The organism is Mesorhizobium sp. ZC-5, from assembly GCF_025753855.1.
Classification (GTDB): domain Bacteria; phylum Pseudomonadota; class Alphaproteobacteria; order Rhizobiales; family Rhizobiaceae; genus Neomesorhizobium.
The window spans coordinates 1-113,595 of record NZ_JAOWPT010000015.1; the positions used below are offsets into that span (position 1 = coordinate 1).

The following is a 113,595-nucleotide window of genomic DNA, read 5'->3' on the forward strand; positions in this document are numbered from 1 at the left end:
CCGCCATTGCGGATGGCCATCTGGCGAAGCGCCTCCAGCGCCAGCCAGTTCCCCATCGAATGGGCGAGGATGGAAACTTCCTCTATCTCTGGATCGCGCCCCAGATATTGAAACAGCGTTTCCAGCGCATTGCGCGTGTAGTTAGTGCTTTCCCTGTCATATCCATAGGCAAACGTGCTGCCACGCGAAGGCCACGTGACCAGGATGGGAACGCTGTCGGTTCCAGCATCATTGGCAATTTGCGCAAATCGGAAGACCGAGTCCTCGAACCGGTTGTTGAAGCCGTGGATAAAGACAAGAACGCTGCGATCGGGACTCTTTTTGACAGAGGCGCTGAGCCATCCCTTCGCAGCCTCCGAGGTGAGGTCCGCGCTTCTGAGGACCGCGAAATCGGTAGCCGGATTGGGGGGAAGTTTCTTTGGCCAAGCTACCTCACCAACCTTGCGGACATTGTTTGGTGGAATTGACACCGTCATGTCGGCAAATGCCGGAGCAAGTCCGCGTTCGCCTGTAAACATCTCACCTGGATTGGCCGAGCGGCCACGGGTCGTTGCAACCAGCATCTCCACCCTGCTGGAGGATGGAGAAGTGTCGGCTACCGGCAGGAGAACATCCTTCGGACGACCGGCGCAACCAGACAGGACAATGGAAAGGATCGAGGCTAGCAGAACGCCGTGAATACGCCCGGCGAAGGAAAACGATGTCGCTCGCGCTAAGCGGCCGCTACTGGTGCTCACTGCTTTTCCTTCTGCCCAATATGAACGCGCGGACTCGAACGCGAGCAAGGCATCAAATCGATGTGGTCCATCCTTCCTCCCTGGCCTTGTTTTTGAATTGCCATGGACGTGCGCCTCCCGAATCGACACTTCAGCGCGCTCCGTCCTAGCCGCATAGATTTGTCACTTCACCACCTCGACGTCCGGTAGCTTCCAGGATCCGTCGTACAACCCTTCCTTGGGTGTGTAGAACCGCATCATTGGGTAGAAGCCTTTTCCGGGGACAGTCTCGATCCAGTTGGCCTCAAGACCTGCGGGGGCGCTTCCGGCGGGCCCGAAATAAAGGTCGATCGAGCCGTCCGCCTTGGTCTTGAGCTTGTCGAGACCCGAGCGGGCCGAGTCGTTGCCCGGGTTCTTGATCATGGAGCGGGTCGCAGTATCGTAGAGCGTCAGCGACCAGAACTGCTCGGCCGGTGCGTTGGCGGGCACATGCAGACGATACGACTTTCCGCCGTCGAAACGGTTCCCGTCCTTGTCCTTGAACGCCTGAATGTAGTTTCCGCCGGGACCGGCCTTCATCACGCCCAGCGCGGGCGTCGTATAGATCGCGCCGTAGGTGTAGTGCAGCCGTTCATCGATCTGGCCGTACGTATCGGTCTGCTGAACGGGATTCACCTGGAAAATCCAGTGCCACTTCGTTCCGGGGAACGGCTCGACTCCGAGACCTTCACCGACCTGGTGAAATCGGTCGGGTCCTTCGAACAGCATCACGCGGCCGATGGCATCGCCCATCCGCGCAGCCTCTTCAAGGATGGCCTTTTGCCGGGCGTCCGGCTTGAACTCCTTGCCCTTCTCGATGCCCAATGGCTTGAGCATGGCCAGGTAAAACAGGTCACGTTCCTGGACAGGGTTGTTGTTGATATATCTCGCAAGGCGCTCCCAGAACGCCATCCCCTCGGGCGGGAGCGTGTCCGAGCCTTTCTCCGACATGGAGAAGAATGTGTTCGGCTTGGGATTGCTGCTTTCGCTCAGCGGATAGACCTTGACCTGCTTGACGTTGGCGACGGCGGCGTCCTTGTTGTCATTCTGAACGATGCCGCGAATCATGATGTTGTGGTTGTTGGACGTTGCCCGAACTACGAAATACCCAGCTTGCGGGACGTCGCCTTCGAAGTTGGGCGGGACGAGGAGAAATTTCCCGCCCTTGCCTCCGTCAGGTCCGGGCAAGCCGACATCGGTGAGCGATCTCTGCCAGAAGTCGTCGATGATTCCGACGATAGCACCCGGCGGGATCTCGACGACGAGAGGTCCTGTCTTTCCAAGGTCCACGTTGGTCAGCCCGTATATAGTGGTGTCATTGGCGGTGAGCCAGACGGCCTTCGAGTTGGCATAATTGTCTGCGATGACGAAGTCGTTGAGATCAGCGCCGAGATCTCGCAGGCTTCCGATGCGGATGGACTCGAACGAAACCGCCGGATAGCCCCACAAATAAGCCTGCACGGCTCGCTGGTAGTCAATTTCATCGAAGACCTTGCGTGCGGTCTCCTCGGTAGGAAAGCCCTGCTCGAACTCGAGAGTGCCGATGCGGGTGTCTACGCTGTCAGGCGTCTGTGCATACGCGCCTGTGAGGCCCAGCGCACCGACAACCGCGGCTGCGACGAGGCCTTTCCTGTAGTTTGTCATCATGGCGTCGTGCCTCCCATGGATCGTGGCTCGTCGTTCATCCCATCCAAATCGAAATCGCCTCGCTTCCAGGTTATCGAACCAAAACTGCAGCGGTGAATAGACCGCGACACTCTGGTTTGCGGGACCGAGCCGGGCGCGCGGCTTTGCGCTTCCCGTCATGCCCAGAACCCGCCGACCCGCTCGATCAGCCAGAAGGATGCGACACCACCGATGCAATAAGCGGCCGCCGCCCGCGCCCAATCGTTCGGCGCGTTCGCTTGCGATCGAAGGACCCCGTTTGAGAGCCTACCCAGAATCCGGAACGCCGCCAGGACAGCCACCGCAAAGGCGAGTTGTCCCAACTCCACACCAATGTTGAAAAACAGCAGCGCGACTGGGATCGCGTGGTGCGGCAGTCCGATTTCGCTCAGCGCCCCGGCGAAGCCGAGGCCATGCAGAAGGCCGAACGCGAAGGCCACAAGCCAGGGCCACCGGGCAGTGAGGCTCATCTGTCCTCGTCGCGATTTCACGATCTCGACGGCAACGAGGACAATGCTCAGTGCGATCGCCGCCTCTACCGGGGGGGCCGGCACATTCAGGTAGCCGAGCGTCGCAGCGCCGAGCGTGATGCTGTGCGCGGCTGTGAACGCAGTGATCGTGACCGCAATTCGTTGCCAGCTTCCAGCGAGCAGGATGAGGGCCAGCACGAAAAGCAGATGGTCGACCCCAAAAAGTATATGCTCGACACCCAGCCAGACATAGGTGGCGGCCACCTGTTGCCAGCCGCTGGCCGCCGGAACCGTCCAGGAAGGACTGGCCGGCGTCAGGCGCGCGGTGCTGACTTCGCCGTTCAGTCTCTGCACACGCACGAGCACATCCGTGCGGCTCTCGGGCAGCCCATCGAACGTAATGGTCTCGCCGGCGAACCCCTTTACCGCATGCACGGACCACCGCTCGATGTAAGCGTCGTTGAGAATGACACCTTCGCGCGGCGTCGGCTCGGTCACGCTCTGGGGCAGCTGCGGATAGACCGCGAGCCTGCGTTCTCCCATTGCTGGCGCTTTCCAGAGCACCGCGTAGACCGAGGGCGCGCTCTCGGTGATGGACAGGTATGCAGGTCTAAGGTCGTGCGCATCAGCGCGCCCGGCGACCAGCGTCAACGCAACCCAAAGAAGGATGAGGAACCGGATCACGGCGCGACCTCGGCTCGCCTCTCCTCAAGTGCTCCAGGAGGGATGGCGTCGATCTTGACGACGTAAGTCGATCGAAGCCGCTGGTACAGCGCCTCGTTGGCGACGACCTTTCGAGCATGCAGCCACTCTCGCCGCGCGGCGTCGCGGACCTCCTCAACGGGAGGTTCGCGTGCGTCGACGCGACCTGTCACGCGGACCAGGTGCGTGCCATAAGCCGAGGTGACCGGACCGCTCCACCCGCCCGGGGCCGACCTGTCGATGCCCATGGCGAAGTCGTCGCCGAATGTCTTGGCAACGGCTGACCTCGACACGTCGCGGAAATCAGTTCCCACCATCAACGGGCTGCCGACGCTCGACGCGTCCACGGTTCCCGCGTTCAAATCCCGCAGCACGTGGTTCAACCGTTCCGCATTCGGGACGCCCGCCGGGAAATAAACCTGCTCGAAGGAGAAGCGAGCCTCGCTGCGGAACCATTCGGGATGCTCCGCGACGAATGCCTTTAATTCCGCCTCGGTTGGCTCGACGTCCGCCGTCATATCCGCGACGAACTCCATCTTCTGCCGTATCCGCCGTCGTATCACCGTATCATCCTTGTCGAGCCCCATCGCCACGCCCTGGCGATAGAGAACCTCGTCGCGGATGTGCTCGTCCACCAGCGCGTCCAGTTCCTTTGCGTTCGGCGGCCGCTGCCAGGTTTGGCTAAAGATTGCAGCAATGCTGCGGATTTGACCGGCGCTGACGATGATTTCATCGGATGCGGGCTCGTCGCCCGCATCCGAGAATTGGTACACGCCGAAAAGGACTGCACCGATGGTGAGAAAGTGCAGAAGAGGTTCCCGCAGGAGCTTCATCTTCGCCTCCCGTTCAACCCGGCGTGTACCAGATAGGCGACGTGTACGCGCGTTCCTGGCCGAACATCGGCACGCCGTCGGGCATCCTGACCCCGAAGCGCACCGCGTCATAGGCGGTCCAGCGCGGCGTCGGTATCTCGAGTACACGGGCGTAATAAACGGCCCGCAGATCTGGATCGAAATCCGGGTCTGTCCAGGTCTTGATCAGTTCAGACGCACCGATGGTATTTGTCCAGGTAGCTGTCGCTACGTCGACGGTGTTGCCGACCGCCGGCAACTTGCCGTCGGCACCGGGTACGCGATCGTCCGACCACACCACGTCGTAAACCTTCTCCTGGCGAGCGCCAGCCGCGTCGACCCAGCCCTTGACGACCTGGATGCGATCCAGGTTGCCTCCAAGCGGGTCCTTCAGCGCTGCTACCAGGAAGGTCGGCGATTTCCCCGCGGGCGCGGCACTGAGGTCGCCACCCATCGGCACTCCCTTGCTGTAGCCTGCGAAGGCTGGACTGCGCGATTGCGCGTCCGCATCGGTGAAATCCCATCCGCCGAAGAAGCGCACGAGCATACGCGGGCCGGTCGTTCCATAGACTTCCTTGCGGCGCAGAGCGTCCCAGAGCGCCTCACGTGTATTATCGGTCGCCCACACGCCGGCGTAACCGGAAGCGACCTGTTGCCAGCCCGTGAGAAATAGGTCGCCATTGCGCATGAATTCGTGTTCAGCGCGATGTGGGCTGGGCTCGGAACCTGAATGCTTGCCGAAGAAGTTATCTTCCTCGGCGGTGGTGAGCGAGGTATGGCTGTCGGTCGAGCCGATCATGCCGAACTTGTACGGATTTACGCCGAGTTTGCCTTCGAGCTGAAGTCCGGTCTGCAAAGCCGTGCGAGCATACTCGGCCTGCAGCATCTCGGGCTTCTTCGCCTCGCTGAGGTTCAGGTTGCCTACGTCCCACAGCTCATACCCGGCGAATTCGTCAGTGGGCGAGAGGTAGGGATGCGCCTCGCCGTCTCCCTTGATCTGCGTCACCTCGTAGAGCGGCTCCCAACGGGCGCGCGTCTCCGCATACTCCGCCGTCAGGGGCTGTCCGGTAGCGGGATTGGTTTCGGTCGGGAACATCCAGCCGTTCGAGAGATTGCCGTTGTGCGAGATGGCCAGCACCCGACCCCCGGTCTTGTCCTCGTAGGCCGCGAGATGCTTCCACAGGTCCTCGGGAGTGGTGCTGCCAGCAGGTGGATAGGTCGTGAACGGAAGGGTCTGCTTCGCCTGCTCCGCGCCGTCGCGATAGATTACGACACGATGGAGATTGTTGCCGGGCGGCACCTGCGAGGTCCATTCGTAGCCGATGAAGGCCGTGAAATGTCCCGGCTCATTGTATTTTTCCGCCGCTGCAATCATCTGATCCCAGGTCGAGCGATAACCGTCGGATCCCGGCAGGAACTCCAGCGCCTTGGGAAAGGTGCCGCGCGAAAAATTGTCGATGATCTCGAGCGCCGCCTTGACGCCGTCCTCGCCGCCTTTTTGCACAAGATCGTACCAGCGCCGGCCGGTGGGGTCTGCGAGCATTTCCGGCTTCCCGGCAAAGAGAGCGGGGAAGAAGCCCATATTGTCAGAATGGTCGGTGATGGCGAGGAAATCCAGCGGCCGCGAGAGCTTCACGCGCTGGCCGCCGGACGCAGTCAGTTCTTCCCCGCGGGCGAAACGGTAGGCTTCCTCGAAGCCGAGACGGGTGCCAAAGGCCCCGGCGTCCATCGACGCGCTGGTGTGAAGATGGGTGTCGCCCCAGAAAACGCGGCTTGGGAAGTTGCGGCCCGCATAAGGCGAATAGCCAGGCGGTTTGCTGGGAAGCACAGTCGCTGGATCGAGGGTACCGATGTCAGTGATCGTCGATTGTGCCGTTGCCGGCGATGCGAGTAGCAGGCACGCGATCGCCACCGTACCGCGCAGCGGCCTCACTTTTCGCCAGCCATGTCCGTTGGCAACAGTCGACTGGTCCGGTGCTCTGCGCATGGATTCCTCCCTCTGTGTGATGTGCATCGCCGTGCCTCCGTCTGATTTGATCAATGCCTTTGCGGCTGAACTGAAGGACCGGGATCGGATCTGACGATACGCCTCACCACGGCGGGCCGCTATCGGAATCCCGCAGCAGCGCGCACCGGCAGACGCTGCGACGATAGCCAGTCCAGATGAGGTCTGGTATTACAGACTGGGATGATCCCGCAGGGGGAATGCCAATGACGGGGCCGGTCGGTCGGGATAGTCGACGTCTGGAGATCCTTGCCTCCGTCCAAGCCCGTTATGCGGACTTCGACATGATGGCTGCGAGTGCGGTCGGCTGGGATCAGAAATACGACCACATCGGCCGGGGGCGCTTCGAAGGCAGCTTGAGCATGGTTGTGCTCAACACGCTGCAGGTTGGGCGGGAACGCTGGAAGCCCGGCATCATGCAGCGCGGCAGCGCGCCGGCGCGCTGCTGGTTCGTCGGCCTTCCGATCGTCGCGGAAGGAACGATTCACGTGCGGGGACGGCAAATTGCGAGCGGTCAACCAGTCCTGGCCGGACCGTGTGACGACATCGCGTTCACAGCAAATGGCCATACCGACTTGGCTCAGGCGGTTATCCCTGTCGACCAGATCGAGCATTGGATGCAGGTACGCAGAGGCACGCCCTGCCTGGACAAGAAATATCTGGATCGGCCTTGGAAGATGCCCGAGCAGGAAATCGTCCGCCGCGGCACCGCCTTGGCGAGACTTCTGCGGTCCCTGCTTAAAGGCACTGACGGCACAATCCTACCGGACACGTTGACAGCCATCGAAGGCCAGATCGTCGATGTTGTCCTCGGCATGGTGCCGTCAACCGATGTCGCGGAACCTCTGCACCGACGCGCTCGTGTCGCGATGAACTTAAGGGACATGCTGCTTGGCCATCTCGAGGTACCCGTCAACGTCAGCGCAATGTGTGAAGCGCTGGGAGTGAGGGAACGCACACTCGCTGTTGCCTGCGTGGAGGCCTTTGGTCGTCCACCCAAAGCCATGCTACTCGAACTGCGCCTCAACGCCGTGCGCCGGGCGCTCACCCATCCTTCCTCCGAGCGAACGGTTACAACCGTGGCCTCACGGTTTGGCTTCTGGCACTTCGGTGAGTTCTCCAGCGAGTACAAGCGGCAGTTTGGCGAACTGCCTTCGGTTACCCTCGCCAAAACTTTTGGGACAAGCCACACCCACGTCGCAAGACTACATTGAATCGAAACCCGCGTTTTTGCTATTCCGCAACATCCGAAACAAGTGAGGAAAGCAGTCGCCTGCCAAGGAGCTGAGATGTCCGCCTCCCGTCGCGTCTAGGCAACTAGACTGCCTCGCCAATGTCGGCTTCGGGACTTCGATGGCCGAAAGCTGCCAGTCTGAAATCGGCCTTGGGGACTTCTCAGAGCGCATGCATCAAATCCACGCCAAGTGAGTGGCCAATCCGGAGACCGTTCCAATGGCTGCTAGCAGGACGACAACTGTCCAAGGAGGTAATTTCCAAACGGTCAGCAGCAGGAAACCAGTAAGTGCCAAAGCGAAATCCACCGGAGCGAGGACGGCGCTCGTCCACACGGGATTGTAGAATGCAGCACCAAGAATGCCGACCACAGCGGCGTTGGCTCCCCGCATGGCTGCTTGCGCCGTCGGGCGAGCACGCACCATGTCCCAGAACGGCAAGACGCCATAAGCGAGAAGCCCGCCGGGCAGAAAAACCGCAATGAGCGCAATCGATGCACCCATAATACCACTCGGGCTCGGCTCCATCACCGCGCCAAGATAGGCGGCGAAGGTGAAGAGTGGACCCGGCACGGCCTGGGTCAGGCCATAGCCTGCCAAAAATGTCTCGTTGGACACCCAACCTGGAGCGACGACCTGGGCTTGCAATAGAGGTAGCAGCACATGGCCGCCTCCAAAGACGAGAGCCCCTGAACGGTAGAAGGCGTCGAACAGCGCGATGGCTTGGTTCCCCGTCACACTCACGAGGACGGGCGGAATTATCAGCAGCGATGCGAACACGATGAGTGCGGTTGCTCCAGCCCGCTTTGTGATGGGGAACTCTAAATGACCTGTGACAGGCCCGCCATTGGACGCGCAAAGCCACAAGCCTGCAATCGCCCCGACCAATATCGCTCCGATCTGGCCGAGCATCCCGCTGGGTGCCACGACTATCGCCACGGCGGCTAGTGCGATTCCGATGCGTTGGCGGTCAGGCGTGAGGTTCTTGGCCATCCCCCATATCGCTTGAGCGACAACGGCAACGGCAACCAACTTGAGGCCATGGATGAAGCCATCGGCAACCGGTCCGGTGAATGCCGAAGCCCCGAGCGCGAAGGCAAACAAGACCAAGGCTGAAGGCATCGTGAAAGCAAGCCAAGCGGCAAAGCCACCCAGGAGGCCATTGCCACGCATTACCCCCAAGGTGAACCCGACCTTGCTGGAGGCGGGTCCCGGAAGAAACTGGGAGAGAGCCACGAGATCAGCGTAAGCGCTTTCGGTGAGCCAACGGCGGCGTACAACGAGTTCATCGCGAAAATAGCCTAGATGCGCGATCGGACCGCCGAAGGAGGTGAGGCCCAACTTGAGAAATGCTGCGAATACCTCTGAGACTGATCCTTTGGTGGTCTCCGAACTTTCCACGTCCACGCTCATTCCATTCTCCCGCACGTGATCGAAATTGAATTCATCGGAGTAAGGCCGAGTTCTGTCACACGAGTGGACTGAGAGATTCCACCCGTGCAACACCGACCCCGCATTTAACTTGAGAGGCCTCTTCGGCCCATCGGGGTAGCTTCGCCCTGGTCGATCTTAATTGCTGGATCCTGAAGAGAGTGACCCGTCAACATTGTTGCGCCCAGCTGGCAGAAACGGCGCGGCGGGAAACTTTTCGGACTTAAAGCCTGCTATCTGGGCCTGGGTTTCCGGCTCCAGCAGGAACTGCACAAATGCCTTGGCACCTTCCACGTTTGCGTCCGGAAAGCGCTCCGGGTTCACGACGTCAGCCACCATCAGTCGCGACATGATCGGGCCGTCAGGCAAAACCATGCTCAACTGAGTATCGCCCGTCTTGCTCTGCCAATCCCTGAACGCGGTAGCCCCCCAAACCGAATAAGCGTTCTTGCTGGCAGCCAGCTCGGCCACCTTGGAGTTTTTCGCATCAAGATCGAGATACCACCCTTTGCGGTCAGGGGAGCCCGCTGCGTGCCAAAGCGTTTCAACAGCATAGTTGTGGGATTCATCGTTATTCGCAATGAACGGCGAGCCGCTTTCGGCGATGCGCCTAAATATCTCGACGGGATCCGTGAGACCTGCCACCTTGGCCGGGTCTCCCTCAGGAATAATAAAACCGTCCCGGCTGAACAGAACGGCCTGGGGCCAAAGCCCGTAGCCCTCTTGTACGAAGGGTTCTACCCCGAGGTGACTATGACCGAAGTGAGACAGAACAACGTCGGCCTTTCCGGCTTTGGCGTCCTCGTAGACGAGTTTTCCGACATTGACTTCAACGCGATAGTTCGTGCGGCTTTCAAAGCTCGCAATCAGTTCATCCAGCAATCCACCATCACGAGGCGTGCGAACAGTCGCGAGACGAACGGTCGTCTTCTCTGGCTGTGCGGTAGCCGTTTGTGCCAGCGCACTTTCGGACGGTAAGCCAGCCGCAAGGATGGCGACTACAAACGCCGAAATGGTGAGTTTTTTCATGACCAGCATTCCTTTATGGTTACTTCATGGGATCTGTCTTCCACCCACGGACAACAGATGCGGTGGGTCAGCTGAACTGTCCGCGCATTGTCGAAATAGCTCTGAATTGTGGTGCCGCCACCGCGTGCGAGTGGCTGAGGCTGCCTAAAGTGTCGCAACTTGTCGCAACGGGAAAATCCGAGACATCTGGTTACAAATTTTCCGCGCGAGCCACAGGCACAAGGATAACTGAGGAACCGATCGGGTTCTAAAACCGGGGCTCCGTCAAGTCAGAGATGTGGAAGAGGACCAGGCATGCGCGAGCCACTGAAACCGATGTTCAGGACGACTTGATGGACCCTGTCCCGCATATCCTCGTCGTCGACGATCACCGCGACATTCGCGAGCCGCTGGCGGCGTTTCTGAAGAAGCAGGAAATGCGCGTCACCACCGCAAGCAATGCCGCAGTCGCTCGCGAGGTCCTCGCCAAGGGTGCGATCGATCTGATCGTGCTCGACATCATGATGCCTGGCGAAGATGGCCTCTCGCTGTGCGCTTACGTCCGCGAGGCGATGGACACGCCGATGATACTCTTGACGGCCAGGGCAGAGACCATTGATCGTATCGTCGGTTTGAAAGTCGGGGCCGACGATTACGTCGTCAAGCCGTTCGAGCCCCTGGAACTGGTGGCGCGGATCAAAAGCGTTCTGCGGCGTTCCAACGCTCTTCCAAGGACACGCGATGCCTCGCCAAATGGGCGCGTCGCCTTCGGAAGCTGGATTTTCGATTTGGGGCGACGTGAGCTCGTCAACGGCCACGGGCTTTCGATACCTCTTAGTGCCGCCGACTTCCGACTGCTGGTCGTTTTGACCCAGCGGGCCGGTATCGTGCTCTCTCGCGATCAGCTCCTTGATCTGACGAGTGGACGGGAACCACAGATGTTCGATCGCAGCATCGACAACCAGATCAGTCGACTTCGCCGGAAGATCGAGCCGGACCCAAAGAAGCCGAGCGTGATACAAACCGTATGGGGGAGAGGATATGTCTTCGCCTCGGAGGTGAAGGACGTCAAATGAGGCGTCTTCTGCCTTCTACCCTGGCCGGACAACTGGGCACGCTTCTCATAATCGGAATCATAGCTGCGCATCTTTTCAGCCTGGCAATTCTTTCGAGTGAGAGCACGGATTTGCTGCGTGCGGCGGACCGCAGCCAGGCCGTCGATCGCATTGGCTCGCTCGTAAAAATCCTTGAACTTACACCCAAGGACCTCCGTGGTGAACTCGTTCAGTCCACGAGCTCGCGCGATCATCAATTTAAAGTCACCTTGCACGTGCAGCCCGACAGCGAAATGAGCGAACCTGAAACACAGCTTGCCCAGGAGATGCGCATGCTGTTGGCTCCCCGAGAGGGTGGCGTAAGCATCAATCTGCTGGAGAACGAGGAACGGCGCTCTTTCGGCTGGGCCTATCTCTATGGAGAGGCCCCGACCGAACTGCATATTTCGGTTCAGTTGAGTGATGGAAGTTGGCTAAGCAGCATATCGGCATTGCAGCCTTCAAATCGAAGGCTGTGGCGGTGGCTTATCCCGATGGCGGCGAGCGGCATTCTGGTTCTCATTGTGGTTGCCATTGTCGTTCATCGGATCACAAGACCACTCAGCGAGCTGGCACATGCGGCGGAACGCATCGGTCGTGGAGAAGACGTCCATCGCCTGAGGGCCAAGGGGCCGGTCGAGGTCCGGGATACGATGACAGCATTCAACATCATGCAGCAGCGTCTCACTCAATTTGTGCGCGATCGGACGCAAATGCTCGCGGCAGTCAGCCACGATATCCGTACGCCGCTTACCTCGTTGAGACTGCGCGTTGAAATGGTAGACGATGGCGAACTGCGGACGGCTATGGTCCGGACAATCGACGAGATGCGCCAAATGATCGAGGCCACGCTCAACTTTGCACGGGACGACGCTAACGATGAAGAAGCTCGATCAGTCGATCTTGTCGCCCTTTTGGAGGCAGCTGCCGATGATCTCGCCGCGAATGGTCACCAGATATCTGTCCCGGTTTCCGACCGGGTGCCGATCCGATGTCATCCGTTGCAGCTGAAGCGGGCTGTCACCAACCTTCTGGACAATGCGCTTCGCTACGGGGGCGGAGCGGAGATCGGCGTAAACGTGGTTGAAGACATCATCATTATCACAATTGATGACAACGGCCCTGGAATTGCCGAGAGCGAGCTGACAGCAGTTTTCGACCCATTTGTGAGACTGGACAACTCCAGAAGTACGGAAACGGGCGGCGTCGGACTGGGACTGGCCACCGCTCGTTCCATAGTGAAGTCCCACGGTGGCGATCTTACCTTGCTCAACAGACCGATCGGTGGCCTGCGAGCTCAAATACGCCTGCCTGTCTAGGTTTTGTTTAAATTCGGCCTCGGGCTGCTGACGAGCATCCAGCGTCGTGACAGTTTGGCGAAGAGTAGCGATCAAGGGGAACGCGGGGTATTCTGCTTCGTCTAGCTCGGTGGTTGTGAGGCCGAAATGTCAGAATCTACTGTCAATATGCGCTACATGGTTGACGACGTCGAAGCCGCCATCGCCTGGTATACGAGCCACCTTGGCTTTTCGCTTTTGTCGAACCATGCACCCGCCTTCGCGGACGTACAGCGCGGAGCGTTGCGGCTATTGCTTAGCGGGCCAACGAGTTCGGCTGGACGGCCGATGGCAGATGGCGAAACGCCCCACCCTGGCGGATGGAACCGCATCCATCTGGTTGTCGACGATCTGTCTGCTGAAGTGGCCCGACTACAGGCCGCTGGGGTCCAGTTTCGCAATGACATTGTCAAAGGTCCCGGCGGCTCTCAGGTCCTGCTGGTCGACCCGTCCGGCAACTTCGTTGAACTGTTTGAGCAAGCGCGTAAATAATTGCCATCTGGTGGCAACCGAACTCCATCGACATGGCGACACAACTCCGCTACGAACCCTTCTCCGGTTGCTGAAACCGAAGGTCATGGCCGACGTTACGCTTCGGCGCGCCATGCTGCCATGTTCGGCCCATCCTGCCTGACATTTATGTGCAACAGAACTGTCATCCAACTGTAACAAACGAGGGCTAAGGACACCTCGGGTGCCTAGTGGGGCGTCCGGAAAAATTCCGAGCAGGAGTAGGCGAAATGAATAAAACTCTTTTGGCGACCACCGTCGCCGCATTTGCGATCGCCGCGTCAACTGGACTTGCGGCTGCGCGCGATCAGATCCAGATCGTCGGTTCTTCGACGGTCTTCCCCTTCACCACCGCTGTCGCCGAGAAGCTCGGCCAGGGCGGCAAGTTCAAGACCCCCGTCGTTGAGTCGACCGGTACGGGCGGCGGCATCAAGCTGTTTTGCTCCGGCGTCGGCGAAAACACCCCCGACTTCACCAATGCCTCGCGCGCCATCAAGGACAGCGAACTTGAAACCTGCAAGGCCAATGGCGCTACGCCGGTCGAGATCAAGGTCGGTTTCGACGGTATCGTGCTTGCGAATTCGAAAGCCGGCACCGTTGTGGATCTGACCAAGGAGCAGATTTTCAAGGCGCTGGCCAAGAACGTTGCCGTCGACGGCAAGGTCGTGCCGAATCCCTACACCAATTGGTCGGATGTCGATGCTTCGTTGCCTGCCACCAAGATCGAAGTGCTCGGCCCGCCCCCGACCTCAGGCACGCGCGACGCTTTCGTTGAACTGGTCATGCTCGAAGCCTGCCAGGACGAAGTTAAGGCTGCCAATGAAAAGGCTTGCCCGGAAATCCGCGAAGACGGCGCTTTCATCGAAGCGGGTGAAAACGACAACCTGATCGTTCAGAAGCTTGAAGCCAACGCCAATGCTTTCGGCGTTTTCGGCTTCTCGTTCCTCGACCAGAATGCCGACAAGCTGCAGGGCCACAAGGTAGATGGCGTCGAGCCGACCTTCGAAAACATCGCGTCCGGCGACTACAAGATTTCGCGCTCGCTGTTCATCTACGCCAAGAAGGAACATGTTGGTGTGATCCCTGGCATCGAAGAGTTCATCGCCGAGTATACGTCGGACGCCGCCTGGGGTCCCGAAGGCTATCTCGCCGACAAGGGCCTGATCCCGCTGCCGGACGCCGAACGAGCCAAGTCGGCCGAGGAAGCCAAGGCTCTCAAGGGCATGGGTTCCTGATCAGAATTTCAATCGGCCCGGGATGTCTCTGTTCCGGGCCGGTTTCCATGCTTTGGTTTGGCCGGTTGGCAGATTTTTTAAGTAGCGATTGCAGGTTTCGGCAATGGTCACCTATCTGGTTTTCGCGCTGATTGCTCTTTTCCTGGCCGCATATTTTGCCGGGCGATCTAAAGCGTTGTCGAGTGTGGGCGGGGAAACCTCCAAACTTCACTCGCTTCCCAGTCAGCACGGCATGTTCCTGGCGCTGGTCAGCGTCGTGCCCGCGCTGCTGGCGCTCGTAGTCTGGTCGCTGATCACGCCCGGCATCGAATCCAATATCGTAAAAAGCAACTTCGCCACCGAACTCGGTGGCCTGGGTATTCCTCAGGTAGAAGCCTTCATACGTGACGCCCGAGCCATCGCCTTCGGTGGCGTGGTGGGCTTCACCGACGCGACCAAGGAGGCGGCTGCCACCTTGTACAAAACGGTCCATGCGAGAAGCGTGTGGGCCATCGTGGCTGTTTGTGCGGTTCTGGCGTTCGCCGGTTTCGTCTGGGGATACGGGAAAATCGCACCGGCGTATCGGGCGCGACACATAGTCGAGCGTATCGTACGGATCTTTCTCATTGCGTGTTCCGCGGTCGCGATCCTGACCACGATTGGCATCGTGCTCTCGCTGATCTTCGAATCGCTTCGGTTCTTCCAGCAGGTGCCAATCCACAAGTTCCTTTTCGGCACGCATTGGAGCCCGCAGAGCGCATTCACCGGCGCTGGAACGCAACAGGGTGCTGTCGACCCGAACATTTTCGGCATGGTTCCGCTTTTTGTCGGAACGCTGTTGATCACTTTCATCGCGATGCTGGTTGCAGCGCCGACCGGTCTCATGGCTGCGATCTATCTTTCGGATTACGCTTCCAAACCGGTTCGCGCCGTCGCTAAGCCAATCCTTGAAATCCTGGCCGGCATTCCGACGGTGGTCTATGGTTTCTTCGCCGCGCTTACCGTAGCGCCCTTCTTTCGTGGCCTCGGCGAAAGCGTCGGACTGGGTGTAGCGTCTGAATCGGCGCTGGCCGCCGGCGTCGTCATGGGCATCATGATCATCCCCTTCGTTTCGTCGCTTTCCGACGATGTCATCAATGCAGTACCTCAGTCTTTGCGTGATGGCTCAGCAGGACTTGGTGCGACGAAGTCGGAGACCATTCGCAAGGTGGTGTTGCCGGCAGCACTTCCTGGCATTGTTTCCGCCATGCTGCTTGCTGTCAGCCGGGCTATCGGCGAGACCATGATCGTCGTGATGGCCGCCGGTCTCGCCGCCAACCTGACAGCAAATCCGCTCGAGGCCGTCACCACTGTCACGGTTCAAATCGTAACCCTGCTGGTCGGCGACCAGGAATTCGACAGCGCCAAGACGCTCGCCGCGTTCGCGCTCGGTCTTGTGCTCTTCTGCATCACACTCGCGCTGAACATCGTCGCGTTGCGCGTCGTCCAGAAATATCGGGAACAATATGACTGATACGACCTCGACGACAATGGGTGCCGCCATCCGGCCCCGAAGCATACATGCCGACGATGCGGCCAAAGCGCGCCTGAAAAAGCGTTACGCGGCGGAGCAGCGGTTCAAGTGGATTGGTGCTGCAGCCATCGCTGTGTCGGCGTTGTTCCTGGTGCTGTTGCTTTCGACGATCGTCACGCAGGCCTGGCCAGCGTTGCGGATGAATTACATGACCTTGCCCGTCGACCTTTCCACTGCAAAGGTCGATCCGGGGGCATTGGGCAGCGTCAACTACGATGCAATCATTCAGGAGGCGCTGGCGGCCAAGATTCCGGATGCGACAAGCCGCCAAGACAGGCGACTGGTGCGTGGAATGATCTCGACCGGCGCTGGGCTTCAGTTGCGCCAGGACATTGCCAGGGACCCTTCGATGCTCGGCAAGACGGTGGATTACGCCGTTCCGGTCGATGACTTCGCCGATCTCTATTTGAAGGGCCTCTTGGCGGCCAAAGGCAGCGTTGTTCCACTCCAGTCGGCGGTTACAGTTTCAGCCGATAGCGGCGATGTGGACCTCGGTTTCGACAAGGGCGACATCCTCACGTTTGCCCACGCCGCCGGTGCCACCGAAGGTGAAAACGGAGTTCTCAACCTCACCAGCGGCGCGGCTTCGCTACTGCTGGAAGTAAACGGCGGCATCATCAAGCTAACCGAGGTCTCTCCTGCCGCGAACGACGGCTCGACTGCCAAAGGTACGGTGATCGTGAGGCCGCAGGGCACAGCCCAGGCGGCGGGCGGCGCAGCCAAGCTGCGGGTCATCGACGCACCGGAGAGTTCGCGGAAGATATCGGACAAGGAAATTGTCTGGCTGGAAGGACTGAAGGGCCAGAATCTCGTCGAAAGCCGTTTCAACACGATCTTCTTCACCGGTGGCGCAAGCCGCGAACCGGAGCTTGCAGGCGTGTGGGGCGCGGTGGTCGGATCCTTTCTGACGATGGTGGTGACGCTTGCCATCGCTTTCCCCATCGGTGTTGCGGCGGCTATTTATCTTGAGGAATTCGCTCCGAAGAACCGCTGGACCAACCTTATCGAAGTAAACATCAACAATCTCGCGGCGGTGCCGTCCATCGTCTTCGGTCTGCTCGGATTGGCCGTTTTCCTGAACTTCTTCGGACTACCCCGTTCCGCACCGGTGGTCGGTGGCATGGTGTTGGCGCTGATGACGATGCCGATCATTATCATCGCCTCGCGCGCCTCCATACGCGCGGTGCCCCCTTCGATTCGTGAAGCAGCACTCGGCATCGGCGCTTCCAAGGTACAGACGGTGTTCCATCACGTTCTGCCGCTGGCGATGCCCGGCATCATGACCGGCACCATCCTCGGCATGGCGCATGCGCTGGGCGAAACCGCGCCGCTGCTGATGATTGGCATGGTGGCATTCATCGTCGACATTCCAGGCGGCTTCACCGACCCTGCAACGATCCTGCCCGTGCAGATTTTCATGTGGGCGGATTTTCCTGAACCTGGCTTCCAGCAGAAAACGTCGGCGGCCATTCTCATCCTGCTCGTGTTCTTGATCATCATGAACGCCATAGCGGTAATCCTGCGCAAACGCTTCGAGCGGCGCTGGTAGCGGAGTAAAGGACATGAACATCATGACTGAAGCCGATATCGAACGGAACCTGTCGGCCAATACCAACGAGCCTTCCATCAAGATGAAAGGCGACAAGGTTTCGGTGTACTACGGAGAGAAGCGCGCTCTGTTCGACGTCAATCTCGATGTCCGGCAGAACCAGGTGACGGCGCTGATCGGCCCTTCAGGCTGCGGCAAGTCGACCTTTCTGCGCTGCCTCAACCGCATGAATGATACCATCTCAATCGCCCGCGTCACCGGCAAGATCACGCTGGACAATGAGGACGTCTACGACAAGAACATCGACGTCGTGGAGTTGCGCGCCCGCGTCGGCATGGTCTTCCAGAAACCCAATCCGTTTCCGAAATCGATCTATGAGAATGTCTCATACGGCCCGCGTATCCATGGTTTGGCTAAAGGCAAGTCCGACCTCGACGAGATCGTCGAATCCAGCCTGCACAAAGCGGCGCTGTGGAATGAGGTCAAGGATCGCCTGCACGAGCCGGGGACCGGGCTTTCCGGCGGCCAGCAGCAGAGGCTGTGCATCGCACGCGCCATTGCCGTCAGCCCCGAAGTGATCCTGATGGACGAACCCTGCTCGGCTCTCGATCCGATCGCCACCGCCAAGGTGGAGGAACTGATCGACGAGTTGCGCGAAAACTATACGATCGTGATCGTCACGCACTCGATGCAGCAGGCGGCGCGCGTCTCACAGCGGACCGCCATGTTCCATCTCGGCTATCTCGTGGAGGAGGGTGCGACCGACAAGATGTTCACCAACCCCGACGACAAGCGCACCCAGGACTACATCACGGGCCGGTTCGGCTGAGCCGCTCCGCCTCGCAACCGAATGACGAGGAGAGAATGATGCGCGAACATACCGTCGCGTCTTTCGACGAAGAGCTCGAACATATCGACCAGCTCATCCGCGACATGGGTGACCTTGCCGGGGCGATGTTGCAGTCGGCGACCAAGTCGCTGCTGCTGTCGGACAACCCGCTTGCCCAGCGGGTGATATCCGACGACACCATCATGGATGCCAAGCAGCGCGAACTCGACGACCGAGCGATCACGCTTATCGCCAAACGGCAGCCGATGGCACAGGATCTGCGCGCCGTAGTGGGCGCGATCCGCATGGCCGCCGACCTCGAGCGGATCGGTGACCTTGCCAAGAACATCGCCAAGCGGGTCGGCGCGGTCGGCCAGAGCACCACGCCGCGCAACCTGTCGCACTCGATCGAAACGATGGCAGCACTTGTGCTGACCCAGGTGCAGGGCGTCGTCGACAAATACGTGGCGCGTGAGGCTGAAAGCCTGAAGCCTCTGAGAGCCGACGATGAGAAAATCGACATCCAGTACACGGCGGTGTTTCGCGAACTCCTTACCTATATGATGGAAGATCCGCGCAACATCACCGCCTGCACCCATCTTCTGTTTTGCGCGAAGAACCTGGAGCGGATCGGCGACCATGTCACCAATATCGCCGAGAATGCCTATTACGTGATGACCGGCACGCAGTTGCCGCCGCATCGGCCGAAGCTCGACGAGACCGGAATGACAGCGGCACTCGCCGAATAGACGACCGAAAGGACGACAGCCACATGATTGCTCCGAAGATCATGGTTGTGGAGGATGAGGAGCCGCTGTGCGTCCTTCTCCGCTACAATCTCGAGGCCGAAGGCTATCAGGTCGAAGTCGTGACGCGCGGCGACGAGGCCGAGATCAGGCTTCAGGAAAACGTGCCCGACCTCTTGGTGCTCGACTGGATGGTTCCCGCCGTTTCCGGTATCGAACTGTGCCGCCGCCTCAGGATGCGGCCGGAAACCGAGCGCCTGCCGGTCATCATGCTGACGGCGCGCGGCGAGGAGAGCGACCGTGTGCGAGGCCTTTCGACCGGTGCCGACGACTATCTGGTGAAGCCGTTCTCCACCCCGGAATTCATCGCTCGCGTGCGGGCGCTGTTGCGCCGCGCCAAGCCGGAAGTGCTCTCCAGCGTGCTCAAGGTCGGCGACATCGTGCTCGACCGGGAGGCGCACCGCGTCTACCGCAAGAAGAGTGAGATCCGGCTCGGGCCTACCGAGTTCCGGCTGCTCGAATTCATGATGCAGCATCCCGGCCGCGTTTTCTCGCGCAGCCAATTGCTCGACAATGTGTGGGGCGAGACGATCTACATCGACGAGCGCACTGTCGACGTGCATGTCGGACGGCTGCGCAAAGCGGTAAACAACGGGCGCATGCCCGACGTCATCCGCACCATTCGCGGCGCTGGCTACGCTATCCGCGAGGTATGACTGTCGACGGGGAGGAGGGTGCTGGTCGGTGACGCAGCAGCGAGGTAACGAATGATCCCACCGAAAATCATGGTGGTCGAGGACGACGGGCCGCTCTGCATGCTGATCCAGTACGCCCTCGAGACCGAAGGCTATGACGTCGAAATGGTCACCCGCGGCGGCGACGCTGAAATCCGCCTACAAGACTACTTGCCCGATCTCCTGGTGCTCGACCGCATGCTGCCGGCCGTTTCAGGCACCGAGCTTGGCAAGCGCTTGCGCATGCGACCCGAGACAATGCAACTTCCGATCATCATGCTGACGGCACGAGGTGAGGAGCGTGTGCGCGAACTCTCGACCGGATTTGACGACTATCTGGTCAAGCCTTTCACGACTCCCGAACTCACCGTGCGAGTCAGGACATTGCTCAGGCGCGTTAAACCTGAAGTGCTGTCAGACGTGCTTGTCGTCCATGACATTACGCTCGATCGTCGGCAGCACCAGGTATTCCGGAAAAGCCGCCCGGTCCAACTCAGTCCGACTGAGTTTCGGCTTCTCGAGTTCATGATGCAGCATCCCGGTCGCGTGATTTCAAGAGAACAGCTCAGGGATCGCGTGTGGGGCAATAGCGTCTACATGGATGGGCGAGCCGTTGACGTCTTCATCAACAGACTGCGAAAGTCTCTGAAGGCTACCCGGGACATCATCAGGACCGTTCGCGGCGCGGGATACTCCATAGGTCAAGCGACGGACGCACTGCACGGCAGTTAGATAGGGAAAGCAGACGCAGTGGCGTGCGCCATGCCATCCGGTCATGTTTCCGATGCGAGTCCATGTAGCTGGCGAACTCGGCCGATGCTGGCGAAGGCCGCGGCGGCCGCGATGCCGAGCACGATCGCGACAGAGAGTGCTGACCAGGTACCGATGCGAGCTATCAAAAACGAGAAGAGAAATGGAGCCAGCGCCGAGGCAATGAGACGGATTGCTGAAATCCGGCCCAGCATGGCTCCGTAACCGTCCGAGCCGAACAAGTGCAGCGGCAGGGATCCCTGCACAATGCTTGTGAGACCCGAGCCAAGGCCGAATAGAATGGCGAAGGCGATGCCGCCGGATATCCACGGGGCTGTGGTCAGCAGCACGGACAGGCCGACTACTAGGAAAGCCGCAGAGATAACGGCCAAAATGAGCGGCGACAGGCCCTTTCCAAACATCATGTTGATGAAGCGGCTGAAGACTTGGGATGGACCGAACACCGTCCCGACCAGGACCGCACTCGCGCCCATTCCGACAGCCGTCAAAAGCGGGACCATGTGGATCAGCAGGGCGGAAAGCACAAATCCCTCCAGGGCAAAACCGACGGCCATCAAAAAGAACGCCTTCTTGCGATCCTCGATCGAAATGCTCCCGACCACCGCGGGGATGCGGGACGCCGGGGCCGATGCATCGCGCAGGCTGCCGGCCTTCATCATGAACGCCAGCCAGAGGTGGATGGGAAGGCAGACGAACAGGTTGATGCCCGCAAAGACGAGGTAAACCTCCCGCCACGTGAGATGCTGGTGGAGTTGGGATGTGATCGGCCAAAACAGGGTTGAGGCAAAGCCGCCTATCAGTGTGAGGTGGGTTATGCTCCGTTGTGCCGTATGTGGCGTGACCTGCACCAGAAGGGCGAACGCGGCATTGTAAAGCACGAAGGCCGAAGCCATTTCGATGGCGACCATCCCGACTGTGAATGTCACCCGCTCGGGTGCGAAGCCACAAAGCACAAGAGCAAGCGCGGCAATGACGGACCCGAGCGACATCATGCGCCCGGCTCCGTAACTGTCTATCCACCGACCAATGGAAGGGGCAGCGAACCCGCCCAAAAGGAGGGACCCGGAAAACACCCCGAACACCCATTCCTGTGACCAGTTAAAATCCTTGGCCATCTCCGGGGCGAGGATGGAAAAGCTGTAGTAGAGCGTCCCGTAACCTATGACCTGGGTCAGACCCAATCCCCAGATGATGGCGCTGCGCCGGTGCCCAACTGAAACTGCCGATATCATATTCCATTCTTCCGGGATTATTGAAATTGATGTCAAAAAAGAGAGGATTCAGGCCGCGTTGTCCCGTTTGATTGAAACGGCGTCCACACAGCACTCGTCTGCGAGGAAACCCAGCAGCCCATGCATGACCGGATAATTCGCGCGGCATATCAGCGTCGTTGCTTGTCGCTCTTGGGTGACGAGAGCTGTCGCGATCAATCGGTGCAGATGATGGGAAAGTGTCGACGCGGCGATGCCGATCTTGTCCTGCAGATGGCCAACCGGAAGGCCTTCCTCACCAGCCCGCACAAGTGCCCGGTAGACCCGCAATCGTGTCGGGTTGCCGAGGGCTTCCAGTTGCTTTGCTGCTGTTTCGACATTCATGGAAATAAATTAGGCGCTGCTTCCAATGACAGTCAAGGAATATTTCGAGATGTGTCGAAATAAGACGTTTCCATGCCAGGTTGGAGTTGCAAGGCTCGCCGTATCTGATTGGCTCGCTTGTGCCAGGAACCGTTCACCCGGCGATCCTACATCTGACAACCTGCCATGTAACGACTCGGCAGGGCTCTAGGCTTACATTCGGCATTAGGTAGCAAACGCCACCAATATGCAGCTAGGTAAGTGTTCCGTTTTCCGCTGATCTCCTTTGTTGCAGAATGCCGGAAAGATCCCATCAAAAAGGCCTCCGGGCGGTTCATGGTTTCTGTCAACGAGTTGGATCCGAGGAGTCGGACATTCCGCTTCAAAGGTGGCAACCGGCACAATATCGAAGAAAGACCGAGATCCATCAGCCCTCCGCGACGGGCATGCATTCCCAACCCCCTGCTGCCAAGGACGATGGCAGTCAGCTGCGGCGCGCGCGCCAAGACAGTGGGTTTGAAACTCGCGGGGAGGTGAATTAGGTTAGCATTCAGGATGGTAACTTAAGCACCCAGATAGGCGACCACCATGGAAAAGCAGCGCAGCGTGTGCGTATTTAACGGAGACGAGTTCGCGTTGGCACTGCAGGCCGGAATGGAGCCGACCGAGAAGCACAGGCCAGCGAAGAAGACGGCGGAAAGAATGCGCATTGCCGGGAAAGGAAAGCCCGTCAAGCTCGGAGCCATAGGAAAGCGCATTCAAAAAGCAATCGCCAAGACAATGACGCCGACGAAAAAGGCGAGTCCGTCCGATATGGTGGTCGCAGTTTTCAAAAGCGAGAACCCGCTGGTTCGAAAGACCGTGCGTGACATCATGGAGCGCGTTCCGTCGATAGTCGAAGCACGGCAGAAGCAGCTGACGGACGACAAGATCGATGCCCTGGTATCTGTCTACATGCCTTCGCCGCCCGACACCGACGCCACGCAGATTCTATTGGACAGCAACGCCAGAGCCAGGGCTCGTTTCTTGGAAGCATGGCCATGCCTGACAAGCAAGCAGGTATCCGAAGCCGCCGGTCATGGTTCCAAGAACCAGAGCATGACCACCTCTCGCTGGAAGGGCGGTGGGAAAATCTTCTCCGTTAGGTACAATGGCGCGGAGTGGTTCCCGGCGTTCCAGTTCCAGGACGGGCAACCGCATGCGACAGTTGCGCGGGTGCTCCAGCACCTAAGGGAGCGGAAGTCGGGATGGCAGATGGCTTTCTGGTTCACCTCGCCGAACGGTTGGCTGAATGGCAGGAAACCAGCTGAATGCTTGGATGACGTGGAATCCGTAGCCAGGGCCGCCGCCGAGGAAGCGGAACCGATCATCGGATGATAGAGCCGCCGCCGTACCCTTTTCCGGCATCCAATACGTACAGGCTCGCTTCATCCGAACGGCGAGTTCGACGCAGATGAGCAATGGGAATTGAACAATCTACTCTGGCACTACGATGTCCGTTTCATCTACGACGATGAAGGCCGACTGATCGAGGAGTGGGGCGTCGCCTTCGAACCGGGTGCGAAGTAGCCTGCGATATAAGGCCCATAACCACCTGCACAGCCTGTGGCTGGAGGTCAGTCCACATTCGCCGTTCACTTTGCCCTTCGAAGGGCCGACCCCCGGCCTTCTAGTGGTTAAAATCTAACGCTTGGTATCGGAGTGGTAAGCCCGCTCAGGGTTGGAATGCGACTGTTTGTTTTGCCCACCCGAACGAGCAAGGAGCGCCATCGGCAGACGTTTGGCGAGGACTACATCAACGTCGGAAACGGGGCAAAGCAGTCCTTGCAAGCCGCATATTCGACCTGGACGGGCATCGAGGGTGGAGTGGTGCCTCAGGTTGAGCTTGCAAGCCTTGCCGTTTTTCGCTGTGAGCGATCGAAAGCAATGACCAGCGGGTGCCGAAACAGGGCGTAGAGGATCAGCGGCACGCCAATCGCGCTAGGCAGAAGCCAGAACACAATTTGCGGGAGTTCTTTCCAAAGGGGCAGGTTCTTGCCGTTGTCCACGTAGAAGGCGGTGAGCATGAAGATGTAGGACGCACCCATGCCGGTGAGATGCAGCCTGGGCCAGTGGTACCAGTGCCGCCGGGCAGCGGTGCGACCGAAGAATGCAGACGCAAATGAAAGCGTGCCCAGAATGAACAGGTGATAGTTCTCTGCCCACCGCATGAATGACAAAGCGCTCATGGTGACGAATACTCCGGAGAGGCACCAAAAGTAGATCGTCCCGAAATGCGAATGCCCGCCGCGCCCCTTGTCGCTCAACATCGCAACAGCCCCTGCGATCACCGCCGAAAGCCCGAACACGATATGAACGCCAACAATCCCGAGAAAGACCGGATCGGTGGACGGTATCGGGATGCCCAGAATGACCGTTGTGTTTTCGTCTGCCATGCTGCTGCCCTCCAGGGACGGCTGATGGAAACGCCGTTGTAAGCCTCCTTGCAGCCCCGTCGCTATCGATGTTGCCATACCTTGGCGGCCGATAGCAGGAGGATGACGGCCAGCGCCGGAATTAAGGGGCCGCTCGGTATCAATCCAAGCAACCGACCGCCGATGAAGGTCCCGACGATTGAACCGATCGCCATGACCAGGACAAATGTCCGGTTCCGGTTGAGAACTGAGAAACTCTGATCGCGGCTGTAGCGTGCGAAGCCAACGATCATGGTCGGAAGGCTGACTGCCAGCGACAGGCTTCCCGCAAGCTTTATGTCGGCTCCAAACAATAACACCAGGGTCGGGATCAGAAGCTCGCCGCCTGCGACACCTAAGAGCGACGCAACGATGCCAATTCCGAACCCTGCCACAACGCCCGCAACCAGGAGTGCCCAGCCATCAAAAAGCGGGCCGCCGGACGAATTTGAATCATGACCGGTGACGAGAACAATGGCGATCGCCACCAGCAGGGCCGCAATCACGCGGTAGAGCGTTTCCGACTTCAGCCGCGTCGCCCATCCCGCGCCAAACCAGGCACCAAGCAGGCTGCCCGCCAACAGGTTTATGATGATCGGCCATTGCGCCACGACTTCACCCAGAGGCACTGAGCCGGCACGGAAGGGCAACGCAGTTGCTATAACCATCAGGCTCATGGCCTTGTTGAGGATGACGGCTTCCAGTGCGGTGAACCGGAAAATACCGATCAGCAGCGGCAAACGAAATTCGGCCCCACCCAAACCGATAAGGCCTCCAAGGGTACCGATGACAGCACCCCCTCCAAACGCCACACCGTTGCTGTCTCGCATCTGGCACCCTCTGATTCCATGGAGTTTTGCCATCCGCATGGACGTTGTGGTGGCAAATCGATGCAGACTTTCAGGAGGGCACTGCTCCAGTCACTCGGCAGGCTCGCGGCAAGCCGAGGGTCAGCGATGGACTAATGCCGACGTTATAAGAAAGGGACAAGGGCAAAGTTCAAGGTCTGAAAACCAACCTCATCGACGACATTGAAGTCCGCCATGGGCAAGGACCTGAATGGGTCATGGTTTGCCGTAAGACTGCCCAGCGGGAGCGGCAGCTCAAGGTCGGAAGACGTCTTCCGCATCGGGTACCAAGCGTCGGACTTTCACCACTAGATAGCCTTGAGTTTGACCCTTGCCTCCAGTTTTTCGGTATCTTCCTTCCGCTCGCTGTAGCGGTCGGTGAGATAGTCGGAAACGTCCCTGGTCAGGAGCGTGAACTTCATGAGTTCCTCCATGACGTCGACAACGCGGTCGTAATAGGAAGACGGCTTCATGCGGCCTGCTTCGTCGAATTCCTGATAGGCCTTGGCAACCGAAGACTGGTTGGGGATCGTAATCATCCGCATCCAGCGGCCGAGAACCCGCATCTGGTTGACTGCATTGAAGCTCTGCGAACCTCCGGAAACCTGCATGACAGCCAGAGTGCGGCCCTGCGTTGGGCGGATCGAGCCGACAGCAAGCGGTATCCAGTCGATCTGCGATTTCATGACACCGCTCATCGCGCCGTGGCGCTCCGGACTGCTCCAGACCTGGCCCTCTGACCAGAGTGACAGTTCGCGCAGTTCCTGCACCTTGGGGTGATCGATCGGCGCGCCGTCGGGCAGGGGAAGACCGGTCGGATCGAAGATGCGGGTTTCCGCCCCGAAATGTTCGAGCAGGCGTGCTGCCTCCAGTGTCAGAAAGCGGCTGTAGGACCGCTGACGCAGCGAACCGTAGAGCAGCAGGATACGCGGCTTGTGGCGCGAGAAAGGCTTGGACAGCTGGGCGGTGTCGGGGAGCTGAAGCGCTTCGTCCAGGATGTTGGGCAGGTCAGGCAACGCGGTTTCCTTCGGCATCAATCAGAAGCTCGCCATCTTCCTTGGCGAACGGGCCCTTCTGCGGGACAGGGAGAATTTCGAGAACGACTTCCGACGGGCGGCTGAGCCGAACACCCCACGGCGTCATCACGAACGGTCGGTTGATCAGGATTGGGTGCTCCAGCATGGCGTCGAGCAACTCGTCGCCGGTCAGCGTCGGGTCATCGAGGCCAAGGTCTGCGTAGGGCGTAGCTTTTTCCCGGATCGCCTCTCGGATCGTGAGGCCTGCCTTGCTGATGAGGTCCATCAGCACCGGGCGCGTCGGTGGCGTCTTCAAGTATTCGATGACGGTCGGTTCGATGCCAGCGTTGCGGATCAGCGCCAGCGTGTTGCGCGACGTGCCGCAATCGGGGTTGTGATAGATGGTGACGTCCATCATGCGATCCTTTCGGCTTCCTTGGTGGCTGTGACGGCCGCGCCGCGCTCGTACCAGTCCTTGCTGCGGTTCACGATCCAGACGACCGACAGCATCACCGGGACTTCGACAAGCACGCCGACGACGGTAGCGAGTGCAGCTCCGGAGCTGAAACCGAACAGGCTGATGGCAGCGGCGACAGCCAGCTCGAAGAAGTTCGACGCGCCGATCAGTGCCGACGGTCCCGCCACACAGTGCTGTTCGCCCGAGATGCGGTTGAGCAGATAGGCCAGCCCGGAATTGAAATAGACCTGGATCAGGATCGGAACGGCCAGCAGTGCAATGATCATCGGCTGCGCGATGATCTGCTCGCCTTGGAAGCCGAACAGCAGGACAAGCGTCGCCAGAAGCGCGACGAGCGACAACGGCTGCAAGGTCCGCAGCAGATTGTCGAGTGAGGCCTGGCCGCCAGACGCAAGAAGGCTGCGGCGCACGAGCTGGGCGATGATGACGGGGATGACGATGTAGAGGACCACCGACAGGACAAGCGTGTCCCATGGCACCGTGATAGCCGACAGGCCAAGCAACAGACCGACGATCGGGGCAAAGGCGACCACCATGATGGCATCGTTCAGGGCCACTTGCGACAGGGTGAAATGTGGTTCGCCCTTCGTCAGGTTCGACCAGACGAACACCATGGCCGTGCAGGGGGCTGCAGCCAGGATGATCAGTCCGGCGATGTAGGAATCGATCTGCGCCTCCGGCAGATAGGGTCTGAACAGCCAGCCGATGAAGAGCCAGCCGAGCAGCGCCATCGAGAAGGGTTTCACGGCCCAATTAATGAAAAGCGTCACGCCAATGCCGCGCCAGTGCTGGCCCACTTCACGCAGTGCGGCGAAGTCGATTTTCAGCAGCATCGGGATGATCATCAGCCAGATCAACGCCGCCACGGGGATGTTGACCTTGGAGATCTCGGCAGCCCCGATCATTTGGAAGACGCCGGGCATGAGGTGGCCAAGTGCAATGCCGACGACAATGCACAGGGCAACCCAAATGGTCAGATAGCGTTCGAATGTCGACATGATCAGGCGGCATCCGTGGTCTTGGCGGTCGTTCCTGCAAGTTTACCGATGGCTTTGAGACGCTGGTCAAGCGCCAGGCGGTCGAGCGAGGCGTGCGGCAAGCTGAGAAAGGCCATGATGCGGTTCTTCATGAACCTGGCGGCAGTGCTGAAGGCCCGCTCCTTCTCGATGTCGGTGCCTTGTACGTTTGAAGGGTCCTCGATGCCCCAGTGTGCGGTCATCGGCTGGCCCGGCCAGACCGGACAAGTTTCGCCGGCGGCGTCATCACAGACAGTGAAGACGAAATCCATCTCGGGTGCGCCGGGGACGGCGAACTCGTCCCAGGTTTTGGACCGGAAGCCTTCACTCGGGTAGTCGAGCGCTTCCAGGACCTTCAGCGCGAATGGATTCACGGTGCCCTTGGGTTGGCTGCCGGCAGAGAATGCGTTGAAACGGCCAGCGCCTTCCTTGCGCAGAATGCTTTCGGCAAGGATCGAGCGGGCCGAGTTTCCGGTACACAGGAACAAGACGTTGTAGAGGTGGTCGGTCATTGGGGCAGGCTCCTTCAAGATGGGATCCGGCTCGAGGGTTGGATGTTGTGAGGGATGGGCATCATCAAGAGCACGGCCGTCGATGGACAAAGCGATGAGGCCTGTCTTGTTGAGAGAATCTCTGGCGGGGCGGCATCGCGCTGGATTCGCTTGAATCCGACAGTCTCGAAGAAGTCCGCGGCTGATGTCGTAAGCAAATAGGCGTCCATAGCGCCATGTGCAGCGGCATGCTCCAACAAGCCTTTGGTGATTAGACGGCCAATCCCCTGACCGCGTGCTTGCGGAAGAACGACGATCGAGCGGACGAGCATGCTCCTTCCGTAGAGTTCGATGCCGCCGTATCCGGCTATCGCACCGTCTCGTTTGAAGCGGAAAAACGAGCGATCGCTTGCGGTCAAATCGTCGGTGGGGAGCTGCTCTGCCTCAAGGGCGGCAATGAAATCCGCAGCGTCCGGCGCGACCGGTTCGAGATCAACGCTCATTGCACCGTGTCCGCAGGTTCACAGCAGGACGGAACGAGGGCAGGGGCACAAATCGCAGGATTGCCAGCACAACAATCCTCCATCAGGAAGCGGATCAGTCCGGTCAAGGCCTGATACTCGGCGGTGTAGACGATCGATCGGGCTTCACGCCGGGCTGCGACCAAGCCGCCACGTTCCAGCTCCTTCAAATGGAACGAAACGTTTGACGCCGAGACGCCTGCGGCTTCGGCAATGTTTCCCGCAGCCATGCCGTCCTGACCTGCCTTCACCAGAAGTCGAACGATCCGGAGACGGGTTTCCTGAGACATGGCACCGAAGGCGATCAGGGCTTGACGTTCATCCATATTTCAACAATCATAGAAATGTCAAAACAAGGGATAACGCAGATGCTCACTCCTGACAACCGCGAATTTGAACAACCCCTGAATATCGTGATCGACGACGTCACCATCGGTGATCTTCTCGGCTTCCTCGGGGATCACAAGGAGAAGCCTTTGGTGTTCAGTTACGACGGGCGGGCGGTGAAGCCCGGCTATCATGTCACCGAGGTCAAGGCTGGAGCATTTTCGGCCTTGGACTGTGGGGCCAACCCGGAATCCTGGACGGAAGTTTTCATACAGTTGTGGGATGTTGAAGAGGGCGAACGGACCCACATGCCTGCAGGAAAATTCGTTGCAATTATCCGCAAGGTGACCGAACACGTTTCGCTCGATATGGATGCAAGGCTCACTTTCGAGGTCAGCGACGGCATTGCTCCGATACAGCTTTATCAAGCATTCACGCCGTCCATCGTAAACGGCGAGGTCCATGTGGACCTCTCGCCGAGACCGGCGAGCTGCAAGCCGCGGGACCGTTGGGTGGCGGAACAGGCGAGGTCGGAATCGTCTTGCTGTGGACCGGCAGCGGGAGAGGGTCAGCAGCCGTGCTGCGGACGGTAGCGGTTGGATGCTTAAGCTCTGCCGCTGCGACCAGCAAGTGCCCAGGAAGACGGAATACAACCTCATGGTCCCCAAGGAATTACTGCCGGGGCAGCGCCAGACCTGTAGGAGGAAGTTTCCTACGTGCCTATCTGCAGGCAATTAGTCGCCAGGGTGGAGCCGCTCACGGCTCCGGCTACGATCGTATGCGACCCAGCCAAACGCGCCTGCGGCGATGGCAAGCGGCAGAACGTACCAAAAGAACACTTCGACAGTCATTGCTTCAGCCTCCCGGGGGGACGCGCCTCGCCACATAATGTAGTCCAACCGCAGCAAGAATCCCACCTGCAGGCTGAGAAGGCTGATCCAGGGCGGCGCTTTCAGTTACCCGGTCCGAATCCCACGAATCTTACCTACAATAGTGCGAAGCCATTGAAGAACTGAATGCGGCGCTGGAGTCTCGGCAACCGCCTGTGGTCAATCATAAAGCTGATGATCACTGCCGGCGATTTGTCGCCGCAACGGTCAGAGCAAAGCAATCGGCTCGATCATGCTCGGCAGGTCATAGGGCTGCCCGTCCTTGGCCGAAGTGTTAACCTCCCGGCCGACACGGTAGAATTCCAAGTCTCCGTCGAGGTTTTCGTGCAGCAACTGCTTGGCGTCCGCCGCTGGCGTCTCGGGATCGATCCAGGCATCATAGACATCGGGATCGAGGATGACCGGCTGGCGATCGTGAAGCTGGCGCATCGTCTCGCCTGCCGGCATCGTGATGATGCAGCAGCTGGTCACGCCGAGCTTGTCGTTGTGCGCCCAGATTCCGGCGAAACTGAATGGCTGGTGCTCGGGCAGGAAAATGTGCCAGGGGTCACGTCCCTTGTCGGCCGGGCTGATCGTCCACTCGTAGAAGCCATCGGCGGGGATCAGGCAGCGTTTCAACTTGAACGCATCCTTGAAGGCACCTGAAGTCTCGGTCGTCTCCGCCCGGGCGTTGAACATAGCGCCCTTTTGCAGCTCCTTTGCCCACCACGGCACCAGCCACCAGCGGCCCTCGCGTAGTTTGTGGCCACCATCCTCGCCTGGCGTAACGAACAAGACATCCTGTGTCGGCGCGATATTGTAGCGCGGCTGGGTATTGCGTCCGACGTCAGCAGGCGCGGTCAGACGATAGAGCCGGTGGATTTCCGACCAAGGAAGATATCGAGTGTAGCGTCCGCACATGGCGTCAATCTGGCAGGGGTGCCTCTTCGCTGCAACTACTCACGTTTCGTCCCCCAAGCGGAAGGTCGCCACACGTTGGTGAATACCTTGGGGTCTATTGGAGACCGTCGTTCTCCAGCCTTCGAAAGGTAGCAATGCGCCCCAATTTCAGACGTTCACCAAACGCTTGCTACTTCCTATAAGCTGACATCCGCGAGTTGATATGAATGGGGATGCGCGTGCAGCGCAGGAAAACTAGTGACCACGGAAGCATTCAGACCATCGAAGATCCCTGTGTGCCAGCAACAGACGAGAAGGGTTACGCGCCAATCCGATGGCGATGCCTTCTACCAGATTTATTCAGGCGGCATGCGTGCTGCCGAAGCAAGCGACAATGCTTGGCACATCGAGCCGGTTCTGGACGGCGGGCACCCTTGCGCAAAGGGGTTCATGCCAACTGCGATGATGCAGGGTTTTTTCAGGCAGCAAGCCTTCACGTTCATCGCCTTCCATCGGATCGGCTGGTTTAAGGGAAACTACCATTCCAGCTGGTGCCCCTTCATCCCTGGCCAAACAAACCATCTGCAGGGACCGGCCGATCTCTGGAGCAATGTAGCGGGCAACATCTCACGGGCCCGGACGGCGGGCGACCTCGCAGCTATGGCTCAACCTACCCGTGAGCAGATCGCTGCACGCCTCGATAACCGTACCGAGGCTGAGCGCCTTGCCAGCTCCATCAGCCTGAGCCTTCGCAACATGGACATCAGCGTGGAGCAGATTGCCGAGTTCTATAACGAGCAACTGGTCAATCATATGGCGTCCGATAGCCTGGAGGGAAAGCGCTCATCATCGACCCTAGATGAGACCCTGTTCGCTCATGTCCATTCCTTCTTCATGCATCTTGGCGCGGCGCGGGACTATCTTGCGGCCTTATGCGCGCTCAGGATTGGCAAGGACCCGCAGAAGGTCGATTCATTCGCACGGCTTGCGGAAGCAGTCCGGCCAGAGCATTTTGCTGCAGACGATCTACTCCAGTTGCTCCAAGCGAGAGGCTACTTTCGGCAAAAGCCGACCAGCTCCGTCAAATTTGAATCGGCTGGCTGGATGGAAGAGGTCACAGACTTGCGGAACGAATTCATGCACCGGCGGCCCTATGGCGACCGCTTCATCGAGCGCATGGGTTTCGCCCAACCCATTGACCGCGAAGCTGGCCTGTATCGATATGTCAGACCGATTTTGCTCAAAAACGCGGAGGACGATGTACAAAATGTGATTTTGCGCCACTACCGGGAGATGACTGCTCTGTGTCACGCGGCCGCCGCTACATCGGGAAACGACCTCTCTATACTCACATTGACCGACGCCGAGATTATCTCTGTCGAATTCGAGGGCGAACAAACTGCCCAATCCGCAAGCTCTTCGGACGCGGCGACTTGAGATTGTCGACTCTATTCCGGTTATTCAGTAGGTCGCGGTAGCGCACCAAATGCTGCTTTTCCATTCAGCGATACCCATCGTAGCCTTTCGCTTGGGCTAGTCTTGGTAATGGTCCCAATAGAACTGGAGGGCATTAAGGAATGGGTGCAATGTTCAGGCGACCACGAAACCTCGGAGTTATCGCTTAGAAGGGAATAAATGCCGTTGGCGCACTTGAACGTGCTCCGGTCAGCGTTTCCGAATTATGACAAGCAACTCAGCACTGTTCGCTGAAACGATTGTCCGAAAGGTTGGATTGGAACTCGATAGAGTAATCCCTCAATATAGTAGTATGGCGCTATTCTGTTCTCCAGAATTCGAATCTGGATCATCTTGTTGCGGGTATTCTTGAACACGCGCACAGTGGGCTTACGCTTCTCGTCCGGAGCGTTCACGAGAAAGAGTTGTGGGACGCCCACGTGTCCCTTTCGCAGGTATTCGTGACTGCGAAGATAGCGATCACCCATCTGTCTATGTCTTGGCCTCGACCGCGAGCGTCCCTTGGAAAGCCCGCAGCCTCAGGTGCCGGACCGCAGGTGGCCCTTCAGACAGAGTTACCTGGTCAAAAAGCTGGCCCACGTGGGAACGCGAATGTCTGAAGCAATCCGACCATTAGTCGGCGTTCAGGACGCCTGCCGCTTTCAGGATTGCCCTCTCGTGTCGCCGCTGAGGGTCTTTCCAGTAGCTGAGCGTTCCGATGTAGCGGACGATGGCATGTTCGTCGGCATCATCTTCGATTGGCGGAATGCGGAGGTTCAGGAATGTGAAAAGCGCTATGCGGTAAAGCGAGCTTGCAAGTAGCAGCAACGGCACCTCATTGATCGCCAATTGCTCGGCCGTCACTTCGTTCCCGTGAAGAAAAGCGTTTCGAAGGGCATACGTCCGGTGGCAGAGTTCGGAAGCGACCGTGCGGGCGGTCGTCTGCTTTCCAATCTTAACTTCGACCGCCTGGTCGGCACACCTCAAATCCAGCCAAACTGCCCTATCGAGAACATTCAGGACCTGAGTCTCACCCACGCTGCCTCCAGGGCCGGGATGAAGCAGGATTTCGAAGGCGCTAATCCATAGAGTAAGCAACCGGCCGACATCGTAGAAACTGTACTCCAGCCCCCCGGGCATCAACATGGCAGCGCGAGCCATGTTGAGGGAACGGAATAGCGCGCGGTCCTCCCAGCTTGCCTCTTCGCAACTGAACCGCCGATGCCACCGGAGGAGGACCTCGTCGAAGAGTGGCCCGTCCACACTATATGGCTCGACGGCATGCTGCGGCAGCCCCGCATCGATCTGCCCGCGAAACTTTTCCACGTCGTGCGAGCCGAGCATAGCGGGCGTCTGACCGATCAAGTCCTTACCATGTCGGTCGACCATCCACGGATAGATCGAGAAGGTCTCGGCCCACACAGGAGCGCCCATCCCGCCACCGTGTGTCACCTGCAGGGCGCGGGCATTAGGTATCGTGGACACGGCTAGGAGGTCCCGAAAACCAGCAATCGCAGAAGTGTTTCGGTACGCTTCCTTGGCCTCTCGCCTGATGATTAGGACCGTTGGGGATACAGGATCACCGAACGCGTCCGTGAAGCGGTCGAGGAATTCACCGATGCGCGGATGCTCGGCGATTGCGTCAACAATTCGGTTATCGTCGACAGCGGTGACCGCTATGTCGCCATTACCGATCGGCTCTCGTAGCCTGAGGTTTGGCAGGACCAAGATCGGTATCCACTCACTCATACCCATACCTTCCCCACATGCAGCGCGCCCGGGGTACTTGCTTCCCGCCGTTATCCACGCGGAACATGCGGTCCGTAATTCGCTTTGCACCCTGGACAATAATATATGATGCGGCCCGCTCCCCCCTTGCTCCTGTCCTGAACAACCTCCAGCTAGTCCCCTCGCTTTTCGCATTTGGGACAAATCGGCCGACCTTTTGGATTGCCAGCTTCATCCGCGAAGAAGCGGAACTGCCCGCAGTCGACGAGTTGTATCGCTTTGAAGGGCAATTCAGACCGAAGACGAGAGACTTCTTCATGCTTGTCTCGAATTACGCCTTCAGCCTCGACTGGGGCTGCCTTTGCGGTGCAAGGGCATCCATCATCTCAATGATCTTCAGACGAAGCTCGGCCGTGTCGAACTGATGATCGACATCCCGCAACTCCTTCGCCAGACCGATTGCGGCTGTAATTGTTGCAAGTGCTCCGGCGGCAACCATGGCCATCCTCCCGATCAACGGCATTAAGCATTTACCCAGGCTATGACGAAGGGCAAGAGCGACGCAGGCCGCACGGCGTAGTCGGTCTCACCTCTGATTATCGGATATAACGTAGATCCGATTCTCCGTGCCGATGACCATGTTCGACGTTGACCCCAAACAAATAGAAAGCCTCGAAGCCAAAGACCTAGTGCTGCTGCTGCGCCGTCTGCTGTATGCTGAGGCTCAGGCCGCTGGTGTCCCCCTGTCCGGGGTTTCGGTACCGCTGCAGATCACTGTATCTGATGGCGGCGAAGACGGTCGCATCGTATGGACGGGCGGCAAGAATTCAACTGACTTCCTTCCGGGGCGCAGCACCTTCTTCCAGTGCAAAGCCAGCAAGATCGGACGCGCTGGTTGGAAAAAGGAATGCTGGGACAAGTCGACTCATCGCAAAGGCCGAGCAAAAAAGCTCACTCCGGCTATGACTTCGATCATCGCCCAAGGCGGCTGCTATGTCGGGTTCACGACCGAAGCGCTCACCGGGGAGAAGCGTGACGACTACATCACCGGCATGGAGGAAGCGGTGATCGAGGCTGGAGGTAATCCCACAAGGCTGAGAAAGATCGAGCTCTATGACGCAAACCAAATCGCACTCTGGGCCGCCCATCATCCTGCGGTCGCCATCTGGCTATCCGAGAAGTCCCATGGACAATCGTTGGCAGGTTTCCAGACAGTTGAGGCATGGGGCACACAACCAGATTTCAGCACCGAGTACGTCGAGGACGGCGATAGCCGCTACATCATCGGGACGGCCAAAGAGCGCGATCGTGGTGGCGACAACAAGGCGATCGCGAAAGTGGCATGGGAGCGCATCCTCTCGCATGTTGCTGAGCCTGGCCGGCTGGTGCGCGTGGTTGGAACCTCCGGCCTTGGCAAGAGCCGCTTCGTTTACGAGTCCCTCAGAGCGTCGTCGTCCCAACTAGCCGAGATGGTCCAATACCGCGGAGTCGTTGCCGAGTATAAGGCGGTGCCCACGACCTTGCTCTCGGTTGCGACCAAGCTGGCTGAAGACAGCAATCGAACCTTACTGGTGGTAGACGAGTGTCCGCGCGACGTCGCAATCGAACTCGGCAAACAAGCTGCGCGCGCCGGAAGTCTCCTTAGCGTCATCGCGATTGATACTGACGACCAGCCGCTCGAGGATAGCGAAACGAACCTTCATATTGCGCTTTCCCCTAGCAGTGCAGATCTCATCGGGAGCATCATCCGCAAAACGAACCCAACCCTCGACAAGAGCACGGTCGAGCGACTGCGCGAGCTCTGCGGCGGCTTCCCGCGATTTGGCATCCTGGCCGCAAAGAGTGTCGATGCTGGAACATCGCTGTTCGAAACCGCGGATGACGTGATCAATCGCATTCTTGTGGGTGCGAAAATCGAAAACGCCGAGGAGGTGAGGGCCCTCCAATGCCTTAGCCTATTCGAGTCACTGTCGATCGCGGCGACTTCGCCGGTGGAATTGGATGTCGTCGCGACAGTGCTCGGACGGATGCCGGGCGATGCAATGTACGAGCATCTGACCAAGGCACAGCAATTCGACATCGTCGGGCGAAAAGGCGATCGGCTCAGTGCTCAGCCTCTTCCAATCGCCGTCAAACTGGCGATGCGCCGGGTCGCCATGATGCGGCCGAGTCTGCTCGTTCGCTTTATCGCCGCAGCCAGCGACGAGCTTGCATTGGCCCTGCTTCGACGCTGTCGACACCTCGACAAGTCACCGGTGATCCTCGAAGTCGGCAACCTGCTTCTGAGCGACGATGATCTTCTGGGAAAAGACGATGCTATCCTGACACCTCGTGGCGCGGACCTGCTCGATGCCCTAGTCCATGTGTTGCCGGATCGTGTGGCCCAGCATCTCGACCACTTCGTACTCCCACTCGACGACGCTGTCTTGGCGGGAGCTAAGGGTGCGAGACGCAGTTTGGTGGAAGCAGCTGGCAAGCTGGTGTTCAGGCGTCGGTCCTTCGGCATCGCCGCGCGGCTGTTGATGCGACTAGGCGTCAACGAAAACGAAGACTGGTCGAACAATGCCACCGCGCTCTTCAAACAGCTATTTCAGCTCTATCTAAGCGGAACCGAGGTTCCGCCTCCTGACCGGTACGCCATTCTCGATGAGGGTCTGGCGAGCGACGACCTCGCCACCGTGAACCTGTGTGTCGAGGCGTTGGCCAGCGTTTTCAGCAGCGACGTGATCCGGTTGGGAGACTACGGCGAGATCGGGTCCTCCCCGCCTTTGAAGGACTGGACGCCCGAGACGTACGATGAAATTCACGACTTTTATCGCGACGGCCTCCGACGGCTGGCCTCAATCCGCCAGAAGCACCCCGAGCTTGCCGAGCGTTGCGAGGATATCCTGGCGAAGTCGGCGAGGCTCATGCTTAGTACCGGCATTTACAAGGAGTACGCCGACGTCGTCTCCACAATCGCGAGCGAAAAGGGTGGCTGGCCGGATGCCATCGAAAGTGTTGGCGACTGGCTATACTTTGACCGCACGGACACGGGTAGCGAACGCGCCGCGTTCGTGCGGGAACTTTATGACCGCCTTTTTCCATACGAGCCGATCGATCGGGCCATTCTGTTCACCAAGTTCTGGCAATCGGATATTCGCGATCCGGATTTGCGATATGCTGACGAGGACCGAGACTACGACTACTCGCAACGCGCAGCACGCGAGGTCGCCCGTGAGATCTCCGCCAGCCCGGAGCTGACGTTAGCAGCGGTCCGCCGTATGGTAGTGATGGACCTCAGGACAATCTATCCCTTCGCCGATGAGCTGGGCGAGAAAGCTGGTAACCGCGAAGAGGCGTTCCACACGGCACTGGAGGCTGTCGCGGAGTCCAATGGCAGCATACAAATGCTGCGGGGCCTGCTACACGGGATCGATCTCGTCGATTCAGCGATGGCCGACAAGTGTCTCGCTGAAGCATCGCGCCGCCTGACCGGAACCAAACAATCGATAATCAACCTCCACTCGGCCTTGTCTAAGCAGGACCGTGCGCGGCTCGATTTGGCGATCGCCGACCTGAACTCTGGGCGTATTGCGCCCGTGGACTACGCCTATCTCTCCTATGGTCGCGGGCTGGATAACTTGCCGCCTGAGGACGTGGCTGTTCTACTGCGCGCCCTGGCTGAGCGGGGAAGCGATGGCGTCTGGACCGCGCTCGAAGTGGCAATGATGTATCGTTACGGAGAACCGGCACCCGTCGCACATGCGCACGAAATCGCTGCGCTACTCGTCCTGCCAGACCTCGCCGAGCACGCGCGCGAGCGGCGACGGGACTCGCACACATTCAACAGTCTGGTCGATCGGGTACGCTCCTCGATCGGTATCAGCGAGCGGTTCGCCGAAGGCCTTGCCCAACAGTTGGTGAGGCTAACGCAGAGCACGGACTACAACCTTGTTCACACACTGGTCGATGCGATGCGTCATGTCGTCGAAGTGCTCGTTGCGGTCAAGCCGGTAACGATCTGGAGTCACATTGCGCGGTTCTTCGAAACGGCGACCCCGATCGAACGTGGCCGGCTCAAGCAAATGATCGGTCCGGATCGCGATCGCTTCGATCGAACCAGGCATACCGGACCCGGCCCTCTGTTCGGGGTCCCTCAGGACCCTATCCTGAAATGGGCCGACGAAGCGGCGGATCGACCCCCGTTGCTGATCGACTTCTTCCCCATCCTCAGCGACTCCGACGACGGTGTCCGGGAATGGCACCCTGCGCTTGAGGCCATCGCGACGCGTTACGGCACGCAGGAAGCGTTCCTAAAGGCCCTTAGTGGTCGCATGCGCCCGTCGTCATGGTCTGGTTCAATCGTGCCGTTACTCGAAGTTTATCTGGCCCCGCTTGAAAACTGGTACAAGCATCCCGTCCGTGAACTCGCGAAGTGGGCAAAAAGCATGCACCAAAGCCTCGAGGTTCAAATCGAGCGAGAGCAACAGTACGATGATAGTTAAAACACGCTTCCACAACAGCATAGACAGCTTGTGGCAATGAAAGGGCGGTGGCTAGCTCACCTGCGCACGGCCGCCTAACGCCAATCCAACCATACCCCCAATTGAAGGTCCGCAATTCAATTGACGGAGGCCGGAAGCGGCCAGTCTCCTTGCGGCCCCATAGCGGCCCTCAAAGAAACCGCTCTCCATACTCGCGATGCTCGTAGCAGAACCACTTCGATATGCCCTTGCCGCCGCGGGCAAAACCGAAGGCACCCCACTTCTTGCAGCCTGGATGCTCGCAATAGTGGTCAATAATGCCAACCGGATTCCGATCGGTGGTCTCCGGGTAGCGCTTCGAAGGATGCGCAACCGGATTTGCCAACTCGTTCATTTCCGGTCGATCATGTCGCCGGGGCCGGTGGCCGATACGGCGTTCTTTGCATTTCGGCGTAGGCAGGCATGAACCGGTCGAAGTCGTGCGCCGCAATCTCGATCAGCGGCAGGACCCGGGTTTCGATGATCGCAAGGAGTTCATCCGGCATTTCCTCCAGGGAAAGCCAGTCGGTGTTGTAGACAGCCGTGCTCTCGACGGTCCTGTCCCAGCAGCCGTATTCCTCGACGAGATGGTCAAGCCAAGACTGCCAATCGATATCTGGATTGTCGCGACGCCAGCGATTGATGCCGGCAAGGGCTTTTGCCGCCTCCTCGGGCGTTCTCATCACGCTGAATGACATTTTCCGAACCACCTCCCAGGAGCGGGAATCCCTACGCGCGAAGCTTCCGCATCTCCCACTCCTTTTCGAACTGGGATGGCGTCAGCCCGCGAGCGAAAGCCTCTGATGCCGCCATGATCTTCTCCCGGCGGGCATCTGCCTCCGGGTCGACCAGTTCCAAATCAGCCGACTGTGAACGCTTTTCCTCTGGCCAGTCGCGGCAACAGGCCGCTGCCGCCGCTTCATCGGCCTCATCCCAGACATGCAAGAATTCGAAGTCCTCGTCGTCGGGATATGTCTCGTCGTCAGGGAAACCTGCGTCATCCCAACCCTCAACCGCAAATCTGGCTTCGGCCGCGCGCTCGGCAGAGATGCCAGCCTTGTCAAACACGGCCCGTGCCGCAGCCAACCCACGGGCGATCTCGGCGGCGCTGGCACCGGGTACGGTGATCCTGATGTCCATTATCAACTCCTAAGATATTGACTCTCGATGTTGTCAGGAACAAATAGGGAACATACAACAGGCCGGGCGAGTTGAAAAGGGCATGCGTGGTGCCGAGAACCATTCCATTATCGAAGCTCTGCAGGAGCAGATTCGAAACCTTGAAGGCGGCAAGGGCCATCGCCGGGCCGTGCTTCCCTTCGGAATCGAAGAACTGGACCGACGTCTTCCCCAAGGCGGACTGACGCTCGGCGCACTGCATGAGGTGGCAGGTGGCGGCAACGGCGCGCTCGATGGCGCGGCCGCGGCGCTATTTGCCGCTGGAATCGCGGCACGAACGCGCGGCAAGGTTTTGTGGTGCGTGACGCGGCCGGATCTGTTCGCGCCCGCGATCGCCCAAGCCGGGCTACCTCCGGACCGTGTGATCTATGTCGAAGCAGGCGACGAGAAATCGGTTCTGGCCTGTTTCGAAGAAGGGCTTCGGCACGTCGGCTTGGGCGCGGTTGTGGCGGAAGTGGCGCGCCTTTCGATGACGTCGTCGCGACGATTGCAGCTTGCCGCCGAAAGATCCGGTGCAATCGGCATCGCCATCCGTCGCTGGCGTCGCCAGGTTGAGGCCACCGATTTCGGGCAGCCGACGGCTTCGGTCACCCGTTGGCGGGTATCAGTTCTGCCGTCACGACCGCTTCCCGTCCCAGGTATCGGGCGTGCGCGATGGCAGCTTGAACTGATCCGCAGTCGTACCGGCGAAACCCTCGATCTTGAAGTGGAAGCCTGTGATGCCAAGGGTCGTCTCGCTCTTCCTTCCAAGCTGGTCGACCGACCGGCTCAGAAGGAAATTGGGCGTCGCCTCGCTTCCGCCTGATAAGCCTTTGGTGCTTGTGGGGCGGGATGGGCAGCGACGGGTGGTGGTTTCTGCCGACCGCACCGCATTTGACGCAGGTCTGCGGGTTGGCATGCCCGCGACGAAAGCGAAGGCATTGGTGCCTGACTTGATTGTCATGGACGCCGAGCCCGCAGCCGATGCCGATGCATTGGATCGGCTCGCTTTGTGGGCGCTGCGGCGCTATGCGCCCGTGGTCGCTGCCGACCCTCCCAACGGCTTGGTGATCGACACCACAGGGGCCGACCATCTTCACGGCGGCGAACAGGCGATGCTGGCGGATTTGGTCGCACGATGCGGCAGCGCCGGATTGGCAGCACGAGCAGCGATCGCCGATACCTGGGGGGCGGCCCATGCCGTGGCGCGCTTCGTCAGGCGACCAACCAGCCTGGTTCTTTCAGGCGGTATTAGCACCGCACTTGCCGACCTGCCGATCGCAGCCCTTCGGCTGCCGCATGAGATCGTCGACAGTTTGCGCGTTCTCGGCTTCGAGCGGATCGGCGAGGTCATGGCGCTGCCGCGGGCCCCGCTGACACTGCGCTTTGGCCCCGAACTCGGGCGGCGTCTCGATCAGGCTTTGGGCCAACTCGCTGAACCCATCGACCCACTGCGGCAGCCGGATGCGATCGAGGTCCGCCGAGCGTTCGGCGAGCCGATCAGTGCCGCCGAGACGATCGCACAATACATCGGCAAACTCGTCGAAGGACTGTGCCGTGAACTGGAGGCGAAAGGACAAGGTGCGCGACGCCTCGATCTCCTTTTGCATCGGGTCGACAACCGTATTGAGGCAATCCGCATCGGTACGGCATTGCCCGTTCGTGACGCCAAGCGCCTGACGCGTTTGCTGTGCGATAGGATCGAGAAGATCGATCCGGGTTTCGGCATCGAACTGATGCGGCTGGCAGCACCCTTGGCTGAACCGCTTTTCGCGAAGCAGACAATTTCGTCCCTGATCGAAGAACCCGAGGTCGAGATTTCCGGGTTGATCGATACGCTCTCCAATCGCGTCGGCGAAGAGCACCTCTACCGTTTCGCGCCGGTCGCTAGCGACGTTCCCGAACGCTCGGTCAGGCGGGTAGCACCCGCCGCGCCCAACGTCGGAGAATCCTGGCCGGATCATTGGCCGCGGCCAGCACGGCTGCTTCCATTGCCAGAGCCGATCGAGGCATTGGCGTTGCTGCCTGACCATCCCCCCGCAAGCTTCACCTGGCGCGGCATCCGCCGCCGCGTCAGGCGCGCCGATGGCCCTGAGCGCGTCTTCGGCGAGTGGTGGAAACGCGACGCGGAATTGGAAGCCGTTCGCGATTATTTTCAGGTCGAGGACGATGGGGGAGAGCGTTTCTGGATTTATCGCGCCGGCGACGGCGAAGATGCGGCAACCGGATCGCACCGCTGGTTCCTGCATGGAATCTTCGGATGACGACCCATCGTTATGTCGAGCTGCAATGCACGTCGCACTTCTCGTTTCTGCGCGGTGCGAGTTCGTGTGAGGAATTGTTTGCACAGGCCGCGGTGATGGAAATGTCAGCACTTGCCGTTGTCGACCGCAACAGTCTTGCTGGCATCGTTCGCGCCCATGAGGCGGCAAGGACCACGGGTGTCAGGCTTGTCGTCGGATGTCGCCTCGACCTTGTCGAAGACATTTCTCTGCTGGTCTACCCAACTGACCGCGCTGCCTATTCTCGCCTCTGCCGGCTGCTTTCGCTCGGCAAGAAACGGGCGGGCAAAGCCAAATGCACACTGCATTGGGAGGACGTCGTTGCCTACGGCGAAGGATTGATCGCCATCCTCATTCCGCATCAGCCGGACGACAACTGCGCTTTTTGGCTTCGCCGTCTGGGGGAGGCTTTCGGCGACCGTGCCTATTTGGCGCTGACGCTCCGCCGTCGCCCGAACGACCAGCTCAGGATCCACCAACTGTCCAACCTCGCTGTGATGGCTGGTGTGCCGACGGTCGTCACCAACGATGTGCTGTTTCATGTTCCGCAACGCCGCATGCTGCAGGATGTCGTGACTTGCGTCAGGCACAACTGCACCATCGACGATGCCGGATTCCGGCGCGAGCGCCATGCCGATCGCTACCTCAAGCCGTCCGACGAGATGGCGCGCCTGTTCAGCCGCTATCCGGAAGCTCTGGCTCGGACACGCGAAATCGCCGACCGCTGCCGCTTTTCGCTTGATGAGTTGAAGTATCAATATCCCGAGGAGCGGACGTTTCTCGAACTGACCCCACAACAGGCGCTGGAAAAGCTCACCTGGGAAGGCGCAGCAGAACGCTATCCTGAAGGCTTGCCGGACAAGGTCGTCGCGTCACTGAAGCATGAACTGCAACTGATCGAACGGCTGGAATACGCACCGTACTTCTTGACGGTCAATTCGATCGTGCGATTTGCTCGCAGGCAGGACATCCTGTGCCAAGGTCGCGGATCGGCCGCCAACAGCGCAGTCTGTTTCGTGCTCGGCATCACCTCGATCGACCCAGACATCAACGATCTTTTGTTTGAGCGCTTCGTGTCGGAGGAACGCAGGGAACCTCCCGACATCGATGTCGATTTCGAGCACGAGCGGCGCGAGATCGTCATGCAATGGGTGTTCGACACCTATGGACGGGATCACGCAGCCCTTTGTTCCACCGTGATCCGCTATCGTGCTAAGGGCGCATTGCGCGATGTCGGCAAGGCACTCGGTCTGCCCGAGGACCTGATCAAGATGCTGTCATCGCAGGTCTGGGGCTGGTCGGAAGAAGGCGTCGAGCCGAAGCACGCGGAGGATCTTAATCTCAATCTCGGTGATCGCCGTCTTCGGCTGGCGCTCGATCTGGCGCGGCAACTGATGGGTGCACCCCGGCACCTTTCGCAGCATCCGGGTGGCTTTGTGTTGACCCACGATCGTCTCGACGACCTGGTTCCGATCGAACCGGCCGCGATGAAGGACCGCCAGGTCATCGAATGGGACAAGGACGACATCGACGCGCTGCGTTTCATGAAGGTCGACTGCCTGGCGCTCGGCATGCTGTCATGCATGAAACGTTCGTTTGATCTCCTGGCGCAGCACAAGGGCGTCGCGCACGATCTGGCGACTATCCCGCAGGAAGACCCAACGACCTACGCGATGATCCGCAAGGCTGACACACTCGGCGTCTTCCAGATCGAATCCCGGGCACAGATGTCGATGCTGCCGCGCATGAAGCCACGAACCTTTTACGACCTGGTCATCGAGGTTGCCATCGTCCGGCCCGGCCCGATCCAGGGCGACATGGTCCATCCCTACCTTCGTCGTCGCGAGGGCAAAGAAGAAATCCACTATCCGAAGCCAGAGCTCGAAAAGGTGCTCGGCAAGACGCTGGGTGTCCCGCTGTTCCAGGAGCAGGCCATGCGCGTCGCGATCGAATGCGCCGGCTTTACTCCGGGTGAAGCCGACCAACTCCGAAAATCGATGGCGACCTTCAAATTCACTGGCGGTGTCTCGAAGTTTGGTGCCAAGCTTATCGCCGGGATGATCGCCAACGGCTATGAGCGTGAATTTGCCGAAAAGACGTTCAGGCAACTCGAAGGATTCGGGTCCTATGGATTTCCCGAAAGCCATGCGGCGTCCTTCGCACTGATCGCCTACGCTTCGTCATGGATGAAATGCCATCACCCCGACGTCTTCTGCGCCGCACTCCTCAATGCGCAGCCGATGGGGTTTTACGCGCCAGCCCAGATCGTGCGAGACGCGCGCGAGCACGGTGTCGATGTTCGCCCGGTGTGCGTCAACACCTCCCGTTGGGACTGCACGTTGGAACCGACTGGAGATGATAATAGCTTCGCGGTTCGCCTGGGGCTGCGAATGGTCCGCTGCCTCACCAACGACGATGCCGCCACCATCGTCGCGGCGCGCGCCGATGTGCCATTTGCGTCCGTCGACGATCTCTGGCGTCGTGCTGCTGTCCGAACTGCTTCCCTGGTGCAATTGGCCGAAGCTGATGCGTTTCGTCCGTCGCGGGGGCTGGCCCGTCGCGAGGCGCTTTGGGCAATCAAGGCGTTGAGGGACGAGCCGTTGCCGCTGTTTGCCGCGGCCTCGGCCCGGGAGGCGGCTGTGCCTGAACTTGACGAGCCTGCAGTTCCGTTGCGGCCAATGACGGCGGGTGGCGAAGTCGTGGAAGACTATGGACATGTGGGGCTGACGTTGCGGGCGCATCCGGTGAGTTTTCTTCGCGGCGACCTTACGCAACGCCGTATCGTAAGCTGTGCCGCGGCGATGCGGGCACGCGACGGGCAATGGCTGGAGGCTGCGGGCCTCGTCCTTGTCAGGCAGCGCCCGGGATCCGCCAAGGGCGTCATGTTCATCACCATAGAAGACGAGACTGGCATCGCCAATCTCGTCATCTGGCCACAGGTTTTCGAGAAGAACCGTCGAACGATTCTTGGATCGAGCATGCTGTCGGTCCGCGGCCGCATCCAGCGCGAAGGTGACGTTGTCCATCTGGTCGCTCGGCATCTCAAGGACCTGTCGGGAGAACTTGCCAGTGTTGGAGAACGTGATGCAGGGTTCCGGCTCCCCCACGGCAGCGGTGACGAATTTCATCATGGCAGCCCGACACCGGATTCACGCGGATTGCCGTCAAGGGGCACGAAACCGCGCGACATTTACATTCCTGATCTGCACATCGACACGATCAGGGTAAAGCCGAGGGATTTCCATTGAAGCCGAATGCCGTCCATAGCTCGTGATCAGGCCGGTGTTGGGGAGCCAAGGGTTGGCGGGACTTGGATATAAAAAGGCAACCCGAAACAGGATTCAAATTAGGTCGGAGGCCTAAAACTGGCGTCCGCCGTCAGGTCGCCAGACTAGATATAAACGAGGCGATTTACACAGCATTCGGACCGAATCGATGGGCCGGCCGCTAGCCCAGCTGTCAGTCCCCAGCCGATAGTCGCGTCGGACCACCCAAACATAAAACTTGCTGAATTGCTTGTTGGTTACAAAAGACCACAATTCCAGGACATGCGACTCTGAAGGATTGCCTGAGAATTTCGAAAAATCCATCCAGGCGTCAGAATAGTTATGACGCGAGCATGGTGCTCGTAAAAAAATCATGATGCTCACAAAAAATTTAAAATCATTTTCTCATTGGCGCTAAGTCTTGAGTACATTTCCGAAGCTAAAAAAGACGTCACAAGGATTCTCTGGAAAAAATTACGAAATATGCGATAAATAAATGATCATGATATTAAATGACGTGTGTAAGTTCACGCTATATCATTTCTCATCGGAGCGGATTGGTCAGAGCAGGCACAAAATTTGCTCGCTTCATTGGGTGAGTTGCGCGAGAGATGCTCGGATCAATTGAGATATACTTAGTGCCGGCTTGATTTTTGATCTAAAATCGGCAAGATCGCGATCCAGCCGATATTAGTTGTCGGCTGAGTTACGGAGACCCTGAACGAGCGAAAGACTGCACGATCCCAGGTTGATGATTTCGACGGGCCGTTGTGTGCCAGACAGCGTTTCCGGGCCTGAAGGCTATTAGCCGGACCGCTGGACCCATGGCGGCGACGGACACAGTGAAACACCTGGGTCCTCTGCTGGGAGGTTTGAAATGGAAAATGGAAAGCCGGACCAGTTCCGCGAGATGATGGATTGGCTGGAAGCTAAAATGGCGGACGTAGTTAGACACGGCTATTTCGAAATTACCATCCGAGGTGACATAGGCACTCGCGGAAGCCGGCGGATTATGGTGTTCGCTGGCAGGAGCTACAAATTCTATGTTCAGGAGAATGAGGCGGCTCGCGCTACGCCTTCTGCCTCTGAGCGGCGATCCCCGTGATGGGGACCGGAAAGCCAAACCGGACGGCTGTTAATATCGGGAATGATCCGAAGAATGGCCAGGGAGCGCGGGCAGAACAACACACACCCGCGGAACAGCGATGAGACGTCAAAGAAAATCCATAAGACTACTGACGATGAAGGAGTTGAAAGAAGTCAAGGGCATCTCCTACTCCAAGTCCCAGATCTATCGTTTGATGCGAGAAGGGAAGTTCCCTCATAGCATCGCGATCGGCGAGAACCGAATCGAGTTTCTTGAGCCGGAAATCGACGGATGGATTATGGTCAAGATATTGGAGCGCAATGCCAACCTGAAGGCAGCGGGCGAGATAGAGGGTTCGGGCACGGCTTCGTGAATTTTGTCGAATGTTGCCCCAAAAGTTGCCCCGGGGGGCTCCGGTGCCCTTGGACAGTTGAGCTAAAGGCTTGAAAAGATTGGCTCCCCGGGCCGGATTCGAACCAGCGACCAACCGGTTAACAGCCGGTTGCTCTACCACTGAGCTACCGGGGAACATTGGCGCTCGCATGAACGAGGCTGCCTATAGCAAACCCGTTTCCGCTTTGCAAAGCGGCATTCCGCAATTTTTTGAGGCTTTTTGGCGCGGCTTGCTGGCATCCGGCTGGCGGTGGCATCATATGTCGGGCAACCAGCCGACGAACCATCGGAACCAGCCTCCCGGTTCCGCCCGGCGACGGAACGAGCAATGACCGATCGGAATCACGCCCGGGGCGCGCCCGCCCACCGCACCATCCACGTTTTCGGCCGCCGGTTCCACATGCCGCGTTCGCGCGCGTTGCGTGTGCTGATCGGGGTGTTGCTGGTCTTCTTCGGCTTCCTGGGTTTCCTGCCGGTGCTCGGCTTCTGGATGATTCCGCTCGGCCTCCTGATTCTCTCCTACGAATTCCATGTGGTTCGCAGACTGCGGCGCAGGACGATCGTCTGGTGGGAAAAGCGCCAGCGGGCAAAGCAGGGCAAATAACCGGTCGGATGCCGCACGGTGCGCTTGACGCGCATTTTGCGGCAACCTATTGAAGCCGCACAGAGCGGCGAGGCCTCGTGGCGGAGTGGTTACGCAGAGGACTGCAAATCCTTGCACCCCGGTTCGATTCCGGGCGAGGCCTCCAGCCCTCTCGTCCCGGCAGCGTGCGCCGGACCGTCAAAATACATCCCATGTCTGTTTTAAGCGCCAATCGCAGGTTATGGTCGCGGGGTCGCTGATCTGGAGTGTCGCGCTTGAAATCGATCGTTTTTATTCTTCTTGGCCTTTTTCTCGCCGGCTGTGCCAATGACGGCAGCGGCTATGCGTCCTGGACGGCGCGCGAGACCGATCCCGTGGTCTACAAGAAAGTGTACCGTCAGGGCGGGTCCGGGGCCACGGGAGAGACCGGCCGCGACCGCGCTGCCGGAATCCGCTAAATCAGCAATTTAATCAAAAACTGTTGCCGGTCTGTCACGGCGCTCCGGACACTTTTGGTGCGATGGGCCGCCTGCCAAGTGATTGATTGACTGTTAAGGGCAATTTTGCCAAACCCGCTTCTGACAGAACGCTGGGAAGACGCCTTCCGGGCGTGCCTCGAGTTGCTCCGGGCGTCGATCGACGCTCCGGCGGCAGCAGCGTTCTAAACGGATTTAAAGCGCCTTTTCGGGCGCAAACGGCCGGCAGGGAAGATGAGCGCCAACTATTCCGAGATGCGCGTGAAGATGGTCGACGGCCAGATCCGCACGACCGACGTGACCAATTCGGCGATCCTGCTTGCAATGGGCTCCGTGCCGCGCGAAGCCTTCGTCGACGCCAGATTGGGCGAACTCGCCTATATCGACGAGGATCTCGAGATCGTTGCCGCCGCCGAGGGCCGGCCGGCGCGTTACCTGATGGAGCCGTCGCCCTTCGCCAAACTGCTGCAGCTCGCCGAAATCGAAGCGAGCGACAGCGTGCTCGATATCGGCTGCGGTACTGGCTACTCGTCGGCGGTCATTTCGAGGATTGCCGCGTCGGTCGTGGCGCTGGAAAGCGATGCCGGGCTGGCCGAACGCGCCGCCGCCACGCTGGCCGGCCTTGGCCAAGACAACGTCAAGGTCGTGGCCGGACCGCTGGCCGAGGGCCATCGCGAGAATGCGCCTTACGACGTCATCCTTGTCGGCGGCGCGGTGGACGAAATCCCGCAGGCGCTGTTCGACCAGTTGAAGGAACGCGGCCGGCTGGTCACCGTCGAGGGACGCGGCAATGCCGGCGTCGCGCGGCTATACCTGAAGGACAACGGATTTGTAACTGGCCGCCGCGCCTTCAATGCGGCAGTAAGGCCGCTGCCGGGATTCGAAAGAATCGCGGCGTTTGAATTTTAGTTCCTTGCGCCACGATGGATGAACAACCATTTTGGCGCGAGGGTTTTGGACGGTCGTTGCTGAGCGCGTGGGCCATCGGCTCGGTTCAGCGGGGGGCATGAGGGATCAGGACATCTGTCGTCTGGCAGGTACCGGGTCGCTCCCATGAAAACGAATTGAGAGGGTAAGTCGTGTCCCAGTTTCGTACCGGTATGTTTGCCGCGTTTCTAGCTTCGGCCACCGCGCTTGCTCCCGCAAGCGCTTTCGCCGAAACGATCAGTGGCGCGCTTGCCAAGGCTTATCAGCTGAATTCGACGCTGAATTCCGCGCGCGCCGGGGTGCGGGTGACCGACGAGGGCGTGGCGATCGCCAAGTCCGGTTATCGTCCGACCATCACCGGTTCGGCCACGATCGACTATTCCAACACGCATTCGCGCCCTGAGTTCGGCCATCGGACGACGGAACTGACGACAGGCTCGTTCGGCGTCGAGATCCGCCAGACCCTGTTCGACGGCTTCCAGACCAAGAACAACGTCGCCGCCGCCGAATCCCGCGTTCTGGCGCAGCAGCAGAGCCTCAAGAATGACGAACAACTGATCTTGTTCGACGCGGCGAGTGCCTACATGGATGTGATCCGCGACCGGCAGATCGCCGTCCTGCGCGAGCGCAACCTGCAATTCCTGAGCGAGCAGGTGCGCGCGGCGCGCTCCAGGTTCGATGTCGGCGAAGGCACCAGGACAGACGTCGCCCAGGCCGACGCCAGCCGTTCGGCGGCTGTCGCGCAATTGGCCGCTGCGCGGGCACAGGCCAAGTCGAGCGAAGCCATCTACCGGCAATTGATCGGCGAGGAACCGAATTCGCTGAAGGCGCCGTCGCCGCTGGCCAAACTGCTGCCGAAAAGCCTTCAACAGGCGATGGCCCTGGCACAAGAGCAGCATCCGGCGATCGTCGCTACCGAGCGTATGGTCGACGTGGCAGCCTTCACCGTCAAATCGACGGAAGGCCAGTTGCTGCCTCAGGTCTCGGCTTCCGCCGGCGTCTCGGAAGCCTATCGCGACAGTTCGCCGGACACGACGGGCCAGAATGGCCGCTCGACGTCCGCCGGCATCGGCCTGCAATTGACAGTGCCGATTTACCAGGGCGGCCGGACATCGGCGCAGGTCCGTCAGTCGAAGGAGTCGCTCGGCCAGGCGCGCATCGAGGTCGATGTCAGCCGCGATCAGGTCCGCGCCGCCGTCACCTCCGCTTGGTCCCAGTATCAGGCGTCCGCGGAGAACGTATCGGCGATCCGGGAAACGGTCTCCGCCGCCCAGCTGGCGTTGGAAGGCGTGATCGAGGAGCGCAACGTCGGCCAGCGCACGACGCTCGACGTGCTCGATTCGCAGGCCGACGTGATCAACGCGCAGATCTCGCTGGTCGAGGCCGAGCGCAACGTCGTGGTGGCGAGCTACGCCATCCTGTCGGCGGTCGGCAACCTGTCGGCCCGCAGGCTTTCCCTGCAGGTGGCCGAATACAGGCCGGAAGAGCACTACAACGCCGTCAAGGACAAGTGGTACGGCCTCAGGACCCCCGACGGCCGCTGATCGCTTCGCTTCAGCGCCAAGCTTCTATCTTGTGCGAAAGCACCAAAGCCTCGAGATGGGGGATTCTCTAGTCCCGGTCCGTCGGGTACGCTTGTCATTGATTCGGAACCTGATTTTTTAGTGGGCGGTTCCGTGTCGGCATGGTTCCGGGAAGGTTGCACGCCTTCCGGATCAGGATCATGCGGCGAACAACTGGTCACAAGGGCGGCGGATGTGACGATGGCACAAGCAAGCAGCGCGCAGCGCGAACCTTCCATGGAAGAAATCCTCGCATCGATCCGGCGGATCATCGAGGACAGCGATACGGTCCGTAGTCCCGGCGATGAACCGCAGGCGGCAGGGCAGGGCACGCCCGAGCCGGCAGCACCGGAGGCACAACCGGCGACTGGCTCGGTGGTCGACGTGGACGCCTTCCGCGCCGAATTGCGCAGCGCGCCGGAACCTGAAGCAGCCGGGCAGCCGGCCATACCCGAGGTCGTGGCCGAGAAGAAGCCGGTGACGCTTGCCGAGGTGCAGGCCCAGATCGCGCGCGAGACGTACACTGAGGCGCCGACGCCCATCGTCGAGCAGCCGGAACCGCAGGAACCGCTCGATACCGTGGACGAGCTTGCCGCCGATCTCGACATCGAGGATGAGCTCCAGGAGGACGATCAGGCCGAAGAGTCCGCGTTCGTGGCGCCCGATACGGCGTTCGACCGCCGGCAGCCCGCGCTGGACGAAACCCGGTGGACGCCGCCTCAGCAGCAATCGCCGAAGACGGCGATCCTCTCGGAACACACCGGCCGTCAGGTCGCCGCCGCCTTCGGCGAACTTTCCGAGGCTTTCGCTGCCACCCGCAAGAAGAGCTTCGACGAACTGGCCGAGGAAATGATGCGGCCGATGCTGCAGGACTGGCTGGACAACAACCTTCCCGTGCTGGTCGAGCGGCTTGTCCGCGAAGAGATCGAAAGGGTGGCGCGCGGCGTGCGCTAGCCCAGTATTTCACCGGCCATGGAACGCGCCGCCGCCAGGCGGCGTTTTCGTTTGGGAGTGGCACAGTTGACTCGCCTCCGCCCTTCCGATTTACAGCGGCCAGCCAGTTTCCCGACATTTGCGGACAGTTTCGATGCTTGAGAAGACCTACGACGCAAAGACCGTCGAACCGAAGATCGCCAAACTCTGGGAAGATGCCGACGCGTTCCGCGCCGGTGCCGGTGCCGCCGAAGGCGCGGAGCCCTTCACCATCGTCATCCCGCCGCCCAATGTCACCGGCTCCCTGCACATGGGCCATGCGCTCAACAACACGCTGCAGGACATCCTGATCCGCTTCGAGCGCATGCGCGGCAAGAACGTGCTCTGGCAGCCGGGCATGGATCATGCCGGCATCGCCACGCAGATGGTTGTCGAACGCCAGCTGATGGAGAAGCAGATCCACCGGCGCGATCTCAGCCGCGAGGAATTCATCGACAAGGTGTGGGAGTGGAAGGCCGAGTCCGGCGGCATCATCTTCAACCAGTTGAAGCGCCTTGGCGCGTCGGCCGACTGGTCGCGCGAACGCTTCACCATGGACGAGGGCTTGTCGAAGGCGGTGATCGAGGTTTTCGTCGCGCTTTTCAAGCAGGGACTGATCTACAAGGACAAGCGCCTCGTCAGCTGGGATCCGAAGCTGCAGACGGCGATTTCCGACATCGAGGTCGAGCAGCAGGAGGTCAACGGCAATCTCTGGCATTTCCGCTATCCCGTGGAAGGCCAGAAATTCGACCCGGAGAACCCCAAGACCTTCATCACCGTCGCGACGACGCGCCCCGAAACCATGCTGGGCGACACCGGCGTTGCCGTGCATCCGAAGGACGAACGTTACAGCCATCTCGTCGGCAAGAACGTCATCCTGCCGCTGGTCGGCCGCAAGATCCGGGTCGTCGCCGACGAATATTCCGATCCCGAGAAGGGCACCGGTGCGGTCAAGATCACGCCGGCGCACGACTTCAACGATTTCGAGGTGGGCAAGCGCCACAAGCTGCGCGCCATCAACATCATGACCGTCGACGCGGCGATTAATCTCAACGAAAACGAGGACTTCCTCGAAGGACTTGATTCGACGCCCGAGCTGGAAAAGACGCTTGCGGCGCTGCACGGCCAGGATCGTTTCGCGGCGCGCAAGCTTGTCGTCGAGATGATGGAGGCCGGCGGCTTCCTGGAAAAGGTCGAGCCGCACAGGCATGCCGTGCCGCATGGCGATCGCGGCGGCGTGCCGATCGAGCCGTTCCTCACCGACCAGTGGTACGTCAACGCGCACGAAATGGCGAAGCCGGCGATCGCCTCGGTGCGCGAAGGACGCACCAGGATCATACCAGGCAGTTGGGAAAAGACCTATTTCCAATGGATGGAGAACATCGAGCCCTGGTGCATCTCGCGCCAGCTCTGGTGGGGTCACCAGATTCCCGCCTGGTATGGACCCGACGGCCGTGTCTTCGTGGAGAAGACCGAGGAAGAGGCGCTTGCCGCCGCCGTCGAATATTATCTGGCGCTCGAAGGGCCGTGGAAGGCATGGGTCGAGGACCAGCTCGAGAACTTCGAACCCGGCAGGATACTCACCCGCGACGAGGACGTGCTCGACACATGGTTCTCCTCGGCGCTGTGGCCGTTCTCGACGCTGGGGTGGCCTGAAAAGACCCCGGAGCTGGACACTTACTATCAGACCGACGTGCTGGTGACGGGCTTCGATCTCATCTTCTTCTGGGTCGCCCGGATGATGATGATGGGCCTGCACTTCATGGACGAGGAGCCGTTTCACACGGTCTACATGCATGCGCTGGTGCGCGACAAGAACGGCGCCAAGATGTCGAAGTCGAAGGGCAACGTCATCGACCCCCTCGAACTGATCGACGAGTACGGCGCCGATGCGCTGCGCTTCACCCTGTCGATCATGGCGGCGCAGGGCAGGGACGTTAAGCTCGACCCCGCCCGCATCGCCGGATACCGCAATTTCGGGACAAAACTCTGGAACGCCACGCGTTTTGCCGAGATGAACGGCGTGGCGCGCAACGATGCGTTCTGGCTCAACGATGCCAAGCTCACCATCAACCGCTGGATCCTGACCGAGCTGACGCGGGCGACGAAGGAGGTCACCGACGGCATCACGTCGTTCCGTTTCAACGACGCGGCGGGCGCTGCCTACCGCTTCGTCTGGAACCTGTTCTGCGACTGGTATCTCGAGCTGCTGAAGCCCGTTTTCATGGGCGAGGACGAAGCGGCGAAGGCCGAGAGCCAGGCAGTCGCCGCCTTCGTGCTCGACGAGATCTACAAACTGCTGCACCCGTTCATGCCGTTCATGACCGAGGAACTCTGGGCGCATACGGCCGGCGAGGGCCGCGAGCGCGCGACGCTGCTTTGCCACGCGGCATGGCCGCAGCCGAGTTTCCAGGACGCCGAGGCGGCGGCCGAGATCAATTGGCTGGTCGATCTGGTTTCAGGTGTCCGGTCGGTGCGCTCGGAAATGAACGTGCCGCCCGCGGCAATCGCGCCGTTGGTCATGGTCGGCGCCAACAACGCGACGCGCGAACGGCTTCAACGGCACGAATCCGCCATCAGGCGCCTGGCGCGCGTCGGCGACATCACCCACGAGACCGCCGCGCCGAAGGGGTCGGCGCAGATCGTTGTCAACGAGGCGACCGTCTGCCTGCCGCTCGGCAGCCTGATTGACCTGAAGGCCGAAGCCCAGCGCTTGCAGAAGGAAGTGGCGAAGGTCACCGAGGAAATCGCCCGCATCCTGAAGAAGCTCTCGAACGAGAAGTTCGTCGCCAATGCCAAGGAGGACGTGGTGGCGGCCGAGCGCCAGAAACTCTCCGAATACCAGGAAGCGCAGGACAAGCTGCAGGCGGCGCTGTCGCGGCTTCGCGACGCCGATTGAGAGCACTTTCTGAAGTGATTCTGAGCCTGCCTTTCCTTACCGGAAGGCAGGCCTTTTTGCCTGTCAAATAGGCATACCGCTACGTTAGATGCAGGGCCTGGTGCAATTTTTAGCCGTATTGTTGCCATAATGTAACAATGGGCCAAAACGGGCCGATAACGGGCGTTTTTTGCACGCATTGCGCCGGTTTTATTGACTATTTTCCGGCAAGCTGCGCCACAAAACGGCATTTTTGAGCCCTTGAGTTCGACCCCCGAGCCGGCCTCGCGCCTCCTTTGGTTCCTGGAAACCAATTCGTCTCAAAATCCCGGTTGCACGCATCGGGTGAATTGGTTCTAGCTTACGTTTACGGAATTCGGGGAGAGAATTTTCATGAACAATCTTTTGAAATCGCTGCTGGGGGCAGGCTGCGGACTGGTTGCGATGGTAGGCGCGGCGAATGCCGGCGGCCTGGAGCGCGGTGGCTACAACATCGACCTTTTGTTCGATGCGTCGCCGTTCGCGGCCGAGGCGTCCGGCACCTATGTCATGCCGGACCGCAAGCTAAACAATGTGGTCGATATCAACCCGGCCAATGGTATCGGGTCGAATGGAATCGGCGGCGGAGCGAGGAACGGTGTCAGCGACACCGAGGACTACTGGGTGCCGCGCATCGGCTTGAAGGCCGGCATCGGCCAGAGTGTCGACTGTATGGTCGACTATTCGCAGCCTTGGGGCGCCCACACCAATCCGGGCGCCAACTGGATGGGCGCCAACGACAACATCGAAACCAAGATCAACAGCGACAACTACGCCGCGACCTGCTCCTACAAAATGGACGCGGGCAAGGGTCAGTTCCGCGTGCTTGGCGGTGTCTTCTACCAGGAAGTGGATGGCTTCAAGGAACGTCTCGTCGCGCCGGTGCCTACGCTGACCGGTACCACGGCGTTCGGCAATGGTATCGGTCGCCTTGACCTGGGGGATGAGGGCGTGGGCTGGCGCATCGGCGCGGCATACGAGATTCCCGAGATCGCGTTCCGCGCGAGCCTGGTCTACAATTCGGCGGTCAAGCTTGACGGGCTGTCCGGTACGGTCGACCTGACACAAATTCCCGGTTTCATTATTCCGGGAAACCCGGTGCTCGGCAAAGTGACGCCCGTTTTCGGCCAGGCGACGATGCCCGAAACCGTCGAATTGAAGGTTCAGTCCGGCATCGCGCCCGACTGGCTTGCCTTCGGTTCGATCAAGTGGGTCAACTGGAGCCGGCTGCAGTCCGTGGATCTCTGCCCGGTCGGCACCGAGGCTATTCCCTGCGTACAGAGCAGCCCGACGTTCGTCACCTCGCTCGACCTGCTCTATCGCGACGGCTGGACGGTTTCCGGCGGCGTCGGCCACAAGTTCAACGACCAGTGGAGCGGCGCTGCCAGCATCACCTGGGATCGCGGCACGACGACTGGTCTCAGCGCGCAAACCGACACCTGGACCTTCGGTGGTGGCGTTTCCTATACGCCGACCCAGAACGTCGAACTCCGCTTTGCCGGCGCACTCGGCATCCTGACCAGTGGCTCGGCCGGCCCGATAACCAAGGACGGGATCACCTACGGCGAAGAAGTGACCTACGACTTCGACAACGATCTGGTCAGCGCGCTTTCGGCGACGCTCAAGGTAAAATGGTAAGCAACACGAATTGAATAAAAAAAGCCGGGCTCTGCCCGGCTTTTTTGTGTCCGGTGGTAGGTGCCGCGCCGCGTCGCGTCCGTCGTGAAGCGGCACCGTTCGTTCTTTGTGCCGTCCGTTCAAATGTGACGATTCCGCAACACTGCCCCAAGATGCGATCTGCCCGCCGGGGCGCGTGCCCGATTTGCCCATTTCCCGCCATAAACCAAGCGCACCCGAAAGGCTGTCCTTGTGCGCGTATCTCGATTTTCGCGGCATGAGGGTGCCGCGGTGGGCGGCAAGGACATAGATGGACGCCAGGGTAATCAACAAGGCCAAGCTTCCCAGCCTGCATGTGACCGTAGGACCGGCGCGTGCGCCGCATCGTTCCTACCTTTATGCCATGGGCCTTTCGGCCGCCGAGATCGCCCAGCCGCTGGTCGGCGTCGCATCGTGCTGGAATGAGGCCGCACCCTGCAACATTTCGCTGATGCGCCAGGCGCAGGTGGTCAAGAAGGGCGTTGCCGCCGCCAACGGCACGCCGCGCGAGTTCTGCACCATCACGGTTACCGACGGCATCGCCATGGGCCACCAGGGCATGAAATCGTCGCTGGTGTCGCGCGATGTCATCGCCGACAGCGTCGAACTCACCATGCGCGGCCATTGCTACGACGCGCTGGTCGGCTTGGCCGGTTGCGACAAGTCTCTTCCCGGCATGATGATGGCGATGGTGCGCCTCAACGTTCCGTCGATCTTCATCTATGGCGGCTCGATCCTGCCCGGCACCCATCGCGGCCGCCAGATCACCGTGCAGGATGTGTTCGAGGCGGTCGGCCAGCATTCGGTCGGCGCCATCGATGACGCCGAACTGCTGGAAATCGAACAGGCGGCTTGTCCGTCTGCCGGGTCCTGCGGTGCCCAGTTCACCGCCAACACGATGGCGACGGTCGCCGAGGCGATCGGCCTGGCGCTGCCTTATTCCTGCGGCGCGCCGGCCCCCTACGAGATGCGCGACCGCTTCAACTTCGCGTCCGGCGAAAAGGTCGTGGAACTGATCGCCAGGAACATCCGGCCGCGCGACATTGTTACCCTCAGGTCGCTCGAGAACGCCGCCGCCGTCGTCTCCGCCACCGGCGGCTCCACCAATGCGGCGCTGCATCTGCCGGCGATCGCCCACGAGGCCGGCATCAAGTTCGACCTGTTCGACGTTGCCGAAATATTTGCCAGGACCCCGTACATCGCCGACCTCAAGCCTGGTGGCAAATATGTGGCGAAGGACATGTTCGAGGCCGGCGGCATCCCGCTTCTCATGAAAACCATGTTGGAAAACGGCTACTTACACGGCGACTGCCTCACTGTGACAGGTCGTACTTTGGCCGAAAACATGGAGCACGTTCGCTGGAACGATGAACAGGATGTCGTGCGTCCGGCCGACAAGCCGATCACCGTGACCGGCGGCGTGGTTGGCCTCAAGGGCAACCTGGCCCCTGAAGGCGCGATCGTGAAGGTTGCCGGCATGGCCGTGTTGAAGTTTTCCGGCCCTGCACGCTGTTTCGACAGCGAAGAGGAATGCTTCGAGGCGGTGACGAACCGCAGCTACAAGGAAGGCGAGGTTCTCGTCATCCGCTATGAAGGCCCCAGGGGCGGCCCGGGCATGCGCGAGATGCTGTCGACGACGGCCGCGCTCTATGGCCAGGGTATGGGCGGCAAGATCGCCCTGATAACGGACGGGCGCTTCTCGGGCGCCACACGCGGCTTCTGCATCGGCCATGTCGGCCCCGAGGCGGCTGTCGGAGGTCCGATCGGATTGCTGAGGGATGGCGACATCATTTCCATCGATGCCGTGTCGGGCATCCTGGAGGTGGCGCTGTCCGACGAAGAACTGGCAGCCCGCGCCAAGGGCTGGAAGCCGCGCAGCACCGACTATCAGTCGGGCGCGCTGTGGAAATATGCGCAGACTGTGGGTCCGGCCAGGGATGGCGCGGTCACCCATCCCGGTGGAGTGAAAGAAACGCATTGTTATGCCGACATCTGAAACCATAAGGACAGCAGTCCTGTCGGCTCTCGTCGCCGCGACGACGCTCGGCTTTGCCGGCGGCGCCTTCGCACAGGAGGAGGCGCCGAAGCGCTCCAGCCCGTGGGCGGTGTTCAAGTTCGGCTTCTCCGCCTACAAGAGCGGCCACAAGGAGCAGGCCGTCGAGGCTTACCGCTATGCCGCCGAAAACGGCCAGATCGGCGCCACTTGGAAGCTCGCCCGCATGTATGCGCAAGGCGACGGCGTCGCCCGCAACGACTATGAGGCGTTCAAGTTCTTCAACGAGATCGCGCAGCAGGATGTCGAACCCGGCAGCCCGGACGAAAGCTACGTCTCCGACGCGCTGGTGGCGCTTGGCGACTATCTGAAGACCGGCATTCCCGGCAGCCCGGTGAAGGCCAATCCGGCGGCCGCGCAGGAATTGTACATGCGTGCGGCGGCGAACTACCGCAACCCGGCCGCCCAGTATGAAATGGGCAACATGTTCCTCAAGGGCGAGGGCGGCATGAAGGCCAGCGTCCGCCAGGCCGGCCGCTGGTTCCAGCTCGCCGCGGAAAAGGGCCATGCCGGCGCCCAGGCAACGCTGGGCAACCTTTTGTTCCAGAGCGGCAAGGTGGTGCGCGGCCTCGCTATGATGACAGCAGCACTCGAACGCGCCAATCCGATAGACCGCACTTGGATACGCTCGATGCAGGAAGAGGCGTTCTCGCTGGCCGCCGAATCCGATCGCCGTACCGCCATCGCCCTGGCCGAGGACATCCTCACCAAGGGGCCGGGCGGCAACAGCGGCGGCGACAGGGAAATCGCCGCACCGGCGGCGCCAGGCGTCAACGGCGGTCCCGCCGCGGCGGATACAGGTTCCGCGTTGGGCTTCGGCCAATAATGCATGTCGCCCGAAAGTGTCCTCGGTTGCGGGATAACGACATGCATCAAATCAAGGAATTTAAAGCGCGGCCGCCGAATCCTATTCGGCGCGACACGCTTTAGCCTATTCGATGGCCGCCTTGCGGTGATGGTGCGATGCGCCTGTAGCCGGCGGATGGGCATGATCGCGCAGCACGTCGAGCGCCGCCGAAACCCACGATCCACCGGCCGCACCGGTTGCAGCGCTCGGGCAGCCGTCCTGCACTTTCTTCCACGATGAATTGTTGAGTTCCATGCCGCAGCGGGCGAGTTGCGTGCCGCCCGGCAGTTTCAGGCAGGCAAGCTGTCCCTGCTCGAACTGGCGGCCATTGGCCCGGCACTGGCACTCGGCGGCGGCCGGCACTTGCGAGGCTGCAAGAGCCGCAAAGGCAATCAGGCAGGATCCCGTCAACGCCTTCATGGGCCGAGATTACCATGCCGGCTCACGACTTGCACGAGGGATCGGGTGGCGTACGGATCTGTATGAAATTCAGCGACCGCGATGCGGCCAGAAAAACCAGGCCAACCATGCGGCTGCGACAACCCAGACTGCCACGATGAACAGCAACCCCGCACGGCTTGTGGGGCGCTGTTCGCTGCGGACCGCCTGCTCGCGGAACTCGGCAAACAATGTCGCCGGAATGAGCTTTATCGCCAGCAGGATGCCGAGCGGCACGATGATCAGGTCGTCCAGGTAGCCGAACACGGGAATGAAATCCGGTATCAGGTCGATCGGGCTCAGCGCGTAGGCGGCAACGGCAGCGGCCGCGAGCTTCGCATGCCAGGGTACCCGCGGATCGCGGGAAGCCAACCAGAGTGCAACCACGTCCCGCTTGATGTTTCGCGCCCACGCCTTCAGCGAGGAGAGCATCGTTGCACCGCCACCCATTGCTGCTTCCGCGCTTGGATCGAAAGCAGCCATTATAGGTTTCCCGCAAGCCGTCCGGCTACCACTTTCAACAGGGCGGCGACGAGTGAGGGTCTACTGATGAGTTGTTGCCGGGTTGGTGCTGGCAAGCGATCGTCCCGACTTGCCTTTGCTCCGCATTTTCGTGTTTTCGTCGGTCAGCCGCTCATAGCGGACACCGGAGAAAATGATGACGACGGCGCTTGCGGAACCACCGCGCCTCCGCAAATTCCTGCCGCCTCGTTTCGGCTCGAAGTTCAAGATGTCACCCACGCCGCGTCTCCTCTTCCAGATCAGCGTCCGCGCGATTGTCTCGCGCGTATTCACACTCCCTTGTTTCGGGGAAGCCGTATGTGATTTTTCGCACAAAGGTATCGGTGGCAGTAAAATTCGAAGCCAAACGCCGTCGGGTTTCATATGATAGATCGCAAGCAGCCGCCGGCCGACATCACTCCTCGGCGACCGCACACTCCTTCTCGTCCATCCACAATTTCCAGAAGACGATCCTCCCGGCTGCGTCGACCTCCAGGATCATGTTCACCGTGCCTCTTATCGAAGCGGCCGAGAAGGAAGCATGGTCTGGCGCTCCCGGCGCCGCGAAGTTGAGGCTGGTAAGATCGCCGAAGTGCCTGGTGCATTGGGTGAGCAGGTTCGATAGATCTCCGTCCGAATATTGTTCCGACAGCGCCGGCGACAGCAGCGCGCGAAACGCCCTTGCATCGTGGGACCGGTATGCGTGAAAGGTCTGCTGCGCGATCCGATAGAGAGGATTGGTTTCGAAGGCCTGGCTTGCCGGCGTGCCTGCCAGCGACGCCACAACGCAAATTGCCTGGAATGCAGGGACAGGCTTCATGCAGCATGCCCGGATAACAGGTGTAGGCGACTGCTGCGATTATATAATTGATCAGGCCGCCTGAAGCGACAGTTCGATCGCGGTCGGTACGTGGTCGGAGGGCTTTTCCCAAGCGCGGACATGCTTTTCGACCGAGGCCGAGGCAAGCCGGTTGGCGGCTTCCGGCGACAGCATCAGATGGTCGATGCGGATGCCGTTGTTCTTCTGCCAGGCGCCGGCCTGGTAGTCCCAGAACGTGTAGACGCCCGCCGCGTCGGTCGTCGCGCGAACCGCCTCGGTGAAGCCGAGGCTGGTCAGGCGGCGGAAGGCCTGGCGGGTTTCCGGCTGGAACAGCGCGTCGGTGACCCAGTTTTCCGGAAACCGCGCGTCGATCGCCTCGGGAATGACGTTGTAGTCGCCGGCCAGCACCATCGGCTCTTCGAACTCCAGCCGCTCCGCCGCCCAGCGCTCCAGCCGTTCCATCCACGCCAGCTTGTAGGAGAATTTTTCCGTGCCGATCGGGTTGCCGTTGGGCAGATAGAGCGAGACGACGCGCAGCGCGGTCTTCTTGCCCTTGTCGTCCTTGATCGAGAACACGCCTTCGATGAAGCGCGCGTGGTCGTCGGCGTCGTCGCCGGGCAGCCCGCGGTTCACCTCGTCGAAGGGCAGCTTCGACAGGATGGCGACGCCGTTGAAGCCTTTCTGGCCGAGCGTTTCGACATTGTAGCCCAGCGCCTCGATCTCAAGCCGTGGAAACTGGTCGTCGGCTGACTTGATTTCCTGCAGGCAGACGATGTCGGGCGCGCTTTCGGTGAGCCAATGCAGCAGGTTGCCGATGCGGGCCCTGACGCCGTTGATGTTCCAGGTCACTATTTTCATGAAAATCACGCGACTATTTCAATTAATTCTTGGGTGGTGGAATCCACCTTGCGGAACGATCCTGCAATATCCTTCAAGCGAAGGGAACCCGGCCAGGGAACCGCCGGGCAAATAATGGGAACACCGTCATGTCATCAACCACGCATCCCGTGGACGAGGTGCTGCCAGCGCCGCGTCTTGCCGCGCTCGGCATCCAGCATGTCCTCGTCATGTATGCCGGCGCCATCGCCGTGCCGCTCATCGTCGGTCGCGCCCTCAAGCTCGATCCCGAGCAGGTCGCCTTCCTGATTTCCGCCGACCTGTTCGTCTGCGGCATCGTCACCATCATCCAGTCGCTCGGCGCCACGCAATGGTTCGGCATCAAGATGCCGGTGATGATGGGCGTCACCTTCGCCGCCGTCGGCCCGATGGTCGCCATCGCCAACACCAATCCCGGCCCCGACGGCGCCCGCATCCTGTTCGGTGCCATCATCGGCGCCGGCCTGATCGGTATCGTGATCGCGCCGCTGGCCAGCCGCATGCTGCGCTTCTTCCCGCCTGTGGTGACTGGAACCATCATCGTGGTCATCGGCGCCTCGCTGATGCGCGTGGGCATCAACTGGATTTTTGGCACGCCGGTCGGCCCGACCGCGCCGCGGCTGGTAGCGCCCGAACATGCGGAGTGGCTGAAGCAGGTTACCGAAATGGCCGGCGCTGCCGGCTCCACCATTCCCGCCATTCCGGCAAAACTGGCGCTGGCGCCGACGGTGGAGAACGCCGCTTATGCGCCGCTCTCCAACATCGCGGTATCGGCGGTGGTGCTCGCCTCGATCCTGCTGATTGCCAGGTTCGGCAAGGGTTTTGTCGCCAACATCGCGGTCCTGCTCGGCATTATCATCGGCGGTGTCCTGACGGCCGCACTCGGCATGATGCATTTCGACAAGGTCGCCGACGCGCACTGGTTCGCGCTGATCACGCCGTTCCGCTTCGGCATGCCGATCTTCGATCCGGTGCTCATCCTCACCATGACTTTGGTGATGATCGTCATATTGATCGAATCGACCGGCATGTTCCTGGCGCTCTCCGACCTCACCGGCCGCAAGATCACCCAGCCGAACCTGTCGGCGGGGCTCAGGACCGACGGTCTCGGCACCGTCATCGGCGGCATCTTCAACACCTTCCCCTATACCAGCTTCTCGCAGAACGTCGGCCTGGTCGGCGTCACCGGCATCAAGAGCCGCTTCGTCTGCGTGGCCGGCGGCGTCATCCTGGTCATTTTCGGCCTGGTGCCCAAGATGGGCGCGCTGGTCGAAGCCTTGCCGACCTTCGTCCTCGGCGGGGCAGGGCTGGTGATGTTCGGCATGGTCGCCGCCACCGGCATCCGCATCCTGTCCAATGTCGACTTCAAGACGCAGCGCAACAACATGTTCGTCGTCGCCGTATCGGTCGGCCTCGGCATGATCCCGCTGGTCGCGCCCGACTTCAAGATGTGGCTGCCGCACGCCATCCACCCGCTGGTCGAATCCGGCATCCTTCTGGCGACCATCTCGGCGGTCTTGCTCAATGCCTTCTTCAACGGGACGCGCGTCGAGGAAGCCGAAGTGCGCGAAGCGGCGATGGCAGCAGAGGCGTGATAGATTGACGCCAGCACGGATTGCTCAAACCCAGGTAATCCGTGCTGGCCTCTTAACGCATGGAGCAGCGTGAATTGCAAAGCATGGCCTTTGCAGCCATACCTCCCGTTGTAGTAGTCGAAATAGACGGAGGAAACACGGAATGCGTGTTTTGGTCTTCATGCCTTTCTTGGTGCTCGTTGGGTTTTTGATGGGCTGCACGACAGGCAACGGGAATGCCGGTCAAACGCAAACTGCCGAAAACAAGGCGCAGTGTGCCGGCTTTGGCTTTGAAGAGGGCACGGATGCTTTCGCCAACTGTTTGATGAAGCTTTCATTGCGGCAGCAGGGCCAACTGCCCCCCGATCACGATACAGTCGTTCGCCAGTATAAGTCCCTTAGTATGGCTCGGCAGGGCGATGATCGCTATCCCGTATGCTCCGCCGCTGACATGGACAATGAACTTGATACCTCGGCCAACAAGTGGGTAGGCCCCAATTGCCAGATGGCATCGGATTAATTCAATAATGCCACTCGCTTCCTGCTTGGCATCGTCATGGCAACCACCCCGGCGATGACGCTGACCAGCCCGATGCCGGCGGTGGTGGTCACCGTCTCGCCGAGGAAGACGACGCCGATCGCCACGCCGACCGGCACCCTGAGATAGGCCTGTGCAGTGGCGCCGACCGAACCCAGCGTGTGGATCAGCCGGAAATAGATGGCAAAGGCGAGCGCCGTCGAGAACACCGAAAGCGCCGCGAGCGCCAGCATGGAGTCCAGGGACGGGCTGAGCGTCCATGGCCGGTCGATGACGAGGCTCAGCGGAATGAGGATGACGGCGCCGCATATCAGCGAACCCGCCGCCGGCATCATCGGGTCGAGGCCCTTGAAGCTCTTGCCGAAGATCGCCGCGCCGGCGTAGCAGATTGTCGCCGCGATGACGGCGAGCTGCGCCCACAATTGCGCGCCGAGGCCGTCCAGCGCCTGCATGCCGATGATCAGGCAGACGCCGGCCAGCCCCGCCGTCACGCCGAACAGCTTTCGCGCCGTTACGGATTCGTGCCGGGTGATCAGTACGGTCAGCAGGAAGGCGAAGATCGGCGTCATCGAGTTGAGGATCGCGGCCAGCCCGGCATCGATCGAACGTTCGGCCCAGGCGATCAGCGTGAAGGGAATGGCACTGTTCAGGCACGCCTGGAACAGGAATTTTCCCCAGGTCGCGGCATCGAGCGGCAGTTTCAGCCCGCGCCAGCGCAGCACCGCCAGTAGAAGAATCCCGGCGATCAGCGTGCGCACCGCGATCAGGGTTATGGGCGGTATGGTTTCGACCCCGATCTTGATGAAGGTGTAGGAGGCACCCCACAGGCTCGCCAACGCGACAAGCAGCGCAAGTTCAGTCGTCTGGTTGGTCTTGGCAGGCATCGCGGCGCATCCCCGTGGCGTTTCGATGCGCAGTGTCTAGCGCGCCACCGCGGGGTGATGTTTCGATGCCGGCCGAAGTGTCGTGCAGCGACGTCCAGGCCTTGCGACAGCAAAAGCGGCACCAGGCGCCGCTTCAAATCAGGTAAGTGGAAAAAGAATCAGACGGAAAAGCTCGTCCCGCAGCCGCAGGAGGCAACCGCGTTCGGGTTCCTGATCTGGAACGACTGGCCCATCAGGTCGTCGACAAAGTCGATCACCGAGCCGCCCATGTAGATCAGCGACAGATCGTCGATCAGCACGGTGGCGTCGTCCTTTTCGATGGCGACGTCGTCGTCGTTGCGGGTGTCGACTAGGTCGAACTTGTAGGAAAAGCCGGAGCAGCCGCCGCCTTCGACGGAAACGCGCAGGGCCGTCTTGCCCGGTTCGCCGGCAACGATCTTTGCGATGCGCATCGCTGCGGCATCGGTCATGTCGACTTTCATGGCGGTCTTGGCATCCGCGCCCATCGGCGTCACCTTGCTTTCGTCTCTGTACCATAGGTATGAACGGGCGAGGGGCAAGTCAACCGGCGGCATTGGCGGATGGAATCGGCAAAGCTTGGCGATATCGGCTTCGGCTACCGGCCGCGCGCGCCCTATGCCTGCGATCCGGCGGCCTCGCGCGGGCGTTTCACCGACGAGGTCGAGAGCCCGACCCGCACGCCGTTCCAGCGCGACCGCGACCGCATCATCCATTCAACCGCGTTCCGCCGGCTGAAGCACAAGACGCAGGTCTTCGTCGCCCACGAGGGCGACCATTACCGGACCAGGCTTACCCACACCATCGAGGTGGCGCAGATTGCCCGCGCTCTGGCGCGCGCGCTCCGCTGCGACGAGGATCTGGCCGAGGCCGTGGCGCTGGTCCACGATTTCGGCCACACGCCGTTCGGCCACACCGGCGAGGATGCGCTCAACGACAAGATGGCGGCGTGGGGCGGCTTCGACCACAACGCCCAGTCGCTGCGCGTGGTGACCAGGCTCGAGCGCCGCTACGCCGAGTTCGACGGCCTGAACCTCACCTGGGAGACGCTGGAAGGTCTGGTCAAGCACAACGGCCCGCTGACCGACGCCAGGGGCAAGGCGCTGAAGGGCCCGGTGCCGAAGACCATCATCGACTATTCGATGCTGCACGACCTCGAGCTCGACCGTTTCGCCAGCCTGGAGGCGCAGTGCGCTGCGATCGCCGACGACATCGCCTACAACACCCACGATATCGACGACGGTCTCAGGGCAGGGCTGCTGACGCTGGAGATGCTGGAGGACGTGCCGCTGTCGGGTGAAATCCTGAAGGGTGTGCGCGAGCGTTACCCGGCGCTCGACCCGGTCCGGACCGGCCACGAGCTGATGCGCCGGCAGATTACCTACATGGTCGAGGACGTCATCGCCACCGCCGCACAGAACATCGCCGCGATCGACCCGCAAAGCGTTGCCGACGTGCATGGTGCCGGCCGTACCATGGTGACGTTCTCGCCGGAGATGGCGGCGGCGGAGAAGACGCTGAAGGCGTTTCTCTACAAGAACCTCTACCGCGCCGACGAGGTGATGCGGGTGCGCGCCGACGCCGAACAGGTGGTGCGCGACCTCTTCGACGCCTATTTCGCCGACCCCGCGGTCATGCCGGAAGGCTGGCGCGAAATCCTCGGCCGCGCCGAGGATCGCATCAAGGCGCGCCATGTCGCCGACTTCCTCGCCGGCATGACGGACACCTATGCGCTCAAGGAACACCGGCGCTTGTTTGACCACACGCCCGATTTGAGTTAGGCCGAGCCCAGTTTTCCGGGCCTTTCGCCCGGTACATTCCGAAATTTTCTGGGCCTTGATGATGAATATTTTCGCCGATTTCAATGAGCGGATCAAAAAAATCGTCCAAACGCTTGATCTGCAAGCCAAAGATGGCGGTGCGCTCGATCTGTCGCGTATCGCCGTCGAGCCGCCGCGCGACGCCTCGCACGGCGATCTGGCGATCAATGCCGCGATGGTGCTGGCCAAGCAGGTCGGCGAGAACCCGCGCGCGCTTGCCGAACGCATCGCGGCGGAACTGAAGAACGACGCCGATGTCGCATCGGTCGATGTCGCCGGCCCGGGCTTCGTCAATCTGCGCCTCGCCGACGGTTTCTGGCAGGCGCAGCTCGCCGGCATGCTCGATGCCGGCACCGATTACGGCCGCTCGACCATCGGCAACGGCCGCAAGGTCAACGTCGAATATGTTTCCGCCAATCCGACCGGCCCGCTGCATGTCGGCCATTGCCGCGGCGCCGTCGTTGGCGACGCATTGGCCAACATATTGGCCTTCGCCGGCCACGACGTGACCAAGGAATATTACATCAACGATGCCGGCGTGCAGATCGGCGTGCTGGCGCAGTCGGTGTTCCTGCGCTACCGCGAGGCGCTCGGCGACAACATCGGCGAGATCCCGTCCGGCCTCTATCCCGGCGACTACCTCGTCCCCGTCGGCCAGGCGCTGGCGCAGGAATATGGCCGCAACCTGCTGCAGAAGCCGGAAGACGAGGCGCTGTCGCTGATTGCCGACCGCACCATCGACGCCATGATGACGATGATCCGCGAGGATCTGGCGCTGCTCGACGTGACACAGGAGGTGTTCTTCTCCGAGCGCAAGCTGCACGCCGACAACGCCAGGGCGATCCGCTCGGCGATCACCGACCTGACCATGAAGGGCCATGTCTACAAGGGCAAGCTGCCGCCGCCCAAGGGCGAGAAGAACGACGACTGGGAGGACCGCGAGCAGACCCTGTTCCGCTCCACCGATGTCGGCGACGATATAGACCGCCCGCTGGTCAAGTCCGACGGCAGCTACACCTATTTCGCCGCCGACGTCGCCTACATCAAGGACAAGCTCGACCGCGGCTTCGACGACCTGATCTTCGTGCTCGGCGCCGACCACAGCGGCTACGTCAAGCGCATGGAGGCGCTGGCCAAGGCGGTGTCGGGCGGTTCGGCTTCGCTCACCATCCTGATCTGCCAGCTCGTAAAACTCTACCGCGACGGCGAGCCGGTCCGCATGTCGAAGCGGGCGGGCGAGTTCGTCACGTTGCGCGACGTGGTCGAGGAGGTCGGCCGCGACGCGATCCGCTTCATGATGCTCTACCGCAAGAACGACGCCTCGCTCGACTTTGACTTCGCCAAGGTGACGGAGCAGTCGAAGGACAACCCTGTCTTCTACGTCCAGTACGCCTCGGCGCGGACGCATTCGGTGTTCCGGCAGGCGAGGGAGCAGCTCGGCGACCTGCCGTTCGACCGCGCTTCGCTGAAGGCCGAGGCTCACCGGCTGACGGACGAGGGCGAGATCGCGCTGATCAAGAAACTCGCCGAGTATCCGCGCCTTATCGAGAGCGCGGCGCTCGCGCACGAGCCGCACCGGCTGGCATTTTACCTCTACGATCTGGCCAGTACTTTCCACGCGCACTGGAATCGCGGCACCGAAAATGTCGACTTACGTTTTGTTAAGGTTAACGACCCACAATTGACCCTTGCCAGACTAGGGCTGGTGCAGGCCGTTTCGGATGTCTTGACGTCCGGCCTGGCGCTTGTCGGTGCCGATGCGCCGATTGAAATGCGCTAGGAAAACCGCGGGTTTCCTGTCACCATTTCCCCACATTGCGCTGGTAGGGCCAACCCCAAGTGACGTCGCCGGCGTCCGACTGAGTGTGAGTGCGGAAAAGACCATGGCAGACAGAAACCAGCTGAAAAAAGCCGTTGATTCCCATATTTCCGATGACGATCCGTTCGCTGAACTGACGCGCATCATGGGGTTCGACCCACGCGAGCCCGTCGCGCCGAGAAAGCCGGCCGCGGTTGAAAAACTCGCCGCGTTGCATGCGGAAGAGGTCGATCTCTCGCTCGATCTCGAAAAGGAATTGATGGGCGAGTTCGCTGGCTTGGACGAAGATGTTCAAGCGACGGTTCAGGAGGCGGCCCAGGCGGCGCCAAAGCCGGCGGCCGTATCGCAGCCGGCGCCCGAAGCGGCGGCCGACGATACGCTGACCGAAGATTTCGATTTCGTCTTCGACGCCGACCTTGTTGCCCAGGAGCACGACCCGGCGCTTGTCGCTGCCGCCGACAAGGCGCTGGCCGACGAGCTTCATGCCGCGTTCGCGGACGATGCGGCTGACGAATCAGTTGCCGCTGAAACCGTTGCAACCGGCTTTGCCGGCGAAATTCCGGCGGACGACACTGTCGAAGCTGTGGATGACGCCGCCGTCACTGGTGAGGTTATCGCGCAGGAAGCGCCCGCCGAAGAAGATGAAATTGTCGCCCAGGAAGCGCTGGCCGAAGAGTTTGAAACAGCCTTCGTCGACGAAATGGTGGCGGAGGAGCCCGAAATGGTGGCCGTGCAACCCGTTGCGGTTGCCGAAGCCGTCGACAGTCTCGAAGACCAGGCGCCGCTCGGCGAACTGGAGGTTGCTGAGGACTTCGTCCAGGCGGCCGAAACCGCCGAAGAGCCGGTCCTGGTGGACCAGCCCGACGACACCTTTGCCGCGCATTTCGACGATCACCTGGCGGCGGAAGTCATTGCGGAGCCTGTCGCCGCCGCGCCGGAGCCGGTATTCGAGCCCGAATTTGCCGCCGAAACGGAACTTGAAGCCGAGCTTGAAGTCTCCGAACCGGAGGCTGGGCCTGTCGCGCAAAGCCAGGAATCCGAGGACGATGGCGACGTGCCGCTGATCCCGCTCGGCGCCGCGCGTGATTTCGCCAGTGCCGACGATAACTTCGCGCCGGTCGATATCGATTTCGACGCCGAACTCGACAAGGAGCTGGCGCAAACGCTCGATGCCGGCGCCGCACAGCCCGTCGAGCATGACGATGATTACGACCTCGAGGCCGAACTGAGCGCGCTGCTCGGCAAGAGCACGTCGGTTGCGACGCAGGTCGCCGCGCCGCTGATTGTCCAGCCTTCCGTTGCAGAACAGGAGACGGCCTTCGCGGATGAGGAAACCGCCGACGAGCCGTTGGTGTCGCTCGACGACGACTGGTCGGTCGACGGCGACGATCCCTTGCCGATGGTCGCCGAGGCCCATGAAAGCGAAGTGCTCTCCGCGCAGCAGTACGACGAAGCGGCTATTGAGCAGCAGGATTTCGAGCCGGAAGCTCCGGTTCTTTACTCCGGGCCACAGGCCGATGTGCCGGCCATGGCGGACGATGAAGGCGAAGCCGGGCAGGGCGGCTACGACCAGCCGGAATATGACGCGCCTGCCTATGCCTCGTCCGAGCAGGAGCCGCATCTGGAGGCGGCTTCCGACGATGACGAAATCGATCCATTGAGCGAATTCGTCGTCGAGCAGGAACTCCAGGCCGAGCTTGCCGAACTGGATGGCGACCTTGATCTCGCCCTCGATGACCTGGTCCTGGACGATGAGCCCGCACACGCCGCCGAAGCACAGGTTCATGCGCCCGAGCCAGCGGCCCCGGCAGCCGAAGTTCAGGCTGCCCCGGTTGAAATAGCCCGGCCGGTCGTGGCGAAAGCCCCGTTCGTGCCAGTTCCGGCCCCGAAGGCGCCGGAACCGCGCGCCGCCGAGGAAGAAGAAGATCCTTTTGCGATGCTTGCCGCCATGGTGCGCGAGACGCACCCGGTCGCACCGCCGACAAACTTTGCGCCGCCGGCAAGCTTTGCGCCGGCCAGCATGAACCATCAGGATCCATCGCGGAGCAATGCTCCCACAGCGAGCGAGAGCCCAGCAGTGCCGACCACCGAGTATCAGTACCAGAACCATTCCTACACCGGCGCCGCCCGTACGCCCGCGGCCGCCCCGGACATCGACACCATGGACGTGCCGGAGAAGGCCGTTGCGCTGGCCGACGATCTCGACATTCCGGATATCGCCTTTGAGGACGACCAGCCGCTTGCCGCCGACTTCGACGATTTCGAAGCCGAACTGGCGAGCGCGTTCCACCAGTCGCCGCCCATGTCGGCGCAGCCGGCACCGGAACCGGTCCGCGAAGCTGCGCGCGACACCTATCAGCACGACTATGCGCAATATCAGCAGCCAGCCGCGCAGCCGAACTACTATGACAGTGCAGCCGCGGCGACAGCGGCAGCCGCCTACGCCGCGACGCGGCCGGCCACGGCCGACAACTATGCCGACGAACGCTATGGCGATTTCGACAACACTGCTTTGCCGGGCAGCCAGGCGTCCGGCCAGTATCAGGCCGTGGCCGACGACGACGATCTCGCCTACGACCCGGAGCTCAACGAGGACATGTCGATCGCGGCCTATCAGGACGTTGCCGAAGGCCGTTCGTCGGGCAACCGCCGCAACCTGATGATCGCCGCGATCGTCGGCGGCGTCGTGCTGATCGGCGGCATCGGTGCTTATGCGCTGTCCGGCGGCAACGGTTCGGGTACGCCGGCGCTTGTCCGCGCCGACACCGATCCGGTCAAGGTCAGGCCTGAAAACCCGGGCGGCACCAGCGTGCCGAACCAGGACAACAAGGTCTTCCAGACCATGAACGGCAAGGACACGACGGGTGCTCCGACCCAGGAGAAGCTGATCTCGGGCATGGAAGAGCCGGTCGACATGGCCGCCCGCGCCGAACCGCGTGTCGTCACTCCGCAGCCAGCGAACGAAGACGGCGAGGATCTTGCCGAGGATGCGCCGCTGATGGCCGACGACGAGGCGATGGCGAACGATCCGGTCGCCGCCGAGATCGCTGCGGCGCCGAAAGGCGAAGATCGCGTCGCCCCGTCCGCTGAAGAGCCTGCCACCAACAGCGAAACTCTGGCGGTCACGCCACGCAAGGTGCGCACCATGGTGGTCCGCTCCGACGGCACGCTGGTTCCGAGCGAGGAGCCGGCGCCCCAGCCGCAGCAGGCCGAGGAAACCACGGCTTCGGCGCTCGAGCCGGATGATCCGGCAACGAGCCTGAGCGACCCGATTGCCCCGGAATCGACCGGATCGCTGACGCCTTCGGCCGCCGCGCCCGCAACCCCGGCACCTGCCGCGGCCGCTCCGGCTGCCCAGTCCGGCATGCCGGCTTCCGGCCCGGTCGCCCCGTCGCGTCCGGCCGACCAGCCGGTGGATGTCGTCGGCGAAGTGAAGCCGCAGCAGGTCGCTGCAGCCAGCGGTGCGGCCGCGGCCGGCGCCTGGTCGGTGCAGATCGCCTCGCAGCCGAGCGAAGCCGCCGCCCAGTCGAGCTACCAGGATCTCTCCCGCCGCTACGGCAGCGTGATCGGCGACAAGGGCGTCAACATCGTCAAGGCCGAGATCGCGGGCAAGGGCACCTTCTGGCGGGTCCGCGTGCCTGCCGGCTCACGCAACGATGCCATCTCGCTCTGCGAAAGCTACAAGGCGGCCGGCGGCAACTGCTTCGTCTCGAAGTAACCGGAGCCAATCGTTTTAGAAGGGCGCGGCTTTGGCCGCGCCCTTCTTCTTTTTTGGCGCCAGGCAAGCACCAGCTCTGACAGTGGACCGTAAATCCGCTACTGCTCCTTCTTGAACAAATCCTGGAAGATCAACTGACCCCAGGTGCGACCGCGCGCGTGCACCAGCGCGCCACCCTCGTTGAGCTTTCCCAGCCTGACGGGTGCGAACCCGAGTTGTTTGGCCAAGGTCGCCACGGGAGCGATCGCGTCCTCGTCGTCACCAGACAGAAAGACGACCCGGTGGCCGCCCTCGACGATCGGATCGGCAGCAAGCGTGGCCGCAATCAGGTGATTGAACCCTTTGACGAATTTCGCGCCGGTGAACGCCTTCGCGACGAAGGCGGAGGACAGGAGGCCGTCCATCTCCTCAAGGGGAATCAACGCGTTCATCGCGTCGATGACCGTCTTGCCTTTCCAGTTCGGGAGGGCCTTCGCAACCTCGCGATGCTCCCCGAACGGGACCGCTAGGATGATCGTGTCGGCCTCGAGTGCATCGCGCAGCGACTTGGCGACGACCTTGGGTCCGATCGCCCGAGCCTGCGGCGCCAACGCCTCGGGCGGCCGGCGGCTCGCGATGGCCACCTCGATGTTCTTACGGGCAAAGGCCTTGGCAAGAGCTTGGCCTATTTTGCCGAAGCCGATGATTGCGTAGCTCATGATATTCTCCTTGGTTTTTCGCGCGGTCAGAGTTTGTAGCCGCCGCTCGCCTCAATCGTCTGGCCGGTCACCCAGTGGCCTTGATCAGAAGCCAGGAACGCCACGACGGCGGCAATTTCCGAAGGCTCGCCAAAGCGCCCCAGTGCGATTTCGGCCTCGACCGCCTTTACGAGTTCGGGATTCTCCCGGAAGACGGCGTTCGCGTCCGTTCGCGTGTAGCCCGGCGCGACGGCGTTCGCGGTAATTCCGCGCGGCCCCAGTTCGGATGCGAGCGCATGGGTCAGGTTGTTGATGGCCGCTTTGGCCATCGAGTAAATGGGCGCGGCTGTCACGGGCTTCGTGGCGGCGGCGGAAGAGATGTTGATGATGCGTCCGCCGTCGGCGAGACGATCCAGAGCGGCCTGAACGATGAAGAAGGGCGCGCGGGCGTAGACCGCGATCAGGGTGTCCCAACTGTCCGGCGTCGCGTCTTTAAAGCCAACAAAGCCAGAATTGCCGGCGTTGTTGACCAGAATGTCGAGGGACTTGCTTCCGTTGCGCTTGGTGAACTCGTCGCCGAGTCTCTCGAACAAGGTCGGGACGGTCGCCGGATCGACGAGGTCCGCGTGGATCGCGAACGCAGCGCCTCCAGCTTTCTCGATAGCCGCGACCACCTCGTCTGCGCCGGATTTGCTGGCGTTGTAGGTCAGCGCGACCGTCGCTCCATCCTTTGCAAGACGTTCGGCGATGGCGCGGCCAATGCCCCGCGATGCCCCGGTAACGAGAGCAGTTTTTCCTTTAAGAGGTCGTTCCATCTGATTTTCTTCCTGGATGTGTGCTTGATCGGGTTACTGGAGTAACCGGCCGGGCGTTGGCCGTCAGAGTTGCGCCAGGCCGCCGTCGACGGCGACTTCGCTGGCGGTCATGAAGCTGCTGTCCGGTGACGCGAGAAAGGCGGCCACCGCTCCGATCTCCGCCGGATCAGCCATGCGCTGGAGCGGATTCATCGAGGCGAAGACCTTCATGCCCTCCTCGCCCACTGCTTCCTTCGCGAGTTCCGTCGCCGTCGGTCCGGGCGACAGCACGTTTACCCGGATGCCGGTGCCTTTCAGGTCCTCCGCCCAGGTCCGCGCGAGGTTGCGCACTGCCGCCTTGCTCGCGCTGTAGGTGCCGAATGCCGGCGCGCCCGTGGTGCCGGCGCTCGATCCGGTCAGGATGATCGAACCGCCCTGGCCCATCAGCGGCAGCGCCTTCTGGACTGTGAAGATCGTACCCTTCACATTGGTGTCGAAGGTTTCGTCAATGTGCTCGGCGGTGATCTCGCCGAGCGGAAGCAAGCTCCCCGTCCCGGCATTGGCGAAGACGATGTCGAGGGTTCCGTGCTTGGCCTTCACCGCCGCGTAGAGTCGGTCGAGGTCGTCGAGATCGGAGACCGAGCCCTTCACCGCGCGGGCATTGGGCCCGAGTTCGGCCACAGCGGCATCGAGCGCTTCCTGGCGGCGACCGAAGATGAAGACGAAGGCGCCCTCTTCGATGAAGCGCTTTGCTGCGGCGAGACCGATGCCGGTGGCGCCGCCTGTGATGACTGCAACCTTACCTTCTAGCTTTCCCATGACTTCTCCTTTTCGTGGTGTCGGGACAGCATCTGCCTCCGAGGACCTCGAAATGGGTCCGCGGGCGTCAGGTGTTCAGTGCGGAAGCGCGCACATCGGTGGTGCGAAATCGATCCGGCCGGACGACTGGCGCCTGCCGCGACGATCGGTGTCCGCCGTTCGGAACTGGGCGGCGCTCGTCGACATAGGCTATGGATGACCGCCCGTACTGCTGTTCGATGTGCTAGATACGGGCTTTGAAAGGCGCACCCCATGGTGCGGGATTGCACCATGATCGACTGGGATGACGTTCGTTACTTTCTTGCCGTCGCGCGTGGTGGCTCGGTCCGCTCCGCCGCCGAGCGCCTCGGAGTGAACCACTCGACCGTGCTGCGGCGGATCGCTCAACTCGAGGAACGCCTCGGGGCGCAGATGTTCGAAAAGCTACCCTCGGGCTACCGCCTGACGGCTGCGGGCGAGGAGGTCCTCGAGTTCGCGGAGCAGATGGAGGCGTCGTCGAACCGGCTGGAGACGCGAATCTTCGGGCGCGACCAGGGCGTACGCGGACCCTTGCGGGTGACACTGGCGCCGACCCTCGCGACGCATTTGCTCATGCCCGACTTCGCCGAGTTTGCGCGTCAGCATCCGGAAATCGAGATGGAAATCTTGTCGTCCGGCGAGCTGGCAAATCTGACCAACCGAGAGGCCGACGTGGCGATCCGCGTCGTTTACGATCGCAAAACACTGCCGCTCAATCTTCACGGACTGAAGGGACCGGAGCTGTTCGGCGGCGTCTACATGTCCCGCGATCGACTGGCCGCGTGGCGTGCGGGTGCGCCTGATCCCGTCCGGTGGATCGTCATAAGCATTCATGGCATCCCGGACTGGGCCCGCGAGGGTGAGGTTCGTACAACGGGGGTTCCGTTCAGGACCACGGACGGCGAGGCGCAGATCGCAGCGGTACGGCAAGGGCTCGGGATGACGACACTGTCGTGCTTCGTCGGAGATGCCGACCCCCTCCTGGTGAGGGTGCCGGGCACCGACCTGCACATGCATGGAACGCTCTGGCTTCTGACGCAGGGGGAGACACGCAAGACGAAGCGCGTGCGGCTCTTCACCGAGTTCATATCCCGCAGGCTCGCCGCGTACGCGCCGCTTCTCGCGGGGCTGTCTGTATCGGGCGAGTGACGCACAGCAGGTCGCCGGCGACGCATGCAGGAGCGTGATCGGGCAGGCGAAGGGTCCTTACCTGTCTCGACTCTATTGGCGGATGGTTCAGCTTGGCAGTCTGGCACCGCTTTGCTCGACAACAGACGGCGATTCGATGCCTCCATCGAGCGCAAAACGCTCGCAGTGCTCGCCGTCGGACTCATCGATGAAGCTCTCGATATGTTTGAAGCCGAGCTTCGCCAATATCCGCAGCGACGCGAAATTGCGCGCCACCGCCTCGGCCGTCACCTGTTCAAGCGCCAGGGTTTCAAAGGCATAGCGGACGACTTCGCGCGCCGCCTCGCTGCCCAGTCCGTTCCCCCAAAGCGCACGCGCCAGCACAAATCCCAGTGCGGCTGCCTTGGCGTCGGTTGCGTCGAAGGACAGGGTTACCGTCCCGATCGCGTCCGCTACTCCTGCCTGGTCTATGGACCACTTGATCGCCTTGCCGTCAGCGAACCGCTGACGCGAACGGGCGATCCATCGCTCGCCTGCGCTTATGTCGTCGGGAACAGGATCGCCGGCAAGCGAGGCGGATTCGACATCCGTCGTGCGCGCAAACCATGCCGGGATATCCCGTTCGCTCGGCGCCCGAAGCACGAGCCTTGGTGTCGTGAGCCTGGGAAATCGGACTGCTTCCATGGGAGCATTTTCGACCTGAGGCGGCGCCAATGCAACGGCGCTGGCAGGCCGCGTCTGCCACCACCCTTTCCGGAAATTCGAGCTGACCCGCCGCTTATTCCATGGCGTCGCATCACTTTAGCGACCGGCACCCTCAAGGCGTGGATCCTGTTCCAGGCACTCGATCAGCAATTCGGTGAGGACCTGTATTTTCCGTGCGGGGTACTGGCCCGGCGGGCGCACGACATAGACGCCCGCTGGCGGTGGTGGATGGCGTGTCATGACTGCAACCAGCGCGCCGGAGGCCACATAGTCGTCGGTGAGGCAATCGGGCAGCCAGGCGATGCCGAGTCCCGCTGCCGCGGCGACGGCGAGAGCTGTGCCGTTGTCGGCCTTGAAGCGCCCCTGCGGCTGAACCGTGGCGATCCTGTCGCCATTGGTGACCTGCCAGGATTCGGTTCCCTGCATGAGGGCTTCATGTGCGACCAGTTCCTCCGGTGTCTCAGGGGAACCATGCCCTTCGATATAGTGGGGGCTTGCGACGAACTTCCCGTGGAGCGGCCCGACGCGTCTCGCGATCAGGTTGGAGTCCGGCAGGTAGCCAACCCTGATTGAGCAATCGAACCCCTCCGCGATGAGATCGACGAAGCGATCGCTGTAGGAGGTATGGACGTGGAGCAGGGGGTGGCGTCGCGCCATTTCCGCGAGCACGGGAGCGAATTGGGTTGGGCCGAAGGAGAGCGGCACGGCAATTCGCAAGCGGCCGCGAAGGTCACCGGCGGGCAGGATCGTTTCCCTGGCCACTTCGATCTCCGCGACGACCTTGGCTGCATGGTCTCGAAACGTGACGCCGGCTTCCGTGAGAGCGGCGCCGCGGGTGGTTCGTGCAACAAGCTGGACGCCCAGTTCCGCTTCGAGCCGGGCGAGCCGCCGGCTGACGATCGACTTGGAGACGCCGAGCCGGCGGGCGGCGGGCGAGACGCCGCCCGCATCGGCAACTTCCACGAACGTCTCCAGTTCTTCGATGTCCATTCCAGCGTTCCCCGTTTGGCGACACAGTTTGCCATGGAAGGGCACTATCGCATCATGAGAGGGAACGGCAATGTCCGTTTCAGGCAACGTCGCCCCTGGCGCATGTCTCCCCTGAAAAACCAGTGCCGCTCACAAACGGCAGCAAAGGATGCAACAATGACCTTTCGCAACGGCCTCGATTCGCTTCTTCGTCCAGAAGACTCGGTCCTCGTCCTGATTGACCACCAGCCCTACCAGCTCGCGAACCTGAACAGCCACGATCCGCAAGCCGTGGTCAACCTCACGACCGCGCTGGCGAAGCTGGCAAAAGCCTTCGATGTTCCGACCATTCTCACCAGCGTGATCGCGGCGCGCGGTGGACTTCTCTTTAAGCAGATCACCGACGTATTTCCGGACCAGGAAGTCATTGATCGCACGTGGGTGAACACCTGGCAGGACGAGAATGTGGTGAACGTCGTCAAGGCGACCGGCCGCAAGCAGCTGATCATCGCCGGCCTGTGGACCGAGGTCTGCGTCGCAATGCCTGTGATCCAGGCCGCCGGCGAAGGCTGGGACGTGACCGTGATCACCGACGCGTCGGGCGGCATTTCGAAGGAGTCTCACGAAGTTGCCATCCAGCGAATGATCGCGGCCGGCGCGAACGTGATGACCGTGATGGCGCTCGCTGGCGAATGGCAACGCGATTGGGCGCGCACCGAGCATGTTGAGGAGCTGACCGAGATTCTCATCCAGCACTTCGGCGGCAGCGGCATCGCGTATCTTTGGGAGCAGCAGCTGCTCAACACGCCGGTGCCGAGCAGCGCAGGCTGATCTGAAGTCCGCCGGCAAGGGCGCCTTCTGGCGCGTCCGCGTGCCGACCGGCTCGCGCAACGACGCCATCTCGCTCGGCGAAAGCGACAAGGCCGCCGGCGGCAACTGCTTCGTCTCGAAGTAACTGGCAGCAGATCGTTTTTAGTCGGGGCGCGGCGCAAGCCGCGCCCCGACTATAGTTTCGATGTGCCACTGACATGCCCTACGGAATTCACGACCACCCGTAACGCTCGATGAGCACGCGGAGCTGTCGCAGCGCCGCCGCCGTTCCCGACCCCGAGATCGACTGGAATGCGACCGTGCGCGACAAATCCAGCGTATCGACCGGGCGCAATGTCAGGCCGTCCACGATTGCCGAGCGCTCGGGTAGCATGCAAACGCCGGCGCCCTCCGCCACGGCCTGCTGAATCAAATCCTCCCGTTCGGATCTGAGCCGTGGGATCATGATGATCGCGCGCTCATGCAAATGGTTTTGCACGCGCGTGCGGAATTCGCATTGGAGCCGATCGAGGTAAGGCTGTTCCGACAGGTCCGAAAGCGAAACCGAGCCCTGGCTTGCTAGGTTGTGACCTTGCGCCATCGCCAGCAACAGTCGCTCGCCAAACATTTCGACGGTGGCGATTTTGGCGCTTCCGGCTGTCGGATCCGTGCAGAAGCACCCATCAATTTGGCCGCTGAGGAGGCGCTCCATGCCCTCGTCGCGCGTGATCGGCTGGAGAACCAGTTCGAGCATCGGCATCTGTCGAAGGGCGTGCGAGACGAACCCGGTGATCAGCGCCGGCGCGATGGTGTTCACGATGCCCAGCGTCAGATTTTCACGCCGGCCGCGAACCCGGTTGAGGGATATCGCCCGAACCCGCTGCTCGCGGTCCGCGATCGCAGCGAATTCGGATCGTATGTCGCGGCCAAGTGCTGTCAGGCGACTATCTTTTCCATCGCGATAGACCAGCGTTCCGCCCAGCTCTCGTTCGAGCCGCTGTATCGCTCGGGTGAGCGTTGGCTGGGACACTCCGCTCCGCATGGCCGCTTCGGTGAAGTTGAGGGTGTCCGCCAGGTTCAGGAAATATCGAATCTGGTTGAGTTCCATCGTTCTTCCTTCACCGCTCCTCGAGCGCTGCCTTCAGGCCCGGCAGGCGCTTCGCCCGCAGCATTACCGACCCGTATTGAAACTATACAAGCCAGCTATTGGAAATTTTCGTTCCGCGCTGCGACAACTGAGATCGTCGACGAACGCTCCGGTTCGCTGCCCGTACCCGCCAGCAACCGGCGGTCCACCAAAGCGACAAACGGTCGAGGAGGCAATTCCGATGAAAGCAATCGTGGTAACGGATCAGGCCGCAGGTACGGCCGGGATGAAACTGGTGGAGCGGCCTGAGCCGCAGGCGGCGATAAACGACGTCGTGGTTCAGGTTTATGCGGCGGGATTTGTCAACACCGAACTGGAGTGGCCGTCGACCTGGGCCGATCGCCGCGACCATGACCGAACACCGTCGATCCCTGGGCACGAAGTCGCCGGCGTCGTCACCGCGCTCGGCTATGGCACCACGGGGCTGTCGGTGGGACAGCGGGTGTTCGGCCTCGCAGACTGGCATCGCGACGGCACACTGGCGGAGTATGTAGCCATGGAGGCCCGCAACCTCGCGCCGCTGCCGGGCGATGTCGACTTCACGGTGGGCGCGAGCCTGCCGATCTCGGGCCTGACCGCGTGGCAGGGACTGTTTCAGCACGGTCGCCTTCAGGCGGGGCAGAGCGTGCTTGCGCACGGCGCGGCCGGCGCAGTCGGTTCTATGGTGGCGCAGCTCGCACGAGAGGCCGGCGCCTATGTCATCGGCACCGGACGCGCCGCCGACCGTCAGAAGGCGCTCGACTTCGGCGCGAATGAATTCGTCGACCTTGAAACCGACGCCTTGGAAGACGTCGGCGGAGTCGATCTGGTGTTCGATGTCATAGGCGGCGACATCCAGAAGCGGTCCGCGGCTCTGATCCGAGCCGGAGGTATGCTGGTGACCGTCGTCGGACCGGCCGAGTCGCGGCCCACGGACGGCCTGGCGGTTGACTTCGTCGTCGAGTCCGATCGTGCCCAACTGAGCGAGATCGTCCAGCGGGTGCGGGACGGGCGACTGCGGACGAACATCGGCAAAGTCTCCGCCCTCGACGATGCCGTCGCCACCTTCAACTCGACCGAGCGACGCGCCGGGAAGGCGGTCATCCGCGTTCGGCCGTGAGTACTCGGCGACTGAATAGGGGATTGGCTACCCACCCTTTCCGGAAATTCAACCTGACCCGCCGCCCATTTCCCGTAACAGGTGCGCAAATCCGCGCTTCGCGCTAGAATCGGCGTCATGACCGAATCAAAATCCATGATCCTGGGTTGTTCCGGGAAAGTTTTGACCCCTGATGAAATCCGCTTCTACCGCGGCGAGCGGCCGTGGGGCTTCATTCTGTTCGCCCGCAACATCGGCGAGCCGGAACAGATCAGGGATCTCGTTCTGTCCCTGCGCGAAAGCGTCGGTCGTCCCGATGCGCCGGTGTTCATCGACCAGGAGGGCGGCCGCGTGCAGCGGCTGCGCCCGCCGCTGGCGCCGAATTATCCGGCGGGCGCCGCCGTCGGCGCGCTCTACAGGCAGGACCGCGAGGCCGGCCTGCGCTCCGCCTGGCTTTTGGCGCGGCTGCATGCCTTCGACCTCACCCGCTTCGGCATCACCGCCGACTGCCTGCCGGTGCTCGATGTGCCGATCGAAGGCGCCAGCGATGTCATCGGCGCGCGCGCCTACGGCAAGCAGCCGGAGATCGTCGCCGAACTCGGCCGTGCGGCGGCGCAAGGGTTGATGGACGGCGGCATGCTGCCGGTCATGAAGCATATTCCCGGCCACGGCCGCGCCTTTTCGGACACGCATTTCGAGTTGCCGGTCGTCGATGCGCCGCTTGCCGAGTTGAGAAGCCATGATTTCGCGCCGTTCAAGGCGCTAAACCATCTGCCGGCGGCGATGACCGCGCATGTCGTCTACAGCGCCATCGATCCGGACAACCCGGCGACCACGTCCGGCAAGGTGGTGCAGGAAATCATCCGCGGCGAGATCGGCTTCGATGGCCTGTTGATGAGCGACGACACCTCGATGAAAGCACTTTCTGGGGATTTCCCGGAGAAAGCCGCCGGCATCCTTGCGGCGGGCGTCGATCTGGTTCTTCACTGCAACGGCGTGATGGAGGAGATGGCGGGAATTGCGTCGCGCACCGGGGTCCTTGCCGGAAAATCGCTGCAACGCGCCGACCGCGCCTTGAGCTACATCAAGGCCGGCGACGCGAAGAATGAAACAGAAGTCCGCGCGGAGTTCGCCGGATATTTCGATGCGGTGGCCTGACCTCCGCATTTAGGAGAAGGACGTGGCCGAGACGGTCGACAGCAAAGGCGGCAGCAAGGCCGCGCCGATGGATCGTCTCTGGGCCGAGAACGACGATTCGCGCGGTGTCAGCGAGCCGTCGCTGGTTGTCGATGTCGCTGGCTTCGAAGGCCCGCTCGACCTGCTCCTGCATCTCGCGCGCAACCAGAAGGTCGACCTGGCGCGCATTTCCATTCTGGCGCTCGCCGAGCAATATCTGGTCTTCGTCGAGCAGGCGCGGGCGTTGCGGCTCGAACTCGCCGCCGACTACCTCGTCATGGCGGCGTGGCTCGCCTACCTCAAATCCAGGCTGCTCATTCCCAAGCAGCCCGGCGACGACGGCGAGAGCGGCGAGGAAATGGCCGCCGTGCTGCAGTTCCGGCTGAAGCGGCTGGAGGCGATGCGCGATGCCGCCGCACGCCTCGTCAACCGCAACCGGCTCGGCCGCGACGTGTTCGCCCGCGGCATGCCGGAACTGGTCATCATCGAGAAGCGCAACGAATATTCGGCCTCGCTCTACGACCTGCTCACCGCCTATGCCTCGCAGCGGCAGCGCCAGGCGATCACCAACGTGCAGATCGCCAAGCGCGGCGTGTGGTCGTTGAAGCAGGCGCGCGATATCCTGACCCGCATGGTTGGCGAGTTCCGCGACTGGACCGCGCTCGACAGTTTCCTGGTCAAATATCTGGTCAGCCCCGAGGACCGGGCGACCGCGCTTGCCAGTTCCTTCGCGGCGTCGCTGGAAATGGTGCGCGAAGGCCGGATCGAAGTCCGCCAGCATGAGGCGTTCGCGCCGCTTTACATGCGCAACCGGCAGCAATCGCCGAAGGCCATCGAGGTGACGACATGAGCGACAGCCGGAATGCGGCGATCATCCCCTTCGTTATCGACGAGGAGGCAGACGGCGACATGCATGACGACAATCCCGCCGGGCGGCTGTTCCTGTCCGAGGCAATGCGCATGGCCGAGGCGCTGGTGTTCGCCAGCGCCGAGCCGGTCTCCGAAAAGCAGCTCGTCGGCCGCCTGCCGGAAGGCGTCGACATTGCCGCCGTCATGGCGGAGCTGCGGAAGGTCTACGAGAAGCGCGGCGTCAACCTCGTCCATGTCGGCGACGGCTGGGCCTTCCGCACCGCCGGCGACCTTGCCTTCCTGATGAGCCGCGACGCCGTACAGCAGAAGAAGCTGTCGCGCGCCGCCCTCGAAGTTTTGGCGATAATCGCCTACCACCAGCCGGTCACCCGCGCCGAGATCGAGGACATCCGCGGTGTCGAGACCTCCAAGGGCACGCTCGACACGCTGCTGGAGACCGAATGGGTGAGGATGCGCGGCCGCCGCCGCACGCCGGGCCGCCCGGTCACCTACGGCACCACGGAAAAATTCCTCGACCATTTCCAGCTCGAGGAGATCCGCGACTTGCCCGGCATGGAAGAGCTGAAGGGGGCAGGGCTCTTGTCCACCCGCATGCCGTCCAACTTCTCGATGCCGGTGCCGCCGTCCGATCCCGACATGCTCACCGAGGACGAGGATCCGCTGACCGACATCGACCTCGAGGAACTCGGCCTGTTGACACCCCGCGTCGAGGATGATTGACCGTAAACTGGTCAGGCATCCGAAGGTTTTTCGTTGGCAACGCAGGAACAGCACCCGGCATCGCGCGTCACCGCCGGCGTCACCTTCGCCGCGCGCCTGTCCTTCGAGAACATCAGCCACGCCTTCAATTCGCACAGCGAAACGCTGCACGACCTCACCCTGTCGGCTGAGCCTGGCGAGGTGCTGTGCCTACTTGGGCCTTCCGGCTCGGGCAAGACGACGCTGCTCCGTATCGCCGCCGGCATCGAGAGCCAGGCCACCGGCCGCGTGCTGATGAACGATCGCGAAATCGCCGGCCCGTCGGTGTTCCTGCCGCCGGAAAAGCGCTCCATCGGCCTGGTTTTCCAAGATTTCGCACTATTTCCGCATCTGACCATCCTCGACAATGTGCGTTTCGGCCTGACTGCGCTGTCGCGCGAGGAATCGAAGCGTGAGGCGATGATCGCGCTGTCGCGGGTCGGCCTTGAACACTACGCCGCGTCCTATCCGCATGTGCTGTCCGGCGGCGAGCAGCAGCGCGTCGCGCTCGCCCGCGCACTCGCCCCGCGACCCTCCGTGCTTTTGATGGACGAGCCGTTTTCCGGCCTGGATTCGCGGCTGAAGGATAGCGTGCGCGCCGAAACGCTCGACATATTGCGCCACAGCCGCGCCACGGCCATCGTCGTCACCCACGATGCCGAGGAAGCGATGCGCATGGGCGACCGCATCGCGCTGCTGAAGAACGGCCGCCTCGTGCAGGTCGGCAAGGCCGAGGAACTTTACCAGCGGCCTGTCGATCTCTTCGCCGCCGGTTTCTTCTCCGAACTCAATGTCTTCGACGCAAAAGTGCGCGGCGGAATGGCGGATACCCCGCTCGGCAGCATCGCCGCACCCGGCCTGGACGAGGGCGCCCCGGCGACGGTTGCCGTGCGCATGGCGGGTTTCGACGTCAGCGAAGACGCCGGCGAGGTCGCCGCCCGCGTCCTTTCGCGCCGTTATCTTGGTGTTGTCGAGCTGCTCGATCTGGCAGTACAGGGGTCGGAAACGCCGGTCAGGGCGCGCGTCAGGTGCGGCGCTTTGTCCGCCGGCGCACGCGATATTTACCTGTCGCTGAGAAAGTCCGATGTGCTTGTGTTTGAAAGACAGACCGAAAGCGCATAAATCAGTATGGAATAAAGGAAGCTTCAGGTCAGCCGAGCCGAAAAATAATAGCCGGCATCACCTGAAGGTCTAGGGAAACGGTCGAAAGAGAGACAAAAACAATGGGTTCCTTTTCAATCTGGCACTGGCTCATCGTGCTTGTGGTCGTGCTGCTCCTGTTCGGACGCGGCAAGATCCCCGAACTGATGGGCGACATGGCCAAGGGCATCAAGAGCTTCAAGAAGGGCATGACGGACGAGGACGAGGCGGAAAACGCCAAGACCGTCGAGCACCGCAACGACGAGACTGTCAACGCGGCCAAGCAAAAGGCGACGAAGTCCTGATTGCCGGGTCCTGGTGACCCGCGCGCTCTTTAGCCGGAACGAGACGTATGTTTGACATCGGCTGGACCGAAATGCTGGTCATCGCGATTGTGATGATCGTCGTCGTCGGACCGAAGGATTTGCCGCGCATGCTGCGCACCTTCGGCAAGACGACGGCGAAACTCAGGTCGATGGCTGGCGATTTCCAGAAACAGTTCAACGAGGCGTTGAAGGAGGCCGAGCTTGACGATGTCAAGAAGTCGGTCGACCAGCTGCGCAGCCTCGATCCGCGCAGCGAGATCAAGAAGCAGCTCAACCCGTTCGAAAAGGCGGCGCAGGACGTGCGGGCCGGCCTCGACTCGTTGAAACAGCCGGGCGGCAAGCCTGCCGAGCCGGCAAAGCCCGAGGTTCATGCCGCCGAGCCGCTGAAGAACGGCGCCACCGTGATGCCGGGCGTCGAGGGGCCGGCTGCAATGCCGGCGGCACCCGCGTTCCCGGTCATGGCTGATCCGGCGCCCGCCACGGCAGCCGATGGTCTGGTCAAGGCGCCTGCCGCCAAGGCAAAGGCCGCCCCGGTGAAAGCCGCCTCGGCGAAAGCCTCGCCGAAATCGGCGGCGGCAAAGCCTGCCGTTAAGCCGGCCGCAAAAGCTGCGCCGGCAAAGCCCGCCGCGAAAGCCGCTCCGGCCAAGAAGATTGCCTCCCGGGCGCCGGCGAAAGCCAAGGCGCCGGCTACGGCCAGGAAAAAAGCGGGAACCGCCTCGTGAGCGCCGAAGACGAAGACATCGACAAATCGTCGGCGCCGCTGATCGAGCACCTGATCGAGCTGCGCTCGCGCCTGATGTGGGCGCTTGGCGGCTTTTTCGTCGCCTTCCTGGTCTGCTTCTATTTTGCCAAGCAGCTTTTCAACCTTCTGGTCATCCCGTTCAAATGGGCGACCGATTGGGCCGGCCTCGATTCGCACAATGTCGAGCTCATCTACACGGCGCCGCAGGAATTTTTCTTCACCCAGGTCAAGCTGGCGATGTTCGGCGGGCTGGTCATTGCCTTTCCGCTGATCGCCGCGCAGATCTACAAATTCGTCGCGCCCGGCCTCTACAAGAACGAGCGCGGCGCCTTCCTGCCGTTCCTCATCGCCTCGCCGATCCTGTTCCTCATGGGCGCCTCGCTGGTCTATTTCTTCTTCACGCCGATGGTCATGTGGTTCTTCCTCGCCATGCAGCAGACCGGCCCCGGCAACGACGTGCAGATCTCGCTTTTGCCGAAAGTGTCGGAATATCTCAGCCTCATCATGACGCTGATCTTCTCCTTCGGCCTGGTCTTCCAACTGCCGGTGGTGACGACGCTGATGGCGCGTGTCGGCCTCCTGAGTTCCGAAGGCCTGCGCGAAAAGCGCAAATGGGCGATCGTCATCGCCTTCGTCGTCGCCGCTGTGCTGACGCCGCCCGATCCGGTCAGCCAGATCGGCCTGGCGATCCCGACCATCCTCCTCTACGAGATTTCCATCTGGACCGCCCGCATGGTCGAAAAGAAGCGCGAGGAAGAAAAGCTCGCCGCCGAGAAGCAGGAAGCGGCCGCGGAAACCACGACAACCCCGGCGGCTTCGTAAGGCTGGCATTATCTCCCCCTTGCGAGGGAGAAGCGGCAAGGTTGTACTCTTCCTTCAGCGTTTGGGATTGGGCGAGGCGGGTGACGCGCCTAATCTCCCCACCCGTGGGGGAGATGGCCGGCAGGCCAGAGGGGGGCGCGAAGGAACGCAAGCTCTCGGTACAACCTCTACGTCATCCCAGGTCGAAGCAGACCGAAGGCCGTCGCGTAGTACTGGGAACCATGCCGTGGACCTTTCGGCAGTGAAGCTGCGGTCCAGATGACGCTCCTCCTTGGTCCGTCCTCTCCTGTCATCGACCTAACAGCATGGATTCCCGACACGCTCCGCTCGTTCCTCGCTCACGCGGTCGGGAATGACGGACTACATTGTACGTCCCGCCAGCCTTCGATGTTGGCGACTTGCGGAGGCGTAAAGAACTCCTCATTCAATGTTCGCGATTTGCGGAGCCGTTAAAAGAAACGCGTCATTCCCGACCGCGTGAGCGAGGAACGAGCGGAGCGTGTCGGGAATCCATGCCGGAACACCGCTGAAGCGTGAGGCGGTGCAGAATGCTTTCATCGTCCATGTCACCATCTGTCAGGAATTTTTTCTCGCATTTGTCCACTCCCTCTAACCCTCCCGCATAATTCTCCCGTCGGCTGCGGAAAGGAAAACACGGGACGATGGACTGGAACCTGGCGATCGAGCGGAACACGGAGGCGCTGAAGCGCATCCTGGCCGCGCTCGTCGCCATGGTGGGGCTCCGGGGACAGTTTACTTTCTTTCCGCAGGAAGGCGCGCTGCCTCAAGATTTGGCGCTGGCGGAAAAAAGTAAACTGTCCCCGGCATCGACCCTTCCCCGCCACCTCCACACCGCCGTGCTCCGACTGCTCAGGCCTGCCGAAGCCGCTACCCGGCGGCTCATCATCGTGGCGGCGCGTGGCATTGTCGTTCCGCCCCCTCCACCACGCTCCGCGTGGTCCCCCGCTTCGCAGGGGAGGATCAGCGGCGCCGCCGGCACGACCTGGATCCTCCCCCGTTCACGGGGGAGGGGGACCGCCGCAGGCGGTGGAGGGGGCATCGCGGAATCCTCCGCCGCCCGCCCGCTGGCACTGCCGCTTTTCGACCGGCTTCCGCGCTGGAATACCCGTCCCCGGCGTCCCGCTCCCACCAGCGTGCCGCGCATCTCGGTGCCCGGCTACACCACGCTGTCTCCCATCGCGCCGCGCCGTCCGCCCATGCCCGACGACCCGGTCGGTGCCACACGTCTCGGCCTGCGGTTCGCTGCGCTCGCATCTGCCCTCGACGACCTGCCGCGCCAGGCAAAACGCTTCGCCCGCTGGCGGGCGCGCCGCGACGCGATCATCGCGCAAGAGAGAAACGGCGACCCCGCCGCGCCAACCGGAGAACCGCGCCGACGCAGTCGCCTGCACCGCATATGGCCACTGCGCCCCGGCCGTCCACCCGGCCAGCACCCAAGGCAGGGCCGGAAAAAATCCAGGCACGAGATCCACGAAATCCTGAAAGACCTGCACGGCCTCGCCTTCGACGTCCTGGAGGAGCGCCGCGACACCTCCTGATGGCGGCAGCATGGTGATTGTGAAGTTGAGCCAGACCTCGCCTGATGCCTTGCCGGGCAAGCAGGCGTGGCAATGGAGATGCTTGTGTTCTATGGCGCCCCCCTCTGGCCTGCCGGCCATCTCCCCCACAGGTGGGGAGATTGGCTGTCATCAACGGTGGCGCTCTTCCTTCGGCGTTTGCGATTGGGCGAAGCGGGCGACGCGACTGATCTCCCCGCTTGTGGGGGAGATGGCCGGCAGGCCAGAGGGCGGCGCGAAGGATCGCGGCATTGCCATCCAACCGCCCAACCCTTCAAAAAACCGCCGTCCCTGCTCGCCCCGCCTTGCATCGTCCAAGGATGCGGTTTACCCCCTCTTCGCCTTGTTTGAGGATGGATCATGCTTGATATCAGATGGATTCGCGACAACCCGAACGCTCTCACCGAAGCGCTTGCCAAGCGCTCGTGGTCGTCGGACGACGCGCAGTCCACGGTCGACGACCTGATCGCCAGGGACGAGGCGCGCCGCACCCATGTGGCAAAGCTCCAGGCCGCGCAGGAGCGCCGCAACGCCGCCTCCAAGGAGATCGGCAAGGCGATGGCCGCCAAGGATTCTGAACTCGCCGAAAGGCTGAAGGCCGAGGTCGCCGAGATCAAGGGCTTTATCCAGTCGGGCGAGGCGACCGAGCGCGAGCTCGACAAGGCGCTTACCGACGCGCTGGCCGTTCTCCCCAACGTGCCACTCAACGACGTGCCGGTCGGCAAGGACGAAAACGATAATGTCGAACGCCATCGCTTCGGCGACGAGCTGATTGCAAAACGCCAGCCGCGCATGGGCAACAAGCCGAAGGAGCATTTCGAGATCGGCGAAAAGCTGGGCATGATGGATTTCGAGCGCGCCGCCAAGCTGTCCGGCTCGCGCTTCACCGTGCTCAGCGGCCAGCTTGCGCGGCTGGAGCGGGCGATCGGCCAGTTCATGCTCGACCTGCACACCACCGAGCACGGCTACACCGAAGTGCAGCCGCCGCTGATGGTGCGGGATGAGGCGATGTTCGGGACTGGGCAACTGCCGAAGTTTGCAGAGGATCTTTTCAAAACCACCGATCCCCGATTGGAGGATTTTGTCCGCAAGTTTGCACGCGCCATTCAAGGACCCACAGCGTCGGAATTACTTGGATTAGGATTCCCAGAGGATGATGCGAAAGCTGTACGTCTGAGTGCTGAGACGGAGGAATTTTTAGAGCGCTTGGGAGCATCGCGTCTGTGGCTCATCCCCACCGCCGAAGTCCCGCTCACCAATCTCGTGCGCGAGGAAATCACGCCGCACGAAAAACTGCCGCTGCGCTTCACCGCGCTCACCCCGTGCTTCCGCTCCGAGGCCGGCTCGGCCGGGCGCGACACGCGCGGCATGCTGCGCCAGCACCAGTTCTACAAGGTCGAGCTGGTCTCGATCACCGACCAGGAATCCTCGCTCGCCGAACACGAGCGCATGACCGAATGCGCCGAGACGGTGCTGAAGAAGCTGGAGCTGCCGTTCCGCACCATGACGCTCTGCACCGGCGACATGGGTTTCGGCGCGCAAAAGACCTACGACATCGAGGTCTGGCTGCCCGGCCAGAACGCCTACCGCGAAATCTCGTCCTGCTCGGTCTGCGGCGATTTCCAGGCCCGCCGCATGGACGCCCGCTACAAGGACAGGGATGGCAAGGGCAACCGCTTCGTCCACACGCTGAACGGCTCCGGCACCGCCGTCGGCCGCGCGCTGATCGCCGTCATGGAAAATTACCAGGAGGCGGACGGCAGCGTAACCATTCCTGAAGTGCTGCGCCCTTACATGGGCGGACTGGAAAGAATCGGCGCGTGATGACTTCAATGACAATGCTCGACGTTGCCCCCCTCTGGCCTGCCGGCCATCTCCCCCACAAGGGGGGAGATCAGCTGCCATCAGCGTCGGCATCTTTCTGTCAACGTTGGCGATTGGGCGGAGCAGGCGACGCGACTAATCTCCCCACCTGTGGGGGAGATGGCCGGCAGGCCAGAGGGGGGCGCGACGGAGCGCTGACCTTGTCGCCGAAAGGCAGGATCAACTAGATGCGCATCCTGCTCACCAATGACGACGGCATCCACGCCGAAGGCCTCGCGGTGCTTGAGCGCATCGCTCGCACCATTTCCGACGACGTCTGGGTCGTCGCGCCGGAGACCGACCAGTCGGGCTTTGCCCACTCGCTGTCCATTTCCGAACCGCTCAGGCTGCGCAAGATCAGCGACCGGCATTACGCCGTGCGCGGCACGCCGACCGATTGCGTCATCATGGGCGTGCGCAAAATCATGCCGGAGCCGCCGGATCTCATCCTGTCGGGCGTCAATTCCGGCGCCAACCTCGCCGACGACGTCACCTATTCCGGCACCGTCGCCGGCGCCATGGAAGGCACCATGCTCGGCATCCGCTCGATCGCGCTGAGCCAGGCCTACAGTGTCGAGGGCAGCGCCCGGCTGGTGCCGTGGGAGACGGTCGAGGCGCTGGCGCCGGCGCTACTGGAGAAGCTGATCGGCATCGACCTGCCGGCCGGCACGTTCCTCAACGTGAATTTCCCGAACTGCCCGCCGGAGGAGGTCGAGGCCACGCTGGTCACTACCCAGGGCAAGCTGGTTCACAGCCTGTGGATCGACGAGCGCGCCGACGGCCGCGGCTTTCCGTACTTCTGGCTGCGCTTCGGCCGCGAGCCTCCCGAATTGCGCGAAGGCACCGACGTCCACGCGGTGAAAAGCAAGTCCGTGTCGGTGACGCCGCTGAAGCTCGACCTCACCGCGCATGAAGTGAAGGACAGTCTGGCGAAGGCGCTTGCATGAACACGATTGTCGACGATCGCGAGGGTTTTGCTGCTTTCCTGCTGCGCTTGCGCGCGCTCGGCACGCCGCCCAGGGATCTGGTCGCGGCAATGGAAGCGACGCCGCGCAAGACCTTCGTGCCCACCCCCTGGCAGTCCGTCGCCTGGTCGGACCGCATGGTGCCGATCGAGTGCGGCGAGACGCTGGAGGGTGCTGACCTGCAGGCGGCGGTCATCGCGGCGCTGCAGCTCGAACCCGGTCACCGTGTCCTGGAAGTCGGTACCGGGTCGGGGTTCACCGCGGCGGTGATGGCGCGGCTCGCCGCGCGGGTGGTCACCGTCGACCGCTACAAGACGCTCGCCGAACAGGCGAAGCAGCGCCTCGATGCGCTCGGCCTCGTCAACGCATTCGCACGGCAGGCCGACGGCTACAACGGGCTGCCGGGCGAGGGGCCGTTCGACCGCATCGTCGTCTGGGCGGCGTTCGACAACCTGCCGCGCGCTTTCGTCGATCAGCTGTCGACCAACGGCATCATGATCGCGCCGATCGGCCCGGCGGAGGAGGAACAGGTCCTCGCCAAGCTCACCAAGATCGGCAGCCGCTTCGAGCGCGAGGACATCGCCAAAGTGCGGTTGCAGCCGATGGTCAAGGGCTTGGCTGCGGTGATTTGAGCAGCCTTTTGGATTCACAAAGAAATTTCTCGTTTGCGAATCGCGTCTTAACCGCCCGGTAACATTAACGCGCTTTAATCATACCCAGTTGTGTTGGGTACGCGCGGGTTAAAGCGATGCGGTTGAGTCAATTGAACAAGAGCCAGCGTATTCTGGCGCGCAGTGCTGCCATTCTCCTTGTCGGTGGCCTTGCTGCGGGTTGCAGTTCCGGTGCGGCGCGCTTCGGCGGTGTCGACGACATATTCACCTCCACCACGAACCAGCGCCAGATCATCCCGCCGGCCAGCCAGCCTTATCCGGCCGGGCAGGCTGCGCAGGTCGACACCTCGGCGGCGAACCGCCAGGCGGTGCAGCCGGTCGATGTCTCGCGCAGCCCGGTCGGGCGTTCGACGCTTCCGCCGGTGGCCGGAACGCAGGTCGCGAGTTCACAGCAGCCCGTGATGGCCCCCGTCGCGACGCAGCCGGTTCGTTCCCCGTCTCCAACCCTCGCGCCGGTCGCTTCCGCTCCCGCCGTCGACGACACCGTCACCGGCACCGTCAAGCAGCCCGCCCCGGCGGCGCAGGCCGCGGGCGAGGATATCAAGGGCTGGTCGCGCGCCGGCGGCAGCCAGGTCACCGCCAAGGAAGGCGAGACGGTCTACAACCTGTCGCGGCGCTTCGGCGTGCCCGCCGACGTGATCATGAAGGCCAATGGCCTCAACCAGTCCGCTGGGCTGCAGGCCGGCCAGAAGGTCATCATCCCGACCTATGTCTACTCGGACAAGGCCGGCGTTTCGGCTCCCGACAGCAATCCGAATGTTGCCGAGGCGAAATCCTCGCGCGGCACGAAATATGATGTGCCGGCTCACAAGGTGCCGCTGCCCAGCGGCGCGCCGACCGACAAGGTCGCCGTGCTGCCGCAGCCGCCCAAGGTCAAGGAAGGCGAAGCGGCGCAGCCTCTCGCCGCGACCGCGCCGACCGCCAAGAACGCCGATGCTCCGGGAACCTACAAGGTCCAGGAAGGCGATACTCTGTCGCGGATTGCCAGGAAGACCGGCGTCGGCGTTGCCGCGCTGAAACAGGCCAACGGCCTCCAGGACGGGTTGATCCGGGTCGGCCAGACATTGACCGTGCCGGCTGCCGGCGCGGCACAGGTCGCCGCCGCTGCCCCCGCCAAGGTCGACAAGGTCACCACCGGCGCCACCGACCCGAACGCGAAGGCCGAGACCGCCACCTACACGCCGCCGAAAAAGGCCGAGAAGGTGATGGAGCAGGCCGAGCAGGACACCGCCGCCGCCCCTGATGCCACCGGCATCGGCCGCATGCGCTGGCCGGTTCGCGGCCGTGTCATCTCCGGCTACGGCGCCGGCGGCGGCAAGAACGGCGACGGCATCGACATCGCGGTGCCGGAAGGCACGCCGGTGAAAGCCGCGGAAAACGGCGTCGTCATCTATGCCGGCGATGGCTTGAAGGAATTCGGCAACACGGTGCTGGTGCGCCACGAGAACGGCCTCGTCACCGTCTATGGCCATGCCAGCGCATTGAAGGTGGCGCGCGGCGAGAAGGTCAAGCGCGGCCAGGAAATCGCGACATCCGGCATGAGCGGCACCACCGACAGGCCGAAGCTGCATTTCGAGGTGCGCAAGAACTCCGCGCCGGTCGATCCAAAGACCTTCCTCGAATAGCCGACAACACGGATCGCAAAAAACAGGCCGGCATGTCCGGCCTGTTTTTTTCCGGCTCATTCCCCGCAGATGCTGCCCTCGGCGAATGCCGCCGACTGGGCGATGGTTTCCTCGCCCGGATTGCCAAGAAACGGCGTTTCTCCAAAACTCTTGCGGATAAGCGCCTCGTGTTCGGCGCGGCTGTAGTCGCGGAAATTCCCGGCCACGTCCTCGCCGTCGCCGCTCTCGTGAACGTCGAACAATTTCACCGGCGAGCGGCAGGAAAGATCGAAGGCCCCGAGTTTCACGGACCGGAGGGCTCTGTTCTTGTCGGAGCGCCAGCCCACCGAAAGGTTTTTCGGATCGAAGACGACGCTCCAGCGCGTGTGGTTCGTCTGCGCGACGGAAGCCAGCGTGTCGAAGGCCTGTTCGACCGGATCGCCGCTGTTTGCCGCGGTGCCTTTGACCCGCGCCGCTGCACGGGCAAAGCGCTGCAGCGACCCGGAGCCGGCCGGCACCATCGTCTGGCCGACCTTTTCCACATAGCCGAGGGATTCCGCGTAACTGCTGTTGGCCAGCACGGGATAGGCGAGGTCGCCGCCTTGCCGCACCACGCGCTTTCCTGCGAGGAACTCGACGACTGCCGCGTTTCCCGAAGCGTCGACCAGCTTGTAGTGCAAGGGAACGCGGCTCTCGATCCGCATCTCGGCTCCCCTGGCCAGTGCCTCGTCGACATTTGCCGACGTATCGAGCAGGTATTGCATCCACTCGAGCACGCCGACCTGCGGGCGGTCATCCGCGCTCTCGTAGCGGGCTTCGTCCAGCCACATCTGGCTGACCACCAGTCCGGCTTCGTTCATGCCGGCCATCGGGTTGTCGCGGCCGAACTGCGAAAAGCTGATCGAGCCGTATCTGCTCTGCCATTTCGCCGCGCTGCCTGGAACTTCCGAGGTTTTGGCCAGGCCGCGCTTGTTGATGAAGATCAGCCCGTAACCGATTGGAAAATCGTAGTTGTAGGCGACGATCGGCCGGCCCGGATCGAGAAATGCCACGGTCGTGCAGGCTTCGGCTGCGGTCGAGGCCGCGAGGAACGCGGCAAACAGGATGCCTCGGCGCATGGCGGCCTCCGAACTCACGCAGCCGGAACGATAACACAGGCGTCCCGGCCGCAGAATGTCCGGAAGTGCGAAGTTTAATGCATGTCGCCCGAAAGTGTCCTCGGTTTCGGGATAACGACATGCATCAAATCAAAGAATCTGAAGCGCGGCCGCCGAATCCTTTTCGGCGCGACGCGGTTCAGTCCTTCAGGGGCTGGCCGAGGCGGCCGGCGAGGTCCTGCGTGAATTGCCAGGCGACGCGGCCGGAGCGGCTGCCTCGTGTCGTCGCCCACTCCAGCGCGTCGGCGCGCAATGCTTCGGGCTCGATCTTCAGGTCGTGATAGCGGACATAACCCTCGATCATGTCCAGGTATTCGTCCTGCGAGCATTTGTGGAAGCCGAGCCAGAGGCCGAAGCGGTCCGACAGCGAGACCTTTTCCTCGACCGCCTCCGACGGATTGATAGCGGTCGAGCGTTCATTGTCGATCATGTCGCGCGGCAGCAGATGCCGCCGGTTCGAGGTTGCGTAGAAGATGACATTGGCCGGACGGCCTTCGACGCCGCCCTCGAGTGCGGCCTTCAGCGATTTGTAGGAGGTGTCGTCATGGTCGAAGGAGAGGTCGTCGCAAAACAGGATGAAGCGATAGGGCGCCGTCTTCAGGATACCCATCAGCTTCGGCAGCGTGTCGATATCCTCGCGATGGATCTCGACCAGCTTCAGCGGCTCGCCGCCTTTTCGGCCTGCGTTCACCTTGGCATGCACCGCCTTGACCAGCGATGACTTGCCCATGCCGCGCGCGCCCCACAGAAGCACGTTGTTGGCGGGCAGGCCGGCTGCAAATCGCTCCGTATTGTCGACCAGGATATCGCGCACCCGGTCGACCCCGCGGATCAGGCCGATGTCGACACGATTGACGCGATGGACGGGTTCCAGATAGCCCGGATCGGCTGCCCAGACGAAGCAGTCCGCCGCTTCGATATCGGCGGCTGGAGCCTCCCGCGGCGCCAGCCGCGAAACGGCGGCAATCAGCCGGTCGAGTTTGTCTTCGAGGGATTCGTTCGGCTTTTTCGGCATCTGACTGAATGCGTTCCATGTGAATGCTGCGGTTAATCCGCTCTAACATGGTGAAACTGGCTGGAAAAGCGCGGCCGGATAGGCCAGTTGCAGTTGCAAAGGTGGCTTTAGCGACTATATTCCGGCCACTTTCGAAGGGGCTCGATCGCGACCCCGCAATCTCGTCTCAGGAGTCACCGATGTTTGTCACGCCGGCATATGCCCAGGTCCCAGGCACTTCGCCCGATATGCTCATCAGCATTTTGCCGTTTGTCCTGATTTTCGTGATCATGTATTTTCTGATCATCCGCCCCCAGCGCACCCAGCTGAAGAAGCGCGGCGAGATGCTGGCGGCGATCCGTCGCGGCGACACGGTGATCACCGGCGGCGGTTTTGTCGGCAAGGTGACGAAGGTGATCGACGACAACGAACTCGAAATCGATCTCGGCGGCGGGAACAAGGTGACCGCGCTGCGCGCGACGATCGCCGACGTAAGGGTCAAGGGCGAGCCGGTCGCCAACCAGAACGCCAAGAAATAACCGCAATCAAGGCGGAACCGGAACGATCGGCCCTACTGAAGAGGCACAATGCTTTATTTTTCGCCCTGGAAGACGTTCTCGATCTGGTTCGTCATCATCATCGGCGTCGTTTTCACGCTGCCGAACATGCTGCCCCAGTCGGTTCTGGATTCGTTGCCGGATTGGGCGCCGAAGAACACGATGACGCTTGGCCTCGACCTGCAGGGCGGCTCACACATTCTGCTGCAAGTCGACAAGCAGGATCTGATCAACGAGCGTCTGCAGGCGACGCGCGACGATATCCGCACCCAACTGCGTGATGCCAAGATCGGTTACACCGGTCTTTCGGGCACCGGCCGCTCGGTACAGGTCCGCATTCGCGAAGCCAATGAAGTCGAGCAGGCGAAGACGGCGCTTGCATCGCTGACGCAGCCGGTTTCGTCCGGCGTTTTCGGCACCGGCTCCACCACCGAACTGGAACTTGACGAACCGGAACCCGGGCTGCTGCGCTTTACGCTGACCGAAGAAGGCGTCACCTACCGCACCAGTTCGGCCGTTACCCAGTCGATCGAGGTCATCGGCCGTCGCGTCAACGAACTCGGTACGACCGAGCCGATCATCCAGCGTCAGGGCGTCGACCGCATCCTCGTCCAGGTGCCGGGCCTGCAGGATCCGCAGCGCCTGAAGGATATTCTCGGCCAGACCGCCAAGCTGACCTTCCAGATGGTCGACCAGACAATGCCGGTGCAGGAGGCCATCGAAGGGCGTCCGCCGGCAGGTTCGAGCGTACTTTATTCGATGGACGATCCGCCGGTTCCCTATCTCATCGAAGGCCGTGTCATCGTATCGGGCGAAAATCTCGTCGATGCGCAGGCAACCTTCGACCAGCGCACGAACGAGCCCGTGGTGTCATTCCGCTTCGATGCCAAGGGTGCCCAGCGCTTCGGGCAGGCGACGCAGCAGAACGTCGGCAAGCTTTTTGCGATCATCCTCGACAACCAGGTGATCTCGGCACCCCAGATCCGTGAGCCGATCCTCGGCGGCACTGGCCAGATTTCCGGCAGCTTCACGGCCGAGAGCGCCAATGACCTTGCCGTGCTCCTGCGCGCCGGCGCGCTGCCGGCCGATCTGACCATCGTCGAGGAACGCACCGTAGGCCCGAGCCTCGGCGCCGACTCCATCGCCGCTGGTGAGATCGCCTCGCTGATTGCGGGCATTCTCGTTGTCGGATTCATGATCGTCGCCTATGGCAAGCTCGGCGTGATCGCCAACATCGCGCTCGCCGCGAACGTCTCGCTCATCATCGCGATTCTTACTGTGCTTGGCGCTACGCTGACGATGCCCGGTATCGCCGGTATCGTGTTGACCGTCGGCATGGCCGTCGATTCCAACGTCATCATCTACGAACGCGTGCGCGAGGAGCGGCGCCTGGGCCGATCGCTGGTTCAATCGCTGGATTCAGGCTTCTCCCGGGCGCTTTCGACGATCGTCGACGCCAACTTCACCACCTTCATCGCCGCCGTCATCTTGTTCTATCTCGGTTCCGGACCGGTGCGCGGCTTCGCCGTGACGCTGGCCATCGGTATCGTGACGACCGTGTTTACTGCGTTCACGCTCACGCGCTGGCTGATTGCGGTCTGGCTGAAGCGCTGGAAGCCGAAGGAGCTTCCGAACGGCCTGATCAGGTTCGTGCCTGATGACACCACGCTGCCGTTCATGTCGTGGCGCAGATACGCATTCGGCTTGTCTGCGGCCCTGTCGATTGCCGCCATGGTGCTCTTCTTCACGATGGAAATGAACTACGGCATCGATTTCCGCGGCGGCTCCAGCATCGAGGTGCAGTCCAAGGCCGCCGCCGCCGATCCCGGAAACGTGCGCGAACGGTTGAACGAACTCAATCTCGGCGACGTCCAGGTTCAGGAGTTCGGCTCGCCCCGCGACCTGCTCATCCGCATCGAAGGACAGGGTGGTGGCGACAATGCCGAGCAGAGCGTCGTCGAGAAGGTCCGTTCGGAACTTCAGGAGGATTACGATTTCCGCAAGGTCGAGTCGGTCGGCCCGACGGTGTCCGGAGAATTGGCCTTCTACGGCACGATGGGCATTCTCGCTTCCATGGTGGCGATGCTCATCTACATCTGGTTCCGCTTCGAGTGGCAATTCGGCGTTGGCGCCGTCATCGCGACAGTGCACGACGTGACCATGATGGTCGGGCTTTATGTCCTCTCCGGACTGGAGTTCAACCTGACCAGTATCGCGGCCATCCTTACCATCGTCGGCTATTCGATCAACGATACGGTGGTCGTTTACGACCGCGTGCGCGAGGATCTCAGGCGATACAAGAAGATGCCGATCGAGCAACTGCTCGACCTCTCGATGAACCAGACATTGTCGCGAACGGTGCTGACCGGCGTGACGACGCTTCTGGCCCTTATCGCGCTGTACCTCTTCGGGGGCGAAGTCATTCGCTCGTTCGTCTTCGCAATGATTTTCGGCATCCTGGTCGGCACCTATTCGTCGATCTTCGTTGCCGGCCCATTGCTGATCCTGTTCCGGCTGCGGCCTGAAACCTTCGAAGCAGGGGAAAAGACCGGGCTTCCGACGTCTGTCCAGATTTCGAAGTCCTGACGCCATGGCCGGGGGAATTGTGATGCGTGAGGCGCATTTCCCCGGCCGTCCGCCCATCGATGCCTATGGCAACGGGGGCTTCCGCTTTGCGGGAATGTCGCATCGCGGATCGATCCTGTGTCTGCCGTCCGGCGTCTACGGCTGGGAGCCAGCAGACAGGAACGCGCTCGTTGCCGGCGATTTCGCAAAACTTCTGGCCGAAGCCCAGGAGGTGGAGATCCTGCTCGTCGGCATGGGGCCCGATCTGAAGCCGCTTCCAGCCGAATTGCGCGCCGCACTGAAAGATGTCCGTATCTCGGCCGATCCGATGGCGACAGGCGCCGCCGTCCGGACCTACAACGTGCTGCTTGCGGAAGACCGTGCCGTCGCCGCCGCGCTGATCGCCGTGGAGTGACGTGTCTTCCGCTGACGATCATCTGAGCGAGGCCGTCCGAACGGCAGATCACGGCCGTTATCTCACCGTGCTTTATGCACCGCAGGAGAAGCGCCGCAGTCTCCTGGCGCTCTATGCCTTCAATGTCGAGATCGCTTCAGTGCGCGACCGCATCCGCGAGCCGTTGCCAGGCGAGGTGAGGCTGCAATGGTGGCGCGACGTCCTCGACGGGCGCACCGCTGCCGACGGCCACCCGGTGGCCGAGGCGTTGCTTGCGGCGATCCGCGAGCATGGCTTGCCGGTCGAAACCTTCCAGAACTATCTCGATGCCCGGATTTTCGACCTTTATGACGACCCGATGCCGACGCGCAACGACCTCGAAGGATATTGCGGCGAGACGGCTTCCGCCCTCATCCAACTCGCCGCGATGATCCTCGATGCTTCAGCCGCGCCGCGCTTTGCCGAACTTGCCGGCCATGCCGGTTGCGCCCAGGCCATTACAGGCATCCTGCGCCTGCTGCCGATCAGCCGCGCCCGCGGCCAGTGCTACGTGCCGAGGGATATCCTCGCGGCGGCCGGCACTTCGCTTGAGGAATTCCTGGCGGGAGAAGGCGGGGCAGGGGCCACTCATGCGGTTTCGGCGATGGCAGCGCTTGCCAGGCAGCACCTGGCCGCATTCGAGCGCCAGGCGTCCGGCCTGCCGGAAACGTTGCGCCCAGCCTTCCTGCCGCTGGCGTTGACCGGTGCTTATCTCGAAGCTATCGAGAGAAATCCCGCGAAAGCCTTGAAGCAGACGAGTGAATTGCCGGTCTGGCGACGTCACTGGCTGATGCTGCGACGGGCGTCGCGCGGCTGGCGCTAATCCTCCTTTGACGTAAACGTCAACCGTGCTAAATCTCTCGCGCAGCCGCGGGTTTGCGGCGGCGCGGGAGGAAATTTCAACGATGAGCCTGCCCATCCTGGTTGCGATGGTTGTGATCGGCATCACCGCCGCCGTGCTTGCAGTGCATCTGACGGGCGGCAGCGCGAAAGCCAGGCTTGCCGGGCCTGATCAGGCGCGAAACCGCTTCGCTGAGGATTTTCCGGACGAGGCGGTGCTTGCTGTCCGCCTGACCAGCGATGCCGAGACGGCGTTTCTCGAGCTTGGCGATGAACGGATGGGCATCGTCCAGGTTTTCGGCGACAAGTTCCTGACCCGCATCGTCTCACACAGGGATATCGCACGCATCGCCGCGCCTAGGCAGGCCGTGGTTTCGATCCGCCTGCATGATTTCACCTGGGGCGGCGGCGAGTTCCGCTTTGACGACGAAGATGCCGCAAGTGCCGTGATGCGGGCGTTGAAGCCGCGCGAAAAGACGAATGTGGGAGAGCCCGCCTGATGGAAACCTACGATTTTCCGAAAGTGACCGAACTGGCGATCCCGTTCTTCGTGATCGCAATCCTGATCGAGCTTTGGCTGGTTCGTACCGGCCGCGCCAAGGGCGCATTCGAAACCCGCGACACGCTGACCAGCCTGATGATGGGAACCGGCAATGTGGTTGCCGGTATTTTGCTCGGCATCGTCTCCTACACCACGCTGGTCTGGGTCTGGCAGTTCCGCTTTTTCGATCTGGGGCTTTCGGTCTGGGTCTTCATCGGAGCCTTCCTGCTCGATGACCTGCGCTATTATCTCTACCACCGCATAGCCCACCGCGTGCGCTGGGTCTGGGCCGAGCACGTCAACCATCATTCGAGCCAGCACTACAATCTCTCGACCGCGCTCCGGCAGAGCTGGACGGGGCTGTTCACCGGCATGTTCATCCTGCAGGTGCCGATGGTGCTGCTTGGCCTCCACCCGGCGGTGATCGCCTTCGTCTTCGGCTTCAATCTCGTCTGGCAATTCTGGATCCACACCGAGGCGATCGGCAAGATGTGGGGATGGTTCGAGTTCATCTTCAACACGCCGTCTCACCACCGCGTGCACCACGCCACCAATCCGCGCTACCTCGACGCCAATTATGCCGGCACGCTGATCATCTGGGACCGCATGTTCGGCACATTTGTCGAGGAACTGGAGGAAGACCGGCCACGCTACGGCATCGTGAAGAACCTCGGTACCTTCAACCCGCTGAAAGTGGCGTTCCATGAATGGATCGGCATGTTCCGGGATGCGTTCTCGCCGGGCCTGACTTTGGGCCAGCGCCTGAACTATCTGATCAAGCCGCCAGGCTGGAGCCATGACGGATCGCGCGAGACGTCGGAAAGCCTCAAGGCAGCCTATGTGCGCAGAAATCCGGGCGAGGCGGGGAAGCCGGGATTGCCGTCGGCCGACAATATCCAGGCTGCGGAGTAACCTTCAGAAGAATAGGGGTTATTCCGCCGCTTGCGCGGCTGCGTTCAGCCCAAGCCAAGTCCGGCAATCTGTCAGCGCGCGTCCCGTCATCGCCTTCTTCCGGGCGATGGATTTGTCCTTGCCGCGGAAGCGGCCTTCGAAACCTTCGGGCCGCAGGTTCGTTCCGGCTTCCAGCGGCGGGAACAGCCCGAAATTGACGTTCATCGGCTGGAACGAACGTTTGCCCGGTTCGTCGTCGGAAACAATATGGCCGCCGGTGATATGGTTGAGCAGTGCCCCGAAAGCCGTGGTGACGGGCGGCAATGAAGGCGCCCGTCCAAGCCGCTCGGCCGCGGCGAAGCGGCCGGCCAGCAGGCCGATCGCGGCGCTCTCGACATAGCCTTCGCAGCCGGTGATCTGGCCGGCAAAACGCAGGCCGGGGCGAGACTTCAGCTGCAGCGAGCCGTCAAGCAGCGTCGGCGAATTGATATAAGTGTTGCGGTGCAGTCCGCCGAGGCGGGCGAATTCGGCGTTCTCGAGTCCCGGTATCATCCGGAAGATGCGCACCTGCTCGCCGTGTTTCAGCTTCGTCTGAAAGCCGACCATGTTGTAGAGCGTGCCCAGCGCGTTGTCCTGGCGAAGCTGCACAACAGCATATGCCTTGACCGTCGGATTGTGCGCGTTGGTCAGGCCCATCGGCTTCATCGGGCCATGGCGCAGCGTCTCGACGCCGCGTTCGGCCATCACCTCGATCGGCAGGCAGCCGTCGAAATACGGCGTGCCTTCCCACTCCTTGAACTCGGTCTTCTGGCCGTCGAGCAAAGCCTGCACGAAGGCTTCGTACTGAGCCTTGTCCATCGGACAGTTGATATAGTCCTTGCCGGTGCCGCCGGGCCCGACCTTGTCGTAGCGCGACTGGAACCAGCAGGTACCCATGTCGATCGTGTCGAAATGCACGATCGGCGCGATCGCGTCGAAGAAGGCGAGCGCGTCGGCGCCGGTGGCCTCGGCGATCGCCTGCGCCAGCGACGGCGCCGTCAGCGGGCCGGTGGCGATGATCGCCTTGTCCCATTCGGCGGGCGGCAGACCGGGCACTTCTTCACGGGCGATGGAGATCAGCGGGTGCGCTTCGAGTTTCGCGGTGACGGCTGCCGAGAAACCGTCACGGTCGACGGCCAGCGCACCGCCGGCCGGTACTTGATGAGCGTCGCCGCAAGCCATGATCAGCGAGCCGGCGAGCCGCATTTCGGCATGCAGCAGCCCGACCGCATTGGTCTCGGCGTCATCGGAGCGAAAGGAATTGGAACAGACGAGCTCGGCCAGGCTGTCGGTCTTGTGAGCGTCGGTGCCGCGCACCGGGCGCATTTCATGAAGGATCACTGGCACGCCGGCTTGCGCCGCCTGCCATGCGGCTTCGGAGCCGGCCAGGCCGCCGCCGATCACGTGGATTGGTTCTGTCGTCATGCCGGGGAAATAGGCCGTTGGCTTGCCGAAAGCAATCGTCGGAAGCTCACGCATGGTCCAAAACGACAACACCCGCCGGGGGAGGAGGTCCGGCGGGTGTCGTTTTGGTGGTCAGCGCCCGGGAGGAGGTGGGAGCTGACCGTATTCGTCATCGCCTGGGAGGAGGTAGGCTTTGACGAAATTCTTTTCGCCTTCGAGGCAGCGAAGAGCCTTGATTTAACAGCACCCGCCGAGGGAGGAGGTTCGGCGGGTGCCGTTTTGGTGGTCAGCGTCCGGGAGGAGGTGAACGCTGGCCGTATCCGTCGGAACCTGGGAGGAGGTAGGTTCCGGCGAAATTCCTGTTATCAGGCCGCCTTGCGAGCGACGTAAGGGATGTCGCTGCGGCTGATGCCGAGGTCCGAGAGCTCGCGGTTCGACAGGCGGTCCAGCTCGTTTACCGTTTCACGGTAACGGCGCCAGTTGCGGTAATTGCGGATCAGGTTCATGGTTCTGCTCGTTTCTTGGTCTTCGATCAGATCGACTTGCGCGCGACGAACGGAATGTCGCTGCGGGTGATGCCGAGATCGGTGAGTTCACGGTTCGACAGGCGGCTCAGCTCGGAGACGGTGTCCCGGTAGCGGCGCCAGTTGCGGTAGTTGCGGATCAAGTTCATCGTACTTCTCGTTTCGTCTTTGGTTCGTTTCGTTCGTTCATTTTGTGTGACCCGAAAATAGGTGGTGGCATTTCGTTTTTGAAGCGCCAATGATGCATGGCAGCAATGCAATTGTGCATTGCAACATTAATCGATTTTAGCGACTGCGGCGAAACCAAGGCCGAAACGGAAAACTGCCGTTAGGTGAATGGCTTGGATGGGCTCGTTGAAACGGATTGGAGTCTGGGCTGTTAGAGGGCAGTCTGGGTGGGGACGGCCACGGACAGGCTCTTATGCAACGAAAGTAAAAGAAGGTCTGGCCGGGCTCAAAGCCAACTTCATGGTGGCGTGAAGGATCGAAACGTGATGCGGAAGGGATGGCCGCCGGTCGTCGGGCTCTGGGTTAATCCAAGGATGGCTGGTGCGGATGATAGGAGTCGAACCTACACGCCTTTCGGCACTGGAACCTAAATCCAGGGCGTCTACCAGTTCCGCCACATCCGCTTGCGTTCCGGCAATCACATACGGCCATTGTTCTGTCAATGTTCGGCGTCAACCATGCCTGCTGCCTAATATGCGAAGATAGTTGAAAATAAGGGCGGTGTGTGACAGAAGGCGTGTCGAATATGACGGGTTGAGACGCCCCGCTCTCGACTGTCGCGGCAAGACGACGAAAGAACAAAGACTTTTGCCGGCAGTTGGAGGGACAAGGGCGGACCGGGATTCTATGCAGCGAAGGCTGCAGGCGTCAAAGTCCCTCCACCCGCATGAAGCCATCTCCGGCACGAAATTCCGGCAGGCTGAACGGTAAGACGCCGTTTGAGCTGCGGCATTCGTGAAAACAAAGGTTTGATTATGCAGGTTACTGAAACACTCAATTCCGGCCTGAAGCGCGAAATCAAGGTCACCGTGCCTGCCGGCGATCTCGAAGCCAAGCTTCTGGCACGGCTTTCCGACGCCAAGAACAAGGTGCGGATCAACGGCTTCCGCCCTGGCAAGGTGCCGGTTCAACACCTGCGCAAGGTCTATGGCAAGTCGTTCATGGCAGAAGTGGTCAACGAGATCCTTTCCAATTCGACCCGCGAAATCCTCTCGGACCGCGGCGAAAAGGCTGCCATGCAGCCGGAAGTCGTGATGACCGAGGACGAGAAGGAAGCCGAGAAGATCCTCGCGGGCGGCGCCGACTTCGAGTTCAAGCTCAACTACGAAGTCATTCCGGCGATCGAGATCCAGGATTTTTCCGGTATCAAGGTGACCCGCCAGGTCTATGACGTCCCGGAAGCCGACATCGAGGAGCAGGTCCGCAAGGTCACCGCCGACGCGCGCGAATACGAAGTGAAGAAGGGCAAGGCCGAACTCTGGGACAAGGTCACGATCGACTACCTCGGCAAGGTCGACGGCGAGCCGTTCGATGGCGGCACGGCGGAAGATTCCGGCCTCGTGCTGGGCTCCGGCCAGTTCATTCCGGGCTTCGAGGAACAGCTGGTCGGTGTGAAGGCGGGTGACGAGAAGGTCGTTTCGCTGACCTTCCCCGAGACCTACCAGGCAACCCATCTCGCCGGCAAGGACGCCACCTTCGACGTCAAGGTCAAGGAAGTTTCCAAGCCCGACAGCACGGAGATCAACGACGAAGTCGCCAAGAAGCTCGGCCTGGAGTCGGCCGACCGCCTGCGCGAGATCATCCGCGGCCAGATTGAAAGCCAGTTCGGCCAGATGACCCGCCAGAAGGTGAAGCGCGAACTGCTCGACGCGCTCGACGGCAGCTACAGCTTCGAAGCCCCGTCGAACCTGGTCGATGCCGAGTTCAACAACATCTGGAGCCAGGTGAACCGCGATCTCGAGGCGGCCGGCCGTAGCTTCGCCGATGAAGAGACGACTGAAGAAGAGGCGCGCGCCGAATATCAGCGCCTTGCCGAACGCCGCGTTCGCCTTGGCCTCGTGCTTGCCGAGATCGGCGAGAAGGCCGGGGTTCAGGTCACCGACGAGGAAATGCAGCGCGCTCTGTTCGAGACGGTTCGCCGTTTCCCGGGCAACCAGCAGCAGGAAATCTATGATTTCTACCGCAACAATCCGGCGGCCCTCACCAACATCCGGGCGCCTTTGTTCGAGGAGAAGGTCGTCGATCATCTGCTGTCCCAGATTGCCGTGACCGACAAGAAGGTTTCGAGGGAAGAACTGCTCGCCGACGATGAAGTCGCCGAAGGCGGCGCTAAGCCGGAAAAGAAGAAGGCTGCTCCGAAGAAGAAGGCGGAAGCCAAGAAGGCCGATACCGACGAGCCGGCCGAGCCCAAGAAAGCCGCGCCGAAGAAAAAGGCTGCCGCCAAGAGCGAATGATTTTCGCCTCGGATCGATCGAACCAAAGGGCTGCCGCGAGGCGGCCCTTTTCTTTTGTGGCGACGCCGTTGATCGGAAGGCTCTTCGATCGGCGATGCCGTACGGACCTAAGGGTGGTGGAATGCCCGTCTGCTTTTTGCTTTCATGCACGCCGTTGCAAACGAGAATCGAAGGAAGCCGATGTCGTGCGCTCGACTGGAATTCTTGATCTGTCTGCTGACGATGCTCGGTTTTGCCGCGGCGGCACAGGCAGATACCGGACGTTGGCGGTGGAGCCGGGGCATGGATGGCGGGGCGGCTGTGACGCTGCGCAGCACCAACACCTTGAGCACCGGCAACCGTTCGATCGAGTACCACCCGCTGCTGACAATCGGCTGTAAGCCCGGAAAGGTGTCTAGCTGGACGCAGTCGGTGCGGATACGCGAGGCCACATCCGGCAGCGGCACCGTCCAAGTCTCGGTGCGGGTGGATGGAGCCGGACGATCGGAGGCATGGCGGCTGGGCCGCGCCAACAGCAGCCTATCGCTCGACGGACGCGAAGGCGTCGCTCGTCTGCTCGATGCTCGGCAGCTTAATCTCGATTGGCGGATGGGCTATTTCTCGGGCAGGGGACAGGCTGTCTTCAGCCTGGCTGGAATCAGGGATGCGGTGGCGAGGATCGCCGCTGCTTGCGGCATCGATCCGCCCTGATCAGATCAGCAGCAGGCCCTTCATGCTGGCATGGCCGTTCTTGCCGATGATGATGTGATCGTGGACGGCAATGCCGAGCGGCTTGGCCGTATTGACGATCGTCTTGGTCATCTCGATATCGGCGCGCGACGGCGTCGGGTCGCCCGACGGATGGTTGTGGACGAGGATGATCGCCGTGGACGAGAGCTCCAGCGCGCGCCGTACCACTTCGCGCGGGTAGACGGGCGTATGGTCGACGGTGCCGGTCTGCTGCACCTCGTCGGCGATCAGCGCATTCTTCTTGTCGAGAAACAGGATGCGGAACTGTTCGCGCTGCTCAAAGGCCATCGAGGCGCGGCAGTAATCCAGCACCTGCGTCCACGACGCGAGAATCTCCGACCCTTGGATGGCACTGCGTGCCATCCTCTGGGCAGCCGCAGCGACGACCTTGAGGTCGAGTGCCGCCGCCTCGCCGATATCCGGTACCTCGCGGATCAGGTGTTCGGGAGCACCGAGCACTTCGGCGAGCGACCCGAAGCGTTTCAGCAGCGCCTTGGCACGCTCCTTCGTGTCGGCCCGCGGGATCGAGCGGAAGAGCAGCATTTCGAGCACTTCATAGTCGGAAAGCGCACCCGGTCCCGACGCGCGAAACCGCTCGCGCAATCTCTGCCGGTGGCCGGAGTAATGCGGTTTTTCTTCGGAAGCTTTTGTTTTCCGCAGAGGTTTCAGTGGCCGTTCGGCCAGGAAACCACGCTCGTCCCCGCCTTCTTCTTCCATCTACCTGGCAACCCCGGTATTCCCCTGGCTGCTTGTTCCGCAACCTTCGGAAATACTAGGACGGCAGGCCGGGCCGGTCGAGCCCTTTCGGCGAGAGCGTGAAGATTTCGCAGCCGGTCGAAGTGACGCCGATCGTATGTTCGTATTGCGCCGACAGAGAGCGGTCGCGGGTGACTGCCGTCCAGCCATCGGACAGCACCTTCACATGCGGGCGGCCGAGATTGATCATCGGCTCGATGGTGAAGATCATGCCAGGGCGCATCTCGACGCCTTCGCTGGCGCTGCCGTAGTGAAGGATGTTCGGCGCGTCATGGAAAAGCTGGCCGACCCCGTGGCCGCAGAAGTCGCGCACCACCGAGCAGCGTTCAGCCTCGGCGAAAGCCTGTATGGCGGCGCCGATGACGCCCGTGCGGGCACCGGGACGCACGGCGGCGATACCACGCATCAGGCACTCATGGGTGACTTCGAGCAGGCGTTCGGCGGCGCGCTTGATCTGGCCGACCGGGTACATGCGGCTGGAATCGCCGTGCCAGCCGTCGAGGATATAGGTGACGTCGATGTTGACGATGTCGCCGTCCTTCAACGGTTTCTGGTCGGGAATGCCGTGGCAGACGACATGGTTGATCGAGGTGCAGGACGACTTGGTGTAGCCGCGGTAGTTCAGTGTGGCGGGTAGGGCGCCGTGATCCATGCCGAATTCGAAGACGAACCGGTCGATCGCATCGGTGGTCGTGCCGGGTTCGACCATGGCGGCCAGTTCGTCGAGGCAGCGTGCCGTGAGGTCGCAGGCTTTGCGCATGCCGGCAAACGCCTCTTCGCCGTAGAGACGGATCTGCCCGGTATTGCGAAGCGGTGCGGTGGCGGCGTCGAGGTAGGTGACCATGTCGGTGTCCAGAAATAGGGCGGTGCGGCTTCCATCGCGACCGCATCCGCCATGATTTGGCACCGGATCGCCGCCGCTTCAACCCTTAAGTGATTTTGGTCAGGCTCGGTCGGCGTTTTCGCGGCATTCGAGCCGAAGAATCCAACAATCTCGCGGAATATCAGAGGTAACACTGCTCGTTTGCACGTCCGCGCATGACATAGGCGCTGCGGTCGCCGCATTGCTTGCCGTTGATCATCAGGTCGTACGGACACTGGCAGTCGCCGCGTTGCGCTTCACGGGCCGGACGTTTCGACTGCAACAGGCCGGCCAGCGGCAGGCTCGAGGTGGGGGCGGCCGGTTCCCGTGCCCTGGAGGCAGGGACGGGTTCTTTCGCCCTTGTGGCGACGGTCTTCGCAACCGGCTCCGGCGGCCGTGGCGCGTTCGGGTCCGGCAGGCGCAGATAATCGCCGTGCACCCATCCCTTGCGGCCGGCGACGACGACGCGTCGCCATTTGCCCGACGATTCCAGGACGGTCGCCTTCTGGCCATGCTCGAGCCAGGTAATGAACCGCGACGACGTGCTGGCATCCTCGCGCAGACGCACGCGCTCGGAGGTGTAGAAAGCCCGTGTGTCGACGGGTTTGTCCGGCCGCTTGATCGAACTGGTGGTGAGTTTCGATGGGCGTGGCTCAGGTATGCTCGCTTGCGGCCGGTCCGCCGCCGACGTCGGTTGGATTGCCCGCTGCGGCTGTTTTTGGGAACGTTGCGGCTCAGCTTGGACGCGCTGCGCCGGCTTCGACACGTTCCGCGTCACCGCGGGCCGCTCGGCGGCGCGCTGCTCACGCTTGCTGACCGGCTCCTGGGTTATCGCCCAGCCGCCGGCGGCCACCGCGCCGATCACCAGCCATCTGAGCTTCGGGAGAACGAATCCAGCCATGCGGCAATTGTGACCGCGAAGGCTTAAAACCCGGTTGACGTTCCGACGATCCCGTCTGGCGTCATTTCTGAGTCAGGGTGGTGATGAACCGCTTGGTTCTTTCGCGCTGTGGATTGCCGAACACCTCCGCGGCAGGCCCGGTTTCGACCACCACGCCGGCTTCCAGGAACACGACTTCGCTGGCGATCTTCGATGCAAGGCGCAAATCATGCGTCGCCATCACCATCGTCGTGCCTTCCCGGGCAAGTTGGCTGAGTACATCGACGACTTCGCCGGAAAGCTCCGGGTCGAGCGCCGACGTCGGCTCGTCGCACAAGAGCACGCGCGGCGAGGGCGCCAGTGCGCGGGCGATCGCCACCCGCTGCTGCTGGCCGCCTGACAGCGTCGCCGGCCAGGCATCGGCCTTGTGCGCCAGCCCGACCTTTTCGAGCAGGGAAAGCGCCCGTTCGCGGGCTCTTTCCTGCGGCCATTTCAAAACGGTCGTCAGCCCTTCCATGATGTTCTCGATCGCGGTGCGGTGCGGGAAGAGCTGGAAATTCTGGAACACCATGCCGGTCTGGCGGCGCAGCTTCTGCACCGAGGCCCAACCGACCTTTTGCCCAGGATGGAAGGTCAGCGCCTCGTCGCCAATCCGCACCATGCCCGAAGTCGGGATCTCCAACAGGTTGATGCAGCGCAGCAGCGTGCTCTTGCCGCCGCCCGACGGGCCGACCAGTGCGGTCACCCCGCCCTCGGCGATGCGGACGCTGACGCCCTGTAGCACGAGGTTGTCGCCGAAGCGCTTCTCGATGTCGGTGAGCTCGATCATGACCGCGCCTCCAGGAACCCACCATAGCGGTTGAGGCGTTCTTCCAGCCGCACCTGCAGCGTGGAAAGAATGGAGCTGAGCGCGAGATAGATCAGCGCCGCCTCGATATAGAGGATCAGCGGTTCATAGGTGGTGGCGACGATGCGCTGCGCGGCCTGGAACATCTCCGGCACGGTTATGGCGGCGGCAAGCGACGTGTCTTTGACCAGCGAGATGAACGTATTGGAGAGCGGCGGCACCGCGACGCGAGCCGCCTGCGGCAGGATCGTGCGGCGCATCGCCTGCGGCCAGTTCATGCCGATCGAATAGGCGGCCTCCCACTGGCCCTTCGGCACCGAGGCGATGACCGCGCGGATGATTTCGGACGAATAGGCCCCGACATTCAGCGTGAAGCCGATCAGCGCCGCCGGAAAGGCGTCGAGCACGATGCCGACGCTGGGCAGCCCGTAGAAGATCAGGAACAGTTGCACGAGCAGCGGTGTGCCGCGGATGATCCAGACGTAGAAACGCACGATCGCCGTGAACGGCCAGGCGGCGAACAACCGGATCAGCGCCACCACCAGGCCGAGCGTCAGGCCGAGCACGAACGAAAGCAGGGTGAGGGGCGCCGTAAAGACTAGCGCGGCCCATAGCAGCGGGCCGAGCGAGTCCAGCATCAATTGCAGCCAGTGGGGCAACACGGTCGATCTCCAGAAGCAGTGAGCCGTGCGGCTCATGCGCAAAACAGAAAGCGGACCGACCCGTCGGGTCGATCCGCTTGTTCGTCCCGGCAGCTATCTTACTGCGAAACGTCTTGGCCGAAATATTTGTCGGAGATTTTCTGGTAGGTGCCGTCGGCCTTGATCTCGGCCAGCACCTTGTTGATCGCCTCGAGCAGTTCCGGCTCGCCCTTGCGGATGATGACGCCCGAATAGTCGGCGTTTTCTTCCTGCGCGGCGATTTTCACGTTGGCGTCCGGCTTGTGCTTCTTGAAGTCGAGGAACGACAGGCTGTCGTTGATGGTGGCGTCGGCGCGGCCGTTGAGCACGAGCTGGATCGACTGGTCGAAACCATCGGTGCCGACCAGTTCGGCGCCGTTCGTTTCGGCGATCTTGCCGAAATTGCTGGTGAGCGACTGGGCCGACTTCTTGCCCTTGAGGTCGGCGAAGCCTTTGACCTCTTCGTTGTCGCCGCGCACGATCAGCACCGCCTTGGAGGCGATATACGGATCGGAGAAATCGTATTTCTGCTTGCGCTGCTCGGTGATGCCCACCTGGTTGATCACCGCGTCGTAACGTTTGGCGTCAAGCCCGGCGATCAGGCCGTCCCACTTGCCCTCGAGGAACTCCGCCTTGACGCCGAGCCGCTTGGCGATCTCCTGGCCGATCTCCACATCGAAGCCGACCAGGGCGCCGTTGGCGTCGTGAAAGGTGAATGGCGCATAGGTGCCTTCGGTGCCGATCTTGAATGCGCCTGCCGCCTTGATTTGCTCGAGGTTTTCTCCGGCATAGGCCGAGGTAATGGCGAGAACCTGTATGGTTCCTGCCACGAGCAGCGATTTCAACCAGTTCATTGTCTTGAATCCCGAATTTTCCGGCCTTCAAGCCGGTATGGTGATGAGGCGGCAATGTCGCAGATACGGGGTGGAAGCGCTAAGCAAAAAATTTTCGGAGAAGTTACATTTCTGGAATGACGTTCTCGGTTTGCGCCCCATTCGCGCTGTTTGATCTCAGGCACGGAACGCCGCGACTGGCTTGTCACGACGCAACCAGGTCCGGCTTCATTTCGTTTTGGGGACGAAACCGGCGACGGCAGACGTTTGCCGGGAACGGACTTTATCATGATAGGAATACCAGCAAGTGCGCCTAGCGGATCGGCGCGGGCACGGCACTGGATCGGCATCGGCATGCAACGCCCAAGGGCAGATCGGGAAGCGCGCTATGGCGTCGGACGCCTATCTCAATCGTGTCGCGACGGCCTTGCCGCCTCACGACGTGCATCGCTTCTTCCTCGACTTCGCCGCCTCGCTGCTGATGAACGATCCGCGGCGGCGTTCGATCTTCAGCCGCATGGCCGACAAGGCTGGCATCGAACACCGCTATTCCTGCTTCGAGCCGGCGGGTGATCCCGAGGGCGCGACGCTAGATGCGGACGGCGTTTTCAGGCGAGGTGCGTTTCCCGGCACCGGAAAGCGCATGGAGATGTTCGAAGGCGCCGCCCCCCGGCTGGCCCAGCACGCCGTCGACCGGCTTCTGCAGGGCGAGGACCGCAGCCGCGTCACCCATCTCATCGTCACCACATGCACCGGGTTCTCCGCCCCGGGCATCGATCTGGAACTCGTTGCGCAATGCGGGCTTGCAACATCGGTCGAGCGCACGATCATCGGTTTCATGGGCTGCTACGCGGCAATCAACGCATTGAAACTCGCGCGACACATCGTCCGGTCGGATCCCGAGGCGCGCGTGCTTGTCGTCAATGTTGAGATCTGCACGCTGCACCTCAAGGAGACCGACAACCTGGAAAAACTGCTGTCGTTCTGCTTGTGGGGCGACGGCTGCGCCGCCTCGCTCGTCACCGCCGAGCCGCATGGCTTGTTGCTTGACGGCTTCCATGCCGTCGTCGCTCCCGAAGGGCGGCAACTGATGACCTGGAGCATTCACGACGACGGTTTCGACATGGTGCTGTCCGGGCAGGTGCCGGCGGCAATCCAGGAAGCGCTCACGACGGAGATCGCCGGCATCCTGAAAGGCGTGCCGGTCCGCGATGTCGACCTTTGGGCCGTCCATCCGGGCGGGCGCTCGGTGCTCGATGCGGTTGAACGGGCATTGCATCTCGACGCCCAGGCATTGCAGGCGTCGCGCGACGTGCTGCGCGACTATGGCAACATGTCGTCGGCGACCGTGATGTTCGTCCTCGAAAAGATGCTGAAGTCGAGCCGTCCCGGTCTGCTCGGCTGCGCGATGGCCTTCGGACCGGGGCTGACCGCCGAGACGATGATGTTCCGGACCGCAGGCTGATCCGACGATGCCCGGCCAACTCGCTCTTCGACGTGTCGAACCCGAGATCCTCGACGGGCTTTCTGCCGGCGATCCGCGCGCACAGGCGTCGCGCCGCGATTTGCGGCGCATCAATGCGTTGATGATCCAGGCCGGCATCATGGCGCGCCTGCTGCGGCGCCGCGTCGCCCGGCCGCCGCGCCGGATCCTGGAGATCGGCGCCGGCGACGGCGCTTTCATGCTGGCGGTGGCGCGCAGGATGGCGAAACGCTGGCCTCGGGTCGAGCTGACATTGCTCGACCGTGCCGACCTGATCACCGGCCTGCGCATCGACGAATTCGCCGCACTCGGCTGGCGTGCCGAGGCGGTCACGGCCGACGTGTTCGAATGGCTCACGCGAGCCGGCCACCAACGCGTCGACGTCATTGCGGCCAATCTTTTCCTGCACCATTTCGACGATGCCGGGTTGGCCAGCCTGTTTGCAGGGCTGCGGCCGCTGACTGCCGTTTTCATCGCTACCGAACCGCGCCGCGGCGCGGTCGCACTGGCGGCATCGCGGCTGCTTTGGGCAATCGGCGCCAATGACGTGACCTTGCACGACGCGCCGGCAAGCGTGCGCGCCGGGTTCGTCGGCGCCGAACTGTCCGGTCTCTGGCCGCGCGGTGACGGCGCTTTCATCGAAGAGCGCGATATCGGCCCGTTCACCCACACTTTCGTGGCCACGGACGACCCTCGATGAATTACGACGTGATCGTCATCGGCGCCGGGCCGGCGGGGAGTTCCACCGCGCTGGCGCTGGCGCGGCAGGGTTGGAAGGTGGCGATCGTCGAAAAGGCCGCATTCCCGCGTCGTAAAGTGTGCGGCGAATTCATGTCCGCGACCAATCTGGCGCTGCTGGACAAATTCGGCCTGGGTGACGCCTGGCGCACCGAGGCCGGTCCTGAGGTGCGGCGGGTCGGTCTTTTTGCCGGAAATCGGAACATCGAAGCGCGTATGCCGCCGGCGCCCGGGGGAGGATATGGACGGGCGCTTGGCCGCGACCTGCTCGACACCCTGTTTCTCGCCGCCGCGCGGGAAGCCGGCGCCGAGGTTTTCCAGCCCTGGCATGCCGTCGACATTGCCGGCGAGGGCACCGCGCAGGCGGTCAGAATCGCTACGGGAGAAGAGGAGCGTCTGCTCAGCGCGCCGGTGATCGTTGCCGCCCACGGCTCCTGGGAGCAGGGGAAGCTGCCCAGCCAGTTGCAGAAGACCAGCCGTCCGTCGGACCTGTTCGGCTTCAAGGCGCATTTCAGTGACGCGCACCTCACGGCCGATCTGATGCCGCTGTTCATTTTCCCCGGCGGCTACGGGGGCATGGTGTGGTCCGATCATGGCAGGCTGTCGATCTCCTGCTGCATAAGGCGCGATGTTCTGGCGGCGGTGCGCGGCAGCCACGGCGGCTTGCCTGCCGGCGAGGCAGTTTTCCGCCACATCGCCGCAAGCTGTCGGGGCGTGGCCGAGGCAATTCGGGACGATGTGGTGGCCGACGGCGGCTGGCTCGCGGCCGGACCGATCCGGCCGGGCGTCCGGCCGGGCTATGCGGACGACATCTTTCGCGTCGGCAATCTCGCCGGCGAATCGCATCCGCTCATCGCCGAAGGCATTTCCATGGCCATCCAGTCCGGCTGGCTGCTCGC

At 61.7% G+C, this 113,595-nt stretch carries 105 protein-coding genes, 3 tRNA genes and 2 pseudogenes (1 of these 110 only partly in view); 62 read left to right on the forward strand and 48 right to left on the reverse strand.

The features are described from left to right. From OHD58_RS26450 to OHD58_RS26470, 5 genes are all read right to left on the reverse strand, one after another. Nucleotides 1-680, reverse strand: a 680-nt coding sequence (locus OHD58_RS26450) for an alpha/beta hydrolase (protein ID WP_412177302.1), incomplete at its 3' end; no start/stop codon positions are given. Between the two features lie 219 nt (nucleotides 681-899). After that, the gene (locus OHD58_RS26455) at nucleotides 900-2,402 is read right to left on the reverse strand and encodes a DUF1254 domain-containing protein (protein ID WP_263806624.1); all 1,503 of its coding nucleotides are present in this window, start codon (nucleotides 2,400-2,402) and stop codon (nucleotides 900-902) included. A 155-nt stretch (nucleotides 2,403-2,557) separates the two neighbouring features. After that, entirely contained in the window at nucleotides 2,558-3,574 is a 1,017-nt protein-coding gene (locus OHD58_RS26460) for a HupE/UreJ family protein (RefSeq protein WP_263806625.1), read from the reverse strand. Further along, complete coding sequence (locus OHD58_RS26465; RefSeq protein WP_263806626.1) at nucleotides 3,571-4,425, reverse strand: peptidylprolyl isomerase; 855 nt, start codon at nucleotides 4,423-4,425, stop codon at nucleotides 3,571-3,573. The genes OHD58_RS26460 and OHD58_RS26465 overlap by 4 nt, the downstream gene beginning before the upstream one ends. A gap of 13 nt (nucleotides 4,426-4,438) precedes the next feature. Then, nucleotides 4,439-6,430 carry a DUF3604 domain-containing protein gene (locus OHD58_RS26470; RefSeq protein ID WP_263806627.1) on the reverse strand — a complete coding sequence of 664 codons (1,992 nt, stop codon included), beginning with the start codon at nucleotides 6,428-6,430 and terminating at the stop codon, nucleotides 4,439-4,441. Nucleotides 6,431-6,654: 224 nt separating this feature from the next. Between OHD58_RS26470 and OHD58_RS26475 the strand changes: the two genes are divergently transcribed. Then, nucleotides 6,655-7,662 carry a helix-turn-helix domain-containing protein gene (locus OHD58_RS26475; protein WP_263806628.1) on the forward strand — a complete coding sequence of 336 codons (1,008 nt, stop codon included), beginning with the start codon at nucleotides 6,655-6,657 and terminating at the stop codon, nucleotides 7,660-7,662. A 195-nt stretch (nucleotides 7,663-7,857) separates the two neighbouring features. On the opposite strand, the gene chrA is transcribed toward OHD58_RS26475, so the two are convergent. Further along, entirely contained in the window at nucleotides 7,858-9,093 is a 1,236-nt protein-coding gene (gene chrA / locus OHD58_RS26480) for a chromate efflux transporter (protein ID WP_263806629.1), read from the reverse strand. A gap of 156 nt (nucleotides 9,094-9,249) precedes the next feature. Further along, a complete protein-coding gene (locus OHD58_RS26485; protein ID WP_263806630.1) occupies nucleotides 9,250-10,140 on the reverse strand; it encodes a hypothetical protein in 891 nt (296 codons plus the stop codon). A gap of 332 nt (nucleotides 10,141-10,472) precedes the next feature. On the opposite strand from OHD58_RS26485, the gene OHD58_RS26490 reads away from it, so the two are divergent. From OHD58_RS26490 to OHD58_RS26535, 10 genes are all read left to right on the forward strand, one after another. Continuing rightward, nucleotides 10,473-11,195 carry a response regulator gene (locus tag OHD58_RS26490; protein ID WP_263806631.1) on the forward strand — a complete coding sequence of 241 codons (723 nt, stop codon included), beginning with the start codon at nucleotides 10,473-10,475 and terminating at the stop codon, nucleotides 11,193-11,195. Continuing rightward, nucleotides 11,192-12,532 carry an ATP-binding protein gene (locus OHD58_RS26495; protein WP_263806632.1) on the forward strand — a complete coding sequence of 447 codons (1,341 nt, stop codon included), beginning with the start codon at nucleotides 11,192-11,194 and terminating at the stop codon, nucleotides 12,530-12,532. The genes OHD58_RS26490 and OHD58_RS26495 overlap by 4 nt, the downstream gene beginning before the upstream one ends. Before the next feature lie 126 nt (nucleotides 12,533-12,658). Next, nucleotides 12,659-13,042, forward strand: a complete 384-nt coding sequence (locus tag OHD58_RS26500) for a VOC family protein (RefSeq protein WP_263806633.1) — start codon at nucleotides 12,659-12,661, stop codon at nucleotides 13,040-13,042. A 248-nt stretch (nucleotides 13,043-13,290) separates the two neighbouring features. Then, on the forward strand, nucleotides 13,291-14,295 hold the full coding sequence (locus tag OHD58_RS26505) for a PstS family phosphate ABC transporter substrate-binding protein (protein ID WP_263806634.1): 1,005 nt from the start codon (nucleotides 13,291-13,293) through the stop codon (nucleotides 14,293-14,295). 103 nt (nucleotides 14,296-14,398) lie between these two features. Beyond that, complete coding sequence (pstC, locus tag OHD58_RS26510; RefSeq protein ID WP_263806635.1) at nucleotides 14,399-15,787, forward strand: phosphate ABC transporter permease subunit PstC; 1,389 nt, start codon at nucleotides 14,399-14,401, stop codon at nucleotides 15,785-15,787. Continuing rightward, nucleotides 15,780-17,396, forward strand: a complete 1,617-nt coding sequence (gene pstA / locus OHD58_RS26515) for a phosphate ABC transporter permease PstA (RefSeq protein ID WP_263806636.1) — start codon at nucleotides 15,780-15,782, stop codon at nucleotides 17,394-17,396. The genes pstC and pstA overlap by 8 nt, the downstream gene beginning before the upstream one ends. 13 nt (nucleotides 17,397-17,409) lie before the next feature. Further along, entirely contained in the window at nucleotides 17,410-18,225 is an 816-nt protein-coding gene (gene pstB / locus OHD58_RS26520) for a phosphate ABC transporter ATP-binding protein PstB (protein ID WP_263806637.1), read from the forward strand. A gap of 38 nt (nucleotides 18,226-18,263) precedes the next feature. Beyond that, nucleotides 18,264-18,974 carry a phosphate signaling complex protein PhoU gene (gene phoU / locus OHD58_RS26525; RefSeq protein ID WP_263806638.1) on the forward strand — a complete coding sequence of 237 codons (711 nt, stop codon included), beginning with the start codon at nucleotides 18,264-18,266 and terminating at the stop codon, nucleotides 18,972-18,974. 23 nt (nucleotides 18,975-18,997) lie between these two features. After that, on the forward strand, nucleotides 18,998-19,687 hold the full coding sequence (gene phoB, locus OHD58_RS26530; protein ID WP_263806639.1) for a phosphate regulon transcriptional regulator PhoB: 690 nt from the start codon (nucleotides 18,998-19,000) through the stop codon (nucleotides 19,685-19,687). Between the two features lie 51 nt (nucleotides 19,688-19,738). Continuing rightward, complete coding sequence (locus OHD58_RS26535; RefSeq protein WP_412177300.1) at nucleotides 19,739-20,437, forward strand: winged helix-turn-helix domain-containing protein; 699 nt, start codon at nucleotides 19,739-19,741, stop codon at nucleotides 20,435-20,437. Nucleotides 20,438-20,478: 41 nt separating this feature from the next. Here the strand turns inward: OHD58_RS26535 and arsK are convergent, their stop codons facing one another. Together arsK and OHD58_RS26545 are read right to left on the reverse strand one after the other, a co-directional pair. Then, entirely contained in the window at nucleotides 20,479-21,705 is a 1,227-nt protein-coding gene (gene arsK, locus OHD58_RS26540) for an arsenite efflux MFS transporter ArsK (RefSeq protein ID WP_412177303.1), read from the reverse strand. 51 nt (nucleotides 21,706-21,756) lie between these two features. Continuing rightward, entirely contained in the window at nucleotides 21,757-22,071 is a 315-nt protein-coding gene (locus tag OHD58_RS26545; protein WP_263806641.1) for an ArsR/SmtB family transcription factor, read from the reverse strand. Nucleotides 22,072-22,638: 567 nt separating this feature from the next. On the opposite strand from OHD58_RS26545, the gene OHD58_RS26550 reads away from it, so the two are divergent. Then, nucleotides 22,639-23,427: a hypothetical protein gene (locus OHD58_RS26550; RefSeq protein ID WP_263806642.1), complete on the forward strand. Its 789-nt coding sequence runs from the start codon at nucleotides 22,639-22,641 to the stop codon at nucleotides 23,425-23,427. Nucleotides 23,428-23,924: 497 nt separating this feature from the next. Here the strand turns inward: OHD58_RS26550 and OHD58_RS26555 are convergent, their stop codons facing one another. The 8 genes from OHD58_RS26555 to OHD58_RS26590 all read right to left on the reverse strand — a co-directional run bounded on the left by OHD58_RS26555 (nucleotide 23,925) and on the right by OHD58_RS26590 (nucleotide 29,199). Next, on the reverse strand, nucleotides 23,925-24,485 hold the full coding sequence (locus OHD58_RS26555) for a hypothetical protein (protein ID WP_263806643.1): 561 nt from the start codon (nucleotides 24,483-24,485) through the stop codon (nucleotides 23,925-23,927). A gap of 62 nt (nucleotides 24,486-24,547) precedes the next feature. Next, nucleotides 24,548-25,333 (reverse strand): sulfite exporter TauE/SafE family protein, encoded by a 786-nt coding sequence (locus tag OHD58_RS26560; protein WP_263806644.1) that lies wholly within the window; start codon nucleotides 25,331-25,333, stop codon nucleotides 24,548-24,550. A 326-nt stretch (nucleotides 25,334-25,659) separates the two neighbouring features. Further along, nucleotides 25,660-26,385, reverse strand: coding sequence for an arsenical resistance protein ArsH (arsH, locus tag OHD58_RS26565; RefSeq protein ID WP_263806645.1), 726 nt, complete (start codon nucleotides 26,383-26,385; stop codon nucleotides 25,660-25,662). Then, a complete protein-coding gene (gene arsC, locus OHD58_RS26570; RefSeq protein WP_263806646.1) occupies nucleotides 26,360-26,782 on the reverse strand; it encodes an arsenate reductase (glutaredoxin) in 423 nt (140 codons plus the stop codon). The genes arsH and arsC overlap by 26 nt, the downstream gene beginning before the upstream one ends. Continuing rightward, nucleotides 26,782-27,843, reverse strand: coding sequence for an ACR3 family arsenite efflux transporter (arsB, locus tag OHD58_RS26575; protein ID WP_263806647.1), 1,062 nt, complete (start codon nucleotides 27,841-27,843; stop codon nucleotides 26,782-26,784). Before arsB ends, arsC begins: the two co-directional genes overlap by 1 nt. 2 nt (nucleotides 27,844-27,845) lie before the next feature. Further along, on the reverse strand, nucleotides 27,846-28,373 hold the full coding sequence (locus tag OHD58_RS26580; protein WP_263806648.1) for an arsenate reductase ArsC: 528 nt from the start codon (nucleotides 28,371-28,373) through the stop codon (nucleotides 27,846-27,848). Nucleotides 28,374-28,387: 14 nt separating this feature from the next. Next, nucleotides 28,388-28,855 (reverse strand): arsenic resistance N-acetyltransferase ArsN2, encoded by a 468-nt coding sequence (gene arsN2 / locus OHD58_RS26585; protein ID WP_263806649.1) that lies wholly within the window; start codon nucleotides 28,853-28,855, stop codon nucleotides 28,388-28,390. Then, nucleotides 28,852-29,199 carry an ArsR/SmtB family transcription factor gene (locus OHD58_RS26590; RefSeq protein WP_263806650.1) on the reverse strand — a complete coding sequence of 116 codons (348 nt, stop codon included), beginning with the start codon at nucleotides 29,197-29,199 and terminating at the stop codon, nucleotides 28,852-28,854. Before OHD58_RS26590 ends, arsN2 begins: the two co-directional genes overlap by 4 nt. Before the next feature lie 42 nt (nucleotides 29,200-29,241). Between OHD58_RS26590 and OHD58_RS26595 the strand changes: the two genes are divergently transcribed. Then, the gene (locus tag OHD58_RS26595) at nucleotides 29,242-29,793 is read left to right on the forward strand and encodes a DUF6428 family protein (protein ID WP_263806746.1); all 552 of its coding nucleotides are present in this window, start codon (nucleotides 29,242-29,244) and stop codon (nucleotides 29,791-29,793) included. 504 nt (nucleotides 29,794-30,297) lie between these two features. Here the strand turns inward: OHD58_RS26595 and OHD58_RS26600 are convergent. Continuing rightward, nucleotides 30,298-30,990, reverse strand: a complete 693-nt coding sequence (locus tag OHD58_RS26600) for an SOS response-associated peptidase (RefSeq protein WP_263806651.1) — start codon at nucleotides 30,988-30,990, stop codon at nucleotides 30,298-30,300. Between the two features lie 237 nt (nucleotides 30,991-31,227). On the opposite strand from OHD58_RS26600, the gene OHD58_RS26605 reads away from it, so the two are divergent. Next, a complete protein-coding gene (locus OHD58_RS26605; protein WP_263806652.1) occupies nucleotides 31,228-32,406 on the forward strand; it encodes a hypothetical protein in 1,179 nt (392 codons plus the stop codon). A gap of 651 nt (nucleotides 32,407-33,057) precedes the next feature. On the opposite strand, the gene OHD58_RS26610 is transcribed toward OHD58_RS26605, so the two are convergent. Together OHD58_RS26610 and OHD58_RS26615 are read right to left on the reverse strand one after the other, a co-directional pair. Further along, nucleotides 33,058-34,173: a hypothetical protein gene (locus OHD58_RS26610; RefSeq protein WP_263806653.1), complete on the reverse strand. Its 1,116-nt coding sequence runs from the start codon at nucleotides 34,171-34,173 to the stop codon at nucleotides 33,058-33,060. Between the two features lie 310 nt (nucleotides 34,174-34,483). Next, nucleotides 34,484-34,651, reverse strand: coding sequence for a hypothetical protein (locus OHD58_RS26615; protein WP_263806654.1), 168 nt, complete (start codon nucleotides 34,649-34,651; stop codon nucleotides 34,484-34,486). Between the two features lie 133 nt (nucleotides 34,652-34,784). Here OHD58_RS26615 and OHD58_RS26620 point away from each other — a divergent pair, with 133 nt between their 5' ends. Beyond that, the gene (locus OHD58_RS26620) at nucleotides 34,785-38,639 is read left to right on the forward strand and encodes a hypothetical protein (RefSeq protein WP_263806655.1); all 3,855 of its coding nucleotides are present in this window, start codon (nucleotides 34,785-34,787) and stop codon (nucleotides 38,637-38,639) included. 169 nt (nucleotides 38,640-38,808) lie between these two features. Here OHD58_RS26620 and OHD58_RS26625 read toward each other — a convergent pair whose 3' ends face one another. The 3 genes from OHD58_RS26625 to OHD58_RS26635 are packed head-to-tail and all read right to left on the reverse strand — an operon-like array spanning nucleotide 38,809 to nucleotide 39,797. After that, nucleotides 38,809-39,012, reverse strand: coding sequence for a hypothetical protein (locus tag OHD58_RS26625; RefSeq protein ID WP_263806656.1), 204 nt, complete (start codon nucleotides 39,010-39,012; stop codon nucleotides 38,809-38,811). Nucleotides 39,013-39,022: 10 nt separating this feature from the next. Continuing rightward, on the reverse strand, nucleotides 39,023-39,355 hold the full coding sequence (locus OHD58_RS26630) for a hypothetical protein (protein ID WP_263806657.1): 333 nt from the start codon (nucleotides 39,353-39,355) through the stop codon (nucleotides 39,023-39,025). 31 nt (nucleotides 39,356-39,386) lie between these two features. Continuing rightward, the gene (locus tag OHD58_RS26635; RefSeq protein WP_263806658.1) at nucleotides 39,387-39,797 is read right to left on the reverse strand and encodes a hypothetical protein; all 411 of its coding nucleotides are present in this window, start codon (nucleotides 39,795-39,797) and stop codon (nucleotides 39,387-39,389) included. An 82-nt stretch (nucleotides 39,798-39,879) separates the two neighbouring features. Here OHD58_RS26635 and OHD58_RS26640 point away from each other — a divergent pair, with 82 nt between their 5' ends. The 4 genes from OHD58_RS26640 (at nucleotide 39,880) to OHD58_RS26655 (ending at nucleotide 46,823) form a co-directional block, all read left to right on the forward strand. Next, entirely contained in the window at nucleotides 39,880-40,641 is a 762-nt protein-coding gene (locus tag OHD58_RS26640; RefSeq protein ID WP_263806659.1) for an ImuA family protein, read from the forward strand. Then, the gene (locus OHD58_RS26645; protein WP_263806660.1) at nucleotides 40,556-42,079 is read left to right on the forward strand and encodes a Y-family DNA polymerase; all 1,524 of its coding nucleotides are present in this window, start codon (nucleotides 40,556-40,558) and stop codon (nucleotides 42,077-42,079) included. The genes OHD58_RS26640 and OHD58_RS26645 overlap by 86 nt, the downstream gene beginning before the upstream one ends. Continuing rightward, nucleotides 42,076-45,345 (forward strand): error-prone DNA polymerase, encoded by a 3,270-nt coding sequence (locus tag OHD58_RS26650; protein ID WP_263806661.1) that lies wholly within the window; start codon nucleotides 42,076-42,078, stop codon nucleotides 45,343-45,345. Before OHD58_RS26645 ends, OHD58_RS26650 begins: the two co-directional genes overlap by 4 nt. A gap of 1,259 nt (nucleotides 45,346-46,604) precedes the next feature. After that, the gene (locus OHD58_RS26655) at nucleotides 46,605-46,823 is read left to right on the forward strand and encodes an AlpA family transcriptional regulator (protein ID WP_263806662.1); all 219 of its coding nucleotides are present in this window, start codon (nucleotides 46,605-46,607) and stop codon (nucleotides 46,821-46,823) included. Between the two features lie 80 nt (nucleotides 46,824-46,903). Here the strand turns inward: OHD58_RS26655 and OHD58_RS26660 are convergent. Then, a tRNA-Asn gene (locus tag OHD58_RS26660) sits at nucleotides 46,904-46,978 on the reverse strand. A 193-nt stretch (nucleotides 46,979-47,171) separates the two neighbouring features. Here OHD58_RS26660 and OHD58_RS26665 point away from each other — a divergent pair. From OHD58_RS26665 to OHD58_RS26710, 10 genes are all read left to right on the forward strand, one after another. Continuing rightward, the gene (locus OHD58_RS26665; protein ID WP_263806663.1) at nucleotides 47,172-47,447 is read left to right on the forward strand and encodes a PGPGW domain-containing protein; all 276 of its coding nucleotides are present in this window, start codon (nucleotides 47,172-47,174) and stop codon (nucleotides 47,445-47,447) included. A 71-nt stretch (nucleotides 47,448-47,518) separates the two neighbouring features. After that, nucleotides 47,519-47,592, forward strand: a tRNA-Cys gene (locus OHD58_RS26670). A gap of 109 nt (nucleotides 47,593-47,701) precedes the next feature. Further along, nucleotides 47,702-47,884 (forward strand): hypothetical protein, encoded by a 183-nt coding sequence (locus OHD58_RS26675; protein ID WP_263806664.1) that lies wholly within the window; start codon nucleotides 47,702-47,704, stop codon nucleotides 47,882-47,884. Nucleotides 47,885-48,136: 252 nt separating this feature from the next. Continuing rightward, a complete protein-coding gene (locus OHD58_RS26680; protein WP_263806665.1) occupies nucleotides 48,137-48,811 on the forward strand; it encodes a protein-L-isoaspartate O-methyltransferase family protein in 675 nt (224 codons plus the stop codon). Between the two features lie 170 nt (nucleotides 48,812-48,981). Next, a complete protein-coding gene (locus OHD58_RS26685; RefSeq protein ID WP_412177301.1) occupies nucleotides 48,982-50,373 on the forward strand; it encodes a TolC family outer membrane protein in 1,392 nt (463 codons plus the stop codon). A 219-nt stretch (nucleotides 50,374-50,592) separates the two neighbouring features. After that, nucleotides 50,593-51,345, forward strand: a complete 753-nt coding sequence (locus tag OHD58_RS26690) for a PopZ family protein (protein WP_263806666.1) — start codon at nucleotides 50,593-50,595, stop codon at nucleotides 51,343-51,345. A gap of 133 nt (nucleotides 51,346-51,478) precedes the next feature. After that, nucleotides 51,479-54,262, forward strand: coding sequence for a valine--tRNA ligase (locus OHD58_RS26695; protein ID WP_263806667.1), 2,784 nt, complete (start codon nucleotides 51,479-51,481; stop codon nucleotides 54,260-54,262). Between the two features lie 372 nt (nucleotides 54,263-54,634). After that, complete coding sequence (locus OHD58_RS26700; protein ID WP_263806668.1) at nucleotides 54,635-55,918, forward strand: OmpP1/FadL family transporter; 1,284 nt, start codon at nucleotides 54,635-54,637, stop codon at nucleotides 55,916-55,918. A 289-nt stretch (nucleotides 55,919-56,207) separates the two neighbouring features. Beyond that, the gene (gene ilvD / locus OHD58_RS26705; RefSeq protein ID WP_263806669.1) at nucleotides 56,208-57,932 is read left to right on the forward strand and encodes a dihydroxy-acid dehydratase; all 1,725 of its coding nucleotides are present in this window, start codon (nucleotides 56,208-56,210) and stop codon (nucleotides 57,930-57,932) included. Next, entirely contained in the window at nucleotides 57,919-58,815 is an 897-nt protein-coding gene (locus OHD58_RS26710; RefSeq protein WP_263806670.1) for a tetratricopeptide repeat protein, read from the forward strand. Before ilvD ends, OHD58_RS26710 begins: the two co-directional genes overlap by 14 nt. A 105-nt stretch (nucleotides 58,816-58,920) precedes the next feature. On the opposite strand, the gene OHD58_RS26715 is transcribed toward OHD58_RS26710, so the two are convergent. Next, nucleotides 58,921-59,256, reverse strand: a complete 336-nt coding sequence (locus tag OHD58_RS26715) for a hypothetical protein (protein WP_263806671.1) — start codon at nucleotides 59,254-59,256, stop codon at nucleotides 58,921-58,923. Between the two features lie 69 nt (nucleotides 59,257-59,325). Next, on the reverse strand, nucleotides 59,326-59,706 hold the full coding sequence (locus OHD58_RS26720) for a YkvA family protein (RefSeq protein WP_263806748.1): 381 nt from the start codon (nucleotides 59,704-59,706) through the stop codon (nucleotides 59,326-59,328). Nucleotides 59,707-59,932: 226 nt separating this feature from the next. Between OHD58_RS26720 and OHD58_RS26725 the strand changes: the two genes are divergently transcribed. Further along, nucleotides 59,933-60,163 (forward strand): hypothetical protein, encoded by a 231-nt coding sequence (locus OHD58_RS26725; RefSeq protein WP_263806672.1) that lies wholly within the window; start codon nucleotides 59,933-59,935, stop codon nucleotides 60,161-60,163. Between the two features lie 27 nt (nucleotides 60,164-60,190). Here OHD58_RS26725 and OHD58_RS26730 read toward each other — a convergent pair whose 3' ends face one another. Both OHD58_RS26730 and xth read right to left on the reverse strand, forming a co-directional pair. After that, nucleotides 60,191-60,595, reverse strand: coding sequence for a hypothetical protein (locus tag OHD58_RS26730; protein WP_263806673.1), 405 nt, complete (start codon nucleotides 60,593-60,595; stop codon nucleotides 60,191-60,193). A gap of 51 nt (nucleotides 60,596-60,646) precedes the next feature. Beyond that, nucleotides 60,647-61,453 carry an exodeoxyribonuclease III gene (gene xth, locus OHD58_RS26735; protein ID WP_263806674.1) on the reverse strand — a complete coding sequence of 269 codons (807 nt, stop codon included), beginning with the start codon at nucleotides 61,451-61,453 and terminating at the stop codon, nucleotides 60,647-60,649. Between the two features lie 128 nt (nucleotides 61,454-61,581). Here xth and OHD58_RS26740 point away from each other — a divergent pair, with 128 nt between their 5' ends. After that, nucleotides 61,582-63,066 (forward strand): nucleobase:cation symporter-2 family protein, encoded by a 1,485-nt coding sequence (locus OHD58_RS26740; RefSeq protein WP_263806675.1) that lies wholly within the window; start codon nucleotides 61,582-61,584, stop codon nucleotides 63,064-63,066. A 142-nt stretch (nucleotides 63,067-63,208) separates the two neighbouring features. Next, a complete protein-coding gene (locus tag OHD58_RS26745) occupies nucleotides 63,209-63,565 on the forward strand; it encodes a hypothetical protein (protein ID WP_263806676.1) in 357 nt (118 codons plus the stop codon). On the opposite strand, the gene OHD58_RS26750 is transcribed toward OHD58_RS26745, so the two are convergent. After that, the gene (locus OHD58_RS26750; protein ID WP_263806677.1) at nucleotides 63,562-64,467 is read right to left on the reverse strand and encodes a DMT family transporter; all 906 of its coding nucleotides are present in this window, start codon (nucleotides 64,465-64,467) and stop codon (nucleotides 63,562-63,564) included. The two genes, OHD58_RS26745 and OHD58_RS26750, sit on opposite strands and share 4 nt — an antisense overlap. Nucleotides 64,468-64,625: 158 nt before the next feature. Continuing rightward, nucleotides 64,626-64,973 (reverse strand): iron-sulfur cluster insertion protein ErpA, encoded by a 348-nt coding sequence (erpA, locus tag OHD58_RS26755; RefSeq protein WP_263806678.1) that lies wholly within the window; start codon nucleotides 64,971-64,973, stop codon nucleotides 64,626-64,628. 75 nt (nucleotides 64,974-65,048) lie between these two features. Here erpA and OHD58_RS26760 point away from each other — a divergent pair, with 75 nt between their 5' ends. From OHD58_RS26760 to OHD58_RS26770, 3 genes are all read left to right on the forward strand, one after another. Further along, entirely contained in the window at nucleotides 65,049-66,266 is a 1,218-nt protein-coding gene (locus OHD58_RS26760) for a deoxyguanosinetriphosphate triphosphohydrolase (RefSeq protein WP_263806679.1), read from the forward strand. 61 nt (nucleotides 66,267-66,327) lie between these two features. Further along, a complete protein-coding gene (gene argS, locus OHD58_RS26765; protein WP_263806680.1) occupies nucleotides 66,328-68,085 on the forward strand; it encodes an arginine--tRNA ligase in 1,758 nt (585 codons plus the stop codon). Between the two features lie 103 nt (nucleotides 68,086-68,188). Further along, nucleotides 68,189-71,842, forward strand: a complete 3,654-nt coding sequence (locus OHD58_RS26770; protein WP_263806681.1) for an SPOR domain-containing protein — start codon at nucleotides 68,189-68,191, stop codon at nucleotides 71,840-71,842. A gap of 98 nt (nucleotides 71,843-71,940) precedes the next feature. Here OHD58_RS26770 and OHD58_RS26775 read toward each other — a convergent pair whose 3' ends face one another. The 3 genes from OHD58_RS26775 to OHD58_RS26785 form a co-directional block, all read right to left on the reverse strand. Beyond that, the gene (locus OHD58_RS26775) at nucleotides 71,941-72,540 is read right to left on the reverse strand and encodes an NADPH-dependent F420 reductase (RefSeq protein ID WP_318528298.1); all 600 of its coding nucleotides are present in this window, start codon (nucleotides 72,538-72,540) and stop codon (nucleotides 71,941-71,943) included. A gap of 26 nt (nucleotides 72,541-72,566) precedes the next feature. Next, a complete protein-coding gene (locus tag OHD58_RS26780) occupies nucleotides 72,567-73,334 on the reverse strand; it encodes an SDR family NAD(P)-dependent oxidoreductase (RefSeq protein ID WP_263806682.1) in 768 nt (255 codons plus the stop codon). A 63-nt stretch (nucleotides 73,335-73,397) separates the two neighbouring features. Continuing rightward, nucleotides 73,398-74,132, reverse strand: a complete 735-nt coding sequence (locus OHD58_RS26785) for an SDR family NAD(P)-dependent oxidoreductase (RefSeq protein WP_263806683.1) — start codon at nucleotides 74,130-74,132, stop codon at nucleotides 73,398-73,400. Nucleotides 74,133-74,402: 270 nt separating this feature from the next. Between OHD58_RS26785 and OHD58_RS26790 the strand changes: the two genes are divergently transcribed. Beyond that, entirely contained in the window at nucleotides 74,403-75,299 is an 897-nt protein-coding gene (locus tag OHD58_RS26790) for a LysR family transcriptional regulator (protein ID WP_263806684.1), read from the forward strand. An 87-nt stretch (nucleotides 75,300-75,386) separates the two neighbouring features. Here OHD58_RS26790 and OHD58_RS26795 read toward each other — a convergent pair whose 3' ends face one another. Both OHD58_RS26795 and OHD58_RS26800 read right to left on the reverse strand, forming a co-directional pair. After that, nucleotides 75,387-75,962, reverse strand: coding sequence for a GNAT family N-acetyltransferase (locus tag OHD58_RS26795; RefSeq protein ID WP_263806685.1), 576 nt, complete (start codon nucleotides 75,960-75,962; stop codon nucleotides 75,387-75,389). A 117-nt stretch (nucleotides 75,963-76,079) separates the two neighbouring features. Continuing rightward, nucleotides 76,080-76,973 (reverse strand): LysR family transcriptional regulator, encoded by an 894-nt coding sequence (locus OHD58_RS26800; protein ID WP_263806686.1) that lies wholly within the window; start codon nucleotides 76,971-76,973, stop codon nucleotides 76,080-76,082. A 156-nt stretch (nucleotides 76,974-77,129) separates the two neighbouring features. Between OHD58_RS26800 and OHD58_RS26805 the strand changes: the two genes are divergently transcribed. Beyond that, entirely contained in the window at nucleotides 77,130-77,783 is a 654-nt protein-coding gene (locus tag OHD58_RS26805; protein ID WP_263806687.1) for a hydrolase, read from the forward strand. 211 nt (nucleotides 77,784-77,994) lie between these two features. Here OHD58_RS26805 and OHD58_RS26810 read toward each other — a convergent pair whose 3' ends face one another. Next, a complete protein-coding gene (locus OHD58_RS26810) occupies nucleotides 77,995-78,870 on the reverse strand; it encodes a LysR family transcriptional regulator (protein WP_263806688.1) in 876 nt (291 codons plus the stop codon). Nucleotides 78,871-79,090: 220 nt separating this feature from the next. Here OHD58_RS26810 and OHD58_RS26815 point away from each other — a divergent pair, with 220 nt between their 5' ends. The 14 genes and pseudogenes from OHD58_RS26815 (at nucleotide 79,091) to OHD58_RS26875 (ending at nucleotide 92,502) form a co-directional block, all read left to right on the forward strand. After that, nucleotides 79,091-80,008, forward strand: coding sequence for an NADP-dependent oxidoreductase (locus tag OHD58_RS26815; protein ID WP_263806689.1), 918 nt, complete (start codon nucleotides 79,091-79,093; stop codon nucleotides 80,006-80,008). 117 nt (nucleotides 80,009-80,125) lie between these two features. After that, complete coding sequence (gene nagZ / locus OHD58_RS26820) at nucleotides 80,126-81,145, forward strand: beta-N-acetylhexosaminidase (RefSeq protein ID WP_263806690.1); 1,020 nt, start codon at nucleotides 80,126-80,128, stop codon at nucleotides 81,143-81,145. A gap of 67 nt (nucleotides 81,146-81,212) precedes the next feature. Further along, entirely contained in the window at nucleotides 81,213-82,013 is an 801-nt protein-coding gene (locus OHD58_RS26825; protein WP_263806750.1) for a segregation and condensation protein A, read from the forward strand. Continuing rightward, complete coding sequence (scpB, locus tag OHD58_RS26830; RefSeq protein ID WP_263806691.1) at nucleotides 82,010-82,753, forward strand: SMC-Scp complex subunit ScpB; 744 nt, start codon at nucleotides 82,010-82,012, stop codon at nucleotides 82,751-82,753. Before OHD58_RS26825 ends, scpB begins: the two co-directional genes overlap by 4 nt. 33 nt (nucleotides 82,754-82,786) lie before the next feature. Further along, nucleotides 82,787-83,893 carry an ABC transporter ATP-binding protein gene (locus OHD58_RS26835; RefSeq protein ID WP_263806692.1) on the forward strand — a complete coding sequence of 369 codons (1,107 nt, stop codon included), beginning with the start codon at nucleotides 82,787-82,789 and terminating at the stop codon, nucleotides 83,891-83,893. 101 nt (nucleotides 83,894-83,994) lie between these two features. Continuing rightward, nucleotides 83,995-84,216, forward strand: coding sequence for a twin-arginine translocase TatA/TatE family subunit (locus tag OHD58_RS26840; RefSeq protein ID WP_263806693.1), 222 nt, complete (start codon nucleotides 83,995-83,997; stop codon nucleotides 84,214-84,216). A 47-nt stretch (nucleotides 84,217-84,263) separates the two neighbouring features. Further along, complete coding sequence (tatB, locus tag OHD58_RS26845; protein ID WP_263806694.1) at nucleotides 84,264-84,959, forward strand: Sec-independent protein translocase protein TatB; 696 nt, start codon at nucleotides 84,264-84,266, stop codon at nucleotides 84,957-84,959. Next, nucleotides 84,956-85,801: a twin-arginine translocase subunit TatC gene (tatC, locus tag OHD58_RS26850; RefSeq protein WP_263806695.1), complete on the forward strand. Its 846-nt coding sequence runs from the start codon at nucleotides 84,956-84,958 to the stop codon at nucleotides 85,799-85,801. The genes tatB and tatC overlap by 4 nt, the downstream gene beginning before the upstream one ends. A gap of 662 nt (nucleotides 85,802-86,463) precedes the next feature. Beyond that, complete coding sequence (locus tag OHD58_RS26855) at nucleotides 86,464-87,360, forward strand: hypothetical protein (protein ID WP_263806696.1); 897 nt, start codon at nucleotides 86,464-86,466, stop codon at nucleotides 87,358-87,360. A 378-nt stretch (nucleotides 87,361-87,738) separates the two neighbouring features. Beyond that, nucleotides 87,739-88,449: pseudogene (locus OHD58_RS30815) on the forward strand (serine--tRNA ligase); the annotation flags it as partial. Between the two features lie 147 nt (nucleotides 88,450-88,596). Continuing rightward, nucleotides 88,597-89,202: pseudogene (serS, locus tag OHD58_RS30645) on the forward strand (serine--tRNA ligase); the annotation flags it as partial. Nucleotides 89,203-89,429: 227 nt separating this feature from the next. Then, entirely contained in the window at nucleotides 89,430-90,188 is a 759-nt protein-coding gene (gene surE / locus OHD58_RS26865; RefSeq protein ID WP_263806698.1) for a 5'/3'-nucleotidase SurE, read from the forward strand. Then, nucleotides 90,185-90,838 carry a protein-L-isoaspartate(D-aspartate) O-methyltransferase gene (locus OHD58_RS26870; protein WP_263806699.1) on the forward strand — a complete coding sequence of 218 codons (654 nt, stop codon included), beginning with the start codon at nucleotides 90,185-90,187 and terminating at the stop codon, nucleotides 90,836-90,838. Before surE ends, OHD58_RS26870 begins: the two co-directional genes overlap by 4 nt. 116 nt (nucleotides 90,839-90,954) lie before the next feature. Beyond that, nucleotides 90,955-92,502, forward strand: a complete 1,548-nt coding sequence (locus tag OHD58_RS26875; protein WP_263806701.1) for a peptidoglycan DD-metalloendopeptidase family protein — start codon at nucleotides 90,955-90,957, stop codon at nucleotides 92,500-92,502. 56 nt (nucleotides 92,503-92,558) lie between these two features. Here OHD58_RS26875 and OHD58_RS26880 read toward each other — a convergent pair whose 3' ends face one another. Both OHD58_RS26880 and OHD58_RS26885 read right to left on the reverse strand, forming a co-directional pair. Next, complete coding sequence (locus OHD58_RS26880; protein WP_263806702.1) at nucleotides 92,559-93,599, reverse strand: linear amide C-N hydrolase; 1,041 nt, start codon at nucleotides 93,597-93,599, stop codon at nucleotides 92,559-92,561. Nucleotides 93,600-93,777: 178 nt separating this feature from the next. Next, entirely contained in the window at nucleotides 93,778-94,653 is an 876-nt protein-coding gene (locus tag OHD58_RS26885) for an ATP-binding protein (protein WP_263806703.1), read from the reverse strand. Nucleotides 94,654-94,832: 179 nt separating this feature from the next. On the opposite strand from OHD58_RS26885, the gene yajC reads away from it, so the two are divergent. The 6 genes from yajC (at nucleotide 94,833) to OHD58_RS26915 (ending at nucleotide 100,480) form a co-directional block, all read left to right on the forward strand. Further along, nucleotides 94,833-95,171 carry a preprotein translocase subunit YajC gene (gene yajC / locus OHD58_RS26890; RefSeq protein WP_263806704.1) on the forward strand — a complete coding sequence of 113 codons (339 nt, stop codon included), beginning with the start codon at nucleotides 94,833-94,835 and terminating at the stop codon, nucleotides 95,169-95,171. A gap of 48 nt (nucleotides 95,172-95,219) precedes the next feature. Beyond that, nucleotides 95,220-97,775, forward strand: coding sequence for a protein translocase subunit SecDF (gene secDF, locus OHD58_RS26895; RefSeq protein WP_263806705.1), 2,556 nt, complete (start codon nucleotides 95,220-95,222; stop codon nucleotides 97,773-97,775). A gap of 4 nt (nucleotides 97,776-97,779) precedes the next feature. After that, a complete protein-coding gene (locus OHD58_RS26900) occupies nucleotides 97,780-98,169 on the forward strand; it encodes an Mth938-like domain-containing protein (RefSeq protein ID WP_263806706.1) in 390 nt (129 codons plus the stop codon). Between the two features lies 1 nt (nucleotide 98,170). Continuing rightward, nucleotides 98,171-99,010, forward strand: a complete 840-nt coding sequence (locus OHD58_RS26905) for a phytoene/squalene synthase family protein (protein WP_263806707.1) — start codon at nucleotides 98,171-98,173, stop codon at nucleotides 99,008-99,010. 82 nt (nucleotides 99,011-99,092) lie between these two features. Next, a complete protein-coding gene (locus OHD58_RS26910; protein ID WP_263806708.1) occupies nucleotides 99,093-99,527 on the forward strand; it encodes a hypothetical protein in 435 nt (144 codons plus the stop codon). Continuing rightward, nucleotides 99,527-100,480 (forward strand): sterol desaturase family protein, encoded by a 954-nt coding sequence (locus OHD58_RS26915; protein WP_263806709.1) that lies wholly within the window; start codon nucleotides 99,527-99,529, stop codon nucleotides 100,478-100,480. Before OHD58_RS26910 ends, OHD58_RS26915 begins: the two co-directional genes overlap by 1 nt. 18 nt (nucleotides 100,481-100,498) lie before the next feature. On the opposite strand, the gene trmFO is transcribed toward OHD58_RS26915, so the two are convergent. From trmFO to OHD58_RS26935, 4 genes are all read right to left on the reverse strand, one after another. After that, entirely contained in the window at nucleotides 100,499-101,923 is a 1,425-nt protein-coding gene (gene trmFO, locus OHD58_RS26920) for a methylenetetrahydrofolate--tRNA-(uracil(54)-C(5))-methyltransferase (FADH(2)-oxidizing) TrmFO (protein WP_263806751.1), read from the reverse strand. A gap of 344 nt (nucleotides 101,924-102,267) precedes the next feature. Beyond that, nucleotides 102,268-102,408, reverse strand: coding sequence for a DUF1127 domain-containing protein (locus OHD58_RS26925; RefSeq protein WP_263806710.1), 141 nt, complete (start codon nucleotides 102,406-102,408; stop codon nucleotides 102,268-102,270). A gap of 26 nt (nucleotides 102,409-102,434) precedes the next feature. After that, on the reverse strand, nucleotides 102,435-102,575 hold the full coding sequence (locus OHD58_RS26930; RefSeq protein WP_149758296.1) for a DUF1127 domain-containing protein: 141 nt from the start codon (nucleotides 102,573-102,575) through the stop codon (nucleotides 102,435-102,437). A 398-nt stretch (nucleotides 102,576-102,973) separates the two neighbouring features. Continuing rightward, a tRNA-Leu gene (locus OHD58_RS26935) sits at nucleotides 102,974-103,058 on the reverse strand. Nucleotides 103,059-103,409: 351 nt separating this feature from the next. Here OHD58_RS26935 and tig point away from each other — a divergent pair. Both tig and OHD58_RS26945 read left to right on the forward strand, forming a co-directional pair. Continuing rightward, nucleotides 103,410-104,888, forward strand: coding sequence for a trigger factor (gene tig, locus OHD58_RS26940; RefSeq protein ID WP_263806711.1), 1,479 nt, complete (start codon nucleotides 103,410-103,412; stop codon nucleotides 104,886-104,888). Between the two features lie 204 nt (nucleotides 104,889-105,092). After that, the gene (locus OHD58_RS26945) at nucleotides 105,093-105,578 is read left to right on the forward strand and encodes a hypothetical protein (RefSeq protein ID WP_263806712.1); all 486 of its coding nucleotides are present in this window, start codon (nucleotides 105,093-105,095) and stop codon (nucleotides 105,576-105,578) included. Here the strand turns inward: OHD58_RS26945 and radC are convergent, their stop codons facing one another. The 6 genes from radC to OHD58_RS26975 form a co-directional block, all read right to left on the reverse strand. After that, nucleotides 105,579-106,334 carry a RadC family protein gene (gene radC, locus OHD58_RS26950; protein ID WP_263806713.1) on the reverse strand — a complete coding sequence of 252 codons (756 nt, stop codon included), beginning with the start codon at nucleotides 106,332-106,334 and terminating at the stop codon, nucleotides 105,579-105,581. It lies immediately after the preceding gene. A 55-nt stretch (nucleotides 106,335-106,389) separates the two neighbouring features. Beyond that, complete coding sequence (gene map, locus OHD58_RS26955; RefSeq protein ID WP_263806714.1) at nucleotides 106,390-107,217, reverse strand: type I methionyl aminopeptidase; 828 nt, start codon at nucleotides 107,215-107,217, stop codon at nucleotides 106,390-106,392. 160 nt (nucleotides 107,218-107,377) lie between these two features. Beyond that, on the reverse strand, nucleotides 107,378-108,136 hold the full coding sequence (locus tag OHD58_RS26960; protein ID WP_263806715.1) for an SH3 domain-containing protein: 759 nt from the start codon (nucleotides 108,134-108,136) through the stop codon (nucleotides 107,378-107,380). 61 nt (nucleotides 108,137-108,197) lie between these two features. Continuing rightward, entirely contained in the window at nucleotides 108,198-108,944 is a 747-nt protein-coding gene (locus OHD58_RS26965) for an amino acid ABC transporter ATP-binding protein (protein ID WP_263806716.1), read from the reverse strand. Continuing rightward, complete coding sequence (locus tag OHD58_RS26970) at nucleotides 108,941-109,621, reverse strand: ABC transporter permease subunit (protein WP_263806752.1); 681 nt, start codon at nucleotides 109,619-109,621, stop codon at nucleotides 108,941-108,943. The genes OHD58_RS26965 and OHD58_RS26970 overlap by 4 nt, the downstream gene beginning before the upstream one ends. Before the next feature lie 101 nt (nucleotides 109,622-109,722). Further along, the gene (locus tag OHD58_RS26975) at nucleotides 109,723-110,496 is read right to left on the reverse strand and encodes an amino acid ABC transporter substrate-binding protein (RefSeq protein ID WP_263806717.1); all 774 of its coding nucleotides are present in this window, start codon (nucleotides 110,494-110,496) and stop codon (nucleotides 109,723-109,725) included. A 367-nt stretch (nucleotides 110,497-110,863) separates the two neighbouring features. On the opposite strand from OHD58_RS26975, the gene OHD58_RS26980 reads away from it, so the two are divergent. The 3 genes in view from OHD58_RS26980 to OHD58_RS26990 are tightly spaced (at most 7 nt apart) and all read left to right on the forward strand, a layout consistent with a single transcriptional unit that may run on beyond the window. Then, nucleotides 110,864-111,940, forward strand: coding sequence for a type III polyketide synthase (locus OHD58_RS26980; protein WP_263806718.1), 1,077 nt, complete (start codon nucleotides 110,864-110,866; stop codon nucleotides 111,938-111,940). 7 nt (nucleotides 111,941-111,947) lie between these two features. Continuing rightward, the gene (locus tag OHD58_RS26985; RefSeq protein WP_263806719.1) at nucleotides 111,948-112,658 is read left to right on the forward strand and encodes a hypothetical protein; all 711 of its coding nucleotides are present in this window, start codon (nucleotides 111,948-111,950) and stop codon (nucleotides 112,656-112,658) included. After that, nucleotides 112,655-113,595, forward strand: the 5' portion of a protein-coding gene (locus tag OHD58_RS26990) for an NAD(P)/FAD-dependent oxidoreductase (RefSeq protein ID WP_263806720.1). Its footprint extends 268 nt past the window's final position; only the first 941 of its 1,209 coding nucleotides appear in the window; its start codon is at nucleotides 112,655-112,657; the stop codon falls past the right edge of the window. The genes OHD58_RS26985 and OHD58_RS26990 overlap by 4 nt, the downstream gene beginning before the upstream one ends.

Bases quoted from the DNA above. Each gene is read 5' to 3' on its own strand.
- pstB (WP_263806637.1), top strand. From the start codon at position 17,410: ATGAACATCATGACTGAAGCCGATATCGAACGGAACCTGTCGGCCAAT.
- OHD58_RS26805 (WP_263806687.1), top strand. From the start codon at position 77,130: ATGACCTTTCGCAACGGCCTCGATTCGCTTCTTCGTCCAGAAGACTCG.
- OHD58_RS26745 (WP_263806676.1), top strand. From the start codon at position 63,209: ATGCGTGTTTTGGTCTTCATGCCTTTCTTGGTGCTCGTTGGGTTTTTG.
- OHD58_RS26725 (WP_263806672.1), top strand. From the start codon at position 59,933: ATGACGACGGCGCTTGCGGAACCACCGCGCCTCCGCAAATTCCTGCCG.
- OHD58_RS26740 (WP_263806675.1), top strand. From the start codon at position 61,582: ATGTCATCAACCACGCATCCCGTGGACGAGGTGCTGCCAGCGCCGCGT.
- OHD58_RS26885 (WP_263806703.1), bottom strand. From the start codon at position 94,653: ATGCCGAAAAAGCCGAACGAATCCCTCGAAGACAAACTCGACCGGCTG.
- OHD58_RS26545 (WP_263806641.1), bottom strand. From the start codon at position 22,071: ATGAATGTCGAAACAGCAGCAAAGCAACTGGAAGCCCTCGGCAACCCG.
- OHD58_RS26495 (WP_263806632.1), top strand. From the start codon at position 11,192: ATGAGGCGTCTTCTGCCTTCTACCCTGGCCGGACAACTGGGCACGCTT.
- OHD58_RS26535 (WP_412177300.1), top strand. From the start codon at position 19,739: ATGATCCCACCGAAAATCATGGTGGTCGAGGACGACGGGCCGCTCTGC.
- OHD58_RS26985 (WP_263806719.1), top strand. From the start codon at position 111,948: ATGCCCGGCCAACTCGCTCTTCGACGTGTCGAACCCGAGATCCTCGAC.
- OHD58_RS26640 (WP_263806659.1), top strand. From the start codon at position 39,880: ATGCGTGGTGCCGAGAACCATTCCATTATCGAAGCTCTGCAGGAGCAG.
- OHD58_RS26610 (WP_263806653.1), bottom strand. From the start codon at position 34,173: ATGAGTGAGTGGATACCGATCTTGGTCCTGCCAAACCTCAGGCTACGA.
- OHD58_RS26785 (WP_263806683.1), bottom strand. From the start codon at position 74,132: ATGGGAAAGCTAGAAGGTAAGGTTGCAGTCATCACAGGCGGCGCCACC.
- xth (WP_263806674.1), bottom strand. From the start codon at position 61,453: ATGAAAATAGTGACCTGGAACATCAACGGCGTCAGGGCCCGCATCGGC.
- OHD58_RS26915 (WP_263806709.1), top strand. From the start codon at position 99,527: ATGGAAACCTACGATTTTCCGAAAGTGACCGAACTGGCGATCCCGTTC.
- map (WP_263806714.1), bottom strand. From the start codon at position 107,217: ATGGTCACCTACCTCGACGCCGCCACCGCACCGCTTCGCAATACCGGG.
- argS (WP_263806680.1), top strand. From the start codon at position 66,328: ATGAATATTTTCGCCGATTTCAATGAGCGGATCAAAAAAATCGTCCAA.
- OHD58_RS26630 (WP_263806657.1), bottom strand. From the start codon at position 39,355: ATGTCATTCAGCGTGATGAGAACGCCCGAGGAGGCGGCAAAAGCCCTT.
- pstC (WP_263806635.1), top strand. From the start codon at position 14,399: ATGGTCACCTATCTGGTTTTCGCGCTGATTGCTCTTTTCCTGGCCGCA.
- ilvD (WP_263806669.1), top strand. From the start codon at position 56,208: ATGGACGCCAGGGTAATCAACAAGGCCAAGCTTCCCAGCCTGCATGTG.
- OHD58_RS26710 (WP_263806670.1), top strand. From the start codon at position 57,919: ATGCCGACATCTGAAACCATAAGGACAGCAGTCCTGTCGGCTCTCGTC.
- yajC (WP_263806704.1), top strand. From the start codon at position 94,833: ATGTTTGTCACGCCGGCATATGCCCAGGTCCCAGGCACTTCGCCCGAT.
- OHD58_RS26475 (WP_263806628.1), top strand. From the start codon at position 6,655: ATGACGGGGCCGGTCGGTCGGGATAGTCGACGTCTGGAGATCCTTGCC.
- secDF (WP_263806705.1), top strand. From the start codon at position 95,220: ATGCTTTATTTTTCGCCCTGGAAGACGTTCTCGATCTGGTTCGTCATC.
- OHD58_RS26980 (WP_263806718.1), top strand. From the start codon at position 110,864: ATGGCGTCGGACGCCTATCTCAATCGTGTCGCGACGGCCTTGCCGCCT.
- OHD58_RS26825 (WP_263806750.1), top strand. From the start codon at position 81,213: ATGGATCGTCTCTGGGCCGAGAACGACGATTCGCGCGGTGTCAGCGAG.
- nagZ (WP_263806690.1), top strand. From the start codon at position 80,126: ATGACCGAATCAAAATCCATGATCCTGGGTTGTTCCGGGAAAGTTTTG.
- arsB (WP_263806647.1), bottom strand. From the start codon at position 27,843: ATGTCGACATTCGAACGCTATCTGACCATTTGGGTTGCCCTGTGCATT.
- scpB (WP_263806691.1), top strand. From the start codon at position 82,010: ATGAGCGACAGCCGGAATGCGGCGATCATCCCCTTCGTTATCGACGAG.
- OHD58_RS26720 (WP_263806748.1), bottom strand. From the start codon at position 59,706: ATGCTCTCCTCGCTGAAGGCGTGGGCGCGAAACATCAAGCGGGACGTG.
- OHD58_RS26810 (WP_263806688.1), bottom strand. From the start codon at position 78,870: ATGGAACTCAACCAGATTCGATATTTCCTGAACCTGGCGGACACCCTC.
- OHD58_RS26680 (WP_263806665.1), top strand. From the start codon at position 48,137: ATGAGCGCCAACTATTCCGAGATGCGCGTGAAGATGGTCGACGGCCAG.
- arsH (WP_263806645.1), bottom strand. From the start codon at position 26,385: ATGCCGAAGGAAACCGCGTTGCCTGACCTGCCCAACATCCTGGACGAA.
- OHD58_RS26655 (WP_263806662.1), top strand. From the start codon at position 46,605: ATGAAGGAGTTGAAAGAAGTCAAGGGCATCTCCTACTCCAAGTCCCAG.
- OHD58_RS26790 (WP_263806684.1), top strand. From the start codon at position 74,403: ATGATCGACTGGGATGACGTTCGTTACTTTCTTGCCGTCGCGCGTGGT.
- OHD58_RS26615 (WP_263806654.1), bottom strand. From the start codon at position 34,651: ATGGTTGCCGCCGGAGCACTTGCAACAATTACAGCCGCAATCGGTCTG.
- OHD58_RS26770 (WP_263806681.1), top strand. From the start codon at position 68,189: ATGGCAGACAGAAACCAGCTGAAAAAAGCCGTTGATTCCCATATTTCC.
- OHD58_RS26455 (WP_263806624.1), bottom strand. From the start codon at position 2,402: ATGATGACAAACTACAGGAAAGGCCTCGTCGCAGCCGCGGTTGTCGGT.
- OHD58_RS26560 (WP_263806644.1), bottom strand. From the start codon at position 25,333: ATGCGAGACAGCAACGGTGTGGCGTTTGGAGGGGGTGCTGTCATCGGT.
- phoB (WP_263806639.1), top strand. From the start codon at position 18,998: ATGATTGCTCCGAAGATCATGGTTGTGGAGGATGAGGAGCCGCTGTGC.
- OHD58_RS26700 (WP_263806668.1), top strand. From the start codon at position 54,635: ATGAACAATCTTTTGAAATCGCTGCTGGGGGCAGGCTGCGGACTGGTT.
- OHD58_RS26925 (WP_263806710.1), bottom strand. From the start codon at position 102,408: ATGAACCTGATCCGCAATTACCGCAACTGGCGCCGTTACCGTGAAACG.
- OHD58_RS26875 (WP_263806701.1), top strand. From the start codon at position 90,955: ATGCGGTTGAGTCAATTGAACAAGAGCCAGCGTATTCTGGCGCGCAGT.
- OHD58_RS26470 (WP_263806627.1), bottom strand. From the start codon at position 6,430: ATGCGCAGAGCACCGGACCAGTCGACTGTTGCCAACGGACATGGCTGG.
- surE (WP_263806698.1), top strand. From the start codon at position 89,430: ATGCGCATCCTGCTCACCAATGACGACGGCATCCACGCCGAAGGCCTC.
- OHD58_RS26910 (WP_263806708.1), top strand. From the start codon at position 99,093: ATGAGCCTGCCCATCCTGGTTGCGATGGTTGTGATCGGCATCACCGCC.
- tig (WP_263806711.1), top strand. From the start codon at position 103,410: ATGCAGGTTACTGAAACACTCAATTCCGGCCTGAAGCGCGAAATCAAG.
- chrA (WP_263806629.1), bottom strand. From the start codon at position 9,093: ATGAGCGTGGACGTGGAAAGTTCGGAGACCACCAAAGGATCAGTCTCA.
- OHD58_RS26550 (WP_263806642.1), top strand. From the start codon at position 22,639: ATGGAAAAGCAGCGCAGCGTGTGCGTATTTAACGGAGACGAGTTCGCG.
- trmFO (WP_263806751.1), bottom strand. From the start codon at position 101,923: ATGACGACAGAACCAATCCACGTGATCGGCGGCGGCCTGGCCGGCTCC.
- OHD58_RS26500 (WP_263806633.1), top strand. From the start codon at position 12,659: ATGTCAGAATCTACTGTCAATATGCGCTACATGGTTGACGACGTCGAA.
- OHD58_RS26775 (WP_318528298.1), bottom strand. From the start codon at position 72,540: ATGAGCTACGCAATCATCGGCTTCGGCAAAATAGGCCAAGCTCTTGCC.
- phoU (WP_263806638.1), top strand. From the start codon at position 18,264: ATGCGCGAACATACCGTCGCGTCTTTCGACGAAGAGCTCGAACATATC.
- OHD58_RS26800 (WP_263806686.1), bottom strand. From the start codon at position 76,973: ATGGACATCGAAGAACTGGAGACGTTCGTGGAAGTTGCCGATGCGGGC.
- OHD58_RS26490 (WP_263806631.1), top strand. From the start codon at position 10,473: ATGGACCCTGTCCCGCATATCCTCGTCGTCGACGATCACCGCGACATT.
- OHD58_RS26465 (WP_263806626.1), bottom strand. From the start codon at position 4,425: ATGAAGCTCCTGCGGGAACCTCTTCTGCACTTTCTCACCATCGGTGCA.
- OHD58_RS26635 (WP_263806658.1), bottom strand. From the start codon at position 39,797: ATGGACATCAGGATCACCGTACCCGGTGCCAGCGCCGCCGAGATCGCC.
- arsC (WP_263806646.1), bottom strand. From the start codon at position 26,782: ATGGACGTCACCATCTATCACAACCCCGATTGCGGCACGTCGCGCAAC.
- OHD58_RS26965 (WP_263806716.1), bottom strand. From the start codon at position 108,944: ATGATCGAGCTCACCGACATCGAGAAGCGCTTCGGCGACAACCTCGTG.
- OHD58_RS26750 (WP_263806677.1), bottom strand. From the start codon at position 64,467: ATGCCTGCCAAGACCAACCAGACGACTGAACTTGCGCTGCTTGTCGCG.
- OHD58_RS26690 (WP_263806666.1), top strand. From the start codon at position 50,593: ATGGCACAAGCAAGCAGCGCGCAGCGCGAACCTTCCATGGAAGAAATC.
- OHD58_RS26855 (WP_263806696.1), top strand. From the start codon at position 86,464: ATGGACTGGAACCTGGCGATCGAGCGGAACACGGAGGCGCTGAAGCGC.
- radC (WP_263806713.1), bottom strand. From the start codon at position 106,334: ATGGAAGAAGAAGGCGGGGACGAGCGTGGTTTCCTGGCCGAACGGCCA.
- OHD58_RS26730 (WP_263806673.1), bottom strand. From the start codon at position 60,595: ATGAAGCCTGTCCCTGCATTCCAGGCAATTTGCGTTGTGGCGTCGCTG.
- OHD58_RS26760 (WP_263806679.1), top strand. From the start codon at position 65,049: ATGGAATCGGCAAAGCTTGGCGATATCGGCTTCGGCTACCGGCCGCGC.
- OHD58_RS26815 (WP_263806689.1), top strand. From the start codon at position 79,091: ATGAAAGCAATCGTGGTAACGGATCAGGCCGCAGGTACGGCCGGGATG.
- OHD58_RS26840 (WP_263806693.1), top strand. From the start codon at position 83,995: ATGGGTTCCTTTTCAATCTGGCACTGGCTCATCGTGCTTGTGGTCGTG.
- OHD58_RS26590 (WP_263806650.1), bottom strand. From the start codon at position 29,199: ATGGATGAACGTCAAGCCCTGATCGCCTTCGGTGCCATGTCTCAGGAA.
- OHD58_RS26620 (WP_263806655.1), top strand. From the start codon at position 34,785: ATGACCATGTTCGACGTTGACCCCAAACAAATAGAAAGCCTCGAAGCC.
- OHD58_RS26555 (WP_263806643.1), bottom strand. From the start codon at position 24,485: ATGGCAGACGAAAACACAACGGTCATTCTGGGCATCCCGATACCGTCC.
- OHD58_RS26625 (WP_263806656.1), bottom strand. From the start codon at position 39,012: ATGAACGAGTTGGCAAATCCGGTTGCGCATCCTTCGAAGCGCTACCCG.
- OHD58_RS26715 (WP_263806671.1), bottom strand. From the start codon at position 59,256: ATGAAGGCGTTGACGGGATCCTGCCTGATTGCCTTTGCGGCTCTTGCA.
- OHD58_RS26930 (WP_149758296.1), bottom strand. From the start codon at position 102,575: ATGAACTTGATCCGCAACTACCGCAACTGGCGCCGCTACCGGGACACC.
- OHD58_RS26650 (WP_263806661.1), top strand. From the start codon at position 42,076: ATGACGACCCATCGTTATGTCGAGCTGCAATGCACGTCGCACTTCTCG.
- OHD58_RS26695 (WP_263806667.1), top strand. From the start codon at position 51,479: ATGCTTGAGAAGACCTACGACGCAAAGACCGTCGAACCGAAGATCGCC.
- OHD58_RS26485 (WP_263806630.1), bottom strand. From the start codon at position 10,140: ATGAAAAAACTCACCATTTCGGCGTTTGTAGTCGCCATCCTTGCGGCT.
- OHD58_RS26975 (WP_263806717.1), bottom strand. From the start codon at position 110,496: ATGAACTGGTTGAAATCGCTGCTCGTGGCAGGAACCATACAGGTTCTC.
- tatB (WP_263806694.1), top strand. From the start codon at position 84,264: ATGTTTGACATCGGCTGGACCGAAATGCTGGTCATCGCGATTGTGATG.
- pstA (WP_263806636.1), top strand. From the start codon at position 15,780: ATGACTGATACGACCTCGACGACAATGGGTGCCGCCATCCGGCCCCGA.
- OHD58_RS26505 (WP_263806634.1), top strand. From the start codon at position 13,291: ATGAATAAAACTCTTTTGGCGACCACCGTCGCCGCATTTGCGATCGCC.
- OHD58_RS26960 (WP_263806715.1), bottom strand. From the start codon at position 108,136: ATGGCTGGATTCGTTCTCCCGAAGCTCAGATGGCTGGTGATCGGCGCG.
- OHD58_RS26795 (WP_263806685.1), bottom strand. From the start codon at position 75,962: ATGGAAGCAGTCCGATTTCCCAGGCTCACGACACCAAGGCTCGTGCTT.
- erpA (WP_263806678.1), bottom strand. From the start codon at position 64,973: ATGGGCGCGGATGCCAAGACCGCCATGAAAGTCGACATGACCGATGCC.
- OHD58_RS26595 (WP_263806746.1), top strand. From the start codon at position 29,242: ATGCTCACTCCTGACAACCGCGAATTTGAACAACCCCTGAATATCGTG.
- OHD58_RS26870 (WP_263806699.1), top strand. From the start codon at position 90,185: ATGAACACGATTGTCGACGATCGCGAGGGTTTTGCTGCTTTCCTGCTG.
- OHD58_RS26900 (WP_263806706.1), top strand. From the start codon at position 97,780: ATGGCCGGGGGAATTGTGATGCGTGAGGCGCATTTCCCCGGCCGTCCG.
- OHD58_RS26600 (WP_263806651.1), bottom strand. From the start codon at position 30,990: ATGTGCGGACGCTACACTCGATATCTTCCTTGGTCGGAAATCCACCGG.
- OHD58_RS26780 (WP_263806682.1), bottom strand. From the start codon at position 73,334: ATGGAACGACCTCTTAAAGGAAAAACTGCTCTCGTTACCGGGGCATCG.
- OHD58_RS26665 (WP_263806663.1), top strand. From the start codon at position 47,172: ATGACCGATCGGAATCACGCCCGGGGCGCGCCCGCCCACCGCACCATC.
- OHD58_RS26645 (WP_263806660.1), top strand. From the start codon at position 40,556: ATGCCAAGGGTCGTCTCGCTCTTCCTTCCAAGCTGGTCGACCGACCGG.
- OHD58_RS26880 (WP_263806702.1), bottom strand. From the start codon at position 93,599: ATGCGCCGAGGCATCCTGTTTGCCGCGTTCCTCGCGGCCTCGACCGCA.
- arsN2 (WP_263806649.1), bottom strand. From the start codon at position 28,855: ATGAGCGTTGATCTCGAACCGGTCGCGCCGGACGCTGCGGATTTCATT.
- OHD58_RS26580 (WP_263806648.1), bottom strand. From the start codon at position 28,373: ATGACCGACCACCTCTACAACGTCTTGTTCCTGTGTACCGGAAACTCG.